The sequence below is a fragment of the Pseudomonas sp. Q11 genome (genome assembly GCF_024494355.1).
Lineage (GTDB): Bacteria > Pseudomonadota > Gammaproteobacteria > Pseudomonadales > Pseudomonadaceae > Aquipseudomonas > Aquipseudomonas hefeiensis.
The window spans coordinates 115343-200751 of the sequence record NZ_JAKNQY010000008.1 but is presented as its reverse complement, the minus strand read 5'-3'; the positions used below and the strand labels follow the sequence as shown (position 1 = coordinate 200751).

75 protein-coding genes, 1 other RNA gene and 1 pseudogene (1 of these 77 cut by a window edge) are annotated in these 85409 nt (G+C 60.7%); 41 read left to right on the top strand and 36 right to left on the bottom strand.

The window, feature by feature from the left end:
• Positions 1-187 precede the first annotated feature (187 nt).
• From MA884_RS11580 to MA884_RS11565, 4 genes are all read right to left on the bottom strand, one after another.
• Positions 188-766 carry a BON domain-containing protein gene (locus MA884_RS11580; RefSeq protein WP_047228807.1) on the bottom strand — a complete coding sequence of 193 codons (579 nt, stop codon included), beginning with the start codon at positions 764-766 and terminating at the stop codon, positions 188-190.
• The gene (locus MA884_RS11575) at positions 763-1356 is read right to left on the bottom strand and encodes a phosphoheptose isomerase (RefSeq protein ID WP_007928463.1); all 594 of its coding nucleotides are present in this window, start codon (positions 1354-1356) and stop codon (positions 763-765) included. Before MA884_RS11575 ends, MA884_RS11580 begins: the two co-directional genes overlap by 4 nt.
• 113 nt (positions 1357-1469) lie before the next feature.
• Positions 1470-1832 (bottom strand): YraN family protein, encoded by a 363-nt coding sequence (locus tag MA884_RS11570; RefSeq protein WP_256230646.1) that lies wholly within the window; start codon positions 1830-1832, stop codon positions 1470-1472.
• Positions 1832-3643, bottom strand: coding sequence for a penicillin-binding protein activator (locus MA884_RS11565; protein ID WP_256230645.1), 1812 nt, complete (start codon positions 3641-3643; stop codon positions 1832-1834). Before MA884_RS11565 ends, MA884_RS11570 begins: the two co-directional genes overlap by 1 nt.
• A gap of 361 nt (positions 3644-4004) precedes the next feature.
• Here MA884_RS11565 and rsmI point away from each other — a divergent pair, with 361 nt between their 5' ends.
• From rsmI to lpxC, 18 genes are all read left to right on the top strand, one after another.
• Positions 4005-4877 carry a 16S rRNA (cytidine(1402)-2'-O)-methyltransferase gene (gene rsmI / locus MA884_RS11560; RefSeq protein ID WP_256230644.1) on the top strand — a complete coding sequence of 291 codons (873 nt, stop codon included), beginning with the start codon at positions 4005-4007 and terminating at the stop codon, positions 4875-4877.
• An 89-nt stretch (positions 4878-4966) separates the two neighbouring features.
• An RNA gene (gene rnpB, locus MA884_RS11555) (RNase P RNA component class A) lies at positions 4967-5320 on the top strand.
• A 308-nt stretch (positions 5321-5628) separates the two neighbouring features.
• A complete protein-coding gene (gene mraZ, locus MA884_RS11550) occupies positions 5629-6084 on the top strand; it encodes a division/cell wall cluster transcriptional repressor MraZ (RefSeq protein ID WP_008147486.1) in 456 nt (151 codons plus the stop codon).
• Positions 6081-7028 (top strand): 16S rRNA (cytosine(1402)-N(4))-methyltransferase RsmH, encoded by a 948-nt coding sequence (gene rsmH, locus MA884_RS11545; protein ID WP_371134767.1) that lies wholly within the window; start codon positions 6081-6083, stop codon positions 7026-7028. Before mraZ ends, rsmH begins: the two co-directional genes overlap by 4 nt.
• Positions 7025-7318 carry a cell division protein FtsL gene (gene ftsL / locus MA884_RS11540; protein ID WP_256230642.1) on the top strand — a complete coding sequence of 98 codons (294 nt, stop codon included), beginning with the start codon at positions 7025-7027 and terminating at the stop codon, positions 7316-7318. Before rsmH ends, ftsL begins: the two co-directional genes overlap by 4 nt.
• Positions 7318-9057: a penicillin-binding protein 2 gene (locus tag MA884_RS11535; RefSeq protein WP_256230654.1), complete on the top strand. Its 1740-nt coding sequence runs from the start codon at positions 7318-7320 to the stop codon at positions 9055-9057. The genes ftsL and MA884_RS11535 overlap by 1 nt, the downstream gene beginning before the upstream one ends.
• Positions 9057-10520, top strand: a complete 1464-nt coding sequence (locus tag MA884_RS11530; RefSeq protein WP_256230641.1) for a UDP-N-acetylmuramoyl-L-alanyl-D-glutamate--2,6-diaminopimelate ligase — start codon at positions 9057-9059, stop codon at positions 10518-10520. Before MA884_RS11535 ends, MA884_RS11530 begins: the two co-directional genes overlap by 1 nt.
• Positions 10513-11880, top strand: a complete 1368-nt coding sequence (gene murF, locus MA884_RS11525) for a UDP-N-acetylmuramoyl-tripeptide--D-alanyl-D-alanine ligase (protein ID WP_256230640.1) — start codon at positions 10513-10515, stop codon at positions 11878-11880. The genes MA884_RS11530 and murF overlap by 8 nt, the downstream gene beginning before the upstream one ends.
• Complete coding sequence (mraY, locus tag MA884_RS11520) at positions 11880-12962, top strand: phospho-N-acetylmuramoyl-pentapeptide-transferase (protein ID WP_256230639.1); 1083 nt, start codon at positions 11880-11882, stop codon at positions 12960-12962. The genes murF and mraY overlap by 1 nt, the downstream gene beginning before the upstream one ends.
• A 5-nt stretch (positions 12963-12967) precedes the next feature.
• Complete coding sequence (gene murD, locus MA884_RS11515; protein WP_256230638.1) at positions 12968-14314, top strand: UDP-N-acetylmuramoyl-L-alanine--D-glutamate ligase; 1347 nt, start codon at positions 12968-12970, stop codon at positions 14312-14314.
• A complete protein-coding gene (ftsW, locus tag MA884_RS11510; protein ID WP_371134766.1) occupies positions 14311-15528 on the top strand; it encodes a putative lipid II flippase FtsW in 1218 nt (405 codons plus the stop codon). Before murD ends, ftsW begins: the two co-directional genes overlap by 4 nt.
• A complete protein-coding gene (gene murG, locus MA884_RS11505) occupies positions 15518-16588 on the top strand; it encodes an undecaprenyldiphospho-muramoylpentapeptide beta-N-acetylglucosaminyltransferase (RefSeq protein ID WP_092393787.1) in 1071 nt (356 codons plus the stop codon). The genes ftsW and murG overlap by 11 nt, the downstream gene beginning before the upstream one ends.
• Positions 16581-18041, top strand: a complete 1461-nt coding sequence (gene murC, locus MA884_RS11500) for a UDP-N-acetylmuramate--L-alanine ligase (protein ID WP_256230637.1) — start codon at positions 16581-16583, stop codon at positions 18039-18041. The genes murG and murC overlap by 8 nt, the downstream gene beginning before the upstream one ends.
• Complete coding sequence (locus MA884_RS11495) at positions 18038-19003, top strand: D-alanine--D-alanine ligase (RefSeq protein WP_256230636.1); 966 nt, start codon at positions 18038-18040, stop codon at positions 19001-19003. The genes murC and MA884_RS11495 overlap by 4 nt, the downstream gene beginning before the upstream one ends.
• Positions 19004-19005: 2 nt before the next feature.
• Positions 19006-19872, top strand: coding sequence for a cell division protein FtsQ/DivIB (locus tag MA884_RS11490; protein ID WP_256230635.1), 867 nt, complete (start codon positions 19006-19008; stop codon positions 19870-19872).
• Between the two features lie 15 nt (positions 19873-19887).
• Positions 19888-21147, top strand: coding sequence for a cell division protein FtsA (ftsA, locus tag MA884_RS11485; protein ID WP_076383614.1), 1260 nt, complete (start codon positions 19888-19890; stop codon positions 21145-21147).
• Positions 21148-21251: 104 nt separating this feature from the next.
• Positions 21252-22445 (top strand): cell division protein FtsZ, encoded by a 1194-nt coding sequence (gene ftsZ, locus MA884_RS11480; protein WP_256230634.1) that lies wholly within the window; start codon positions 21252-21254, stop codon positions 22443-22445.
• Positions 22446-22557: 112 nt separating this feature from the next.
• Positions 22558-23469 carry a UDP-3-O-acyl-N-acetylglucosamine deacetylase gene (lpxC, locus tag MA884_RS11475; RefSeq protein WP_003178240.1) on the top strand — a complete coding sequence of 304 codons (912 nt, stop codon included), beginning with the start codon at positions 22558-22560 and terminating at the stop codon, positions 23467-23469.
• A 624-nt stretch (positions 23470-24093) separates the two neighbouring features.
• Here lpxC and MA884_RS11470 read toward each other — a convergent pair.
• From MA884_RS11470 to MA884_RS11450, 5 genes are all read right to left on the bottom strand, one after another.
• Positions 24094-25590 carry a sensor domain-containing diguanylate cyclase gene (locus MA884_RS11470; protein ID WP_256230633.1) on the bottom strand — a complete coding sequence of 499 codons (1497 nt, stop codon included), beginning with the start codon at positions 25588-25590 and terminating at the stop codon, positions 24094-24096.
• Positions 25591-25741: 151 nt separating this feature from the next.
• On the bottom strand, positions 25742-27109 hold the full coding sequence (locus tag MA884_RS11465; protein WP_256230632.1) for a heavy metal sensor histidine kinase: 1368 nt from the start codon (positions 27107-27109) through the stop codon (positions 25742-25744).
• On the bottom strand, positions 27106-27777 hold the full coding sequence (locus tag MA884_RS11460) for a heavy metal response regulator transcription factor (protein ID WP_256230631.1): 672 nt from the start codon (positions 27775-27777) through the stop codon (positions 27106-27108). Before MA884_RS11460 ends, MA884_RS11465 begins: the two co-directional genes overlap by 4 nt.
• Before the next feature lie 9 nt (positions 27778-27786).
• Positions 27787-30900: a multidrug efflux RND transporter permease subunit gene (locus tag MA884_RS11455; RefSeq protein ID WP_256230629.1), complete on the bottom strand. Its 3114-nt coding sequence runs from the start codon at positions 30898-30900 to the stop codon at positions 27787-27789.
• A complete protein-coding gene (locus tag MA884_RS11450) occupies positions 30897-32054 on the bottom strand; it encodes an efflux RND transporter periplasmic adaptor subunit (protein WP_256230627.1) in 1158 nt (385 codons plus the stop codon). Before MA884_RS11450 ends, MA884_RS11455 begins: the two co-directional genes overlap by 4 nt.
• A 236-nt stretch (positions 32055-32290) precedes the next feature.
• Between MA884_RS11450 and MA884_RS11445 the strand changes: the two genes are divergently transcribed.
• Positions 32291-32545 (top strand): hypothetical protein, encoded by a 255-nt coding sequence (locus tag MA884_RS11445; RefSeq protein WP_047228828.1) that lies wholly within the window; start codon positions 32291-32293, stop codon positions 32543-32545.
• A 27-nt stretch (positions 32546-32572) separates the two neighbouring features.
• On the opposite strand, the gene MA884_RS11440 is transcribed toward MA884_RS11445, so the two are convergent.
• Positions 32573-33541 (bottom strand): LysR family transcriptional regulator, encoded by a 969-nt coding sequence (locus MA884_RS11440; protein WP_256230625.1) that lies wholly within the window; start codon positions 33539-33541, stop codon positions 32573-32575.
• Between the two features lie 317 nt (positions 33542-33858).
• Here MA884_RS11440 and MA884_RS11435 point away from each other — a divergent pair, with 317 nt between their 5' ends.
• The 4 genes from MA884_RS11435 to MA884_RS11420 are packed head-to-tail and all read left to right on the top strand — an operon-like array spanning position 33859 to position 38592.
• Positions 33859-35328, top strand: a complete 1470-nt coding sequence (locus MA884_RS11435) for an efflux transporter outer membrane subunit (RefSeq protein WP_256230624.1) — start codon at positions 33859-33861, stop codon at positions 35326-35328.
• Positions 35329-35335: 7 nt separating this feature from the next.
• Positions 35336-37528 (top strand): FUSC family protein, encoded by a 2193-nt coding sequence (locus MA884_RS11430; RefSeq protein ID WP_256230623.1) that lies wholly within the window; start codon positions 35336-35338, stop codon positions 37526-37528.
• Entirely contained in the window at positions 37518-37718 is a 201-nt protein-coding gene (locus tag MA884_RS11425) for a DUF1656 domain-containing protein (protein ID WP_024617598.1), read from the top strand. The genes MA884_RS11430 and MA884_RS11425 overlap by 11 nt, the downstream gene beginning before the upstream one ends.
• Before the next feature lie 10 nt (positions 37719-37728).
• Positions 37729-38592: an HlyD family secretion protein gene (locus MA884_RS11420; protein WP_256230622.1), complete on the top strand. Its 864-nt coding sequence runs from the start codon at positions 37729-37731 to the stop codon at positions 38590-38592.
• Positions 38593-38818: 226 nt separating this feature from the next.
• Here the strand turns inward: MA884_RS11420 and MA884_RS11415 are convergent, their stop codons facing one another.
• The gene (locus MA884_RS11415; RefSeq protein ID WP_256230621.1) at positions 38819-39643 is read right to left on the bottom strand and encodes an SDR family oxidoreductase; all 825 of its coding nucleotides are present in this window, start codon (positions 39641-39643) and stop codon (positions 38819-38821) included.
• 31 nt (positions 39644-39674) lie between these two features.
• Positions 39675-40139: a multidrug transporter gene (locus MA884_RS11410; RefSeq protein ID WP_256230620.1), complete on the bottom strand. Its 465-nt coding sequence runs from the start codon at positions 40137-40139 to the stop codon at positions 39675-39677.
• Between the two features lie 174 nt (positions 40140-40313).
• Here MA884_RS11410 and MA884_RS11405 point away from each other — a divergent pair, with 174 nt between their 5' ends.
• On the top strand, positions 40314-43034 hold the full coding sequence (locus tag MA884_RS11405) for an RHS repeat domain-containing protein (protein WP_256230619.1): 2721 nt from the start codon (positions 40314-40316) through the stop codon (positions 43032-43034).
• Between the two features lie 80 nt (positions 43035-43114).
• On the opposite strand, the gene MA884_RS11400 is transcribed toward MA884_RS11405, so the two are convergent.
• The 12 genes from MA884_RS11400 to MA884_RS11345 form a co-directional block, all read right to left on the bottom strand.
• Complete coding sequence (locus tag MA884_RS11400; RefSeq protein ID WP_095963112.1) at positions 43115-44566, bottom strand: mannose-1-phosphate guanylyltransferase/mannose-6-phosphate isomerase; 1452 nt, start codon at positions 44564-44566, stop codon at positions 43115-43117.
• Positions 44567-44718: 152 nt separating this feature from the next.
• Entirely contained in the window at positions 44719-45384 is a 666-nt protein-coding gene (locus tag MA884_RS11395) for an alginate O-acetyltransferase AlgF (RefSeq protein WP_256230618.1), read from the bottom strand.
• Between the two features lie 14 nt (positions 45385-45398).
• Positions 45399-46574 (bottom strand): alginate O-acetyltransferase, encoded by a 1176-nt coding sequence (locus tag MA884_RS11390; protein WP_256230617.1) that lies wholly within the window; start codon positions 46572-46574, stop codon positions 45399-45401.
• An 11-nt stretch (positions 46575-46585) separates the two neighbouring features.
• Positions 46586-48151 carry an MBOAT family protein gene (locus MA884_RS11385; protein ID WP_256230616.1) on the bottom strand — a complete coding sequence of 522 codons (1566 nt, stop codon included), beginning with the start codon at positions 48149-48151 and terminating at the stop codon, positions 46586-46588.
• 220 nt (positions 48152-48371) lie between these two features.
• Positions 48372-49496, bottom strand: coding sequence for a mannuronate-specific alginate lyase (locus MA884_RS11380; protein WP_256230652.1), 1125 nt, complete (start codon positions 49494-49496; stop codon positions 48372-48374).
• 23 nt (positions 49497-49519) lie between these two features.
• Positions 49520-50971, bottom strand: coding sequence for an alginate O-acetyltransferase (locus MA884_RS11375; RefSeq protein ID WP_256230615.1), 1452 nt, complete (start codon positions 50969-50971; stop codon positions 49520-49522).
• An 11-nt stretch (positions 50972-50982) separates the two neighbouring features.
• Positions 50983-52575 carry a mannuronan 5-epimerase AlgG gene (gene algG, locus MA884_RS11370; RefSeq protein ID WP_256230614.1) on the bottom strand — a complete coding sequence of 531 codons (1593 nt, stop codon included), beginning with the start codon at positions 52573-52575 and terminating at the stop codon, positions 50983-50985.
• A 26-nt stretch (positions 52576-52601) separates the two neighbouring features.
• Entirely contained in the window at positions 52602-54086 is a 1485-nt protein-coding gene (locus MA884_RS11365) for an alginate export family protein (protein ID WP_256230651.1), read from the bottom strand.
• A gap of 5 nt (positions 54087-54091) precedes the next feature.
• A complete protein-coding gene (algK, locus tag MA884_RS11360) occupies positions 54092-55597 on the bottom strand; it encodes an alginate biosynthesis TPR repeat lipoprotein AlgK (RefSeq protein ID WP_256230613.1) in 1506 nt (501 codons plus the stop codon).
• Between the two features lie 15 nt (positions 55598-55612).
• Positions 55613-56782, bottom strand: coding sequence for an alginate biosynthesis protein Alg44 (locus MA884_RS11355; RefSeq protein ID WP_256230611.1), 1170 nt, complete (start codon positions 56780-56782; stop codon positions 55613-55615).
• Positions 56783-56817: 35 nt separating this feature from the next.
• Positions 56818-58299 (bottom strand): mannuronan synthase, encoded by a 1482-nt coding sequence (gene alg8, locus MA884_RS11350; RefSeq protein ID WP_371134763.1) that lies wholly within the window; start codon positions 58297-58299, stop codon positions 56818-56820.
• Between the two features lie 101 nt (positions 58300-58400).
• Entirely contained in the window at positions 58401-59717 is a 1317-nt protein-coding gene (locus MA884_RS11345; RefSeq protein WP_256230610.1) for a nucleotide sugar dehydrogenase, read from the bottom strand.
• A gap of 471 nt (positions 59718-60188) precedes the next feature.
• Between MA884_RS11345 and MA884_RS11340 the strand changes: the two genes are divergently transcribed.
• A complete protein-coding gene (locus MA884_RS11340) occupies positions 60189-60449 on the top strand; it encodes a hypothetical protein (RefSeq protein ID WP_256230609.1) in 261 nt (86 codons plus the stop codon).
• A 78-nt stretch (positions 60450-60527) separates the two neighbouring features.
• On the opposite strand, the gene yaaA is transcribed toward MA884_RS11340, so the two are convergent.
• Positions 60528-61307: a peroxide stress protein YaaA gene (yaaA, locus tag MA884_RS11335; RefSeq protein ID WP_256230608.1), complete on the bottom strand. Its 780-nt coding sequence runs from the start codon at positions 61305-61307 to the stop codon at positions 60528-60530.
• 212 nt (positions 61308-61519) lie between these two features.
• On the opposite strand from yaaA, the gene MA884_RS11330 reads away from it, so the two are divergent.
• From MA884_RS11330 to MA884_RS11305, 6 genes are all read left to right on the top strand, one after another.
• Entirely contained in the window at positions 61520-62644 is a 1125-nt protein-coding gene (locus tag MA884_RS11330; protein WP_256230606.1) for a polysaccharide deacetylase family protein, read from the top strand.
• 336 nt (positions 62645-62980) lie between these two features.
• Positions 62981-64375, top strand: coding sequence for a PhoH family protein (locus MA884_RS11325; protein ID WP_256230605.1), 1395 nt, complete (start codon positions 62981-62983; stop codon positions 64373-64375).
• 246 nt (positions 64376-64621) lie between these two features.
• Complete coding sequence (gene moaC / locus MA884_RS11320; RefSeq protein ID WP_076383624.1) at positions 64622-65095, top strand: cyclic pyranopterin monophosphate synthase MoaC; 474 nt, start codon at positions 64622-64624, stop codon at positions 65093-65095.
• The gene (locus MA884_RS11315; protein WP_256230604.1) at positions 65092-65334 is read left to right on the top strand and encodes a MoaD/ThiS family protein; all 243 of its coding nucleotides are present in this window, start codon (positions 65092-65094) and stop codon (positions 65332-65334) included. The genes moaC and MA884_RS11315 overlap by 4 nt, the downstream gene beginning before the upstream one ends.
• Positions 65335-65337: 3 nt before the next feature.
• Positions 65338-65790: a molybdopterin synthase catalytic subunit MoaE gene (gene moaE / locus MA884_RS11310; protein WP_256230603.1), complete on the top strand. Its 453-nt coding sequence runs from the start codon at positions 65338-65340 to the stop codon at positions 65788-65790.
• A 271-nt stretch (positions 65791-66061) separates the two neighbouring features.
• Positions 66062-66838 carry an ABC transporter substrate-binding protein gene (locus tag MA884_RS11305; RefSeq protein WP_256230602.1) on the top strand — a complete coding sequence of 259 codons (777 nt, stop codon included), beginning with the start codon at positions 66062-66064 and terminating at the stop codon, positions 66836-66838.
• Between the two features lie 127 nt (positions 66839-66965).
• Here MA884_RS11305 and MA884_RS11300 read toward each other — a convergent pair whose 3' ends face one another.
• The 5 genes and pseudogenes from MA884_RS11300 to MA884_RS11280 all read right to left on the bottom strand — a co-directional run bounded on the left by MA884_RS11300 (position 66966) and on the right by MA884_RS11280 (position 72245).
• A complete protein-coding gene (locus MA884_RS11300; RefSeq protein WP_256230600.1) occupies positions 66966-67592 on the bottom strand; it encodes a transcriptional regulator in 627 nt (208 codons plus the stop codon).
• A gap of 88 nt (positions 67593-67680) precedes the next feature.
• The gene (locus MA884_RS11295) at positions 67681-68808 is read right to left on the bottom strand and encodes an FAD-binding oxidoreductase (protein WP_256230599.1); all 1128 of its coding nucleotides are present in this window, start codon (positions 68806-68808) and stop codon (positions 67681-67683) included.
• Between the two features lie 145 nt (positions 68809-68953).
• On the bottom strand, positions 68954-69901 hold the full coding sequence (locus MA884_RS11290) for an ornithine cyclodeaminase family protein (RefSeq protein ID WP_256230597.1): 948 nt from the start codon (positions 69899-69901) through the stop codon (positions 68954-68956).
• A gap of 125 nt (positions 69902-70026) precedes the next feature.
• Positions 70027-71334, bottom strand: a pseudogene (gene rhlB, locus MA884_RS11285) (ATP-dependent RNA helicase RhlB); the annotation flags it as partial.
• A gap of 254 nt (positions 71335-71588) precedes the next feature.
• The gene (locus MA884_RS11280) at positions 71589-72245 is read right to left on the bottom strand and encodes an alpha/beta hydrolase (RefSeq protein WP_256230595.1); all 657 of its coding nucleotides are present in this window, start codon (positions 72243-72245) and stop codon (positions 71589-71591) included.
• A 472-nt stretch (positions 72246-72717) separates the two neighbouring features.
• Here MA884_RS11280 and MA884_RS11275 point away from each other — a divergent pair, with 472 nt between their 5' ends.
• The 4 genes from MA884_RS11275 (at position 72718) to MA884_RS11260 (ending at position 76880) form a co-directional block, all read left to right on the top strand.
• The gene (locus tag MA884_RS11275; protein WP_256230594.1) at positions 72718-73749 is read left to right on the top strand and encodes an amino acid ABC transporter substrate-binding protein; all 1032 of its coding nucleotides are present in this window, start codon (positions 72718-72720) and stop codon (positions 73747-73749) included.
• A 65-nt stretch (positions 73750-73814) separates the two neighbouring features.
• On the top strand, positions 73815-74996 hold the full coding sequence (locus MA884_RS11270; RefSeq protein ID WP_256230593.1) for an amino acid ABC transporter permease: 1182 nt from the start codon (positions 73815-73817) through the stop codon (positions 74994-74996).
• Between the two features lie 10 nt (positions 74997-75006).
• Positions 75007-76104 carry an amino acid ABC transporter permease gene (locus tag MA884_RS11265; RefSeq protein WP_256230592.1) on the top strand — a complete coding sequence of 366 codons (1098 nt, stop codon included), beginning with the start codon at positions 75007-75009 and terminating at the stop codon, positions 76102-76104.
• 11 nt (positions 76105-76115) lie between these two features.
• Positions 76116-76880, top strand: coding sequence for an amino acid ABC transporter ATP-binding protein (locus MA884_RS11260; RefSeq protein ID WP_256230591.1), 765 nt, complete (start codon positions 76116-76118; stop codon positions 76878-76880).
• A 58-nt stretch (positions 76881-76938) separates the two neighbouring features.
• On the opposite strand, the gene MA884_RS11255 is transcribed toward MA884_RS11260, so the two are convergent.
• Together MA884_RS11255 and MA884_RS11250 are read right to left on the bottom strand one after the other, a co-directional pair.
• Entirely contained in the window at positions 76939-77427 is a 489-nt protein-coding gene (locus MA884_RS11255) for a type II toxin-antitoxin system MqsA family antitoxin (protein WP_256230590.1), read from the bottom strand.
• The gene (locus tag MA884_RS11250; RefSeq protein WP_256230589.1) at positions 77424-77735 is read right to left on the bottom strand and encodes a type II toxin-antitoxin system MqsR family toxin; all 312 of its coding nucleotides are present in this window, start codon (positions 77733-77735) and stop codon (positions 77424-77426) included. Before MA884_RS11250 ends, MA884_RS11255 begins: the two co-directional genes overlap by 4 nt.
• Before the next feature lie 93 nt (positions 77736-77828).
• Between MA884_RS11250 and MA884_RS11245 the strand changes: the two genes are divergently transcribed.
• The 5 genes from MA884_RS11245 to MA884_RS11225 all read left to right on the top strand — a co-directional run bounded on the left by MA884_RS11245 (position 77829) and on the right by MA884_RS11225 (position 81315).
• The gene (locus MA884_RS11245; RefSeq protein WP_256230588.1) at positions 77829-78059 is read left to right on the top strand and encodes a hypothetical protein; all 231 of its coding nucleotides are present in this window, start codon (positions 77829-77831) and stop codon (positions 78057-78059) included.
• Positions 78049-79377, top strand: a complete 1329-nt coding sequence (locus MA884_RS11240) for a CynX/NimT family MFS transporter (RefSeq protein WP_371134761.1) — start codon at positions 78049-78051, stop codon at positions 79375-79377. Before MA884_RS11245 ends, MA884_RS11240 begins: the two co-directional genes overlap by 11 nt.
• Before the next feature lie 87 nt (positions 79378-79464).
• Entirely contained in the window at positions 79465-79935 is a 471-nt protein-coding gene (locus tag MA884_RS11235; RefSeq protein ID WP_256230586.1) for a nuclear transport factor 2 family protein, read from the top strand.
• 41 nt (positions 79936-79976) lie between these two features.
• Positions 79977-80300 carry a GIY-YIG nuclease family protein gene (locus MA884_RS11230; RefSeq protein WP_256230585.1) on the top strand — a complete coding sequence of 108 codons (324 nt, stop codon included), beginning with the start codon at positions 79977-79979 and terminating at the stop codon, positions 80298-80300.
• 79 nt (positions 80301-80379) lie between these two features.
• Positions 80380-81315 (top strand): glutathione S-transferase family protein, encoded by a 936-nt coding sequence (locus tag MA884_RS11225; RefSeq protein ID WP_256230584.1) that lies wholly within the window; start codon positions 80380-80382, stop codon positions 81313-81315.
• Positions 81316-81476: 161 nt separating this feature from the next.
• Here MA884_RS11225 and MA884_RS11220 read toward each other — a convergent pair whose 3' ends face one another.
• Together MA884_RS11220 and yejK are read right to left on the bottom strand one after the other, a co-directional pair.
• Positions 81477-81833, bottom strand: coding sequence for a glutaredoxin family protein (locus MA884_RS11220; RefSeq protein ID WP_256230583.1), 357 nt, complete (start codon positions 81831-81833; stop codon positions 81477-81479).
• Positions 81833-82837, bottom strand: a complete 1005-nt coding sequence (gene yejK / locus MA884_RS11215) for a nucleoid-associated protein YejK (protein ID WP_173406591.1) — start codon at positions 82835-82837, stop codon at positions 81833-81835. The genes MA884_RS11220 and yejK overlap by 1 nt, the downstream gene beginning before the upstream one ends.
• A 394-nt stretch (positions 82838-83231) precedes the next feature.
• Between yejK and MA884_RS11210 the strand changes: the two genes are divergently transcribed.
• Positions 83232-83513, top strand: coding sequence for an HU family DNA-binding protein (locus tag MA884_RS11210; RefSeq protein WP_007905514.1), 282 nt, complete (start codon positions 83232-83234; stop codon positions 83511-83513).
• A gap of 188 nt (positions 83514-83701) precedes the next feature.
• Here the strand turns inward: MA884_RS11210 and rlmF are convergent, their stop codons facing one another.
• Together rlmF and MA884_RS11200 are read right to left on the bottom strand one after the other, a co-directional pair.
• Positions 83702-84721, bottom strand: coding sequence for a 23S rRNA (adenine(1618)-N(6))-methyltransferase RlmF (rlmF, locus tag MA884_RS11205; RefSeq protein ID WP_256230581.1), 1020 nt, complete (start codon positions 84719-84721; stop codon positions 83702-83704).
• A gap of 278 nt (positions 84722-84999) precedes the next feature.
• Positions 85000-85409 carry the 3' portion of a valine--tRNA ligase gene (locus MA884_RS11200; RefSeq protein WP_256230579.1) on the bottom strand. Its footprint extends 2437 nt past the window's final position, so the window shows 410 of its 2847 coding nt (coding positions 2438-2847); its start codon lies beyond the right edge, outside the window; its stop codon occupies positions 85000-85002.

Here is an 85409-nt window from a genome sequence, read left to right as displayed (position 1 = left end):
TTTTTGCTTACTTTTGGCGCTTTTCCAAAAGTGAGCCGCTGTAAGAGCGGAACCGTCAGCGGCCGTTACCGCAGCAACGGATATACACACCGATCACCCCCCCCCCCAAAAAAAAAATAAAGCCAAAAAAACGGCGCTTTCCGTCTCGGAAGAAGCGCCGTTTCTCTTGAGTGACAGGAGCTCAGTATCAGTCAATGTACTCAAACAACTTGACGATCTTCTGCACCCCGGAAACCCCTTGCACCAGGTTGGTCGCCTGCGCAGCCTCCTGCTTGGTCAACAAGCCCAGCAGATAGACAATGCCATTCTCGGTCACGACCTTGATGCGCGAGCCGGGAATGCTGGCGTCGGTGAGCATCTGCGTCTTGATCTTGGTGGTCAGCCAGGCATCGTTCTGGCGCGCCAGCAGCGAGGAGGGTGGCAGGACCTGCAGTTCGTTATGCACAGTCTTGACCCGCTGCACAGCGCTTGCAGCTTGCTCGGCCTTGGCCTTGAGGTCCGCGCGTGGGGTCTGGCCCGCCAGTAGGACGACACCGTTGAAGCTGGTGACGACGATGTGCGAGTTGTTGTCCAGGTCCGGGTCGGCCTTGGCGATGTTTACGCCCGCTTTGGTTTCGATCAACGAGTCGTCGATCTTGCTGCCGAAGGTGCGGGTGCCGCGGTCGTCTTCAATCGGCTTTTCCCGGCTGGCGTTAACCACCGATGTGCAGCCGCTGATGCCGAGGCACAGGGTCAGGGCCAGAAGGCCTAGGCGATTAGGGGTCATTCTTCACTCCCGAACAGTTGGCTGTCGATCAAGTCGCAAAGACAATGAATCGCCAGCAGATGGACTTCCTGAATGCGTGCAGTGACATTGGCCGGTACGCGAATCTCGACGTCTTCGGGCAACAGCAGTGACGCCATGCCGCCGCCATCGCGACCGGTCAATGCTACGACAATCATTTCGCGATCATGTGCGGCCTGGATCGCCTGAATAATATTGGCCGAGTTACCGCTGGTGGAAATAGCCAGCAACACATCGCCAGGCTGGCCCAGGGCGCGGATCTGTTTGGAAAACACTTCGTTGTAGCTGTAGTCGTTGGCGATCGAGGTGATCGTCGAGCTGTCGGTGGTCAGTGCGATCGCTGGAAGGCTGGGGCGCTCGCGCTCGAAGCGGTTGAGCAGCTCCGACGAGAAGTGCTGGGCGTCGCCGGCAGAACCGCCGTTGCCGCATGAGAGCATTTTGCCTTCATTGAGCAGGGCGTTGACCATCACTTGGCTGGCTTGCTCGATGTGCGGTGCAAGTACGTCCATCGCCTGTTGCTTGGTGTCGATACTGGCCTGAAAAAGCTGGCGAATTCGCGATTGCATGTCCATCAGTGTGACCTTAAGTAGCGCGGCTTATCGGCACAAACATGTGCGGCGCGCAAAGCAAAGAGCAAAAAAATTGGGTGAAGGTGTCCGGCTCGGCTCGCCATGGGTGTTGACGCTCAACTGTCGAAGGCGTTCTGCAGCCAGTTCAACTGATCAGCGTTGCTGTCGATGGCAACCACGTCGAAACGGCAAGGGTGATCGGCCCAGCGAGACTCGATTTGCAGGAAATACTGCGCGGCGAAAATCAGCTTCTGGCGCTTGCGTGCGTCGATGCTGTCGAGCGCGCCACCCCATTGAGTATTTTTTCTGTAGCGGACTTCGACGAATACTACTGTATCGCCGTCAAGCATGACCAGATCAAGCTCGCCACGTTTACACAGCCAGTTCTGCGCCAGTAGCCGCAAACCCTGCTGTCGAAGATGCGCGAGAGCCTGGCCCTCGGCATCCCGTCCGCTTTGCTGGCGTGATCGGTCAGGCATCAGCGCTGAGTGTCTGGCAGGCGCTGCACCTGACCGTTAACGAACTCGGCCCATGGCAGTTGACGTTGTACACGCTGGGATTGCGACACTGCCAGGCTGCCCGACAGGCCTTCGATACGACTGTCCGGCAATGCCTTGAGCTGGCCCAGGCGCGGAGCCAGGCGATAGGCATCTGCACCCATCGCGTACAACCGGCCCAGGCTACCGGCGGCCTGGGGCCATTGTGCGGTGACCTGCTTGCGCAGCGGATCGTTGGCATCGAGCAGCCACGGGGTTTCGCAGAAGCGCACGCCGCTCATGTCGTTGTACTGATTCTGGTCGCCACTGGCGCTGAATACGTGGGAGGTGGCGTACACAGGCACGTCGCCGGCGTACTGAAAGTTCAGGGTCGGCTTGATCTGCTGGGCCTGTTGCGGGGTCGAGGCCAGGAAAAGGAACTCGATGTCCTGGCGTCGGGATGGCTGGGCCGCCACCGTGGTATCGAGTGTGCTTTGCAGGCGCTTGGCGCGACCTTCGCTCTGGCGCAGATGGAACATGTCGGCGATCTGCTGGGCCAGTTGCACTGGCTGGTCGATGCGTTCGACAGCGATGATGGTGCCACCATTGGCCTGCCAGTCCTGGCTGAAGGCTTTGAGGACACGATCACCCCATTCACCTTTCGGCACCATGACTGCGGCACGATGCAGGCCGTCCGCACGGGCGCGACGCGACACTTCGCGGGCTTCGTCTTCAGCGGCCAGGCCAAACTGGAACAGCTGTGCCGGGCCTTGCTCGCCTTCGCTGTAGTTCAGCGCCAGGGTGGTGATCGGCAGTTGCGGGCGGGTGCTCAGTTGCTTGACCAGTGGTTTTTCCAGCGGGCCGACCACCAGTTGCACGCCATCGGCCTGGGCCTTGCGATAGAAGTCATCCAGGGACGTCAGGCGCGAGCTGTCATAAAACTGAATGCTCGGTGGGTTCTGCCCGGCCTGTTGGGCCTGATAGTGGGCAGCCATGAAACCTTCGCGCAGGGCTCTGGCGACTGAGGACAGTGGGCCGTCCTGAGGCAGCAACAGGGCGATCTTGCCCAGCGGCTGGCTGGCCAGTTCCTTGAGCTTGATCAATGGTGTCGGCAACTGAAGAGCGGCTGGGTGCTTCGGGTTCTGTTCACGCCAGCTATCGATAGCCGCCTGTTGTTGCTCCAGGGTGCCGGCGGTTTTCACGGTCTGGGCCAGACTCAGCCAGCCACCGAGATCGTCGGTGGTGGTCGGTTGCAGTTGGTCAGTGGGCAGCGAGGCGATCAGCGCCCAGATCGCCTCGTGGTTTTTTGCCGCCGCTTCGTTTTCGAGCAGGGGCGCAATGAAGATCCGTTCCTTGGCGGCTGCCAGGGTCTGGCCATCGGCCTCAAGGGCGCGGGCGTGGACGGTGCCGGTGCGGACCTGTTGTTCCACCGGCAGCTCGCTCAGGTGTTGCAGGCTCGGGTGACTCAGGGCGGTCAGCGCTGCTTTGGGTTGATTGCGCGTCATTGCCAGTTCGGCCGCCAGGGTGCTGGCGAAAATCTGCTGGCCGGGCTTGAGTTGCTCCATCGGCACCTGTTGCAGGATCTGCGCGGACTGGCCGGCATTGCCCTGGCGGTAGGCCAGGTCTGCTGCACTCAGGCGCAACAGGGCGGCTTCTTCCGGGGTTTTGCTTTGGGTGGCCTGTTCGAGCAGTTGCTCGATACTGGCATCCGGGGTCCGTGGAAGTTCGCCAAGACTGGAGGAGGGCGAGCTGGCGCAGGCTGCCAAAAGGGCAGCGAGGCAGAGGGCGGAGAGCAGCCGCAGGCAAGCGATCATGTAAATGTTCCTGATACGAGATCAAATTAGCGTCGAATTGTACCCAAGCACTGGCCGGGGCGCGATGTTAGTGGCGTGAATCGATCAATTTAGGTATTTCAAATGTTTCGGCGGGGCACAAAGGCGCTGTTCACTCAGGTGGTGGCACTAAACCTGTGGCGAGGGGATTTATCCCCGATGGGCTGCGCAGCAGCCCAAAAAAAGCTGGAAACCCTTCAGCCTGACACATCGAGGCGGCAGGTCTTGGGTCTGCTGGGCAGCCCAGCGGGGATAAATCCCCTCGCCACAATGGCTGATGTGAACCGCTAAGGCGGCCGGCACACGCTACAATGGCGGTTTTACCGATCATGAGGTGTGCGCTTTGACTGCTCCAGGTGCTTTGAATTCCGCTGCCGGCTCGCTTTATGTGGTGGCGACGCCCATCGGCAACCTGGACGATATCAGTGCCCGGGCACTGAAAATCCTGCAGGAGGTCGCCCTCATCGCGGCCGAAGACACGCGCCACTCTCAACGCCTGTTGCAACATTTCGGCATCTCGACGCCGTTGGCCGCCTGTCATGAGCACAACGAGAGGGACGAGGGCAGTCGTTTTATCACTCGCCTGTTGGCGGGCGATAACGTTGCGCTGATTTCCGACGCGGGTACGCCGCTGATTTCCGACCCAGGCTATCACCTGGTACGCCAGGCTCGGGCGGCCGGTATCAATGTAGTGCCAGTGCCGGGGGCCTGTGCCCTGATCGCCGCGCTTTCGGCGGCGGGTCTGCCGTCGGACCGTTTCATCTTCGAAGGTTTTCTGCCGGCCAAGGCGGTGGGGAGGCGAGCGCGCCTGGATTCCATAAAGGAAGAGCCGCGTACGTTGATCTTTTATGAGGCGCCGCACCGCATCCTTGAATGCCTGCAGGACATGGAGCTGGTGTTCGGTCCAGAGCGTCCGGCACTGCTTGCCAGGGAGCTGACCAAAACCTTCGAAACCCTCAAGGGCCTGCCCTTGGCGCAGTTGCGCGCCTTTGTCGAAAACGATAGCAACCAGCAGCGCGGTGAATGCGTCGTGCTGGTGGCGGGCTGGACGGCGCCGGAAAGTGAAGAGGCTGTCAGCGGTGAAGCGATGCGCATCCTCGACCTGCTGCTCGAGGAAATGCCTCTCAAACGCGCCGCTGCCCTGGCAGCGCAGATCACCGGCGAGCGCAAGAATGTGCTGTATCAGGTTGCGCTGGAAAAGCAGAAAGCTCAGTGAGGCAGGTTGGTTGTCGCGCAACGCACCATAATGGCCTGAGGCTTTTATCGCTTGTTCTTCGGCCGCTCTGCCGTTAACCTTCGCGGCGGAGAGTCGATCGGACAGTCGCTGCCCTCTATGAAAATTAGGGGGGGGAGGAAAGTCCGGGCTCCATAGGGCGAAGTGCCAGGTAATGCCTGGGAGGCGTGAGCCTACGGAAAGTGCCACAGAAAATAACCGCCTAAGCGTTTCGGCGCCGGTAAGGGTGAAAAGGTGCGGTAAGAGCGCACCGCACGACTGGCAACAGTTCGTGGCTAGGTAAACCCCACTTGGAGCAAGACCAAATAGGGTCCCAAGGCGTGGCCCGCGCTGGGACCGGGTAGGTTGCTAAAGATGTCCAGTGATGGCCATCGTAGACGAATGACTGTTCAAGACAGAACCCGGCTTACAGATCGACTCTCCACCTTTTCCCCTCCTGCCAGAATCGCTGGCAGACGCAATTGCTAAGACCAAAAAAATCTTACTCTTAACAAATCACTTTAACTTCTGAGTGCAGCTTCCTGTGTTCACTGAAGTTGTGGTGAAAATTCCTACGTCAGATTCCCATAGCCCCTCCATATTCGCTCCTAAATCTCCGATCTATAAGGCTTTTCCTTCAATCCGCGCCTTGACGGTGCGGTGGGCGCATTCCTATAGTGTGCGCAAGTGGCGGAAAGTGGCATGAAGTGGGTTTTTTGAGCGTAAAACGCAAAATTTTTGGAGAAACGCTGACGTGTTTCGCGGAGCTAACGCTATCAGTCTCGATGCAAAGGGCCGTCTCGCCATGCCGAGCCGGTACCGTGACGAGCTCGTTTCGCGGAGTTCCGGGCAATTAATCGTCACGATCGACGCCGTTGACCCATGTTTGTGTGTTTACCCTCTGGATGAGTGGGAAATCATCGAAACCAAACTGCGCGCACTGCCTTCGCTACGTGAAGAGAACCGCCGCTTGCAACGCTTGCTGATCGGTAACGCCGTCGATCTCGAACTCGACGGCAGCGGTCGTTTCCTGGTTCCGCCGCGTCTGCGCGAGTACGCGAAGCTGGACAAGCGCGCAATGCTGGTGGGCCAACTGAACAAGTTCCAACTGTGGGACGAAGATGCCTGGGATGCGGTCTCTGCCGCTGACCTCGCTGCTATTCAACAACCGGGCGCCATGCCTGATGAACTGCGTGATTTGATCCTGTGACTATTGATAGCGGCTTTAACCACATCACCGTACTGCTTGACGAAGCCGTCGAGGCTCTCGCCGTACGTCCTGATGGCTGCTATCTGGATGGCACGTTCGGGCGCGGCGGGCACAGCCGGCTGATCCTCAGCAAGCTCGGTCCGGACGGCCGGCTGCTGGGGTTCGACAAGGATCCTCAAGCGATTGCCACCGGGCAAGCGCTAGCGGCCGAAGACGGCCGCTTTGTCGTTGTGCAGCGCAGCTTTGCGGAGCTGGGCTCGGAAGTGGCCCAGCGTGGCCTGGCCGGCAAGGTCAATGGCGTCCTGCTCGACCTGGGGGTGTCTTCGCCGCAGTTGGACGACCCCGAGCGCGGCTTCAGTTTTCTCAATGATGGCCCGCTGGACATGCGCATGGATCCGTCTCGCGGCATCAGCGCCGCCGAATTCGTCAATACCGCCGCGGTGGAAGAAATCGCCCGTGTGTTCAAGGAATACGGCGAAGAGCGTTTTTCCGGCCGCATGGCCCGCGCCGTGGTCGAGCGTCGCGACATCAAACCGTTCGAGCGCACCGGTGATCTGGCCGAAGTGCTGAAGGTTGCCAACCCGGCATGGGAAAAGGGCAAGAACCCGGCTACCCGTGCTTTCCAGGGCTTGCGCATCCACGTCAATAACGAGTTGGGTGATCTCGAGGCCGGCCTTGAAGCGGCGCTTGAAGCACTTGAGATCGGTGGTCGGCTGGTGGTGATCAGCTTCCATTCCCTGGAAGACCGTATCGTCAAGCTGTTCATGCGCAAGCTCACCAAGGGCGAGGCCGATAACCTGCCACGCAACCTGCCGGTGCGTTTCGAAGCCTTCGTGCCGAAAATCAAGATCCATGGCAAGGCGCAGTTTGCCTCCGAGGCCGAACTCAAGGCCAACCCGCGTGCCCGTAGCGCTGTCATGCGTATCGCGGAGAAGTTGCGGTGAGCAGGCTCTTCGCCAAGCCCCTGCCTGGCGGCAGCTTTTTCATGCTGCTGCTGTTTATCGGCGTGCTCGTGTCGGCCATCGCCGTGTCCTACAGCGCGCACTGGAACCGGCAGTTGCTCAATAACCTGTACAGCGAACTGAGCGTGCGCGACAAGGCCCAGGCCGAGTGGGGCCGGTTGATTCTGGAGCAGAGCACCTGGACCGCCCATAGCCGCATCGAAGTCCTGGCCACCGAGCAACTGAAAATGCGCATTCCCGGTGCTGCCGAAGTGCAGATGGTGGCGCCATGATGAAGCTCGAAGGGGCACTCTTTCCGTGGCGCTTCCGCCTGGTCCTGGGGCTGCTCGGGATCATGGTGGGGGCTATCGTCTGGCGCATCATCGATTTGCAAGTGGTCGATCGTGATTTCCTTCAGGAGCAAGGCGATGCCCGCAGCTTGCGTCATATTCCGATTCCGGCTCACCGTGGCCTGATCACCGACCGCAACGGCGAGCCGTTAGCCGTGAGCACCCCGGTAACGACCTTGTGGGCAAACGCCAAGGAAATGCAGCAGGCCAAGGAAAAATGGCCGGCCCTGGCCGCCGCCCTTGGGCAGGACCCCAAGGCCCTGGCTGAGCGTCTTGAAGCCCAGGCCAATAAAGAATTCATCTATCTGGTGCGCGGGTTGACGCCCGAGCAAGGTCAGAGAGTGCTCGATCTGAAAGTGCCGGGCGTCTACGGCATCGAAGAATTCCGGCGTTTCTACCCGGCCGGTGAAGTGACCGCCCACATGGTCGGTTTTACGGACATTGACGACCGAGGGCGAGAAGGGGTCGAGTTGGCCTATGACGAATGGCTCGCCGGGGTGCCCGGCAAGCGTCAGGTCATCAAGGATCGGCGTGGCCGGCTGATCAAGGATGTCCAGGTCACCAAAAACGCCAAGGCCGGCAAGCCCTTGGCGTTGTCCATTGATCTGCGCCTGCAATATCTGGCCAACCGTGAGCTGCGTAATGCCATCGTCGAGAACGGCGCCAAGGCCGGTAGCCTGGTGATTCTCGACGTGAAGACCGGCGAGGTCCTGGCCATGGTCAACCAGCCGACCTACAACCCGAACAATCGCCGTAACCTGCAACCGGCGATGATGCGCAACCGCGCGATGATCGATGTGTTCGAACCGGGCTCGACCATGAAAGCCGTGTCCATGGCGGCGGCTCTGGAAACCGGGCGCTGGAAGCCGGGTGACACGGTCGAGGTGTATCCGGGCACCTTGCAGATCGGCAAGTACACCATTCGGGACGTTTCCAGGAGCGAAGGCCCGGTGCTCGACCTGACCGGCATCCTGATCAACTCCAGTAACGTGGGCATGAGCAAGATCGCCTTCGATATCGGCGGGGAAACGATTTACCGTCTCGCCCAGAAAATCGGTCTTGGTCAGGGCACTGGCCTGGGCTTTCCTGGCGAGCGTGTCGGCAATCTGCCGAACTACCGCGAGTGGCGCAAGGCTGAAACGGCCACGTTGTCATACGGCTACGGTGTTTCCGTGACCGCGATCCAGTTGGCCCACGCGTTTTCGGTGCTGGCCAACAACGGCCGCATGACGCCGCTGTCGCTGATCAAAACCGACAAGGCCCCGGAGTCTACTCAGGTCATTCCGGAGGATGTTGCCAAGACGATGCAAGGCATGCTGCAACAGGTGATCGAAGCGCCGCGTGGGGTGTATCGCGCCCAGGTGCCGGCCTATCACGTGGCAGGCAAGTCGGGTACGGCCCGCAAAACCTCCGCGGGCGTCAAGGGCTATGCCGAGAATTCCTACCGTTCGCTGTTTGCCGGTTTTGGCCCGATGAGCGACCCGCGCTACGCCGTCGTGGTGGTCATCGACGAACCGAGCAAGGCCGGCTACTTCGGGGGGCTGGTTTCGGCGCCGGTGTTCAGCAAAGTGATGTCCGGCACCCTGCGCTTGATGAACATCACCCCGGATAACCTGCCGCCGACCCAGCAGGCCAATACCGCACCGGTCGTACCCTTGAAAGCCGAAGGAGGGCGTGGCTGATGTCCCTGAGCCTGAACAAGATTTTTGCCCATGCCGGCCACGATCTGCTGATTCGCGAATTGGCCCTGGACAGTCGCCACGTGCGTGCCGGGGATCTGTTCCTGGCCGTGCCGGGCGCACGTTTTGACGGCCGCGCCCACATCGCCGACGCCTTGAAGCGCGGTGCGGCTGCGGTGGCTTATGAAGTCGACGGCGCAACCGTGCTACCGATCACTGATGTGCCGCTGATTCCGGTCAAGGGACTGGCGGCCCAATTGTCGGACATCGCCGGGCGTTTTTACGGCGACCCGAGTCGTCACCTGAACCTGATTGGCGTGACCGGCACCAACGGCAAGACCAGCGTTACCCAACTGGTGGCCCAGGCGCTGGACCTGTTGGGTCAGCACTGCGGCATCGTCGGGACCTTGGGTAACGGTTTTCATGGCGCACTGGAGAGTGGCCTGCACACCACGCCGAACCCGATCGCCGTGCAGGCAACCCTGGCCGACCTGAAAAAGGCCGGAGCCAAGGCCGTTGCGATGGAAGTTTCTTCCCATGGCCTGGATCAGGGGCGTGTGACGGCCCTGGCGTTCGACGTCGCGGTCTTGACCAACCTGTCGCGCGATCACCTGGATTACCACGGCACCATGCAGGCTTACGGCGAAGCCAAGGCCAGGTTGTTTGCCTGGAATGATCTGAAGTGCCGAGTCATCAACCTTGACGATGCGTTCGGCCGGCAATTGGCCGCCGATAAGCGCGAGTCCCGGTTGATCACCTACAGCCTGGAAGATGCCAGCGCCTACCTTTATGTACGCCAGGCGCAATTCGATGACGAAGGCGTGCGCGCCACGTTGGTCACTCCCCAGGGTGAGCACCACTTGCGCAGCACCTTGCTCGGTCGTTTCAACCTGAGCAATGTCTTGGCGGCCATTGGTGCCTTGCTCGGCCTGGACTACGCGCTGGATGAAATCCTCAAGGTCCTGCCCAAACTCGAAGGGCCTACCGGGCGCATGCAACGGTTGGGTGGTGGAACGCAACCTTTGGTGGTGGTCGATTACGCCCATACCCCGGATGCGCTGGAGAAAGTCCTGATGGCCCTGCGGCCACACGCCAAGGGCAAGCTGCTGTGCCTGTTCGGCTGCGGCGGCGATCGTGACCGCGGCAAACGTGCGCTGATGGCCGAAGTGGTCGAGCGCTTGGCCGACGGGGTAGTGGTCACCGACGACAATCCGCGTACCGAAGACCCCTCGCAGATTTTCGACGACATCCGCGCCGGCTTCTCGGCAGTGGATAACGTCACTTTCGTGGCCGGTCGCGGCCAGGCAATTGCCCAGTTGATTGGCGGTGCGTCGGCGGACGATGTCATCGTCCTGGCCGGGAAAGGCCATGAGGACTATCAGGAAATCAACGGCGAACGCCATGCCTTTTCCGATCTGGTGGAAGCCGATCACGCCCTGACCGCGTGGGAGGTGGCCCATGCTTAAGGCTTTGAAGCTCAGCGAACTGGCCAACGTCCTGCAGGCGCGTCTGATCGCGGCTGACGCCAGTTTCGATGGTGTGAGCATCGATAGCCGGGCGATTGCGCCGGGGCAATTGTTCGTTGCCTTGGCCGGGCCGCGTTTCGACGGCCACGATTACCTGAACGACGTGGCCGCCAAAGGTGCAGTTGCGGCACTGGTCGAGCGCGAAGTGACCAACAGCACGCTGGCGCAATTGCAGGTCAATGACACTCGCCAGGCCCTGGGTCAGCTCGGTGCATTGAACCGCGCCGCATACCGCAACCCGGTCGCGGCCATCACCGGCTCCAGCGGCAAGACCACGGTCAAGGAAATGCTCGCGAGCATCCTGCGCACCCGCGGTCCGGTGCTGGCGACTCGTGGCAACCTCAATAATGACCTGGGTGTACCCCTGACATTGCTGGAACTGGCACCGCAACACAGTGCCGCCGTCATTGAACTCGGCGCCTCGCGGCTCGGTGAGATTGCCTACACCGTGGGCCTGACCAAACCTCACGTGGCCGTGATCAACAACGCCGGGACCGCCCACGTCGGTGAGTTCGGTGGCCCGGACAAAATCGTTGAGGCCAAGGGTGAGATTCTCGAGGGGCTGGATGCCGATGGCGTCGCCGTGCTGAATCTCGACGACAAGGCCTTCGAAACCTGGAAGACCCGGGCGGGCCGGCGCAAAGTGCTGACCTTTGCCCTGAGCAATCTTGCCGCGAATTTCTACGCCAGCGATCTGGACCGCGATGCTCGCGGCTGCCCTGCCTTCAATCTGCACTGCCCCGACGGCGCAGAGCGGGTCCAGTTGAACCTGCTCGGTACTCATAACGTCGCCAACGCCTTGGCCGCTGCGGCGGCCGCTCATGCATTGGGCGTGTCGCTGCCGGGCATCGTTGCCGGCTTGAACGCGATGCAACCGGTCAAGGGGCGTTCCGTTGCGCAGTTGGCCAGCAACGGCATGCGCGTGATCGACGACACCTATAACGCCAACCCGACGTCCATGTGCGCCGCGGTGGATATCCTCGCCGGTTTCCCCGGCCGTACCGTGCTGGTGCTGGGGGATATCGGCGAGTTGGGCGGATGGGCGCAACAGGGGCATCACGACGTCGGCGCCTATGCGCGTGGCAAGGTCGATGCGCTGTATGCCGTCGGCCCGATGATGGCCCATGCGGTCGCCGCGTTTGGCGAACACGCACAGCATTTCAGCACTCAGGCCGAGTTGATCCAGGCCCTGAGCGCCGAGCAAGACCCGAACACCACCTTATTGATCAAGGGCTCACGCAGTGCCGCGATGGAAAACATCGTTGCAGCGCTGTGCGATTCCCGTATGGAGAAACATTAATGCTGCTGCTGCTAGCGGAGTACCTGCAACAGTTCCACAAAGGCTTCGCGGTCTTCCAGTACCTGACCCTGCGCGGGATCCTGGGTGTGCTGACCGCGTTGTCGTTGTCGCTGTTCCTGGGCCCGTGGATGATCCGCACCTTGCAGAGCCTGCAAATCGGCCAGTCGGTCCGTAACGACGGCCCGCAATCGCACCTGTCCAAATCCGGTACCCCGACCATGGGCGGCGCACTGATCCTTTCGTCCATCGGCATCAGTACCGTGCTCTGGGCCGATCTGGCGAACCGGTACGTGTGGGTGGTGTTGCTGGTGACCCTGTTGTTCGGCGCCATCGGCTGGGTCGACGACTACCGCAAGGTCATCGAGAAGAACTCCCGGGGGCTGCCGAGCCGCTGGAAATACTTCTGGCAATCGGTGTTCGGCCTCGGCGCGGCGATCTTCCTTTATATGACCGCCGCCTCGCCGGTGGAAACCACCCTGATCCTGCCGATGCTCAAGGATTACAGCATTCCGATGGGCGCTGGCTTCATCGTGCTGACCTACCTGGTGATCGTCGGTTCGAGCAACGCGGTCAACCTGACTGATGGCCTCGATGGCCTGGCGATCATGCCGACCGTGATGGTGGGCGGCGCGTTGGGGATCTTCTGCTACCTGTCGGGTAACGTGAAATTCGCCGAGTACCTGCTGATTCCTTATGTGCCAGGGGCCGGCGAGCTGATCGTGTTCTGCGGTGCGCTGATCGGTGCCGGGCTGGGGTTCCTGTGGTTCAACACCTATCCGGCACAAGTTTTCATGGGCGATGTCGGCGCGCTGGCGCTGGGCGCGGCGCTGGGCACCATCGCCGTCATCGTTCGCCAGGAAATCGTCCTGTTCATCATGGGCGGTGTGTTCGTGATGGAGACCCTGTCAGTCGTCATTCAGGTTGCTTCCTTTAAATTGACCGGCCGCCGGGTATTTCGCATGGCGCCGATCCACCACCACTTTGAACTCAAGGGCTGGCCCGAGCCGCGCGTGATTGTCCGTTTCTGGATCATCACCGTGATTCTGGTCCTGGTCGGCCTTGCCACCCTGAAGCTGAGGTAGAACGAGTGTCCCTGATCGCTTCTGACCACTTCCGCATCGTTGTCGGCCTCGGCAAGAGCGGCATGTCCCTGGTTCGCTTCCTGGCGAACCGGGGTGTGTCGTTTGCTGTGGCCGATACGCGGGAAAATCCACCTGAGCTGGCCACGCTGCGTCGTGACTACCCGCAGGTGGACGTGCGTTGTGGCGAGCTGGATGTCGAGTTCCTGTGCCGCGCCGACGAGCTCTACGTGAGCCCCGGCCTTGCGCTGGCGACCCCGGCCTTGCAGGCCGCCGCCGCCCGTGGCGTGAAGTTGTCCGGTGACATCGAGTTGTTCGCCCGTCACGCCAAGGCGCCGATCATCGCCATCAGCGGTTCCAACGCAAAAAGCACGGTCACCACCCTGGTGGGTGAAATGGCCGAGGCGGCCGGTAAGCGGGTTGCCGTGGGTGGCAACCTCGGCACTCCGGCGCTGGATCTGCTCAGTGATGACGTCGAGCTGTACGTGATGGAACTGTCGAGTTTCCAGCTCGAAACCACCGACCACCTGGGCGCCGAAGTGGCAACCGTGCTCAACATCAGCGAAGACCACATGGACCGCTACAGCGGCCTGCCGGCCTATCACCTGGCCAAGCACCGGATCTTTCGCGGGGCCCGGCAGTTTGTGGTCAACCGTCAGGACGCCTTGAGCCGTCCGCTGATGGGTGAGGGGCAACCGTGCTGGACCTTCGGCCTGGGCCAGCCGGATTTCAAAGGCTTCGGGCTGCGGGAAGAGAACGGCGAGAAATACCTGGCTTTCGAATTCCAGAACCTGATGCCGGTGCGCGAACTGAAGATTCGCGGTGCCCACAACCAGGCCAACGCCCTGGCGGCCCTGGCCCTGGGACATGCGGTCGGTCTGCCGTTCGACGCCATGTTGTCGGCCCTGCGCACCTTCGCCGGCCTCGAGCACCGCTGCCAATGGGTTCGCGATCTTGACGGCGTGGCCTGGTACAACGATTCCAAGGCCACCAACGTTGGCGCCGCTCTGGCTGCCATCGAGGGCCTGGGCGCAGACATCGACGGCAAGCTCGTGCTGATCGCCGGCGGTGACGGCAAGGGCGCCGACTTCAAGGACCTGCGCGATCCGGTGGCGGCCAACTGCCGTGCCGTGGTGCTGCTGGGCCGTGACCGCGAATTGATCGCCCAGGCCCTCGGCGACGGTGTACCGCAGGTTCGCGTTGCTTCGCTGGACGAAGCGGTGCAGCAATGCCGCGCCCTCGCACAACCGGGCGATGCCGTACTGTTGTCGCCAGCGTGCGCCAGTTTCGACATGTTCAAGAACTACGAAGAGCGCGGGCAACTGTTCGCCCGGGCCGTGGGGGACTTGGCATGAACCTGATGAACATCATCAAGCCATACCCGTCCCCGCTGATCACCGGGCGCGGTATCGACCTGGATTTCCCGATGCTCGTCGGTTGCCTGGCGCTGCTGGGCCTGGGCCTGGTGATGATCACTTCCGCGTCGTCGGAAGTGGCTGCCGTGCAATCGGGCAACACCCTTTATCACATGATTCGTCACCTGATTTACCTGGTGATCGGCCTGGTCGCGTGCATTGTCACCATGATGGTGCCGATCGCCACCTGGCAACGCCTTGGCTGGATGATGTTGCTCGGTGCCTTTGGCTTGTTGGTGATGGTGCTGTTGCCGGGCATCGGTCGCGAGGTCAACGGCTCGATGCGCTGGATCGGCTTCAGCTTCTTCAACGTACAGCCTTCGGAAATCGCCAAAGTCTTCGTGGTGATCTACCTCGCCGGGTATCTGGTGCGTCGCCAGAAAGAAGTGCGCGAGAGCTGGATGGGCTTTTTCAAGCCGTTCATTGTGTTGCTGCCAATGGCCGGCCTGCTGCTGATGGAACCGGACTTCGGCGCCACGGTGGTGATGATGGGCGCAGCGGCGGCGATGTTGTTCCTCGGCGGTGTCGGGTTGTTTCGCTTCACCCTGATGGTGGCGCTGGCGGTCGGCGCGGTGACGGTGCTGGTGCAGGCGCAACCGTACCGGATGGCGCGTCTGATCACCTTTACCGACCCGTGGGCCGACCAGTTCGGTTCCGGCTATCAATTGACCCAGGCCCTGATCGCCTTCGGTCGCGGCGAATGGCTGGGCGTAGGCCTGGGCAACAGCGTGCAAAAGCAGTTCTACCTGCCCGAAGCCCATACCGACTTCGTGTTCTCGGTATTGGCCGAGGAACTGGGCGTGGTCGGTTCGCTGCTCACCGTCGCGCTGTTCGTCTTCGTCTGTGTGCGCGGCATGTACATCGGTTTGTGGGCCGAGCGGGCCAAGCAGTATTTCGCCGCGTACGTGGCGTATGGCTTGTCGTTCCTGTGGATCGGTCAGTTCCTGATCAACATCGGCGTGAACGTCGGCCTGTTGCCAACCAAAGGCCTGACGCTGCCGTTCCTCAGTTACGGCGGCAGCTCCCTGGTGATTTGCTGTGCCTGTCTGGGCTTGTTGCTGCGCATCGAATGGGAGAGTCGAACCCACCTGGGCAGCGAAGAGATGGAATTCCAGGAGAGCGACTTCGCCGAGGAGCCGACTCATGGGCGCTAACGTGCTGATCATGGCGGGCGGAACCGGTGGACATGTGTTCCCGGCGTTGGCCTGTGCCCGGGAGTTCCAGGCGCGTGGTTACACCGTGCACTGGCTGGGCACCCCACGGGGCATCGAGAACGAGCTGGTGCCCGCCGCCGGCCTGGAGCTGCACCGGATCAACGCCAGCGGCTTGCGGGGCAAAGGCAAGTTGTCGCTGCTCAAGGCGCCGTTGATGCTGCTCAAGTCGATCTGGCAGGCCCGGGCGATCATCCGTCGGTTGCGGCCGGTATGCGTGGTGGGCTTTGGTGGTTATGTGACCGGTCCTGGCGGTGTTGCGGCGAAACTGGCCGGTGTACCGGTCATCGTTCACGAGCAGAACGCCGTGGCCGGTACCGCCAATCGGTTACTGGTGCCGTTGGCCGCTCGAGTCTGTGAAGCCTTTCCCGACACCTTTACCCTGTCGGGCAGTCGTCGCACCACCGGTAATCCGGTGCGGACCGAGCTGTTCCTCGATACACCGCGCCCGGCCCTGGCCGGACGCAAGGCGCGTTTGCTGATCCTGGGCGGAAGCCTGGGAGCGGAGCCGTTGAACAAATTGCTGCCCGAAGCCCTGTCGCAGGTCGCTCCCGAACTGCGGCCCGAGGTATTTCACCAGGCCGGCAAAAATCACGATGAAGTCACCGCCGAGCGCTATCGCGCCGCAGGCGTCGAGGCGCAAGTGCAGCCTTTCATCAAAGACATGGCCCAAGCCTATGGCTGGGCCGACCTGGTGGTCTGCCGCGCTGGCGCGTTGACCATCAGCGAACTGGCTGCCGCCGGTCTGCCCTCGATGCTGGTGCCTTTGCCCCACGCCATCGACGACCACCAGACCCGCAACGCCGATTATTTGGCCCGTGAAGGCGCTGCCTTCCTGATGCCGCAAAGAACGACTGGTGCCGCGGATCTTGCCGCGCGCCTGACAGAGGTTTTGATGCAGCCGCAAACAATCGAAGACATGGCCCGCGCCGCCCGTCGCCTGGCCAAACCCGACGCCACGGCCCAAGTGGTCGATACCTGCCTGGAGGTGGCCCATGGTTGAGAATCGCAAAGCCATGCCGCAACCGGAAATGCGCCGTATCCGCCGCATCCATTTCGTCGGTATCGGCGGCGTGGGCATGTGCGGGATCGCCGAAGTGTTGCTGAACCTGGGCTATGACGTTTCCGGTTCCGACCTGAAAGCCTCGCCAGTCACCGAGCGCCTGGAATCCTTTGGCGCGCAGATTTTCATCGGCCACCGTTCCGAGAACGCCGCCAACGCTGATGTGCTGGTGGTCTCCAGTGCCGTGAACACCTCCAACCCGGAAGTCGCGACCGCCCTGGAGCGGCGCATTCCCGTGGTGCCACGCGCCGAGATGCTGGCCGAGCTGATGCGTTACCGCCACGGCATCGCCGTTGCCGGTACCCACGGCAAAACCACTACCACCAGCCTGATCGCCTCGGTGTTCGCCGCTGGTGGTCTGGATCCGACCTTCGTGATCGGCGGTCGTCTGAATGCCGCGGGCACCAATGCCCAGCTGGGCACCAGTCGATACCTGATCGCCGAAGCCGACGAAAGCGATGCGAGCTTCTTGCACCTGCAGCCGTTGGTGGCCGTGGTCACCAACATCGACGCCGACCACATGGCGACCTACGACGGTGACTTCAACAAACTGAAGAAAACCTTCGTCGAGTTCCTGCACAACCTGCCGTTCTACGGTTTGGCGGTGGTGTGCCTGGACGATCCGGTGGTGCGCGAGATCCTGCCGCTGATCAAGCGTCCGACTGTGACCTACGGGTTTGGCGAAGAGGCCGACGTGCGCGCCATCAACGTGCGCCAGAAGGGCATGCAAACGTTCTTCACCGTGCTGCGCCCTGATCGCGAGCCGCTGGATGTGTCGGTGAACATGCCGGGCAACCACAACGTGCTCAATGCACTGGCCACCATTTGCATCGCCACCGACGAAGGCGTCAGCGACGAAGCCATTGTCCAGGGCCTGTCCGGGTTCCAGGGCGTGGGTCGACGCTTCCAGGTCTATGGCGAACTGCCAGTGGACGGCGGCAACGTGATGCTGGTGGACGACTACGGCCATCACCCGACCGAAGTCGCGGCGGTGATCAAGGCCGTGCGCGGTGGCTGGCCGGAGCGGCGCCTGGTGATGGTCTACCAGCCGCACCGCTACAGCCGTACCCGTGACCTGTACGACGATTTTGTCCAGGTATTGGCCGACGCCAACGTGCTGCTGCTGATGGAAGTCTATCCGGCCGGCGAAGAGCCGATCCCGGGTGCCGACAGCCGTCAGCTGTGCCACAGCATTCGCCAGCGCGGTCAGTTGGACCCGATCTACATCGAACGCGGCGTGGACCTCGCACCGCTGGTCAAGCCGCTGCTGCGCGCCGGCGACATCCTGCTGTGCCAAGGCGCCGGTGACATCGGTGGCCTGGCCCCGAAATTACTGAAAAGTCCGTTATTCGCCGGGGCAATCGTGGCATCCAGCGAGGGGAAACTGAAATGACTGCTGCCTACGCCACCCTGGTTTCGACCCTGGACCCGAAAGCCTTCGGCCGCGTCGCCGTGCTGTTCGGCGGCAAGAGCGCCGAGCGCGAAGTGTCTCTCAAGTCTGGCAACGCCGTGCTGCAAGCCCTGCAAAGCGCCGGTGTCGACGCGTTCGGCATCGACGTAGGCGACGACTTTTTGCAGCGCCTGCTGAACGAAAAAATCGACCGCGCGTTCATCATTCTGCATGGCCGCGGCGGCGAAGACGGCAGCATGCAGGGCCTGCTCGAATGCCTGGGTATCCCCTACACCGGTAGCGGCATCCTGGCGTCTGCCTTGGCGATGGACAAACTGCGCACCAAGCAGGTCTGGCACAGCCTCGGCATTCCTACGCCCCGTCACGCCGTGCTGGCCTGCGAGGCCGATTGTATTTCGGCGGCCACGGAACTGGGCTTCCCTTTGATCGTCAAACCGGCCCATGAAGGTTCAAGTATCGGCATGGCGAAAGTGACTTCGCTGCCTGAGTTGACCGCGGCATGGAAAGACGCCAGTTCCTACGATTCGCAAGTGTTGGTCGAGCAGTGGATCACCGGTCCCGAGTTCACCATCGCCACCCTGCGTGACCAGGTGTTGCCCCCGATTGCCCTGGGCACGCCGCACACGTTCTACGACTACGACGCCAAGTACGTGGCCAATGACACCCAGTACCGCATTCCATGCGGGCTGGACAGCGCCAAGGAAAAACAACTGATGGACCTCACGGCCAAGGCCTGTGAGGCGCTGGGTATTGCCGGTTGGGGCCGGGCGGACGTGATGCAGGACGCCGACGGGCAGTTCTGGTTCCTGGAAGTCAACACCGCCCCAGGCATGACCGATCACAGCCTGGTACCGATGGCGGCCCGTGCCGCCGGCCTGGATTTCCAGCAACTGGTGCTGTCGATCCTGGCCGCCAGTGTCGGCTCTCAAGAGCCAAGAGGTTAAGCATGCAAGGCGCATCGCTTCGTCATCAGCCATCCGCACCCGGTCGCAAGCCGGTGCAGCGGGGTGCCAGCCGAATGGTGGCCAAAGAGCCGATGTCGGCGCGCCTGCCGAAAGCCAACTTTGGTTTTCTCAAGAGTCTGTTCTGGCCGGTGTTGTTGGTGGTGCTGGGGTTCGGGACGTACGAAGGGGCCCAGCGTCTGCTGCCTTACGCGGACCGGCCGATCGCGCGGATCAATGTACAGGGCGACTTGAGTTACATCAGCCAGCAAGCGGTGCAGCAGCGGATCGCCCCATTTGTGGCGTCGAGCTTCTTCACCATCGACCTGGCAGGCATGCGCAAGGAACTGGAGCAGATGCCCTGGATCGCCCATGCCGAAGTACGGCGGGTATGGCCTGACCAGGTATCGATCCGCCTGGAAGAGCAACTGCCCGTGGCCCGCTGGGGAGACGAGTCGCTGTTGAACAACCAGGGCCAGGCGTTCACGCCTCGGGAGCTGGCCAACTACGAACATTTGCCACAACTGTTCGGTCCTCAGCGGGCCCAGCAGAAAGTAATGCAGCAGTACCAGGTGTTGAGTCAGATGTTGCGGCCGCTGGGCTTCTCCATTGCGCGCCTGGAGTTGCGTGAACGCGGCAGCTGGTTCCTGACCACTGGCGCGGGCAGCTCGGGGCCGGGCATCGAGCTGCTGCTCGGGCGCGGCAACCAGGTGGAAAAGATGCGCCGCTTCATTGCCATCTATGACAAGACGCTCAAAGACCAGATTACGAACATCGCGCGCATCGATCTGCGCTACGCCAACGGCCTGGCTGTTGGCTGGCGGGAACCTGTAGCGCCCACGACGGCTGAACCCGCCGTCGCGAAGAATTAAGAAGAGGCAGGACCCATGGCAAACGTGCAAAGCGGAAAAATGATCGTCGGTCTGGATATCGGCACTTCCAAGGTGGTTGCGCTGGTAGGCGAGGTCGCGGACGACGGCACGCTGGTCATCGTCGGGATCGGTACCCATCCGTCCCGTGGCTTGAAAAAAGGCGTGGTGGTGAACATCGAGTCCACCGTGCAATCGATCCAGCGCGCCATTGAAGAAGCGCAGCTGATGGCCGGTTGCCGGATCCACTCGGCGTTCGTCGGCGTGGCGGGCAATCACATTCGCAGCCTGAACTCCCACGGCATCGTGGCGATTCGTGACCGTGAAGTCAGCTCCGCCGACCTTGAGCGTGTGCTCGACGCGGCGCAGGCCGTGGCGATCCCGGCCGACCAGCGTGTGCTGCACACCCTGCCGCAGGACTACGTGATCGATAACCAGGAAGGCGTACGTGAGCCCCTGGGCATGTCCGGCGTGCGCCTGGAAGCCAAGGTCCACGTGGTGACCTGCGCCGTGAACGCTGCGCAGAACATCGAGAAATGCGTGCGCCGCTGCGGCCTGGAAATCGACGACATCATCCTTGAGCAACTGGCCTCGGCCTACTCGGTACTGACCGACGACGAGAAAGAACTGGGCGTGTGCCTGGTGGACATCGGCGGCGGCACCACCGACATCGCGATCTTCACCGAAGGCGCCATCCGCCACACGGCGGTGATCCCGATTGCCGGTGACCAGGTGACCAATGACATCGCCATGGCCTTGCGCACGCCGACCCAGTACGCCGAAGAAATCAAGATCCGCTACGCCTGCGCCCTGGCGAAACTGGCCGGTGCCGGTGAAACCATCAAAGTGCCAAGCGTTGGCGAGCGTCCTCCGCGCGAGTTGTCCCGCCAGGCTTTGGCCGAAGTGGTCGAACCGCGTTACGACGAGCTGTTCACGCTGATCCAGGCTGAGCTGCGTCGCAGTGGCTACGAAGACCTGATCCCGGCCGGCATCGTGCTGACCGGCGGTACGTCGAAGATGGAAGGCGCGGTCGAGCTGGCCGAAGAGATTTTCCACATGCCGGTGCGCCTGGGCGTGCCCCATGGCGTCAAGGGCCTGGATGACGTGGTCCGCAACCCGATTTACTCCACCGGCGTAGGCCTGTTGATGTACGGCCTGCAGAAGCAGTCCGACGGGGTTTCGTTCTCGGGCATCGGCAGCCGCGACAGCTACAACAGCGACGAGCCGAAGGCACCGCTGTTCGAGCGGCTCCAGGCTTGGGTCAAAGGTAATTTTTAGCGACAAGTTTCAAGCTTCAAGCGGCAAGCTTGCAGCTTAAGGCTTGCAACTTGCCACTGAAGACGCAGTAGGCGAAAAAACTAGAGAATGTAAGGAGAGGGAAAATGTTTGAACTCGTAGACAACATCCCCGCTAGCCCGGTTATCAAAGTAATCGGAGTCGGCGGTGGCGGCGGCAACGCTGTCAACCACATGGTCAAGAGCAACATTGAAGGCGTTGAATTCATCTGCGCCAACACTGATGCCCAGGCGCTGAAATCCATCGGCGCGCGGACCATCCTGCAACTGGGCACCGGCGTGACCAAAGGTCTGGGCGCTGGCGCCAACCCTGAAGTCGGTCGTCAGGCCGCTCTCGAAGACCGCGAACGCATTGCCGAAGTCCTGCAGGGCACCAACATGGTGTTCATCACCACGGGCATGGGCGGCGGTACCGGTACCGGTGCGGCGCCGATCATTGCCGAAGTGGCCAAGGAAATGGGGATCCTCACCGTTGCGGTGGTGACTCGTCCGTTCCCGTTCGAAGGCCGCAAGCGCATGCAGATCGCCGACGAAGGCATCCGTCTGTTGTCTGAAAGCGTCGACTCGTTGATCACCATTCCCAACGAGAAGCTGCTGACCATCCTCGGTAAAGACGCCAGCCTCTTGTCGGCTTTCGCCAAGGCTGACGATGTACTGGCCGGTGCCGTTCGCGGTATCTCCGACATCATCAAGCGTCCGGGCATGATCAACGTCGACTTCGCCGACGTACGGACTGTCATGAGCGAAATGGGCATGGCGATGATGGGCACTGGCTGCGCCAGCGGTCCGAACCGTGCACGCGAGGCCACCGAAGCGGCCATTCGCAACCCGTTGCTCGAAGACGTGAACCTGCAAGGTGCACGCGGCATCCTGGTGAACATCACCGCCGGCCCTGACCTGTCCCTGGGTGAGTACTCCGACGTGGGTAGCATCATCGAAGCCTTCGCTTCCGAGCACGCGATGGTCAAGGTCGGTACCGTTATCGATCCGGACATGCGCGACGAGTTGCACGTTACCGTGGTTGCCACCGGTCTGGGCGCGAAAATCGAGAAACCTGTGAAGGTCATCGACAATACCGTTCACACCTCCATGGCTTCGCAACCGCAACAACAAGTGTCTTCCCGTCAGGAAGCACCTGCGGTGAATTACCGTGACCTGGACCGTCCGACCGTCATGCGCAACCAGGCCCAGGCCGGTGCTGCGACTGCCGCGAAGATGAATCCGCAAGACGATCTGGATTACCTGGACATCCCGGCATTCCTGCGTCGTCAGGCCGATTGATGAAATGTATCAGGGGGATACGGGTGATTGGTGTTCAGCAAAGGTCTGGTCTGCTATTATCGCCAGCCTTTGTTGATACCAGTTCGCAATTTGCGCTGAAGCGGCCCATGCCATGATTAAACAACGCACCCTGAAGAATATTATCCGTGCCACAGGTGTCGGCTTGCACTCCGGTGAGAAGGTCTACCTGACCCTCAAGCCCGCGCCTATCGATACCGGCATCGTGTTTTGTCGTGCCGACCTCGACCCTGTGGTGCAGATTCCTGCTCGCGCGGAAAACGTTGGTGAAACCACTATGTCGACCACACTGGTCAACGGTGACACCAAAGTGGACACGGTGGAGCATTTGCTCTCGGCCATGGCTGGCCTGGGCATCGATAACGCCTACGTCGAGCTCTCCGCGTCCGAAGTCCCGATCATGGATGGCAGTGCCGGACCCTTCGTATTCCTGATTCAATCGGCTGGCCTGGAAGAGCAGGACGCAGCCAAGAAGTTCATCCGTATCCTGCGGGAAGTGACAGTGGAAGATGGCGACAAACGCGCCACTTTCGTCCCTTTCGAAGGTTTCAAGGTGAGCTTCGAGATCGATTTCGATCACCCGGTTTTCCGTGACCGCACCCAGAGTGCAAGCGTGGATTTTTCCAGCACTTCGTTCGTAAAAGAAGTCAGCCGCGCCCGTACCTTTGGTTTCATGAGTGACATCGAGTACCTGCGCAAGCACAACCTCGCACTCGGCGGCAGTGTTGAAAACGCGATCGTGGTCGATTCCGATGGCGTGTTGAACGAGGACGGCCTTCGTTATGAAGACGAATTCGTCAAGCACAAGATTCTCGATGCAATCGGCGACCTCTACCTGCTGGGCAATAGCCTGATTGGTGAGTTCAAAGGCTTCAAGTCTGGCCACGCACTGAACAACCAACTGCTGCGCAAGTTGATTGAGCAAAAAGATGCTTGGGAAGTCGTGACGTTCGAAGACGCCAGCACCGCACCAATCTCTTACATGCGCCCTGTAGCGGCCGTGTAAGCATAAAAACCTCTCTAGTTTTTAAAGGCTGCCTTCGGGTGGCCTTTTTTTATGGCTGTTTTCTGGGACGTCTGTGGCGACAGGGGGTAATGCTGTTTTTTGGGTTGGGTTGGTTGGGGGTACATATCCGTTGCAGTGGTAACGGCGGCTTAGGGTTCCGCCCTTACGGCGGCTCACTTTTGAGGGCCCGCGGCTAACCCGAGGCGGCCTTATAGCCGACCTGGTTCTCTCGGTCGTACACCCATCAGACCTGTGGGAGCAAAGCTTGCTCGCGATGGGGCCAGTCAGCTCAACTTCCATGTGACTGAACCATCGCCGTCGCGAGCAAGCCCGCTCCCACAGGGGAAACGCGGTGTCACCAGGAACCAGATCGGCTATCAGGCCGGGTTAGCCGCGGGCCCTTCGCGGCGGCCCGCGGAGCAATGCCTGCGTTCAGGCATGCCGAGCCTAGGCGAGGCACCAAGTGGTGGGACAGAAGCGCTTTGGTTACTTTCGCCTGGGCCGGCATTCCGGCTTTCGAAAGTGACCCGCCATCAGGGCGGAACCCTAAGCCGCCGTTACCACTGCAACGGATATACACACCAACCAAGCGCTATAAAAAAACAGCCACAGAGGCTGAGGGCATTACATCGCGCAAACCACACGATTGCGCCCACTGGCCTTGGCCTGGTACAGCGCCTTATCGGCGGCGAGCAAGAGTTGCTCGAGTTCGCCATACGGCCCTTGGGCCCAGGTGGCAATGCCAATGCTGACGGTCATGGGCGCTGCGCCGGGAATGATGGGGGGTATCTGCTCCACGGCCTCACGGATGTTCTGGGCCATGGTAAAAGCGCCGGCGGTGGTGGTTTCCGGCAGTACCACCGAGAACTCCTCACCGCCGTAGCGCGCTGCCAGATCGGCCGGTCGACGGACATGCGTGCCGATCAACTGCGCCAGGGTGCGCAAGGCCTCATCACCACTTGGGTGGCCATGGTGATCGTTGAATGCCTTGAAGTGATCGGCATCGATCATCATGACTGACAGCGGTTGGCCCGAGCGCTGGGCCCGCAGCCATTCCTGTTGCAGCGTTTCGTCCAGAGTCCGGCGGTTGGCCAGGCCCGTCAGCGAGTCGACGGACGCCAGTTGCGCCAGTTCCCGTTCAGCATTGTGGCGCCGCCTCAGTTCATGACACAGCAGCCAGGTGAGCCAGAGCAAGCCGATGCACAATGCCCCCGTAGCGCCGCTGACCAGCATCGCCGTACGTTTCCAAGAGGCGAAGACCTCATCGGAGGAGAGCGCCACCACAACGATCAACGGCAAGTCGCCCACTTGGGAAAACGTGTACAGGCGCTGCGCCTGATCAAGGCTGGAGACACTGGTGAAGCTGCCGTTGCCTTCGCGCAGGATGCGCATGAAGTTCGCGCGTTTGCTGAAATCCTTGCCGATCAGGTCTTCGGCCAAGGGCGGTTCTTGTGCCAATAGAAAACCGTCGCTGCTGACCAGGTTGACCGAGCCGCCATGACCGATGTTCAGGCTCTTGAACAGTTGGCTGAAGTAACTCAAGCGCATCGCCGCCTCGGCTACCCCCAAAAACTCGCCTCGTTCGTTACTCAGCCGATGGCTGAAACTGATACGCCAATCCTGCTCTGCATTTCTGGAGCGGAACGGACGGCTGATTTTCATGCCCAGGCTTGGGTCATGGACGTGGGGCTTGAAATACTCCCGATCGGCATAATTGCCTTTGCGCGGTTCGATCGAGGCGGAGTCGGCGATCACATTACCGTGTTTGTCCAATAACAAGATTTCGCCTTTATAGGGCGCGGCGGTGGAGCGGTCGAACAGGGCCAAGTGGCGAATTGTCGGAGAAACGTCTCCCATGTCGTCGCGTTTGATCGCGCTGATCAGGCCTTGCAGCGACAGTTCGTACAGCTCGACATTGCGCAGCACGTCGGCATCGATCAATTGCACGATATTGTTCGCCGCCCGTGTTGCCGCTTGGCGAGCACTGGCATGTTCGCGAATCAGCAGGAAGGTCACGATGCTCAGAATGGCAAATACAACCAGCGAGCTGGCAAGTACCAGTACCCGTTCCGAGCGTATCGAAAACGGGGTGATGCCGGGTGTCGCACTACTCACACTCATGGTTCCGATGTCTGCATTGTCATATGGCGATCCGCCCCAGGGCTGCTCATTGTGTAAATCCCGGGCAACTGACTGGTATCAGACAAATGCTGGCCTTTTGCAAGATTGTGCGTGGACCGCCTAAATAGGGCAATCCACCTAACGGCTTATTTCAAGCCGGCAAACGGATTCCGAAGGTATTGGCTCCGTGGTCACTGCGTACGAATACATCCCCGCCATGCATCAGCGCGATAGCCTTGACGATGGCCAGCCCCAGGCCGTGGTTGGCCCCACTGTTGCTGCGGGAGGCATCGACCCGGTAGAACCGTTCGAACAGGCGTGGCAGATGTTCGTCGGTAATCGGTTCTCCGGGGTTGGTGACGCCGAGGCTGACCTGGTCACCAAGGGCTTCAATGCACACCTCGATGACTTGCCCTGGCGCGGTGTGTTGCACAGCGTTGCTCAACAGGTTGATCAGTGCTCGGCGCAGGTGAGCGATCTCGATCTTGGCTTGGGCATCGCCGCTGACCCGGACCTGGACCTGAGCGTCTTCGAGGATGAAGTCCAGGTAGTCGAGGGTGGTCGCTACTTCGCCGGCCAGGGAGGTGCTGGTGAGTTCAGTGGCTTTGCTGCCCTGGTCGGCGCTGGCGAGGAACAGCATGTCGTTGATGATCGAGCGCAGTCGCTCCAGCTCTTCGAGATTCGATTGCAGCACCTCGAAGTAATGCTCGGCCGAGCGCCCACGGGTCAGCGCCACCTGGGTCTGGCCGATCAGGTTGGTCAGGGGCGAGCGCAGTTCATGGGCGACATCGGCGTTGAACGACTCCAACCGTGAATACGCCTGTTCGACCCGGTCGAGGGTGGCGTTGAAGGAACTGACGAATTGACTGAGCTCCGGCGGCAAAGGTGACATCTGCAAGCGCCCGGACAGGCGGGGCGGGGTCAGGCGTTGGGCTTCATCGGACAGCCTGATCAGCGGCTTGAGACCGATGCGCGCCACCCAGTAGCCCAGCAGGGAAGCCAGGATCACCCCGACAATCGCCAGGCTCACCAGCGCCACCAGCAAATGGTGCTGGGTCTGGTAGAACGTTTCGGTGTCGATGCCGATCATGAAGCGCAGCGGTGGACGCTGGTCCTTGGCCGGGAACTGGCTTACGAGCACTTTCATCGGGTATTGCTGCTCCGTCAGTTTCAGGTCGCGCTTGCCCAGCGGACCTTCGGCGAAGGCGCGGATCTGCGGGGCGGGGTTGCCATATTCAAAGCGCGGATCGCCGCTGACGATCCAGAAGCGGATGCGCTTGTCTTCCTGGCCCAGCAACCGCAGCTTGTTATTGATTTTTACCCAGTGTTCGGGCGTGCCGTAGCGGCCAACCGTGGACTCGAGCACGCTGTAGCGCGCATCGAGTTCGGCTTCCGGCAACAGGCCCAGGCCCTTTTCGACTTGCTGGTACAAGGCTCCGCCGATCAACAGGAACACCAGCGCCGCCACCAGCGTGAACATGCCGCTCAGGCGCAGGGCGATACTGTCAGGGACGGTCATTGTCTGTTCTCCAGCACATACCCCATCCCACGGATCGTGTGCAGCAATTTCTGTTCGAACGGCCCGTCGAGCTTGGCCCGCAGGCGTTTGATCGCCACTTCTACCACGTTGGCGTCGCTGTCGAAGTTGATGTCCCAGACCATTTCGGCAATGGCGGTTTTCGACAGTATTTCGCCCTGGCGGCGCGCCAGGACGCTGAGCAGCGAAAACTCCTTGGCGGTCAGGTCCAGGCGTTGGCCTGCGCGGGTGGCCTTGCGGCTGATCAGGTCGACCCACAGGTCGGCGATGCTGACCTGCACCGGTTCATGGCCGCCGCTGCGGCGGGTCAGGGCTTGCAGGCGGGCTACCAGTTCCAGAAAGGAGAAGGGTTTGCCCAGGTAGTCATCGGCGCCGTCGCGCAGCCCCCTGATGCGGTCTTCGACCCGTTCGCGGGCGGTGAGCATGATAACCGGTGTCTGCTTGCGGGCGCGCAGGGCACGCAGTACGCCGAAGCCGTCCAGGCCAGGCAGCATCACGTCAAGCACGATCACGGCGTAATCGCTTTCCAGCGCCAGGTGCAGCCCCTCGACGCCGTCCGGCGCCACGTCCACGTTGTAGCCCTGTTCGGTCAGGCCGCGATGCAGATAGTCCGCGGTTTTTTCTTCGTCTTCGATGATCAGAACGCGCATGGCCCCGCCTCAGTCTGTGGTTGCCAGCGCCGCCGTCGGCGCGGATCCGGGCTGCTGGACGGGCCGATGGAACAGTCGCTCCAGCCATAAGTATATGACCGGTGTGGTGAACAGCGTCAGCGCCTGGCTCACCAGCAGCCCACCGACCACCGCAATGCCCAGCGGCTGGCGCAGCTCCGCACCGGGGCCAGAGCCGAGCATCAGCGGCAGGGCGCCGAGCAGGGCGGCCAGGGTCGTCATGATGATCGGGCGAAACCGGGTCAGGCATGCCTGGAAAATCGCTTCCTGGGGTGTCAATCCACCCTTGCGCTGGGCATCGAGGGCGAAGTCGATCATCAGGATGCCGTTTTTCTTGACGATGCCGATCAGCAGCACCAACCCGATCAGCGCCATGATCGAAAAGTCCTGGCCCAACAACCACAGCATGACCAGTGCCCCGAGACCGGCCGAGGGCAGGGTGGAAATGATGGTTAGCGGGTGCACAAAACTCTCGTAGAGCACGCCAAGGATGATGTACACCGCCAACAGCGCGGCGAGGATCAGCCACGGCTGGCTGGCCAGGGAGCTTTGGAATGCCTGGGCCGCGCCCTGGAAGTTGCCGGTGATGGAGGCCGGCATGCCGATCTCGTTCTTGGCTTGATCGAGCATGCGCACCGCATCCCCCAGCGCCACGCCAGGCGCGAGGTTGAATGACAGGTTGGCGGCCGGGAACATGCCGTCGTGGGCGATGGACAGCGGGCCGTTGGTCGGCGCATCGAAGCGGGCCAGGGCTGAGAGCGGCACCATCTCACCGCTGAGCGGCGAGCGCAGGTAGAAATACGCCAGGCTCTCGGCCTTGCCGCGTTGCGCGGTGTCGAGCTCCAGGATCACGTTGTATTGATTGGTTTCAGTCTGGAATTCGTTGATCTGCCGCTGGCCGAAGGCGTCGTACAGGGCCTGGTCGACATCGCTGGCGGTTAGGCCAAAACGTGCCGCCGCGCTGCGGTCGATGTTGATGTGGGTGATGCTGCCGCCCAGTTGCAGATCGTTGGAGACGTCCCGGAACGCGGGGTTACCGCGCAGCCTGTCGGTGAGTTTTTGTGTCCAGGTGTTGAGCGTCGGGCCGTCGTTGCTCTTGAGCACGTATTGATACTGGGCGCGGCTCGGACCGGAACTGAGGTTGATATCCTGCCCGGCCCTCAGGTACAGCACCACGCCAGGGATACCCAGCAGTTTGGTGCGGATCCGGTCGATGAACCCGCTGGCCGACACGTCGCGCTCACCCCGGGGCTTGAGGGCGATCCAGAAGCGGCCGTTGGCGATGGTCTGGTTGGAACCCGAGACGCCGACAGCATGAGAAAAGGTCTGCACCGCCGGGTCGGCGGCGACGATCGCGGCCAGGGCCTTGTGTTTGGCGACCATGTCCGGGAATGACACATCGGCGGCGGCTTCACTGGTACCCAGCACCAGGCCGGTGTCTTGTACCGGGAAGAATCCCTTGGGAATGAACACGTAGCCCGCCACTGCCAGCGCCAGGGTCACGCCGAACACGCCGATCATCAGCCTCTGATGGGCCAGGGCCCGACGCAGTATCCGTTCATACCCGTCCAGCAGGCGTTCGCCGAAACTTCGCTTGCTGTGGGCATGATGCACCGGCGCGCGCATGAACAGGGCGGCCAGGGTCGGTGCCAGGGTCAGGGACACCACCACCGAAATCAGGATAGTCGACGTAGCAGTCAGGGCAAACTCCTTGAACAGACGCCCAACCACGCCGCCCATGAAGAGCAACGGAATGAACGCGGCTATCAGCGAGAAGCTGATGGAGATCACCGTGAAGCCGATTTCGCCGGCGCCCTTGATCGCCGCCTCGCGCATGCCCTCGCCGGCCTCCAGGTGCCGGTGGATGTTCTCCACCACGACGATCGCATCATCCACCACGAACCCCACCGAGATCACGATGGCCACCAGGGTCAGGTTGTTCAGGCTGAAACCCATCACATACATCAGGGCGAAACTGGCGATCAGTGACACGCCCAGTACCGCCGAGACAATCAGGGTCGCCGAGAGCTGGCGCAGGAACAGCGCCATCACTGCCACCACCAGCAGCACCGCGATCAGCAAGGTGATCTCCACCTCATGCAGCGAAGCGCGGATGGTCTGGGTCCGGTCGTTCAGCACGTTGACCTGCACAGCGGCGGGCAGCATGGCCTCCAGCGTGGGCAAGGCCGCCTGGATGCGGTCGACGGTGTCGACGATGTTCGCCCCCGGCTGACGGAAAATCACCAGGTTGAGCCCCGGTTGTTCGTCGGACCAGGCCTGAATGTAGGCGTCTTCCGAACCGTTGATGACTTTGGCGACGTCCTTGAGATGAACCGGCGCCCCATCCTTGTAGGACACGATCAACTCGCCATATTCCTCGGGCTGGAACAATTGATCGTTGGTGGACAGGGTGGAAACGCTCGACTCGCCGTAAAGCGCCCCCTTGGCCAGGTTGAGGCTGGCCTGCTGGAGTGCCACGCGAATGTCAGCCAGGGTCAGACCGATGGCGGCGAGTCGGTCCGCTGAGGCCTGGACCCGGATCGCCGGACGTTGCTGGCCGCTGATGTAGATTTGTCCTACGCCATCGATCTGGCTGATTTGTCGGGCGAGCAGGGTTTCGACGTAGTCGCTCAGTTCGGTACCGGGCATCAGGCTGGAGCTGACGCTGAGGATCAACACCGGGCTGTCGGCCGGGTTGACTTTGCGCCAGGTGGGCAGGTTCGGCATGTCCTGGGGCAGTTTGCCGGCGGCGGTATTGATGGCCGCCTGCACTTCCTGGGCGGCGGTGTCGATGCTTTTGTCGAGGCTGAATTGCAAGGTCAGGTTGGTCGAGCCCAGGGCGCTGCTGGAGGTCATCTGGGTGATGCCGGGAATGGCGCTGAATTGTACTTCCAGCGGGGTCGCCACCGACGAAGCCATGGTTTCGGGGCTGGCGCCGGGCAACAGAGCCCTGACCTGGATGGTCGGGAATTCCGCTTCAGGCAATGGCGCGACAGGCAGGCGAGGAAAGGCAATCAATCCCAGCAGTATCAGGGCGAACGTCAACAACACCGTGGCGATGGGGTGGTCGATGCACCACGCCGAAACCGAACCGCGGCCTTTCATGGTTGTGGCTCCGACACATTGGCCTGGGCCACTGGGTCACCGAGCACCTGGATGCGGGTGCCCGGCTTGAGCCGTGACTGACCGTCGCTCACCAACTGATCACCCGCGCTCACCCCTTTGATGATGTGCAGGTCGCTGTCCTGATACACCATCACCACCGGTACGTTCTCTACCTGGTCACCCTTGATCCGGTACACGAAAGGGTGCTCCAGGCCGCGCTGGACCACGGTCGGTGGCACCACCAGGGCGTTCTTGTCGAGGGCGGTCTGGATCTTCAACGTCACCAACTGCCCTGGCCACAGCCGTTGCGCGGCGTTACTGAATTCAGCCTTGGCCCGCAGGGTGCCGGTGTTGGCGTTGATCTGGTTGTCGATCAGGCTCAGGCGGCCCTCGCCGAGCATTTCGCCGGAGGTGCCATCGGCGCCGATGTAGGCCTGGACCAGCGCTTGCTCGGGTGCGGCCATCAACCGTTGCAAGGTCGGCAGCATTTGTTGGGGCAAGGCGAACTCCACCGCGATCGGGTCGATCTGGGTCACGGTGAACAGGCCGTCAGTGTCGCTGGTGCGCAGGAAGTTCCCTTCATCCACGTTGCGGATGCCGACGCGACCGGTTACCGGGGAGCGGATCTGGGTGTAGGACAGTTGCACCTGGGCGGCATCGATGGCCGCCTGATTACCTTGGGCGGTGGCCTTGAGCTGGTTGACCAGCGCCTGTTGCTGATCGTAGGTCTGCTTTGATACGCCGTCGTCGACACTGAGCAATTTGTAGCGCTTGAGATTGACCCGGGCCACCGCCAGTTGCGCCTGGCTCTCACCGAGCTGGGCCCTGGCCTGGTCGAGGCTGGCGCGGATGGAACGGTCGTCGATGGTGGCCAGCAGGTCACCCTGCTTGACCTGTTGCCCTTCCTTGACCAGCAGTCGGGTGAGGATGCCGTCGATCTGTGGGCGGATCACCACGCTGTGCAGTGACAACACCGTGCCGATGCCACTGGCAAAGCGCGGCACGTCCTTTTGCACCACGCTGACAACCCGAACGGGAACAGCGACCGGCGCACCGGGTTTGGCGGTGACGGGCTTCATGACATACCAGAAGGCCAGGGCCGCCAGGGCGATCAGGAGCACGACAAGCAGGACGGTTTTTTTCTGGATGTGCATGGATGTGGGAGGCCGGTTCAGGACGGAGGGATTCTTATCTTTCTTATATAGCGTTGCGAGGGGGTCAGGAAGGTGACGCCTAACTGACGGGCTTGTCAGTTTTGTCCCGATTTACTGTCAGACGAGTGCAGGGCTGATTGAATCCGCCCTGCGCGCGCCGGTATCGGGCAGGTATACTGCCGCCTTTCGCGGCTCGCTCTCCGGGCCCGACTTGTACGCATTACCCGGAGCTTCACATGACTTCCCCAACACCTTCGCCCGCGGACGAACGCCCGAACGGCGAACAGGCCGACCGGCCCGACAGCGATGTTTCCAGCGGCGAGAGCGTCAACGCGATCCCGACCTTCAAGTTTCCATTCAAGCCCGGTGAGCTGGCCGCGGCCAAAGGGGCCGGGCAGCAGCCTTGGTACAAGAACGGCGCGAAGAACGGTCATACCAAGACCCCTGGCGCCGCGCCTCCCGGCACGCGCCGCTCGATGGGCAAGCGCTGAGCATCGTCCCAGGGCACGGGAGCGGTATCAGTTCGCAACCCGTGCACCGGCCAGACTTCCACTCAACTCATAAGCCGTCAGTTCGGCCTGGTGCGCCGCGAGGATTTCCGGCAGCGAACCGCGCAGGTACTCCACCCAGGTCTTGATCTTCGCATCCAGATACTGGCGCGAAGGATAGATGGCGTAGAGGTTCAGTTCCTGGGAGCGATAGTTCGGCATGACCCGCACCAGCGTGCCGTTGCGCAGGCCTTCGATGGCGGCGTAGACCGGCAACACGCCCACGCCCATGCCACTGGTAATCGCGGTTTTCATGGCATCGGCGGAATTCACCAGGAACGGTGAGTTGTTGATGGTGACCATCTCTTGGCCTTCGGGGCCGTCAAATACCCATTTTTCCAGTGGAATGACCGGGCTGACCAGGCGCAGGCAGGCGTGGTTGAGCAGGTCGCCGGGTTTTTGCGGGCAGCCGCTGGCCTTCACGTAGGCAGGCGATGCGCAGACGATGCTGTAGGTGATTCCCAGGCGCTGGGAGACAAAGCCCGAGTCCGGCAATTCGCTGGCCAGCACGATGGAAACGTCGTAACCCTCGTCCAGGATGTCCGGCACGCGGTTGGCCAAGGTCAAGTCGAAGGTCACGTCCGGATGGGTTTTACGATAGCGGGCGATGGCGTCGATCACGAAATGTTGGCCAATGCCGGTCATGGTATGGACCTTCAACTGCCCGGCGGGACGTGCGTGAGCATCGCTGGCCTCGGCTTCAGCCTCCTCGACATACGCCAGGATCTGCTCGCAGCGCAGCAGATAGCGTTTGCCAGCTTCGGTCAGGGCGATGCGGCGGGTGGTGCGGTTGAGCAGGCGGGTTTGCAGATGGGCTTCCAGGTTGGAAACCGCACGCGAAACGTTGGCTGTGGTGGTATCGAGTTGCCCGGCGGCGGCGGTGAAACTGCCAGCTTCAGCAACACAGCTGAACGCACGCATGTTTTGCAAAGTGTCCATGGGAGGCTCTCTTGGGAGATGGCAAATTGTGACACGAAGTTACGGTGCGGCGGACCCCGATTAATGGATTATCGCAGTAACGGTAACAAAGATTCGCAGAAAGGTCGGCTTATCGCCGTTCGGTGGGGTGCCTAGAATTGCGGCCAATCCTGGAACGCTGATTACTGTGGGAGCGAGCCTGCTCGCGATAGTGGCATCACATTCCCCTCAATGTGTCTGCCTGGACGCTATCGCGAGCAGGCTCGCTCCCACAGGTGCGTCACCAGGCATGCATCCTCCCGACTCTTCACGCCCCCCATCTCAGGAATTTTGCGCAAGTGCCGCGTTGCATCAGCAGAGAGCTGAAGACTCTCAGTGTTTGGCTTTTAACGTTCACCATCAGCGGTTGCCTCGGCACGGGAGGGATTGCCCCGCAAGGCCAGGCATTGTCGGCCAATCAACTGGCCACCGATGAAGCGATCCGCGAGGCTGCCCGCGATGCCCACTGGCCCAGCCGCCAGTGGTGGAATGCCTATGGCGACCGGCAACTGGATCGCTGGATCGCCCTGGCCGTGCAAGACAGCCCGAGCCTGGCCTTGGCCGCCGCGCGCGTGCGGCAGGCCAAGGCCATGGCCGGTGTCGTCGAGGCTGCCGAGTCGCTACAGATCAATGGTCAGGCGACCCTCAAGCGCCACAATTGGCCCAGCGATCAGTTCTATGGCCCTGGCGAGTTGGCCGATACCACCACTTGGGACAATAACGCAGGCCTGGGCTTGAGTTATGCCCTGGACCTGTGGGGCCGCGAGCGCAACGCCAGTGAGCGGGCCGTCGACCTGGCTCATGTCAGCGTGGCCGAGGCGCGGCAGGCGCAGTTGGAGTTGCAGAACAACATCGTGCACGCCTACATCCAGTTCTCGTTGCACTACGCCCAGCGCGATATCGTCGTTGCGACCCTCCATCAACAGGAGCAGATTCTCGAACTGGCACAAAAGCGCCTCGACGGCGGCATCGGCACCCATTTCGAAGTCAGCCAAGCCCAGGCGCCGTTGCCCGAGACCCATCGGCAACTCGACGCCCTCGACGAAGCCATCGCCTTGAGCCGCAATCAATTGGCGGCGCTGGCGGGTAAAGGGCCAGGAGACGGGGCACGGCTGCAGCGCCCGACCCTGGCCCTCGGTGCGCCCTTGAAACTGCCGTCGGCATTGCCGGCCGAACTGCTCGGCCAGCGTCCGGACGTGGTGGCCGGACGTTGGCAAGTGGCCGCTCAGGCCCGGGGCATCGATGTCGCGCGTGCCGGGTTTTATCCCAATGTCGACCTGGTTGGCAGTATCGGCTACATGGCGACCGGTGGCGGGGCGCTGGAATTCTTGACCGGCAAGAAGCTCAACTACAGCGTCGGACCGGCCATCACACTGCCGATTTTCGACGGTGGGCGCCTGCGTTCACAGCTGGGGCAGGCGGCGGCCGGTTATGACATCGCCGTGGCCCGCTATAACCAGACGCTGGTCGATGCGCTCAAGAGCATTTCCGATCAGTTGATCCGCCGTGACTCCATGGACAAGCAACACGTCTTCGCTGCTGAGTCGGTGGCCGCCGCGCAACGCACCTACGACATCGCGATGGTTGCGTTCCAGCGCGGGCTCACCGACTACCTCAACGTGCTCAACGCCCAAAGCCTGTTGTTCAAGCAGCAACAGGTGCAGCAGCAAGTGGAGGCGATGCGCTTGAGTGCACATGCCGACCTGGTAACGGCGTTGGGCGGTGGCCTGGAAGCCGGTAACGACACCCCTCGCCACGATGCTGAATAGGCCCTTTGTGACGTCTTTACTTACCTGCGCACGCTGGCTGCACCGCCTCGAATGGCGCCGTGGCTTCTTCGACTGGGCCCGCAGCGACGGGGTGACCTGGGTCTACATCTTCAAAGTGCTGTTAGCCGCGTTCCTGACGTTGTGGCTGGCGATGCGCCTGGAGCTGCCGCAACCGCGCACGGCCATGATCACGGTGTTTATCGTCATGCAGCCCCAGAGCGGGCAGGTGTTCGCCAAGAGTTTCTATCGCTTGCTCGGCACCCTGGCCGGCTCGGCGGTGATGGTCGCGCTGATTGCCTTGTTTGCCCAGAGCACTGAGTTGTTCTTGGGCAGCCTGGCGATCTGGGTCGGTGTCTGTTCAGCCGGCGCGGCGCGTTATCGCAACTTCAGGGCCTATGGTTTTGTGCTGGCCGGCTACACCGCGGCCATGATTGGTCTGCCGGCCCTGGCCCATCCGGAGGGTGCCTTCATGGCGGCGGTCTGGCGTGTGCTGGAGATTTCCCTGGGGATTCTCTGCGCGACCCTGATCAGCGCCGCGATCCTGCCGCAAACCGCCAGCGCCGCCATGCGCAACGCCCTGTACCAACGCTTTGGAGTATTCGCCCGGTTTGTCACGGATGGCTTGCGTGGACGCAGCAAACGCGCGGCATTCGAGGCGCGTAACGTCGGCTTCATTGCCGAAGCCGTCGGCCTGGAAAGCCTGCGCAGCGTGACGGTGTTCGAAGACCCGCACATGCGCCGGCGCAACGGTCGGCTCAGTCGCTTGAACAGCGAATTCATGGGCATCACCACCCGATTCAACGCCTTGCACCAGTTGCTCGAGCGTTTGCGCAGCCGCCGGGCCGAACAGGTGGTGAATGCCATCAAACCGGGTTTGCAAACGTTGGCCGAGTTGCTGGACGGTTTTAGCGCCAGCGCGTTGACCGATAAAGATGCCGCGCGCCTGGCGGCGGAGCTGGCCATCTATAAAGCCGATTTGCCGGCACAGGTCCGCAGGTTGCGTGGGGTGTTCGAAGAAACAGACCCGAGCGAAGCGCAACGGCTGGACTTCCACACCGCCTACGAGCTGCTGTATCGCTTCGTCGATGACTTGCACGGCTACGCGCAGACCCATGCGTCGCTGGCGGATCATCGCCACGAACGCGAGCGATGGGACGAACCTTTCATGCCGCAGACCAACGGTCTGGCGGCTGCGGCGTCGGGGTTTCGGGCCGCGTTCATTCTGCTGGTACTGGGCAGCTATTGGGTCGCCACGGCCTGGCCGAGTGGTGCGACCATGACGATGATTGCCGCCGCCACGGTGGGCTTGTCGGCCGCCACGCCCAACCCTAAACGCATGGCGTTCCAGATGGCGTGTGGCACGTTGTTCGGGGCCTTGATCGGTTTCGTCGAGATGTTTTTCATCTTCCCGCTGATCGACGGCTTCCCGTTGCTCTGCGTGATGTTGGCGCCGGTGATCATGTTGGGCTCATTCCTCAGCTCGCGACCGCAATACGCCGGGGTTGGGCTGGGGCTGCTGATCTTTTTCTGCACCGGCTCGGTGCCCGACAACCTGACGGTCTACAACCCCTACACCTTCATCAACGATTACCTCGCGATGATCCTTGGCATGCTGGTATGCGCCGCTGCCGGGGCAATCATCCTGCCGCCCAACAGTCGCTGGTTGTGGCGCCGGCTCGAACAGGACCTGCGCGAGCAGGTGGTGTTTGCTATCAGCAGCCGCCTCAAGGGCCTGGCGTCGGGCTTTGAAAGTCGTACCCGGGACTTGCTGCATCAGGCTTATGGGCTGGCCGCGGGGCAGCCTCGGGTGCAGCGGGATCTGTTGCGCTGGATGTTTGTGGTACTGGAGGTCGGCCACGCGATTATCGAACTGCGCAAGGAACAGGCGATCTTGCCGGTGCATCCGGCCTATGCCCCAAGCCAGCCGTGGCGCCAGGCGATTCGTGTGATGGGGCGGGCGCTGGTGCGGCTGTTCCGCCAGCCCGGCCAGAGCAATCTGGAGCGCGCCCTGCTGGCGGTCGACCATGCCATCAGCCGCGTACAGGCCAGTGACGAACCCTTCGCCCCGCATTTCGACACATCGGCCCTGCGCCGGGTGAAAAGCTACCTGCATTTCATCCGTACTTCGCTTTTGGACCCGCAATCGCCATTAGCGGCCTACGCCAGACCGCTGCCCCAGGAACCTGAACATGCCTCGTGAAATCGCCTTCCATGGCGTGTACATGCCCACCATGACCCTGATGTTTTTCATCGCCGCCGCCCTGGCCTGGGCCCTGGACCGTTTTTTGTCCGGGCTGGATCTGTACCGCTTCTTCTGGCACCCGGCGCTGCTGCGCCTGAGTCTGTTTACCTGCCTGTTTGGCGCGCTGGCGCTGACGGTCTACCGTTGAGATCAATGCGATGAAAAAGTTTTTCAGCCTGCTTGCGACGCTGTTGGTGCTTGCCCTTGCCCTGTGGATCGGCCGGACGTTGTGGGTGCATTACATGAACACTCCGTGGACCCGTGATGGTCGGGTACGCGCCGATATCATCAACGTCGCCGCCGACGTCAGTGGCGAGGTGGTCGAGGTGCCGGTGCGTGATAACCAGTTGGTAAGAAAGGGCGAGCTGCTGATGCGCATCGATCCTGAGCATTACCGCATTGCGGTGAAACAGGCTCGCTCTTTGGTGGCCTCGCGCAAGGCGACCTGGGAAATGCGCAAGGTCAACGCTCATCGGCGCGCCGACCTGGACAGCCTGGTGATCTCCCGGGAAAACCGTGACGACGCCAGTAACATTGCCGACTCGGCCCTGGCCGATTACCAGCACGCCCAGGCGCAACTGGAGGCCGCCGAACTGAACCTCTCGCGTACCCAGGTCCGCGCGGCGGTGGACGGTTACGTCACCAACCTCAACGTGCATCGGGGCGACTATGCGCGCATCGGCGAGGCGAAAATGGCCGTGGTGGACATGAATTCGTTCTGGGTTTACGGCTTCTTCGAAGAAACCAAGTTGCCCAAGGTCCGGGTCGGTGATTCGGCGCAATTGCAGTTGATGAGTGGCGAGGTGCTCAAGGGGCATGTGGAAAGCATCTCGCGGGGCATCTACGACCGTGACAACCCCGAAAGCCGCGAGTTGATCGCCGATGTGAACCCGACCTTCAACTGGGTTCGCCTGGCGCAGCGGGTGCCGGTGCGGATCCATATCGACGAAGTGCCGGACGGCGTGCTGCTGGCGGCGGGGATGACCTGCACGGTGGTGGTCGAACCTCATGCCGTGCGCTGAGGCATCGCATCATGTGTGGGTTGATGGTGAGATTTGATACACACCACAGATCCCCTGTGGGAGCGGGCTTGCTCGCGAAAGCGGTGGTTCAGCTTGCACTGATATTGACTGTGCCGGCGTCTTCGCGAGCAAGCCCACTCCCACATTGGATCTTCGCCGGAGATGCGTTTTGTGTTCGCCCCCAATCCCCTCGCCACAGGAGTAATGCCTGTTACTCCTCCGGTATTTACAGCGACCCACCCAACCCGAATCGCTTCATCAAGCCTTTTTCCAGCAACCCCTTGGGCAGCAAACCGGCCATCAACGGCAACGCCCGGCTGCCATTGCCCAGGCGCAGCAGGCGCGGGGGGCTGGGTTGCTGCACGGCCTTGAGCAGTCCTGCGGCGAAGTCGCTGGCCGGGGTCGGGTTGTCCTGGGATGCCTTGGCGCGGCTGCGGATGCCGTCGCGCAGAGGCCACCAGGGTGACTGTTCGCTGATCAGTTGCTCGGCTTCATGGCCGGCATTTTTGGCGAAACTGGAGGCGATCGCACCGGGCTGGACTTCCATCACGCGGATGCCGAACGGCGCCAGTTCCATGCGAAGTGCATCGCTCAAGGCATGCACCGCCGCTTTCGAGGCGCAATAGGCGCCGGCAAATGGCGTCACCAGCACACCGGAAACGCTGCCGATGTTCACCACCAAGCCCTTGGCTCGACGCAGCACCGGGAACAGTGCGCGGGTCACTCCGACGATGGCGAACACGTTGGTTTCGAACTGGCGCTGCATCGCCGGCACGCCACCGTCCAATAACGGCCCCATGGCACCGTAACCGGCATTGTTGATCAGCACATCGAGACCGCCGTGTTGCTGGTTGATGCGTTCACTCAACTGTTCCAGGGCCTGGCCGTCGTTTACGTCCAGTTGTACGGCGGTGAAGCCGGCTGCGCTGAGCAGCGCCACGTCCTCATCCTTGCGTGCACTGGCCCAAACTTGATAGCCGGCGGCCTTGAAGGCATCGGCGAGGGCGCGGCCGATGCCGCTGGAACATCCGGTAATCAACGCTACGGGCATGGCCATTCCTTATGCAAACAGTGAGAGGGGATCAGTTGGAGAAACTGCCTTGCAATCGTTCGGCGCGAAACTCCAGGGTTTGTGGACGATAGCCGGGGCGCAGCGGTGGCAGCGACAGGCAGTCTTGCCAGTCCGCGCCGGGCTGCAACTCGCCTGGGCCGCGATAACGCGGTGCGGTGTACTGATTGTCGGCCAGATTGATGGTGTCGCCGGGTGCATAGGCCGCGATCCGCCAGCGCAGTTCGGTCAGCGGTACATCGTTGCCATTTGTCATGGTCAGCAACAACGGACGGTCGGCCGGGCAGCGTTCGGGGGCGTAAGTGACACGCAGATCCAGGCGCGCCAGTTGTCGGGTTTCGCGGCTGTCCTCCCAGAGTACCCACGCGGCCACCAGCCCCAGCCCGACGAACGCCGCCAGGGACACCGGCAGCGCCTTGGCCGGATAGCGCAGCAGCAGGATGAGCCAGGTGATGACCAGCAAGACGCCGATAAGCATGGTTGAAGCCTCCGTTACCGTCACCCCATCCTACCGGAGGGGAGGGACCGTGGATATTCATCCGTCTCGGGCCATCGGTCGCCACTGTCATATCTGACAGTAGGCAAGGGGTGCTTGTCCTTGTTAGATGCCGGGGTACGACGCAGCGATGCCACAACCAAGAGGCCTGATGAGATGGGCATGGATCAGCGAACCCCGAGGCTGATGGCCTTTGACCCAAGGAGTTTACCGGTTCGTTCGGTCGACTATTGGCGCAACACCGAAAACGGACCCACGCAACAGCGCATCACCCGCAATCTTTTCGATGCCACCGGCCGTTTGGCAAAACAATGGGATCCTCGATTGTGGTTCTTACAACAAGACGATCAGTCGGCACCGGCCAACCTTTCGACGGTTTATTCCCTGTCCGCTGCCGCGTTGCGTACCGATAGCGTCGATGCGGGCATGCAGATCGATCTGCCAGGGCTCGCCAGCGAGGGCTTGCAGGCGTGGGACGGCCGAGGGACGCATCGCGAGGTGGTCTACGACGACTTGCTCCGTCCCGTGGTGGTGCTCGAACAAAGCGCCGGGCAACCGCGCCGATGTGTCGAGCGTCTGAAGTATGGTTATCCGGGGCAGGGCGATCAGAACCACAACCAGTATGGCCAGCTGATCCGTCACGACGACACGGCGGGTACGTTGTTACTGGCGTCGTTTGCCTTGACCGGGCAAAACCTCATGCAGGACCGCCGTTACATCCTTGATGCGGCTTTGCCCGATTGGCCGGAGCCGGAATCCGATCGCGAACAACTCCTTGAACCTGGAAGCGGTGCCGTTTCGACGTGGCGTGTTGGGCCGCTGAGCGATGTGCTGGAGCGAGTCGACGCCCGGGGAAATCGACAACGCCAATGCCTTGCGCTCGATGGCCGGCTGTCCGGCAACCAACTGTTATTGGCGGGGCAGGGCGATTGGCAGACGCTGGTGAGTGATATTCGCTACGATGCCCTTGGACAGATCGAGGGGCAAACAGCCGGCAACGGCGTGCAAACCACCCTTGTCTACAGCCCTGAAGACGGGCGCCTGGCGGAGCGCCAAGCCCTGCGTGCCGGCCAGGTACTGCAACACTTGCGCTACGTTTATGACCCGATGGGCAACGTGTTGAGCATCGAGGACGCCGCCCTGGCGGTCCGCTACTTTGCCAACCAGCGCATCGACCCGATCAGCCGCTTTGTCTACGACAGTCTCTATCAACTGATCAAAGCCACCGGTTGGGAGGCGGGCTCGGCGAACCAAGGGCCCGACTCGCAGGGGCACAACGACCCGGCGGCGGTTAGCAATTACCAGCAGACCTACCGCTACGACGAAGGCGGCAATCTGTTGGCGCTGGTTCACGTCGGGGCACAAAGCCATGGTCGGGAAATCCTAGCGGCTCGCTATAGCAATCGCTGCCTGCCGTACCGCAACGGCGTGCCGCCCACGGAGGAGGAAATCGCCGCCGCGTTCGATGCGCGGGGCAATTGCCTGGAGCTGGACGCGGGACGGTCCCTGGTGTGGGATTTGCGCAACCAGTTGAGTTCGGTCACGCCGATCGAACGCGCCTCGGAACTCAACGACAGCGAGGCTTATGTCTACGATGGCGGCGGTCAACGTGTGCGCAAGCTGCGCACGCTGCAGACCGGCACCCGTACGCTGACCGCCGAGGTGCGTTATCTGCCGGGGCTGGAGTTGCATGCCGACAGCGGCACGGGTGAGGCGCTACAGGTGGTCATCGCCGAGGGCGGGCTCAGCGATGTCCGGGTGCTGCATTGGGAAAGCGCACCGCCGACCGGGGAAAACGATGGCTACCGATTCAGCCTGGTCGATCATCTGGGCTCGGTCTGCATGGAGCTTGCCCTGGACGGGCGGATCATCAGCCGTGAGCATTTTTATCCTTTTGGCGAAACGGCTTCTCTGGCAGGGGGCGACGCGATCGAGGTGGGTTACAAGACGGTGCGTTATTCGGGCAAAGAGAGGGATGCCACGGGGCTTTATTACTATGGCTTCAGGTATTACACGCCTTGGCTGCAACGATGGGTGAATCCTGATCCGGCAGGTCAAGTGGATGGATTGAATCTTTATCGGATGTTGCGTAACAACCCGATGACTTTTTTTGACGAGCAGGGCGCCGAACCGAGATCGAAAACTGCGTTGTCGACTGCAACCGGTATTTACGGGGAATACCAACAACGCTACAGCGATACGGATAGGCAATTGCCATTCGAGATGATGGCCGACATCACGGATAACCGACTTAACTTCAAAACAAAGAAAGCGCCGGAAACGATGCTTGCAAAGGTCAAGGACAGGCGCTTCACATTGAGGCACTACACCGTAGGCAGAAATGCAGGTGAAGAACCTTCTTTCAAGCAAATCGCTTCGAACTTTTCATTGGTCCATAAAGGCGTAAAGACGCTGGGTGGAAAGGGCGGCAATACCAATGAAAAAGACTGGACGAAAGCCGGGAACAGCGCTTTTACCTTCTTCCTTCTAGCGATAGACGGTGAGGCGAACGAGCGTAAGTTTCTGCAATCAATGACCCATTACGCGGAATACGATCTTGAGGATGACAATGCGCTGGAGGCTGCGTTGGGAAAGGACTTCGAAACAGTGGAGTTTTTTGCATCGCCTGACGTGCTGGAACCGAAGCACTCCTCGGACCTGGGAGCGGTTCCGATGGTGAGGGGCCGTTTAAAAGACCTTAAAGCCCTGTTGGTGGGCAACTCAGGCATATCCCCTGCGCAAGTGGGCAGATTGCAAGCGCCTGAATTGCTCAATACGATCGATCAGGCATTCGGCGGTACCTTGGAGATCAAGATTCCGGGCTCGATAAATGTCCGTGCCTGGCATAAGAAATCGCCCATCAGGCAGGCCGCCTGACCTGTGAAAAAGCCCCCACCCAACCCACTGCGGATAGGGGACGCAGTGGGCTGGACGGGGGCTTCTTGTACGGCTGATCGTTATTGGGCGATGGTTTTCACCGAGACGCCACGTTCGATCGGGGTGGAGCGACCGTAGATGTCTTCGAAACGCTCGATGTCATCTTCGCCCAGGTAGCTGCCGGACTGCACCTCGATGATTTCCAGTGGGATCTTGCCCGGGTTGCGCAGGCGGTGCACCGACGCGATCGGGATGTAGGTCGACTGGTTTTCGCAGAGCAGGAACACGTTCTCGTCGCAGGTCACTTCGGCGGTGCCGCTGACCACGATCCAGTGTTCGGCACGGTGGTGGTGCATCTGCAGCGACAGGCACGCGCCCGGCTTGACCGAGATGTGCTTGACCTGGAAACGACCGCCCATGTCCACCGAGTCATAGGAACCCCACGGGCGATAGACTTCGCAGTGGTTCTGGGTCTCGGTGCGGCCCTGTGCGTTGAGGGTGTTGACCATCTGCTTGACGCCTTGGACCTTGTCCTTGTGGGCGATCATCATGGCGTCCTTGGTTTCGACCACCACGATGTTGTCCAGGCCGATCACCGACACCAGCTTGCCGTTGCCATGGATCATGCAGTTGCGGCTGTCCTGGACGACCACGTCGCCCTTGGTGACGTTGCCGTTGGCATCCTTGGGGTTGACTTCCCACAGCGATGACCAGCAGCCGACATCGCTCCAGCCGGCCGACAGTGGCACCACACAGGCGCGCTGGGTCTTTTCCATCACCGCGTAGTCGATGGAGTTGTCCGGGCAGCAGGCGAAGGTGGCTTCGTCGAAGGTGATGGTGTCCGGGGTCTGTTCACTGCGCTCCAGGGTCAGCAGGCAGGTGTCGTAGATGTCCGGATCGTGCTTTTTCAGCTCTTCGAGGAAGCGGCTGGCACGGAACAGGAACATGCCGCTGTTCCAGAAGTAACCGCCGGCCTCGACGAACTCGGTGGCACGCTTGACGTCGGGTTTTTCGACGAAGTGCGAAACCCGGCTCACCCCTTCAGGCAGCAGCGCATCGTTGGTCGACTTGATGTAGCCATAACCGGTTTCCGGTTTGGTGGCCGGTACGCCGAACAGCACCATTTCGCCACGCTCGGCGGCCACGGTGGCCAGGGCCAACGCGCGTTGCAGGGCTTTCTGGTCTTCCAGCACGTGGTCGGCCGGCAGGACCAGCATCAGCTCGTCGCGGCCTTCATTGACCAGCATCATGGCGGTCAGCGCTACGGCGGGTGCAGTGTTGCGACCGAACGGCTCCATCAGGATGCGCTGGGCTTCCAGCTTGCGGTTGCTCAACTGCTCGTTGACGATGAACCGGTGGTCTTTGTTGCAGACCACGATCGGGGTGTCCATGCCTTCGAACACCAGGCGCTCGAGGGTCTGTTGGAACAGGGTGTGTTCGCCGGTCAGGGCCAGGAACTGTTTAGGGAATTGCTTGCGCGAAAGCGGCCAAAGACGTGAGCCGCTACCACCTGACAAGATCACCGGAATCATGTTTGTTACTCCTACAAATCGAAATGGTTTTTAGAGCTACTGCGTTCTGTCGTTTCACTCTCTTGTTGTTGTTCCAGGGGGCAGCTGCAAGCTTCTAGCTTCAAGCGGCAAGCTTTTACTTGCAGCTTGAAGCTTGAGACTTGCCGCTGCGCTTATCGTGTCGACACCGGGCGTTTCACCCACACTGGCGACAGGCTGCTGCCGGAGCCGGTGACGTACAGTACGGCCGCTTCGCCGCGTTCCAGGGCCACGGGCTTGAGGTCGCCGACTTTCTTGTCGCCGTCGAACAGCGCCAGGCTCACTTTCACCGGGTTGATTTCACGCTCGCCACGGCCCTTGGCCGCGACGGTCTTGACCACTTCGGTCTTGCCATCGGCGGTCTTGAGGGTCAGCGGCTTGTCGCTGAGGTTCTGCACGCGGATCAGGGACTTCTGCTTGTTCTTGAACGGCGGTTCTTCGATCAACTGAGGCTGGCCGCTGGCGTTGTTGACCAAGGTGTAGGAGTGATCGGAGGCCAGTTTCACCGGCAGGGTCTGGCTGCCGACCTTGGCGCTGTAGTCGCCACCGGGCATGAAGCTGAAGTCGCTACTGGCCAGCGGTGCCACGTCGTTGATATTGGTATTGCCGACGGTGGCGCTGACTTCGGCGTTGCTGGCGTTGTATACCCGCACGAAGCTCGAACCTTTTGGCGCGGTCGGAGCGTACAGGGCGCCGTCACCGGCAAAGGCAGGCAGTGAAAGGGCGCTCATGCTGGCAACCAGGGCAACGGCCTGGAGGGAGCGAGCGGCGAGACGGCGAGGAGTTGTAGTGAAAGTCATGGTGGACCTCTCTTTCAGTTTTGCGCCCGGTCGGGCGTCTCGGATGGGGTGTTGGCTGCTACGTTTTGTTGGCGTGCGCCGGCTTGTTTGAGTTCTGCGACCCACTGCGGGTCGGCGTCGCCGATTTCGTTGTTCACAGGCAGATAACGTTCAGGAAACTCCCAGATCAGCACCTGTGGCGGGCTGTCCTTGAAGGCGTCGCTCTTGAGGTAGCTGAGCATCGGCAGAATCGGGCCATGGCCGTCTTCGGCGTAGTTCACGACGTCGCTGTGCAGGGCCTGCTTGAGTGCACCGACGAAGTTCCAGTTGGGGTTGGCGCTGTAGCTGGTGCCGATCAGCGCCACGGGCACTTGGGCATCGGCAAACAGTGCGTCATCGCTGGCCGGCTGGTCGTCGGCTTCGCGGGTGGTGCGTTTGACCAGCGGCTCCTGGGCTGGCATCAGGTTTTCGAACAGCGGGTCCAGGGGCAGGAACTGACGCAGGTCGCCCTTGTGAATGACTTTTTCCGCTGGGGTTGTCACGAAACGTTGTGGCTCGCCGTTAAGTGGGGTGCGCTCGGCAATCGTCTTGGCCAGCTTCTCGGCGGCGACCTGCGCGCCTTCCGGGGTCCAGTGGGTGTCGGTGCGCAGGAACACTTGCTGGCCGCTTTGTTTGGCCTGTTGCATCGGGCCGAGCAGGTCAGGGGCCAGGATCCTGTCTGCCGCCACGCGGGCATGGAAGTCCTGGTAGAGGTTGGCGTGAATGCTGGATGGCTTCACTTCACCCAAGTGTTCCGGGTAGAGGCGCGCCTTGGCTGGCACGATCGCCATCACCAGGGTGATGCCCTGTTCCTTGAGCTTCTGGCGCACGCCTTCGACCAGCGCGTAGTTGCCTTGCAGGTTCTGCTCTTCGTTGACGATCGGGTTGAACTCTTCGTCGCTGTACAGCCACTGATCGCGACCCAGGACCACGCCTTTGCGGCCCTCGTTGAACAGCTTGTAGTCCAGTGCCGCCCAGATGTTGGTGCCCAGGCGCTTGATCGGGAACTCGTCGTCGTAGTGGGTCTCGACGGCTTTGGTCCAGCGACCGTTGAGCACGGTCGCATCGGGGTTGGTGCTGAAGCCGAAGAAGCTGCGCACCGACCACAGGCCCAGGACCGTCAAGGTCAGCAGGAACAGTGCGATGTAGAAGATGCGTAATGAGCGGGTCATGTTCAGATCCCTCAGAACTGGAAGTAAAGGAACGGCGAGAAGCTTTGCGCCGAGAGTTTGAGAATCGAGGCGATGAACAGCACCAGCACCAGGGTACGCATTACGTAGCGCGGCCAGTCAGCGACCCAGTACGCCGGTTGCACTTGGGCTTCGACGCCCACGGTGTAGCCCGGTTGATGAATGCTCGACGGGTTATCGCCCGGTACAGCCTTGATCAGTCCCGGTTGTGCGGTGGCCGGGCCATCGGCCTCGGTGTTCACTTCAGGCTTGGTCTTGACCGGTGGACGATTGGTGTAGAGATCGCGCAGGCCGAAGAAAGCGAGAGTGGCGTAGGCCACAACCAGCGTGGCGATTTGCAGGCCGGTGAGGTTGGCGCGGGTCAGTTCCGACAGCGACCAGTCGCCGAAGCTGAACATGGCGCCGTACATGCGGCCGGCCACGTGCAGGTTCTCGGCACGGAAGATTACCCAGCCCATCACCACCAGCAGGAACGTCAGTGCCCAGCGGATCGGATTGATGCTGCGTGGCATGGTGTTGATGCCCACCGCTTTTTCGATGGCCAGCCACATACCGTGCCAGGCACCCCAGATCACGTAGGTGATGTTCGCGCCGTGCCACAGACCACCGAGCAGCATGGTCAGGAACAGGTTGCGATAGGTCATCAGCGTGCCTTTGCGATTGCCGCCCAGGGTGATGTAGAGGTAATCGCGCAGCCAGGTCGACAGGCTGATGTGCCAGCGCCGCCAGAACTCGGTAATCGACTGGCTGATGTAGGGCTGCTTGAAGTTCTCCATGAAACGGAAACCCATCATCAAGCCCAGGCCGATGGCCATGTCGCTGTAGCCGGAGAAGTCGAAGTACAGTTGCGCGGTGTAGGCCAGGGCACCGAGCCAGGCATCGCCTGTGGTCGGGTTATCCAGGGCAAAACAATGATCGGCCACCACCGCCAGGGTGTCGGCGATGAACACTTTCTTGATGAAGCCCTGCATGAAGCGCGTGCAGCCTTCGGAGAATTTGTCCAGGGTGTGGGTGCGGTTGTTGAACTGATCGGCCAGGTCGCGGAAACGCAACACGGGGCCGGCGATCAGGTGCGGGAAGATCGCCACGAACGCTGCGAAGTCGATCAGGTTGTGGGTCGCCGGGGTATCACCGCGATAAACGTCGATGATGTAGCTGATGGACTCGAAAATGTAGAACGAGATCCCGATCGGCAACAGCACGTGGGTCAGGATGAACGGATTGAGACCGAAGCCGCTGATGATCGCGTTGAGGCTGTCCACACCGAAGTTGGCGTACTTGAAGTAGCCCAGGATGCACAGGTCCACGCCCACGCCGAGCAACAGCCAGCGCTGGGCCGGTTTGGTACGCACGCCGGCGGCGCCGACTTTCAGCCCGATCCAGTAGTTCCACAGGGTGACGCCGGCGAACAGCGCCAGGAAGTCCACGCGCCACCAGGCATAGAACACATAGCTGGCCAGCAATAACAGCAGGTTGCGATAGCGTTGCCCGCTCAAGTAGTACAAGCCGAGAAAGATCGGCAGGAACAGGAACAGGAACACATTGGATGAAAATACCATCCCGATCTCTCCATGTTGAATCAACAGTCAAGGGCCAGAGCCCCCCCAAACCCCCCCATGAAAACCGGGAGGTTTTATTACCTTTCAGACGCCGCGATTACTGTGGGAGCAAGGCTTGCCCGCGATGAACGATGACGCAGTTCATTCAGTGCCCCCGCGTCATGGCTATCGCGGGCAAGTCTTGTTCCCACAGGTCCCCTGCCAGGCAGGAGATAGGGCATCAGCTACCTTTTTCGCCTTTTTCCCATGAAGGGTCGTACACCTTGGTCAAGTCCCCGCCGAGGCGGAACGTCTTGAACGGCTGCATTTCATGCTTGCGCTCCAGTACATCCTCGGGGCAGGTGTAGAGGCTGCAGAACGGTTCGAGCCAGGCAAACTTGGAATCGACTTTCAGATCCTTCATGTCCTGTTCATCGCCGTTCTTGTCTTCGAAGATCTCCGGGTCTTGCACCCCGGCCAGCACCTGGTCAGCCAGGCGCTTGAGGGCGCCGTTGTTTTCCTGGCGCAGGTCCACGCCGTTGACCTGGGCGAAACTGGCGATCATCGCCAGGGGCGGCAGGGCATAGTTGTGGTAGGACAGGGCCCGTTGCTTGCGCTTGAGTTCGTTGGGCAAGAAGCCCTCGGCATCGACCTGGTTGACGCCGACCTTGTATTCCTTGACGGCCCAGTCGAACAGGTCGCGGCGGTTGGTCGCCACAGAGGTGGCCATCACCGACCAAGCGGCCCAGTAGGAGTGGTTGTTGATTTTCTTCAGCGGCAGGTTGTCCCAGTCGCTGACCACCTGATCGGCCATCTTGCTGAACCAGCCTTCGATCAGTTGTGCCTGTTCCTGATGATTGGCCAGTGGGCGAGACTCGGAGAACTTCAGGCGCACATAGGCCGAAGCCATGCTGCCCAGGGCCCATTTGCGCATGGACTTGCCGGTGTGGTTGAAGTCCTTGGACATCAGCGCATCGGCCTTGGCCCAGGCGGTCAGCCAGTTCAGGGTGCATTCCAGCTGCTCGGGGCGGCCGTCGCGCATGAATTGCATCACTTGTTTGCTGACGCCGCGCTCGATCCGGGTGATGTCGGAAGTGGCATCGCGGAAAGCCTTTTCCGATTTCACGTTCAGCGTTGCACGGGCTTTGTCGGAGCCCTCGTACTTGCTGCGAAATTGCAGGGCGCCCGTGTAGGGCGTCGGTACCGCCTCACAGCGGTCGTCAGAGCTGCCGGTCTTGAATTTTTCAATCGGTGCGAAGTAACCCTGGGGCGGGCGTAGCGGGGCCGCGGCCTGCGTCGCTCCGGCGAAGATCGCCAGGGTCAGCAGGGACGGCGCCAGCAGCGTTTTCAACGTTCGGGTGCGCATGGTTCTGGTCATGAGACGAGACCTCATTGTCCGATTTGAGCCGTTTGTTGCCCGGCTTGCGGAGATGCATTGCGTTTGCAGACTTTCGCTTCGATTTGCTGTGGCTCGGCACCGGCTTCAGGTCCCTGGACTTCGACAGCCAGCAGGTTCTGGGAAGCCCAGTCCTCGTCGGTGCGCAATTGGAAGGCGAAACGTCCGTCGGTTTCGGAAGTGTCCGGTTTTTCGATCTTGATATCCTCGTGGCGCCCATTCATGTACCAGAGGGTGGCTTGTAAGGTTTTCACCGACGTATCGGCGAAGCGGATATCGATCTGGTGGCTGCCGTTACGCAGGTCCATGTTCTTGCTGTTGACCATCAATTCGTTCTTGCCGGGCTTGAGGGCAGTCTTGCTGCTCATCATCGCGGGCTTGCCTTCGCAACCGTTGTTGTCCAGCAACGCCATCATCTGGCGGTAGATGGTTTCCTGGTCCAGGCGATACAGCGGCGAGAATTCCCAGATCAGGATTTTCGGCGGGCTCTTCTGGAACTCTTCGCTGCCCAGGTACTGGATCATCGCGCCTTCCAGACCGCCGCCGGGGAAGGCAACGTTGAGGATGTCGGCGCCGATGGCTTCTTGAAGGAAACCGGCGAAGTTGTAGTTCTTGCCGCTGTGACTGGTGCCCACGAGGGTGATCTGCGGATCACTGGAGTCGCCGAACAGGTCGCCGTCACCGGCTTCGCCTTTAGGCTCGGTGGTGAACTGGTCCATGTACTGGACCGCGTAGCTGGTGCCGCACAGCTGGCCGGCCATGTTGTGCAGGGTGCCGGTCTTGCCCATGCGGCCGGACTTCTTGGTCTCGAACTCCCGCTTGGGAATGTCGGCAAAGGCCGGGATCTGCTTGACCTTCTCGGCCACGATCTTCGCCGTGCGGTGGGCACCGTACGGGGTCCAGTGCTGGTCGCCACGGAAGTAGAAATCGTGGGCCGGCAGGGTGTCGGGCAGGCTTTCGTTGGTCAACGGCGACAGGTCCGGCACTACATAACCCATCTGCGCGAAACGCCCGAGCATGCTCTTGTAGTTGGTCAGGGCCTTGTCGAAGTCATAACTGGCCTTTTCCTGAGGGTTGAGTTTGTTGCGATTCACCAGGCCCCGGGTCGGTTGATAGACGAGCACCAGCTCGACGCCTTTTTTCTTGAACGCGTCGTGCAACTGCTGCATGCGCTTGTAGCCGGCCGGGGTGGTGTTGAATTCGGTACGCAGGTCTTCCTGGGTACGGAACAGCCAATCGCCCTGGGCCTGTACCAGTGTGGTGAAGTTCTGCTGATAGCGCGTGGTGTAGTTCTTCGCGTCATAAGCAGCCGGGCAGAGGTTGCAGCATGGTTCGGCAGTGAACACAGGCGCTGTGGTTTCAGCGGCGCGCGCGCCGCTTGTGGCGGCGAGAATGCCGGCAGTCAGGGCGGACAGGCCCAGAAGTTTGATCATCTGTGGGTTCATAAAGGTCATCCTCAGTCCCGCAATTCGGTCTGGCGTTCGACAGGGTCGATCAGCACGGCTTTCTGCTGGCGCACCAGCAGGTCGAGAATTTCATCCTGGCGCTCGCCCAGGATCCCCGAGAAGCTGATGCCGCTGGATTTGGTCGGCGCGAGCATAGACACGCGGTACAGCTCAACGCTCAACGGTGAGTCGATGGACAATGGGCCGCTGCCGTTGGCGGCCAGTTCGCCGCCGACCACGATCAGCGAGACCTGGGCGTCGAACGGGTCGAGCTTGATGTCCCGGTCGGTGTCGGACAGATCCTTGATGTGGCCGTAAAGACCGGTCAGGCCGTTGGCCATGGACACGTTTTCGTAAAGGCGGATGTTCACGCTGTTACGAATCCGGATGCCGTGGCGCCGGTTGCTGATCACTTTGTTGCCCCACAACAGGTTGTCACCACTCTCGTAAAGCGTGATGCCGTCGGTGTGGTTCTTGTAGATCTCGTTGTAGGCGATCAGGTTGTTCACGCTGTTACGGTCGATCACCAGGCCCGAGAGTTTGTTGTCGTAGCTGCGGTTGTTGAAAATGAAGCTGTCGTTGACCTCGCGGGAAATAATGATCCCGTGCTTTTTCTTGGTCCCGTAGACGGTGTTGTCGGCGATGATCAGTCGATGGGAACGGTCGTGGGGGTCAATGCCGTAGACGATGTTGTCCTTGTAGGTGTTGCCCTTGACCACAAAGTCGTTGGTTTCGTAGCAGTAGAAGCCGTACCACATGTCCGAGAACTCGGAGCCGATGATCCAGCCGGTCGGTTCCGGGCGCTTGAGGACCTTGGCCATGTTGGGCGTGTACTGGGAAATACTGACCCCGTACGACTTACTGTTGGCGTAGCCGAAGCTCGCCATCTTGGTGTTGACGATGTAGGTCTCGGTGCCGCCCCAGGACAGCAGGAACGGACGGAACTCGTTGGCCGAGCGGAACGTGGCGGGGCCATTGTCCTTTTCGCGCCAGCCGGTGACCTTGGTGTCGCGGATGAACATCTTTCCATCGTTGACCAGGAAGGAGCCGCCCTCTTGGGACAGGCGCAGCTCCTGGGTCTGCTTGTCGATTTCGAGGATGCCTTTTTCACCCACCACAATCGGAATCCTGGCCAGGAACACACCTGGCGAGGTTTCCTTGAGGTACTGCTTGGGCACTTTCTTGGCCAGGTCCTTGAGGTTCATGTAGCCATCGTCGATGAAGATGGCCTGTGGGATGCCACGTTGGCGCACCACCCACTCGGCCATCTTGTTGTCGCCGCCGATGAAGTCCTTCAAGGCGTTTTCCTGCATCATCCGGCGCACGCTGACCTTGCCGGGCTTGCTGCGCACGATCTTGGCCGCGACCGCTTCGGCGGTGAAGCCGGTGAGGTCGGGCAGGGTCGGCGCAGCCAGTTCCAGCGGAGCGGTCGGCGCGCTGCTGACGGTGTAGGTCTTGGCCTGCTGCAGTTCCTTGACCACGTTGCCCGGCTTGGCCACCGGTTCAACGTTGGCGAACGCCGACGAGCCGGCCAGCAGCATCGCTGCGGCCAACAGGCTGATCGAACCTTTCATCGCCTGGCTGTTCCTGAGGTAGCGGTTCATATCGGGCACTCCCATGGTCATTCGCATCAGAAGCGCCAGATCACGTCGACAAAGGCGCGATGCATGTATGAATCGACCTCTTTGCCGTAGGCGTCGCCTGGCTTGAACACGCCGCCACGAAAGCGCACCAGCGCTGACGGCTCGTCGATGGACTGGCTCAGCGCGGCCGGCAGCAGGCCTTGCTTGAAGTACTTGGTGAGCACAAGGTCGACTTCCTGGCCCAGGTCCTTGTTACCGTCGCGCAGTGGCAGGGACGAGGTGGACAGGATCGCGCCGGTCACATCGTCGGTGTTGTTTTCCACCGCGTTGATGCCGTTACTGCCCACAGGCTTGTTGCCGTCCACGCGCCAGAACTTGTGGTACACCAGGCTTGCGTCGTATTCGTCGCGCAACTGCCAGGAACCGAACAGGCTGGCGCTCTGGGTGTTGGCCATTTCGCCCCGGAAGGCTTCACCAAAACGGTGGACGCGCGAGCGGGTGCCGGTGTAGTTCGAGCGGTTGCTTTGCAGACCGTTCTGTTCGTAGTCCTCGCTGGCGCGGGCATAGGCCGCACCGACTTGCCACTGCGGATCCAGGCGCAGACGGATGCCCAGGTCGGTGGCCCAGCCATCGACGTCGTCACTGCGCTTGAGTTGCGTGGGGCGCGTGCCGTCGGCGTTGAGCGGGTTGACGGTGTCGCGATCGCCAGTCATGCCGGTCAGGCTGGCCCAGTAGTTGATGGTGTTGGTGTTCCGCCAGTTGTAGGCGTCACTGTTGGCTTCCAGGCCCAGCCAGGACAGGTCACCGTTCTGGGTCTTGTCCAGGGAGTCGGTGGCTTCGCCCGGGGTCGGGTAATCGAGGCTGCCATTGTCGTGGGTGTGGTGGGCACGGATCCCGGCCCACTGGCCTGGCATCCACTGGTAGCCCACGTCGCCGTAGACGTGCAGGCGATCCTTGTCGTCAGGCGCCAATTCCTTGAGATCGGTGCGGTATTCGCTGAAACGCTCGGCGACACCCAGGTTGGCCCGTAACAAGGTGGTGTCGAAGGTCCAGTTCAAGGCTTCGATATTGGTGTCGCGCCATTGGCCGTCTTCGTTGCGCAGGCGTTGGCGACCGAACTTCAACTGCTCGCCCGGGTAAGGGGTCAGGCCCCGATAGCCAATCCAGAATTCGCGCATGGCCAGGTAGTTCTTCTTGACTTCGCGATCACCGCTGTCGGTTCGCGCGGTCGTGTCATCGGACTGCTGCAGGGTGTCGGTCTCGATGGTGTCGGTAGACGTCACAGCCTGGGCCATGGCGTAGGCGCTCCAGGCACCGCGCTCACCGTAGATCCATGGACGCAGGTCCAGACCGACACCGTTGACGTCGCCCCCACGCTGGGTGCCCAGGTCTCGGTCGTCTTCGGACTGGCCGGTGATTTTCACGTCCAGGCCGAAGTTCTGGTCATCGGTCAGGGCCGCCAGGGTCGGACACGACCACAGCAGGGCGAACGTCAGGCCAATGCCGGCCTGCACAAAAGGATTGAGCTTCAAAGGCTTCATAGAGGTTCCTCGCCGTCATCTTCTTTTAGGGCTTGCAGTTCCAGCGTATCGGGGCTCATGGCGCCGCGAATGGCCTGCTCTTGTTGTAGCAGGCGCTGGGCTTGTGCAAGCTGGTTCGGCGGTAATTGGGTCTCGAGGGTCTGGGCAAGCTCGATGGCTTGCGGGGTGTTCTGGACCTTGGCCAATTGACTGAACACATAGGCATTGACCGGGTCGGGCTTGGTGCCCTTGCCTTGGGAGAACAACTGGGCAATGGCGAAGTCCGCGCTGTTCTGGCCGTTGCGGGCGGCCTTGAGCAGATGGTCCAGGGCTTTTTGCGAGTACACCTGGCCCAGGTAACCGCGGCGATAGATCTGGCCGAGGTAGTAATCGGCGGCCACTTCGCGGCCAACGGCTTTCTGGAAATGCGCTTCGGCGACCTTGGCGTCCGCCGGCACCCATTTGCCTTCGTAGTACAGCTTGCCCAGCAACAGATCGGCACGTGGCTGATCGGCGGCGCGGCCGTTTTCCAAGTACTGCATCATCTTGTCGACGTCACCCAACTCGGGGAAGTCGTAGAGAATCTGCGCCAGGCTGACCCAGGCAGCGGGATAGCCAGGGGCGATGTCTTCGAGCAACGACTGGGCGGTCTTTTCGTCGGTCTTGCCCAGGCTCGCATCGGCCAGGACGCGGGCGACGCTGTCCACGCGCTGGGCGGACACGACGCCACTCTGGTGACCGGCCTGCATGTGCTTGAGCAACTCGGCCTGCTGTTCAGGCTGGCCGCGTTTCTGATAGACCGTGGCCAGTTCGACGTAGCAGATGTCGGTGGTGGCCAACGCGGCCTTGCAGACTTTTTCCACTTCATCCAGATGCTGGTCGTAGGTGCCCTGGGTGCGATAGAGCAGAATCTGCGCCAGGCCCGCTTCCGGGTAACCGGCACTGCGCCATTGGTTGATCTGCTGCTGAGCGTTCACGTTTGGAAAACTTTGAGGGTATTGCAGGTACAGCATCGCCAGCGGGATCAAGGTGTTGCCTTGGCCGTTGGCAAAGGCTTTCTTCAGCAACCCTTCGGCTTCGTGTTTTTCAGCTTCGCTGGAGCCGGGTTTGGCCACCAGCAGGCGACCCAGGCGAGCCTGAGCGCGCGGCGAAATATCGGCCGCGGCGCGGTAAGTCGCCTCGGCTTTTTTCATCTGCTCGGGATCGCGGCTGTTGACCTGAATATCGGCCAGGCCGACCTGGGCTTCGCTGTAACCCAGGTTGGCCAGTTGCTGATAGTTCTGCTGCGCCAGCGTCGTGTCACCGCGCTTGAGGGCCTCGTTGGCCAAGCGCTGGTCGGGCAGGCCGGCACAGCCGCTGAGGCCGATTGCCAGCGCCAGTGCACAAAATGCAAACCCTCTGTGGGAGCGGGCTTGCTCGCGAAGCAGGCGCTGCGGTGCCACGGTAAGACCGCGTTGATCCTTTCGCGAGCAAGCCCGCTCCCACAGAAACTGCGGTGTGTTCAGGATTTTTGTAATGGTCACGGGCATATCCTCGACTTAAATACCGACAGCCATGGCTTTGTCGATCAGCCAGTTCAGGTTCGGGCCACGGTCGCTGGTGACTTCTACCGGCCGGCCAGCCAGCGAGCTGTCCAGAGGTTCGTCAGGCTGGATCAGTACACGGATATCGGAGGACAGGTCGGCACTTTTCAGGCTGGTGCTGCTGACGATCTTGCCGGTACGGACGGCATCTTCGCCGGCGACCTGGAAGCTGACCGGGGTGCCTGGGCGCACATCGCCGAACTGGCGATAGGAGAAGCGTGCTTCGACGTTGGCTTCGCTGTTACGCGGCACCAGTTGGAAGATCACGTCACCCTTGCTGGCGTACTGACCGTCGGACACCAGTTGCTGGGCCACGATGCAGTCGCACGGCGAGGTCAGGGTGCCGGTCATTTGCTTGCCAAACAGTTCCTCGACCTTGGCCGGTTGCAACTGGTTGTCGTCCAGATGGCCCTTGAGCACATCGAGCATGCTGGTGCTGAAGGTGGCCAGCGGGGCACCTTTGGCGGCTACGCCGTCGGCCTGGACCAGGCTCTGCACGGTGCCGTCGCGCGGCATGGTGATGGACATGCCGGTTACATTCACCAGGCCCGCCTGGGCGTGGCTGACGAAGTACATGCCGTACACCGACTTGAAGATGAAGCCGAACGCCGCCAGGCCGACGATAAAAATCGCCAGGCTGAAGGTCACGGCCCGCAGGCGACCCAGGGCGGTCATGCCACCGTTGTCATCCTTCTGCTTGCGCGCCTTGGTGAAGTTGTCGCGTTGCAAGGTCGCCAGCACATCGCCGACGCCGACGATGTCGCCGGCCAGGTGCGAGGTGATGATGTGACGCAGCGTCGAGATGTCCCGAGGCTCCAAATTCTGGAACTGGCAACCGGTACGACCGGTCTGGCGGTCGTAGGAGCGAACCTGCAGTTCAACGTCCATGGCCAGGCCAAGGTTGTCGATCACGAATTGCAGGCGACCCTTGTACGCTTCGCCGACCTTGAGCGGCATCTGGCCGGCGTTGAAGCACAGGCCTCCGGCGGACAGGTCCAGGACCTTGACTTCCATGGGGGTACGGTCGGGACCGAAGAAACGCAATTTGGCCGGGATTTTCACTCGGGCGTGTTGGCGCTGGGCTTCGGATTCATGCACTACGTTGACATTCACGGCGGTGTTCATAGGGGCGATTTCCTAGTTAATTCAGGCGAGTTCGGTCAGACCATCATCAGCAGCACGGCAACGAAAACGCTGCCGGCGGAGAAGGTCATGGTCCGAGACGACCAAGTGTTGAACCAACGTTGAAAGCTGGCGAGATCACGGGTCAGATGGGTGGGCTGGCGAGTCCAGGACTGTTGGTCGAGGCGGAAGAACACGTAGATCTTCACCAGCGCCCCAACGATCTGGTTGTAATAGAGAATCGCCGGGTAGGCCGGACCGATCCGGTGTCCGGAGCACGACAGCAACAGGGTCAAGAGCAACCGGGTGATGCCGATCCACAGCAGGTACACCAGGATGAACGCGGTGCCGTACTTGAAGCTGGCAATCAGTGCCACGGTCAGGCCCAGCAGCGAGGTCCACATCGACACTCGCTGGTCGAACAGCACCACCGAGGTGAACAGGCCCAGACGCTTCATGCCCAGGCCCAGTGCCCGGGAGTTCTGCCGCAGGTTGTTGCCATACCAGCGGAACATCAGCTTGCGACTGGCCTTGATGAAGCTTTTTTCCGGTGGGTGCTCGACGGTGTTGATCGCAGCATCAGGTACGTAGAACGTGTCGTAGCCCAGGCGCATCAGGCTGAACCAGCTCGATTTGTCGTCGCCGGTGAGAAACTTGAAGCGGCCAAGGCGCCAGTGTTGCAGCGAGTCGCTTTCCACGTCAGCGATGAAGTCCGGGTTGGTGACCACGGTGGCGCGGAACACCGACATGCGGCCGGTCATGGTCAGCACACGCTTGGACAGGGCCATGGAGCACATGTTGATGTGGCGCTGGGCGAAACGCAGTTTGTGCCATTCGCTCATGATGTAGCCGCCGCGCACTTCGCAGAACTCGTTGGTGGTCAGGCCGCCGACGTTACCGAACAGCTGGAACCACGGTACGGTCTTGCGCACCACGCCTTCGGCGAGCACGGTATCGCCATCGATCACGGCGACCACGGCACGGTCGTCCGGCAAGTGGCGGGAGATGGCGCGGAAACCGAAGGCCAGGCCGTCACGCTTGCCGGTGCCGGGAATGCGCACGAAGTCCAGCTTGACGTGCTCTGGCGGGTTCATGCGGGCCCAAAGGCTCTTGACCAGCAGTTCGTCGGACATTTCCACGATGGAGCAGACCACGGTGGTGGGCAGCCCACAGTCGATGGCCTCGCGAATCACCGAGCTGTAGACCTGGGCGGTGGTCAGTGCATCGATCCGGAAGCTGGTGACCATCAGGTACACGTGGGACGGATCCGCGGCCTTGCCCAGCTTGCGTACCTTGCGGCGCAGATGCGGGTAGACGATGTACAGAAAGATCATGCCGCGCACGAAATGCGTCGCTCCCATGGAGTAACGCCAGATGCCCACGGCGCCGATCAGGAAAATGAAATCCTTGGATTCGGCGTCGAACGTGGACGTGGGCAACGCCATGGCGATGCCCATCAATAAACTCAAGTAAAACAGCCAACCGGCGGCCTGAAGCAGGCCGTGCTTTAGCCTGTGCATAATCTGCATCCGTCTCTATCTCGGGCGGGCCTTGTGGGCGGCCCGATGGGTTAAGGCAGGCGAAAGGCCGGCCAGGGCCTTGCCCCGGCCGGCAAACAGACTTACCAGCAGATGCCTTCGGTCCGGCCACTCGGGTTGGTGGCCTTGGACATGAAGCCAACCAAGTCGATGACCTGCTTGCCTTCCGGTACGTTCTCGGTCAGCGCGCGGAACTTCTCGTCGCGGTTGCCCAGGATGATGATGTCGGAGCTATCGATCACCGAGTCGAAATCGGAGTTGAGCAAGGACGAGACGTGAGGGATCTTCGACTCGATGTAATCCTTGTTCGCACCGTGGACGCGGGCGTATTCGACATTGCTGTCGTAGATTTTCAGGTCGAAGCCCTTACCGATCAGCATTTCCGCCAGCTCAACCAACGGGCTTTCACGCAGGTCGTCGGTGCCGGCCTTGAAGCTCAGGCCCAACAGGGCGACTTTGCGCTTGTCGTGGCTGGAAACGATGTCGAAGGCGTTCTGCACCTGGGATTCGTTGCTGCGCATCAGCGAGTTGAGCAACGGCGCTTCCACGTCCAGCGAGCTTGCGCGGTAGGTCAGGGCGCGAACGTCCTTGGGCAGGCACGAGCCACCGAAAGCGAAGCCTGGGCGCATGTAGTACTGGGACAGGTTGAGGGTCTTGTCCTGGCAGACCACATCCATCACTTCACGGCCATCGACGCCGACAGCCTTGGCGATGTTGCCGATCTCGTTGGCGAAGGTCACCTTGGTGGCGTGCCAGACGTTGCAGGTGTACTTGATCATCTCGGCGACAGCGATGTCCTTGCGGATGATCGGCGCATCGAGCTCTTCGTACAGCGATTGCAGAACGTCACCCGAGGCTTTATCGAACTCGCCAATGACGGTCATCGGAGGCAGGTCGTAGTCCTTGATCGCGGTGCTTTCACGCAGGAACTCAGGGTTGACCGCGACGCCGAAATCGACACCGGCTTTCTTGCCGGAGCAGTCTTCCAGGATCGGGATGACCACGTTCGCCACGGTGCCCGGCAGTACGGTACTGCGAACCACGATGGTGTGGCGGGTGGTCTTGTCACGCAGGACAAAACCGATCTCGCGGCACACCGCTTCGATGTAGTTCAGTTCCAGATCGCCGTTCTTTTTACTCGGTGTACCGACGCAAATCATCGACAGGTCAGTGTCCCGAATCGCTTCGGCGAAGTTGGTGGTGCCGCGCAGGCGACCTGTTTCAATACCTTGCGCCAACAGCTCGCCAAGACCGGGTTCAACGATCGGCGATTTGCCGGAGTTGATCATGTCGATTTTGTCTTTGGCGACATCTACGCCAACGACATCATGGCCCCGTGCAGACAGGCAACCGGCACATACTGCACCGACGTAACCCAAACCAAATATGCTAATGCGCATCGCATTTCCCTCTGTTTTTCACGCCACTAAATGGCCGGAGTTAATAGTGTTCAGCGGTCATAGTGCACTCGGAAGTGTGGAATGCAGGCGCCACAATGCCGTGTGCAGGCATACTAAGTTCCGAGTGTCTAAATAAGTGCACTCAAGTTGTGCGCAATGTGGCCTAGTTGTTATGACCTGCCCTGTTATGCAGCCAGTCCTCGTTTTCGGGAACGCTCGTGCAAAGGTCTTTCACCTCTGATCCCTGGCAAAAAGCCCACAAAATCAGAAGCTTGTGTGCTCGGGTGAGCACGTTATAGGGGCGCAGCCTTGGCCTTGTAGGGGATACTAATGGTGCGTTATCTCCCGTCCTTATAGGGTGGATCCAATGAGACGACCGTTTCGCTAAGTTGTCGTGACAACTTGATTACTTCGATCGACGTCCCGCGTAAGTTATCTCGTACAACCACGGCGAGAATCGTTACGGGTGGTATGAGCCGTGCATTTGGACATAGTTCCGATCCGCTCATCGCCATTTTCGAAATTTTTCGAAATATTATGAAAGATGGCACTGACCTCATCATGATGGCACTTGCCCGATTGACCTTTATTAACGGGGAGTTAAGAGGGGTGGATGTTTTTGTGCCACTACCCAATAAAAAATTTGGTGCCACTACGCAAAAAACTGACGTGTGTCGAGTGAAACAAAAGTTAGCGCAGGGGAGGGTCGATTTATTGGCGTCATGGAACTGACGAAGTGGGTGGGGAAGTTAGATGATGCGCTCGGGTTTGATCAAAGCCCCCAATCAGGGGGCAAAAGAAAGTTGTGCTTTATTCGGAGGCATGGTCGCGCAGGAAAACCAGTTTGTCCGGGCTCGACTGTGGTGCATTGAAACGGTAGCCCTGGGCATCGAACTGTTTGAGCGCCGCCGGGTCGTTGATGCGTTCCTGAATCACAAAGCGACTCATCAGGCCGCGGGCTTTCTTGGCGTAGAAACTGATGATTTTGTACTGGCCGTTCTTCAGGTCCTTGAACTCGGTATCAATGACGCGCGCTTTGAGGGCGCTGCGTTTGACCGCCGAGAAGTATTCATTGGAGGCCAGGTTCAACAGTATGTCGTCGCCCTGGTCGGCCAGCGCTTCGTTCAGCCACTCACTGATCCGGCTGCCCCAGAAAGCATAGAGGTCCTTGCCCCGGGCATTGGCCAGCTTCGTGCCCATCTCCAGGCGATAGGGTTGCATCAGGTCCAATGGGCGCAGCAAGCCATAAAGCCCGGAGAGCATGCGCAGGTGCTGCTGGGCGTAATCGAAGTTGGCTTCGGTAAAGCTTTGCGCATCCAGACCGGTGTACACATCACCCTTGAAGGCCAGCAGTGCCTGCTTGGCATTGGCCGGGGTGAACGCCGGGGTCCAACTGCCGAACCGTGCGGCATTGAGGCCGCCGATCTTGTCGGAAACGTGCATCAGTTCGCTGATCTGTGCCGGGGAGAGTTCGCGTAATTGCTCGATCAATTCCTGGGAATGATCCAGGTATTGCGGCTGGGTAAAACGCTCAGTGGCCGGCGCAGTTTCGTAATCGAGGGTCTTGGCGGGGGAAATCACCATCAGCATGCAATCATCTCCTTCAAAGGTGCGGCGATTCTAGGGGGTTGTCCGGGTGGACTCCAGCTATTGGGGTGATAGGTGATGGATGGGCGAGTATTGACGGGCATTCGTGGCGAAGGAGGGGAGTAAGCCTTGCTCCACAGAGTCCTCTGATCACAAGGGTATTACGCCAGGATCGGCTATGATGCGGCGCGGGTTTCGTTATGGAGACATCCCTTTTGCATATCGTTCTTCTATTGTCGGCCTGGCTCCTGAGTTTCGCGGCCATTGCCGCGCCCAGCGACATCGCCACCCTGGACCGCAGCACCTGGCCGGAGCAGCTCACCAGCCCGACCTTGTTCGACGTGGCCTCGCGAGCCGAGATCCTGATGTTTGCCCGGGTCTTGCTGGACACCGATGCCATGGACGAAATCGCCCTCAAGCAGCACCTGGGGCTACGCACAATCAATATGGCGGCGATCAATACCCTTCGCGCGCGGTTGTGGCAGCGACTGCTGAGCAGCTACAACTTCGCCCAGCAAAGCTGCGACCAGGATGCTTCGTTCTGTTTTCTGGTGGAAGACCTGGCGACCCTGCGCGAAGAGGCGGGCAGGCTCTCGCTCGATGAAAACTCCTATTACATCAAGTGGGCCGAGCCGAGCCGGATCTTCCACACTCAATACCTGGACGAGTTGTTGCGCAAGGCCGCGCTGTTTCCGCAAACCAGCAGCGAAATCGCGCGTTTCGGTGATTACGAGCGCAACGGTGATGATCTGAACGACCGGCTGTTTCTGCTGACCTTCGACAGCGCTGCCAACATCACCCCGGACAACACCCCATGGCTGACTGAGTACCTGCGTAAGTCGAACATGAACGGCACCTTCTTCGTGCTGGGCAAGGACATCCAGGCGCGGCTCGCAGAGCGCTCGGTCAACAACCTCCAGGCCTTGTATTCGAGGCAATGCGTCGGTGTCCAGGGTTGGGAGTTCCGCTCCCACAGCCATTGGCAGGACTGGCAGGACTCGGTGCGGCGCAGTGTTGATCTGGTCAAGGGCAAGCTGCCGGAAAACTACGCGCCACTGTTCCGCCCGCCCCAGGGCCAGCGGCGTGGCGATGCCGGCGCATTTTTCCGCAACCAGGGGCTGCAAGTGGCGCTCTGGGATATCGATCCCCAGGACAGCGCCGGCCGGCTCAAACCCGAGCAAAGCGCCCAGCGCACACTGACCCTGATGCTGTTGTGGCGCCACGGCGTGATCAATTTCAACGTCAAGCAGGATGCAGTGAAAACGGCGCTACCGTGGCTCATTACGCAAACGGCGCAAAGCGGGATCGGCTGGGAAGATTGTCGGGCCGCGTTTCGCTGATTTGGCCAAAGGCCCGGAAACACGGGGGGAGGAGGAAAATTCGGCGCGCTTTCATGACGACCGGACTTCCGACTTTAACGGCGCGACGGCGCAACGCCAAGGGTTATTCGTCACTCTGAAAAATAAACTTCAAAAAAGCGTCAAAGTGCTTTTTCCTGTCATGTGTTTTGGAGTATCAAGAAGTCAGACCGCCGAAACCTGCAACACAGGTGGCGTCTTCCAAGACCCAGTTGTGTGCAGTTCACCTCAAGCCCTTGCGGGTGAGTTCGGTGGCTACCTCGAGGCGCAGCACTGTCACGGTATTGCGTCGAATGGCCCCCAAAAAGGTGACCGAGTATGGATGACCACGGACGTAGCCCTTTCTCCAACCAGCCAATCCTGTATGTACTCGATACCAACGTATTGATCCACGATCCAAACGCACTCCTGAACTTCGAAGAACACCATGTTGCCATCCCGATGACCGTGCTCGAGGAGCTGGACAAGCTCAAGAGCGGGCATCACAGCGTCGCCGCCGAGTGCCGGCAGGCGATCCGCCTGATCGACAAGACCCTGGGAGACGCGTCGCCTGAGGACGTTGAACTGGGCGTGCCGATCCAGCGTGGCAAAAGTGGTCCCAAAGGCCTGCTCTCGATCCTGATGAGCAAACGCACCGAACCCAACCTGGTGCTGCCCGAACACCTGAACGACAACATCATCATCAACCAGTTGATCGACCTGCACGCGCGCAATCAGGATCAGGCCGTAGTGCTGGTGACCAAAGACATCAACATGCGCCTCAAGGCCCGCGCCTGCGGGATCGCGGCGGAGGACTACAGCACCGACCAACTGGTCGACGACGTGTCGCTGCTGCCCAACGGCTATCACACCATGACCGGCTCCTTCTGGGACCGGGTGAGCAAGGTCGAGACCCGTCAGGACCATGGTCGCACCTGGCACCAGGTGCAGTTGATCGACAATCTGCCGGCGGTGCACATCAATGAGTTCATCATCGACGAACAGGGTTTCGTCGGCTGGATCAAGGAAATCCAGGTCGACAAGCTGCTGATTCTTGATTTGCACCAGGAACCCCTGCTGCATCAGGAAGCCTGGGGCCTCAAACCGCGGGACATCTACCAGAGCCTGGCCCTGTTCGCCTTGCTCGACCCGGATATCCATCTGGTCAACCTGTCTGGCGCCGCCGGTTCCGGCAAGACCATCCTCGCCCTGGCTGCCGCCATCGAACAGACCATGGTCAGCAAGCGCTACCGGCGCATCATCGCCACCCGTAGCGTGCAGGGCCTGGACCAGGAAATCGGCTTTTTGCCCGGCACCGAAGCGGAAAAAATGGAGCCTTGGCTGGGCGCCATTACCGACAACCTCGAAGCCTTGCACATGGATGACGAAAGCACCCATGGCAGCGTTGACTACATCCTCAGCAAAGTGCCGTTGCAGTTCAAATCCCTCAACTACATTCGCGGTCGCAGCTTCCAGCAGAGCCTGATCCTGATCGACGAGTGCCAGAACCTCACCCCGCACCAGATGAAAACCATCATCACCCGTGCCGGCGCCGGTTCCAAAGTGGTGTGCCTGGGCAACCTGGCACAGATCGACACCCCTTACCTGTCCGCGACCAGTTCCGGGCTGACCTACCTGACCGAACGCTTCAAAGACTTCCCCAATGGGGTCCACATCACCCTGCAGGGCGTGCCGCGCTCGATCCTGGCCGAATACGCCGAATCGCATCTGTAACCCCAGCCAAGCCGGGCGACCACCAGGTCGCCCGGTTCTTCTATGCACCACATAACCCTGTGGGAGCGAGCCTGCTCGCGAATGCGGTGTGTCAGCCAAATATTTTTATCTGAAACACCGCTTTCGCGAGCAGGCTCGCTCCCACAAAGGATCTGCAGTGTTTGCAAATTCTTAGGTGCGACAATCAACCCTGCCGGAATCTGACTCACAGGTTTACAATCGATGCTCCCGATCAGGAGTAACCCTGTGCTGACTCATCTCGATTCCCAAGGTCGCGCCAACATGGTCGACGTGACCGACAAGGCCGTGACGTTCCGTGAAGCCACAGCCGAAGCCTTTGTGCGCATGCTGCCCGAAACGCTGCAGATGATCGTCAGCGGCGGTCACCCCAAAGGCGATGTGTTCGCCGTTGCGCGGATTGCCGGTATTCAGGCGGCGAAAAAAACCAGTGATCTGATTCCGCTCTGCCATCCGTTGATGCTCACCAGCGTCAAGGTCGAGCTCAATGCCGAAGGCGAGGACCGGGTGCGCATCGTTGCCCGTTGCAAACTGTCGGGGCAGACCGGGGTGGAGATGGAAGCGCTCACCGCCGCCAGCGTCGCCGCGCTGACGATTTACGACATGTGCAAGGCGGTGGACCGGGGCATGACCATCGAAGGTGTGCGGGTGCTGGAGAAACTCGGCGGCAAGAGCGGCCACTTCCAGGCGGATGCGCCATGAATATCACCGTGAAGTTTTTTGCGCGTTACCGCGAAGCGTTGGGCGTTGACTCGCAGAAGGTCGAGGGCGATTTCTCCACGGTGGACGATGTGCGGATGTTGTTGGCCGCGCGTGAAGGTTTCGATGTATTGAAAGAACAAAACCTGATGTGCGCCCGCAACGAAGACCTGTGCCAGCTCGACGAGCCGCTGGCCGACGGCGACGAAGTCGCATTCTTTCCCACCGTGACCGGAGGCTGAGCCATGGCGATTCGTGTGCAGGCCGATCCGTTCGACGCAGGGGGCGAAGTCAACGCGATGCACGCGGCCAATGTCGGTGTGGGGGCGGTGGTGAGTTTTGTCGGCTACGTGCGTGACTTCAATGACGGCCTCGAGGTGTCCGGGATGTTTCTGGAGCACTACCCGGGCATGACTGAAAAAGCCTTGGGCAAGATCGCCGCCGAGGCCGAGCAGCGCTGGCCGTTGCTCAAGCTGGAAGTCCTGCACCGCATCGGTGCCCTGGAACCGGGCGAACCGATCGTCTTCGTGGCGGCCGCCAGCGCCCATCGCCAGGCAGCATTCGATGCCTGCGCCTTTGTCATGGACTACCTCAAGACCCGTGCGCCGTTCTGGAAAAAGGAAAACACCGTGGATGGCCCGCGGTGGGTGGAAGGGCGCGACAGCGATCATGCGGCGGCGGGGCGCTGGAAGCAGTAGATAACCTGCAGTTTTTCATGGGTCGTTAGGCCGCCATCGCGAGCAGGCTCGCTCCCACAGTGGTTCTTTGTTGTGCATAACATGTGTGTTCGACGCAGGCCCCCTGTGGGAGCGAGCCTGCTCGCGATGAGGCCATCAGCCTCCCATCAATTTCCCGGTTTCCCCAATTGACGATATGTACATTAAAGTCCAGTATGGATTTATAAGTACATAAAAGTCCGTCGTTTCACCTTTCTCTGCCAAACCAACAACAACCCGCGAGAGATTGATCATGAAAAAACTCCCCCTCATCACCGGCCTGGCCTTGAGCCTGCTGGCCTCCAGCAGCCTGTTCGCCGCCGAGAAAACCTTGCGCATCGGCATCGAAGCGGCCTATCCACCGTTTGCTTCCAAGACCTCCGAAGGGAAGATCGAGGGTTTCGACTACGACATCGGCAATGCGCTGTGCGCGCAGATGAAGGTCAAGTGCCAGTGGATCGAGAGTGAGTTTGACGGGCTGATTCCGTCGCTCAAGGTGAAGAAAATCGACATGGCGCTGTCGTCCATGACCATCACCGAAGAACGTAAGAAGTCGGTGGATTTTACTCACAAGTACTACTTCACCTCGTCGCGGCTGGTCATGAAGGAAGGCGCGGTGGTCGATGATCAATACGCCAGTCTCAAAGGCAAGACCGTGGGCGTGCAGCGGGCCACCACCACCGATCGTTTCGCCACGGAGGTGTTCGAACCCAAGGGCGTGACGGTCAAGCGCTACAGCAACAACGAAGAAATCTACATGGACCTGGCGTCCGGTCGCCTGGACGCGATATTCGCCGACACCATCCCACTAGACGATTTCCTGTCGATGCCGCGAGGCAAGGGCTACGCGTTCGTCGGACCGGAGCTCAAGGACCCGAAATACGTCGGTGAAGGCGCAGGTATCGCGGTGCGCAAGGGCAATACCGAACTTGTGGCGGACTTGAACAAGGCCATCGACGGGATTCGGGCCAATGGTGAGTACCAGAAGATTCAGGCCAAGTATTTCAAGTCGGATATCTATGGCGACTGATTGATCGTTATCGCGAGCAGGCTCGCTCCCACACGGGATTTGCGTCGTACACGATATCTGTGTGCAATGAGATCAAATGTGGGAGCGAGCCTGCTCGCGATGGCGTCAGCGAAGGCAACCCAAAACCTCAGCCCTTCAACTCCTTCAAATGCTTGTAAACCGTCGCCCGGCCCATGTTCAGCACATTGGCGACATAGTTGGAGGCGCTTTTGCCCTTGAAGGCGCCTTCGGCGTGCAGCGCCAGCACCAGTTCGCGTTTATGGTCGCGGGTCAGCAGGTTCAGGCTCAACTGGCGTTCGCGCATCCAGGCGTGGAGGAAGGTGTTGATCCGCTCCTGCCAGTCATCGCGAAACAGTGAGTCCGGCTGCGGGATCAACTTGCCCGGTGCAAGGAACAGGTCCAGCGCGGCCTTGGCGTTCTCGAATAGCGAAATATTCAGATTGATGCACAACACCGCCAGTGGGTGCCCCCCGGCATCACGCAGTACGCTGCTGAGGCTGCGGATCTTCTGCCCATCCCAATTCAGTTTCTCGTAGGGCCCGATGTTTCGTTCGCTGACGTCCTCGCTGAGCATGTCCTCCAGGGACGAGTCATCACCAATCACGCGCTTGGATAGATTATTGGCGATGTAATCGACTTTCTGCGTGCGCAGGTCGTGCAGCACCACCTCGGCGTGAGGGTAGAACAGCGTGGCGATGGCTTCGGCGATGGTGCGAAAATTATCCAGTGTCGGGTCGGGTTGCGGGGCGTTCATGACAGGGCTCCAGGCAGCGTCGGCGCCCCGTGAAGCAGGGGCGCGGGGGAGTGTGCCGCAATCGTGGCGATGCGTCACCTGAGTGGGGTCAACCCAAACGTGTCGGTGACAGCAGGGTGGTGTTCAGGCCGAAACGGGTCAAGGTCTCGGGCAATGGCTCGCCGCGTACCAGGGCCGCGCTGGCCTGACCCATGGCTGGAGAGGTCTGGATGCCGTAGCCGCCTTGAGCCGCGACCCAGAACAACCCCGGTATCTGAGGATCGAAGCCGGACAAGAGGTCGCCGTCGTGGACGAAACTGCGCAGCCCGGCCCAAGTGCGTGTCGGGCGGCGGATGGTCAGGGTGGTGGCTTCTTCGATCTGGTAGATGCCCATGGCAATGTCCAGTTCTTCAGGCTGTACATCGTGAGGTTCCACCGGATCGGCATTCGCCGGCGAGCCGAGGAACATGCCGGCGTCGGGCTTCATATAAAAGGATTCGTCGAGGCTCACCAGCATCGGCCAGTCATGAATGTCAACGTCCTCGGGGCCGGCGAAAATGAACGCCGCACGCCGCTTGGGTTGCAGGCCCAGCTTGCGCGCGCCTGCCATTTCGCCAATGTGATCGGCCCAGGCGCCGGCTGCGTTGATCAGCACCGGAGCGCTGAAGGTCTGGCTGGCGGTTTTCACCTGCCACATTCCCTGATCGTCGCGGCTCAGGCCCAGCACTTCACTGTCGGTATGCACCTGACCGCCGTTGCGCCGAATACCGCGCAGGTAGCCTTGGTGCAGCGCATCGGTGTCGATGTCACAGGCAGTGGGGTCGTAGATTGCACCGTGCACCTTGTCCCGCCGCAGGATAGGCAGGCGCACACAGGCCTCTTCGGCGCTGAGTAGTTGCATCTGCGGCACCGTGGCCTTGGCGCTGAGGTATTGATTGTTCAACTCGATCGGATCGCCGGTGAAATCCACGGTCATTTCGCCCCGAGGGGTGAGCAGCGGGTGTTCGCAGAAACCAACCGGCGGGGTGTCGAAAAACTCACGGCTGGCCTGGGTCAGCGCCCGCACCTGAGGCGTGCCATAGGCGGCGGTGTACAGCGCCGCCGAACGCCCTGTGGAGTGGTAGCCCGGATGGGATTCACGCTCGAGCACAATGACCCGACCGTGGGGCGCCAGCCAGTAACCGGTGGAAGCACCGGCGATGCCACCGCCGATGATGATGAAGTCTGCTGAGGTCATGAAGCTCTCCTATGGAGCGCGGTGCCGGGAGTTAGTACAACCCTGTGGGAGCGAGCCTGCTCGCGATGCGGTGTGTCAGCCACATATTCTTATCTGATAAACCGCATCGCGAGCAGGCTCGCTCCCACAAGGGAAATTGGCTGTGTCAGTTGTGAAGCTGGTAAAGCGCATTCGCCAGCGCAACGTCTTCCAGTCCCAGGCCGAGGGAGCGGAAGAACACATGGCGTTCATAGTTGGGGCGCGCCACGTGTTCGCTGAGCAATTCAGGCAAATCCCCAACAAGGCGTGACGCGTCCCAACCGTGCTGTTCAGAGGCAATCAGCATTTCACCGGCCGAACCGGGAGTGGTCTGACGATAGTCACAGAATACGTCCATATCGTTGAGGCTCTGGGGTGACACTTCATGGGCGCGCGGAGCATTGGTGCTGATGGAGGTAATCAGGGTCGGTTTGGTCAGCGTCTGCGGGTCAAGCACCGTCTCAGCGGACGAGGTGCAGAGCATCACGACATCGGCGTCGTGCAGCGCCGCTTCAAGGCTGGCAGCGATTTGCAGGCGCGGATCCAGATCGGTGAGCGAAGCAAGCTCTTGCGGCGATTTATTCTGCAGGCTGGGCGAGTAGAGGCTGATGCTTTGCCAGTCCCGCAAACCCTTGACGTACTGCACGTGGGCCCTTGCCACTGCGCCGCTGCCGATGACTGCCAAACGCTGGGCCTGGAACGGGGCGAGGGCATCCACGGCAACGGCGGTGGTGGCTGCGGTGCGGGCGGTCGTCAGTTCGGCGGCATCGCACAGCAGCAGTGGTTGGCCGGTCTGCATCGACATCAGCAAGGTCCAGGCGGTCACCAATGGACCTTGCTCGCGCACGATATACGGCGAAGTCTTGACCCCATAGACCTGATCTTCGACCAGCACGCCCAGGTAGTTGATGAAATCCCCGGCACCCTGGGGAAACGCCACAAGTTGCTGGGCCGGTTGGACGGCCTGTCCGGCGGCAAGGTCGTGGAATAGCTTGCGTAAAATCTGCGGTACGTCGACCTGCCCGAGCAGCTCTCGGGCCTGGGCTTGGTTCATTACATAAGGCGCGCTGGGCATCGGGACTCCGGAATGCTCGAATTAAACTATTTTGTCCATTATGGACTTTTAGTTCGATCGAGCAATATGCCGGACAAAAAAAAGCGCAGCCACTTGAGGCTGCGCTTTCTAGTTTGTAGCGTTGGTTAAGGGCGTTTGCGCTCAACCGGACGAAGCAGATGGGTCGGCGGGGTTTCGCAACTGATTTTTTTCCCCAGCAGCGCCTCGATGGACGGTAACTGATAGGAGTCGTCTTCCCCGGCAAAGCTGATGGACACGCCCTCGGCACCTGCGCGCCCAGTGCGTCCGATCCGGTGCACATAGTCGTCCGGCACTTCCGGCAGGGTGAAGTTGATCACGTGGCTGATCCCGTCGATATGAATCCCGCGCCCGGCCACATCGGTGGCCACCAGCACCCGGATCTTGCCTTCGCGAAAGCCTTCCAGCGTCTTGATGCGTTTGTGTTGCGGCACGTCGCCCGACAACTGGGCGGCGTTAACGCCATCGCGCACCAGGCGCTCCTCGATACGACGGACTTCGTCCTTGCGGTTGGCGAACACCATCACGCGCTCCCAACCGTTGTCGTTGACCAGGTTGTAGAGCAGCTTGTACTTGTCGGCACCGGCCACGGCGTAGATGTGCTGTTCGACATTTTCGCTGGCGACGTTCAGCGCCTCGATCTCGACGATGGACGGGTCAGTGGTCCATTGTTTGGCCAGGTTCATCACGTCTTCGGTGAAAGTGGCGGAAAACAGCAAGGTCTGGCGTTCGCTTTTCGGCGGAGTCTGGCGAATGATCTGGCGCACTTGCGGGATGAAGCCCATGTCGAGCATGCGGTCGGCTTCGTCCAGCACCATCACCTCGACCATGTCCAGGTGCACATCGCCGCGCTGGTTGAAGTCCAGCAGGCGTCCTGGCGTTGCCACCAGAATGTCGCAGTGACGGGCTTCGAGGTGCTTGAGTTGCTTGTCAAAGTCCATGCCGCCGACGAATGTCATGACGTTCAGCCCGGTGTACTTGGTCAGGTCAGCGGCGTCCTTGGCGATCTGCACCACCAGCTCGCGGGTCGGCGCGATGATCAGCGCTCGCGGTTCGCCCATGTAGCGTTCTTTGGGCGGCGGGGTCTGTAGCAACTGGGTGATGATGGAAATCAGGAACGCGGCGGTCTTGCCGGTGCCGGTCTGGGCGCGGCCGATGGCATCTTTACCGGCGAGGGTGAACCCCAGCACCTGCGCCTGGATCGGCGTGCAGTACGGGAAGCCCAGGTCCTGGATGGCATGCATCAGTTCCGGGGCGAGTTTGAAGTCATGGAAGCGGGTCTTGCCTTCCTGGGGTTCTACGACGAAATCCTCGAGCTTCCAGGCAACGACCGGCGGTTTTGGTGCGCGCTCGCGGCGTGGTTTGGGGGCTTCGTTGCGTAGCTGTTCCGGCGCGGGGGCGACAGGCGCAGTGCTCGCGTCTTTTTCTGTGTTAGCAACAGGCGTTGCCCGACGCGGTTTTTTTTGCACCTCGGCACGGCTCGGGCTGTGGGCAGGTGCGCTTGCGCCAGGCGCGAGCTGCTCGGCCTCGCTTTTACCGAACATCTTCTTGAGTGCTTTGAGCACGGTCATCTCATCGATTGGTTAAGGAATGTACGCCGGCCAGTGTAATGCAAGAAACGGACGCGGCGTAGTGTGATCGTCAAGGGGTTGACATGCCCCATGCCCACTTAGCGCAACCGCTCGCTCAGCCAGGTGCCGATGTCGCGAATCTCTTCAGGTAACACTTCATGCCCCATTGGGTATTCTTGCCATGTCACGGTGACACCATGCTGTTTTAAATACTCTTTCGCCGTCCGCCCCATAGGGTTGAGTACCACTTCGTCGTATTGACCGTGCAGGGCCAGTACCGGAATGCGTTGCTGGCTGGCCGATAATTGCAGTTCTTCGCTGAAAGTCGGTGCATAAGTGGACAGCGCGACCACGCCCCCCAAGGGGCCCTGCCATTTCACGAATGCGGTGTGATAGACCACCGCGCCGCCTTGGGAAAAACCCGCCAGGAAAATTCGCGAGGCGTCTATTCCGAGGGCTCGCTGCGCTTCGAGCAGATCGATGACCCGTTGCGCCGACACGTCGAGCTGCTGCTCGTCGATGGCTCGCGCGGGGCTCAGGGCGCGGATGTCGTACCAACTGGGCATGGCGTAGCCGCCGTTGATGGTCACCGGCTGGGTCGGCGCTTGAGGCAGAACGAAACGTGTCGTGAGCAAGCGTTGCTGCAGCATTTCGGCCACTGGCAGGAAGTCGTAGCGATCGGCGCCCAGGCCGTGGAGCCAGATGACGCACGCGTCGGCGGTGCCGCTGGGCTCGAGAATCAAGGGGTCGCTCATGGTGTGCTCCAAATATGTGCGGGCGCGCTCAATCAGTGCGTTATTACAGTGCGGGCCCGGTGCCTCAGTTAATTAGATGTCGCAATGTTAAAAGTTTTTGTCTTGACGTGTCGCATAAGAGGCAAGCGCAGCGGTGTGGTACGGCGTTTGCTTTGAGGTAGCTTGAGTGATGATTCTTACGCTGCGCGGTAACACTATCAGCTTGACGCGACGCATGGGATATCAGAAATCCGGTGATGGATGTTCGCCAATAGCCGCTACGGGCTTCGCGAACGTGAAGGGCTACAGCCCGTTCGGCCGATTGGTGAGAGATGAGTTGGCGCCCTGTTTAGGGGCATTCTCATTATTAGACTCATAGCGAAGGTCCAGACGTCGGTTGACCCTAAAAAAAGCCAACAAGGGTCGGCAATGCCCCATAAGGGTGCGACAGGGCTCGAGCTCCGACACAACAAGAGCAAAACTGGAGGTTTGAATGAAGTTACTGAAATCCACCCTGGCAGTCGTGACTGCAGCAGCAGTGCTCGGTGTCAGCGGGTTCGCTCAGGCGGGTGCAACCCTGGATGCCGTACAAAAGAAAGGCTTTGTGCAATGCGGTGTGAGCGATGGCCTGCCGGGTTTCTCGGTGCCTGATGCCTCCGGCAAGATCCTCGGTATCGACGCCGACTTCTGCCGCGCCGTGGCCGCTGCCATATTCGGCGATGCGACCAAAGTGAAATTCAGCCAGTTGAACGCCAAGGAGCGTTTCACCGCGCTGCAGTCTGGCGAAATTGACATCCTGTCGCGCAACACCACCATGACCAGCTCTCGTGACGCGGGCATGGGCCTGATTTTCCCAGGCTTCATTACCTACTACGACGGCATCGGCTTCCTGGTAAATAGCAAGCTGGGCGTCAAGAGCGCCAAGGAACTGGACGGTGCAACCATCTGCATCCAGGCCGGTACCACCACCGAGCTGAACGTTTCCGACTACTTCCGTGGCAACGGTCTGAAGTACACCCCGATCACCTTCGATACCTCCGATGAAAGCGCCAAGTCGCTGGAATCCGGTCGTTGCGACGTGCTGACCTCCGACAAGTCCCAGCTGTTCGCCCAGCGCAGCAAACTGGCCGCACCGAAGGACTACGTGGTTCTGCCGGAAACCATCTCCAAGGAGCCATTGGGTCCGGTCGTGCGTAATGGCGACGAAGAGTGGGCGAAAGTCGTGCGCTGGACTGGCTATGCCATGCTCAACGCTGAAGAAGCCGGCATCACTTCGAAGAACGTTGAAGCTGAAGCCAAATCCACCAAGAACCCGGACGTCGCCCGTATGCTCGGTGCTGACGGTGAATACGGTAAAGACCTGAAGCTGCCCAAAGACTGGGTTGTCCAGATCGTCAAACAAGTCGGTAACTACGGTGAAGTGTTCGAGCGCAACCTCGGCAAAGGCACCCCGCTGGACATCGATCGCGGCCTGAACGCGCTGTGGACCAACGGCGGCATTCAATACGCACCACCAGTGCGCTGATGGTTCTATCACCCGGTGGGCCAACCACCGGGTGATGTTCTGTTCCATTCTTTGCGGGGCACTTCATGCAAAATTCAATCGGCGCACCTAAGCAGAGGCTTAGCCTCAGCGATCCACGAGTGCGTGCCTGGGTATTTCAGATCGTCACCATTGTGGCGGTGGTTTCACTGGGCTGGTTTCTGTTCGATAACACGCAAACCAACCTTGAGCACCGGGGCATCACCTCCGGTTTCAGCTTTCTGGAGCGCAGTGCCGGGTTCGGCATCGCTCAAACCCTGATCGACTACACCGAAGCGGACAGCTACGCCCGTGTCTTTGTCATCGGGTTGCTCAACACTCTGCTGGTGACGTTCATCGGCGTGATTCTGGCGACGATTCTCGGTTTCATAGTCGGCGTGGCCCGGCTGTCGAAAAACTGGATCATCGCCAAAGTGGCAACGGTGTACGTGGAGGTTTTCCGTAACATCCCGCCATTGCTGCAAATCCTGTTCTGGTACTTCGCGGTGTTCCTGACCATGCCGGGACCGCGCGCCGCCCATAACTTCGGTGACACCTTCTTTGTCAGCAGCCGGGGCCTGAACATGCCGGCCGCACTGGTGGCGGACGGGTTCTGGCCATTTGTGATCAGCGTCGTGCTGGCGATCGTCGCCATCGTGCTGATGACCCGCTGGGCCAATAAGCGTTTCGAAGCCACGGGCGAGCCGTTCCACAAATTCTGGGTGGGCCTGGCGTTGTTCCTGGTGATCCCGGCGCTGTGCGCCCTGGTCTTCGGCGCCCCTGTGCACTGGGAAATGCCGGAACTCAGGGGCTTCAACTTCGTCGGTGGCTGGGTACTGATTCCCGAATTGCTGGCATTGACTTTGGCACTGACGGTGTACACCGCGGCGTTCATCGCCGAGATCGTGCGTTCGGGCATCAAGTCGGTTAGCCACGGCCAGTCCGAAGCGGCTCATTCCCTGGGCCTGCGCAACGGTCCGACCCTGCGCAAGGTGATTATCCCGCAAGCCCTGCGCGTGATCATCCCGCCGCTGACCAGCCAATACCTGAACCTGGCGAAGAACTCCTCGTTGGCGGCCGGTATCGGTTATCCGGAAATGGTTTCGCTGTTTGCCGGTACGGTGCTGAACCAGACCGGGCAGGCGATCGAAGTTATTGCCATCACCATGAGCGTGTACCTGGCGATCAGTATCAGCATTTCCCTGCTGATGAACTGGTACAACAAGCGCATTGCGCTGATCGAGCGGTGAGGAAAAGCGCATGACATCCCATACTTTCAAACCTGATATGCCGCCGCCGAGCAAAGTGTTCGGGCCGGTGGCATGGATGCGTGCGAACATGTTCTCCAGCTGGCTCAACACCTTGCTGACACTGTTCGCGTTCTACCTGATTTACCTCGTGGTTCCACCGATCATCAGTTGGGCGATCCTCGATGCCAACTGGGTCGGCACCACCCAGGCTGACTGCACCAAGGAGGGCGCCTGCTGGGTGTTCATCCAGCAGCGCTTCGGCCAGTTCATGTACGGTTACTACCCGGCGGACCTGCGCTGGCGCGTGGACCTGACCGTGTGGCTGGCGGTCATCGGTGTGGCACCGTTGTTCATCTCGCGCTTCCCGCGCAAGGCGGTCTACGGCCTGAGCTTCCTGGTGCTGTATCCGATCATCGCCTGGTGCCTGCTGCACGGTGGCGTGTTCGGTCTGGCCACCGTGTCGACCAGCCAATGGGGCGGCCTGATGCTGACCCTGGTCATCGCCACCGTCGGTATTGCCGGGGCTTTGCCGCTGGGCATCGTGCTGGCTTTGGGCCGACGCTCGAACATGCCGGCGATCCGCGTGGTCTGCGTGACCTTCATCGAGTTCTGGCGTGGCGTGCCGTTGATCACAGTGTTGTTCATGTCCTCGGTGATGTTGCCGCTGTTCCTGCCTGAAGGTATGAACTTCGACAAACTGCTGCGGGCACTGATTGGCGTGATCTTGTTCCAGTCGGCCTACGTGGCGGAAGTGGTGCGTGGCGGCCTGCAAGCGATCCCCAAAGGTCAGTACGAAGCGGCCGCGGCGATGGGCCTGGGCTACTGGCGCAGCATGGGCCTGGTGATTTTGCCGCAAGCCCTGAAGATGGTCATCCCGGGTATCGTCAACACCTTCATCGCGCTGTTCAAGGACACCAGCCTGGTGATCATCATCGGCCTGTTCGACCTGCTCAACAGCGTGAAACAAGCTGCCGCCGACCCGAAATGGCTGGGCATGGCCACCGAAGGCTATGTGTTCGCCGCCCTGGTGTTCTGGATTTTCTGTTTTGGTATGTCCCGCTATTCCATGCATTTGGAACGCAAGCTGGACACTGGCCACAAGCGTTAGGAGCGTAGTTTATGAGTGAAGCGATCAAACAGCCTGTGAGCCCTGAAGGCATTATTCAGATGCAGGGCGTGAACAAGTGGTACGGCCAGTTCCACGTGTTGAAAGACATCAACCTGAACGTCCAGCAGGGCGAGCGTATCGTGTTGTGCGGCCCGTCGGGTTCCGGCAAATCCACCACCATCCGCTGCCTCAACCGCCTGGAAGAGCACCAGCAGGGCCGCATCGTGGTCGATGGCGTGGAACTGACCAACGACCTCAAGCAGATCGAAGCGATCCGCCGTGAAGTCGGCATGGTGTTCCAGCACTTCAACCTGTTCCCGCACTTGACCATCCTGCAGAACTGCACCCTGGCGCCGATGTGGGTGCGCAAGATGCCCAAGCGCAAGGCCGAGGAAATCGCCATGCATTACCTGGAGCGCGTACGCATTCCAGAGCAGGCGCACAAATACCCGGGCCAGCTCTCCGGCGGCCAGCAGCAGCGTGTGGCCATCGCCCGTGCCCTGTGCATGAAACCGAAAATCATGCTGTTCGACGAACCGACTTCGGCACTCGACCCGGAAATGGTGAAAGAGGTTCTGGACACCATGATCGGCCTGGCCGAAGACGGCATGACCATGCTTTGCGTGACCCACGAAATGGGCTTTGCCCGCACCGTGGCCAACCGCGTGATCTTCATGGACAAGGGGGAAATCGTCGAACAGGCCGCGCCGAACGACTTCTTCGACAACCCGCAGAACGAGCGCACCAAGCTGTTCCTGAGCCAGATTCTGCATTGATCCGGCCTTAGGCATTGAAATAGACCCGGACTTGTCCGGGTTTATTTTTTCCTGGTATTCAGGGTGTCAGGACAGTTTTCTGTTCCGGATGGCGGGTCGCCAACAACTGCTTCAGATCGGTGCCCTCGCTCAGTGCGTGTACCTCAGCCATCAGATGGGGGTGACGATCAAGCAGACGCATCAACATGAACAATGGTTGCGGTGGGGCGATTTCGCCACGCTCGTAACGGGAAAAGGCGTTGTGTCCGCCGCCAGATAGCAGCTTCACCGCGTCCTTTTGCGTGAGGTGCAGTTTACGGCGGATGCGTTTCATCTCCGCCCCCATCGCCTGGGAGCAATCTTCGAGCAACTGATCGCTCACGCGGGAGTAACGTTGCGCGCTGTCGGTGTCGTGATCAAATTCGATTTCACCACAGACCCGGCACTCCCACCCGGCGATGTCGTGCACCTGCCGTGCTACCTGCTTGTAGTCGATGGTAAAGCTACGGCCCTCAAAGTGTTGCATTGCGTCTTGAGTACCGCAGTTGACACATTGCTGCGTTTTCATTGGTCTTTCTCCTTGAAGGAGACTGCCGGATGCCCACCGCCAGGGCGGTAGGTCACCTTGATGTAAATCTCCCGATCCTGAAATGTTGTGTGATAAACGTCCTGCCAGACTCGATGATCGGCATAGGTCGTCATCGATTTGTGCAGCATCCGGCACTCCAGCGAGGCAATGATTCGCAGCATCCGGGCAGTGCTTAACGACATTCTTCGACCGCCTTCCTGAGCGCTCATTGTGAATGCCTTGCTCCCCAGCCTGAGGACTTCTGCCTTGACCACTGCCAGGTCGTAGTGGGGTGTGCTCTTTTCCATAGAACTGTGTGCCTTGTCCTTAAAATTACCCTTAAAGGGTAATTTTGACCAATCGAAAATTTCACTCCTTTCCCTCGCCTTGACCTTAGGCGGTTGCCGTCCTACAAGAAGCTGACTAATCTGTCAGAAAATTCAACCCATGCACTCAGTGAGCGCTATCGCTACTTCCCCAGCGTAATCGGCGCGCAGTTGCACCGCAGCCTCAACCTCGTCCCTCGTCATCGACATGTGTACGACTTGCACATCGAAATCCTCGATGCCGTCGAACAACAGGCTCGTTCACGGGTTAAGACCTTTGGCCGACCGTTGATCAATGAACCCTGAACCAGAGCTTTCCATGTCCCGCGATACGCTTGACCGCACGACTCCGACAACGCCAAAACGCGCCGCAGAGCTTGAACATTTGCTGATCGACGCCGAAACCGATGATGAGCAGACCCAGCAGGCCCATCCATTGCTGCGCAAACCCTGGCTGTTACTGCTCGGGTTGATCCTGGTAGCGCTGAACCTGCGTCCGGCGCTGTCGAGCATGGCCCCGCTGCTCAGCGAAGTTTCAACAAGCCTTGGCTTGTCGGCTGCCCAGGCCGGTTTGCTGACCACCTTGCCAGTGCTTTGCCTGGGCCTGTTCGCACCGCTGGCGCCGGTGCTGGCGCGGCGCTTTGGAGCCGAACGCGTGGTGTTGGGGATCTTGCTGGCCCTGGCCGGCGGGATCATTTTGCGCAGTTCATTCGGCCAGGTCGGCCTGTTTGCTGGCAGCATCCTGGCCGGTGCGAGCATTGGCGTGATCGGTGTGCTGTTGCCGGGCATCGTCAAGCGTGATTTCGCCAAACACGCCGGCGCCATGACTGGCGTCTACACCATGGCGCTGTGCCTGGGGGCGGCAATGGCGGCCGGGGCCACTGTGCCGTTGAGCGAGCATCTGGGGCACAGTTGGGCGATGGGCCTGGGGTTCTGGGTAGTGCCGGCGCTGCTGGCCGCCGTGTTCTGGCTACCGCAAGTGGGCCAGAAACACGGTGCTCATCAGGTGGCGTATCGGGTTCGCGGTTTGCTGCGTGACCCGTTGGCCTGGCAGGTGACGTTGTACATGGGGTTGCAGTCGTCCCTGGCCTACATCGTGTTCGGGTGGCTGCCGTCGATCCTCATTGGCCGTGGCCTGACGCCAACCCAGGCGGGGCTGGTGTTGTCCGGCTCGGTCATCGTGCAACTGATCAGTTCCCTGGCGGCGCCCTGGCTGGCGACCCGGGGCAAGGATCAGCGCCTAGCCATTGTGATCGTCATGGTCATGACCCTTGGCGGGCTGTTCGGATGCCTCTATGCGCCTATTGAAGGCTTGTGGGGTTGGGCGATCCTGCTGGGGCTCGGCCAGGGAGCAACGTTCAGCCTGGCTCTGACGCTGATCGTGCTGCGCTCGCGGGACGCCCATGTGGCCGCGAACCTTTCCAGCATGGCCCAAGGTTTCGGCTATACATTGGCGTCCATGGGGCCGTTCGCGGTCGGGGTTGTCCACGACTTGACCGGCGGCTGGAATGCCCTCGGCTGGATCTTCGGCCTGGTTGGCCTGGGGGCGATCATCGCGGGTATCGGCGCAGGCCGGGCGTTGTACGTCGGGGTCGAGAGCGAAAGAGTCACTGACCTTCGTTGATATCATTTTCATGGCGAATGACGATGGTCTTCTCCGCGGCGGCCGATTATCGTGCAGGCTTACTGAAACGTTTTTCGGAGCCGGTCCATGAGTGATGCCCACAACGCCTTGATCACCCGTTTTTATCAGGCCTTCCAGCGCCTGGACGCCGACGCCATGAGCGCCTGCTACACCGACGACGTGGTGTTCAGCGACCCGGCGTTTGGCGAACTGCGCGGGCGCGATGCCGGCGACATGTGGCGTATGTTGACGACCCGGGCCAAGGATTTTTCCCTGACCTTCGATAACGTGCGCAGCGATGAGCGTACCGGCGGTGCGCACTGGGTGGCGACGTACCTGTTCAGCCAGACCGGCAACATCGTGGTCAATGACATCCAGGCACGCTTTGTCTTTCGCGATGGCAAGATCTGCGAACACCATGACAGCTTTGATCTGTGGCGCTGGTCCCGCCAGGCGTTGGGCACCAAGGGCCTGTTGCTGGGTTGGACGCCGCTGGTGCGCAACGCCGTCAGGGCCCAGGCGCTCAAGGGGCTACGGGCGTTCCAGGCCAGTCGCTGATAAGATCGCGGCTTGTTTCCTACACGCCTGTTGAACATCCTGTGACGACCGCCAACCCATCCTCCGAACTGTCCGGGCAAGTCGCAGCCGAACCGGGCAAACCTTGGTTCGTCTACCTGGTACGGGCCGCCAATGGCTCGCTGTACTGCGGCATCAGTGATGACCCGGTGCGGCGTTTCGCCAAGCATCAAAGCGGCAAGGGTGCGCGTTTTTTTCTCTCCAGCCCGGCAGTGGCGCTGGTGTATACCGAAGTCTGTCGTGACAAGGGTGAAGCGCTGCGCCAGGAGCGACTGATCAAGAAACTCAAGAAAAGCGCCAAGGAATGCCTGGTGGCCAGTGCGCTGTCGCTTCATCAGCCTGGCTGATAGGCCTTTATCAGGCCGGTAGGCTGGTCCGGCCAGGCGCGCTAAGCTGCAAGACTTCCTTCCTGCAGTGGCGAATCTCATGTCAGAGTTGATTCTTCATCATTACCCGGCGTCTCCCTTCGCGGAGAAAGTCCGTTTGCTGCTGGGTTTCAAGGGCCTGTCCTGGCGTTCGGTGCATATCCCACCGATGATGCCCAAACCCGATTTGACGGCTCTGACGGGTGGCTATCGCAAGACCCCGGTGCTGCAGATCGGCGCCGATGTTTATTGCGATACGGCGCTGATCGCCCGCCGGCTGGAGCAGGAAAAAACTTCGCCGGCGCTGTTTCCCGAAGGCCGGGAGATGATCGCAGCGTCTTTTGCCGCATGGGCTGATTCGGTGGTGTTTCAGCATGCGGTGAGCCTGGTGTTCCAGCCGGAGTCGGTGGCGGTGCGTTTCGCCAAGCTATCGCCTGAAGCCATCAAGACATTCATCAGCGACCGTGCCGGGCTGTTCAGTGGCGGCACGACCACGCGTCTGTCTGCCGAACAGGCCAAGCACCAATGGCCGACGATCATGGCGCGTCTTGAGCAACAGTTGCAGCGCGAGGAGGGTGATTTCCTGTTAGGTGAACCGTCGATTGCCGACTTCGCCATGGCCCATCCGCTGTGGTTTCTCAAGGGCACCCCGGTGACCTCGCCGCTGGTGGACGCCTACCCGGCGATTTCGGCATGGTTGGCGCGGGTGCTGGGTTTTGGCCATGGCGCGTCGAACGCAATGCGTTCCGAAGAGGCTTTGGAAGTGGCTCGCAACGCTACGCCGGCAGCGCTGCCGGATGAGTCATTCGAGGAGCCGAATGGGTTCACGAAAGGACAGCAGGTGGCGATCGCCGCCACTGATTATGGCGTCGACCCGGTGGTTGGAGAGTTGTTGTTTGCCGGTCGTGAAGAGCTGATCCTGCGTCGTGAAGACGCGCTTGGCGGGGTGGTGCATGTGCACTTTCCGCGGTTCGGGTTTCGGATTGAGGCGGTCTGATCTTCATTGAGGGGATGACCGGTGCGCCGCCATCGCGAGCAGGCTCGCTCCCACACTGGATTTGCAGTGGTAACAGGATTCGCGTCCGCCGCGAATCCCTGTGGGAGCGAGCCTGCTCGCGATGAGGCCATCAGACCCAGCACCATCGCTAGCGGACAAACCTATTTCGCGGACAGTGCCTTGAGAATGTTCTGCGGCTCAAACCCACGAATCAGCGTGCCATTCACATCCAGAATCGGGATCCCGCGCCCACCCAACGCCTCATAGGCCTTGCGCGCCTGGGCATCTTTCTCGATATCGAATTCGCGATAGGGCACGCCTTTTTCATCGAGGAATCGCCGGGTCGCCTTGCAGTAACCGCACCAGTCGGTGGCATACAGCACGACCCGGGCATTGGCCCTGATCTGTTCAGGCAGCATTTGCGAGGGGTTGAACACCCGCTCGATCTTGCCCCAGTTCTGGTACGCCACAACCACCAGCAGAATCAGTAGAAACTTCTTCAGTACCTTTGCGAGCATCAGTTACGGCGCTTGAGCTGGTCGGTCAGCGACGTGGGCAACCCCTTGATGATCAGCGTCCCGGCTTCCTCGTCATATTCGATCTTGGAGCCCAGCAGGTGGGCTTCGAAGCTGATGGACAAGCCTTCGGCGCGGCCGGTGAAGCGGCGGAACTGGTTGAGGGTGCGTTTATCCGCTGGGATTTCCGGCGACAACCCGTAGTCCTTGTTGCGGATGTGATCGTAGAAGGCTTTCGGGCGATCTTCGTCGATCAGCTCGGACAGTTCTTCCAGGCCCATCGGCTCGCCGAGCTTGGCCTGGCTGCTGGCGTAATCCACCAGGGTCTTGGTCTTTTCCCGGGCATCGTCTTCAGGCAGGTCTTCGCTTTCGACGAAGTCACTGAAGGCCTTGAGCAGGGTGCGGGTTTCGCCGGGACCGTCGACGCCTTCCTGGCAACCGATGAAGTCGCGGAAGTACTCCGAGACTTTCTTGCCGTTCTTGCCCTTGATGAACGAGATGTACTGCCTGGACTGCTTGTTGTTCTGCCATTCCGACACATTGATTCGCGCCGCCAGGTGCAACTGGCCCAGGTCAAGGTGACGGGACGGGGTCACGTCCAGTTCATCGGTGACCGCCACGCCTTCGCTGTGGTGCAGCAGGGCGATCGCCAGGTAATCGGTCATGCCCTGTTGATAATGCGCAAACAACACGTGGCCGCCCACCGACAGGTTGGACTCCTCCATCAGCTTTTGCAGGTGCTCCACCGCCACGCGACTGAACGCGGTGAAATCCTTGCCACCGTCAAGGTATTCCTTCAGCCAGCCACTGAACGGATGCGCCCCGGACTCGGCATGGAAGAAGCCCCAGGCCTTACCTTGCTTGGCGTTGTAGCTCTCGTTGAGGTCGGCGAGCATGTTCTCGATGGCCGTGGACTCGCTCAGCTCGGAGTCACGGGCATGGAGCACGGCAGGTGTGCCGTCGGGTTTTTTGTCGATCAGGTGGACGATGCAATGACGGATCGGCATGGATTTCTCGGCTGATGAAAGAGAGGAGGGCGCGCTCCCCAAAAAAGGCCCAGTGTACCGCAAACACTGGTTTTAGAACCCTTCAATGCCCCTTTCGGACCTGTCCGACACGCCATATGCATTTTTTTACCGTTTTAGCGCAAGAAAGCTGACCAAATGGGTAGCTAGAGGCGGATATTTCACAGGCGTTGTGCTAGTTTTGCCCGGTCTTACGCGAAGTCACTGCGTTAAGCGTGCATTCAGCATCTGTCAGGTCGAACCAAACCCGGTTTTCGGCATCTATTACCCCGATCCGTCGTGGTGATTGCCGAGGGTGCCTGATCAATGAGATCGGGCTCGATGGCTGACACTGCACTCTGCAATCCATATGAATTTGATAGGGAAGGAACACTACATGGCTCTTACTAAAGACCAACTGATCGCTGACATCGCTGAAGCTATCGACGCACCGAAAACCACCGCGCGTAATGCTTTGGACCAACTGGGTCAGATCGTTGCCGATCAGCTGGAAAATGGCGGCGAAATCACCTTGCCAGGTATCGGTAAGCTGAAAGTCACCGAGCGTCCTGCCCGTACCGGCCGCAACCCTTCGACTGGCGCCGCCATCGAAATCGCTGCCAAGAAAGTAATCAAGCTGGTTGTGGCCAAAGGCCTGACCGACGCGGTCAACAAGTAAGACTGCTGCAATAAAAAAACCGTGCTGCGGAGTGATCCGGGCACGGTTTTTTATTGCCTTGGAAACCGTAGGAGCTGCCGAGCGAAGCGAGGCTGCGATCTTTTCCCTGACAGTTGAATCTCAAGGGAAAGATCAAAAGATCGCAGCCTCGCTTCGCTCGGCAGCTCCTACAGTGCAGCAGTGCCTTTCTAGTCCTTGCGAACCCAACGCGCCTGGCGCCACGCCTGTTGCTGGGCCTCGGTCTGGAAGGTCCAGGCCACGAAGCGGCTCTGCTTCTGCCCTTGGGACATTTCTACGACCTGGCTGTGTAGCGCCCCGGCCTTTTTCAAGGCTGTTTGAATCGCCGGCAGGTTAGATGCCTTCGACACCAGCGTACTGAACCACAGCACCTGCTGGGCCAACTGCGCGCTTTCGCTGATCAACTGCGTCACGAACCGGACCTCCCCGCCCTCGCACCAGAGTTCTGCGGCCTGACCACCGAAGTTCAGCACCGGCAGTTTGCGTTTCGGATCGGCCTTGCCCAGGGCACGCCATTTGCGCTGGCTGCCCTTGGTGGCTTCCTCCAGGGAGGCGTGGAACGGCGGGTTACACATCGTCAGGTCGAACCGCTCGGCCTCTTCCAGCAAGCCCAAAAGAATGTGCTTGCGGTTGGCCTGCTGGCGCAACTGGATGGCTTTGTTCAGCCCGTTGGACTGGACAATGGCCTTGGCCGAAGCGATGGCTGTCGGGTCGATCTCCGAACCGAGGAAGTGCCAGCGGTAATCGCTGTAGCCGATCAGCGGATACACGCAGTTGGCGCCGGTGCCGATGTCCAGCACTTTCACCGCCGCCCCGCGGGGGATTTCACCTTCGTTGTGGCTGGCCAGCAAATCGGCGAGGCAGTGCACATAGTCCGCACGTCCGGGGACTGGGGGGCACAGGTAGTCCGCCGGAATGTCCCAATGGGCGATGCCGTAGAAGGACTTGAGCAGCGCCCGGTTGAACACTCGCACAGCGTCAGGGCTGGCGAAGTCGATGCTTTCCTTGCCGTATGGGTTGATGATCACGAACTTCGCCAACTCGGGCGTGGACTTGATCAATGCCGGGAAGTCGTAATGACCCTGGTGGCGATTGCGCGGGTGCAGGCTGGCCTTCTCCCGTGGCGCTTTGGCCTCGGTGGCGGGTTTGGGCTTCTGGCGTGCGGGTTTGGGCGTGCGGGGGGCGGTCATGGGCGGGTCGATTCGGGGCTGGCTCAAAAAGTGGCGGGCATTGTCCCACATCCGGCTCGGTCTTGATGACTGCGCGGTTTAAATGTGGGGCTGTGTGGGAGCAAGGCTTGCCCGCGATGAAACCGCCGCCGTCTCTTGAGGACCGCAGCGCCTGGATCGCGAGCAAGCTTTGCTCCCACACAGCCCGCTCCCCACAAGGGATCTTCATTGTTTGGAAAAAAGGGCCGGGCATAAAAAAGGAGGTCCATCAGGACCTCCTTTTTCAGTGCAAATTTCCGTTACAGGCTGGAAATCCGCGCATGTTGCTCGGCCAGTTTACCCAAGGCCTGTTCAGCCTCGGCCAATTTGGCCCGTTCCTTCTCGATGACTTCAGCCGGCGCCTTGTCAACGAAACCGGCGTTGGACAGCTTGCCGCCGACGCGCTGGACTTCGCCCTTCAAGCGCAGGATTTCCTTGTCCAGACGTGCCAGTTCGGCAGCCTTGTCGATCAGGCCGGCCATTGGCACCAGCACTTCCATCTCACCGACCAGGGCGGTGGCGGACAGCGGCGCTTCTTCGCCAGCGGCCAGGACGGTCACCGATTCGAGCTTCGCCAGTTTCTTGAGCAGCGCTTCGTTCTCGTTGAGGCGGCGCAGGTCTTCGGCGCTGGCGTTGTTCAGGAACAGCGTCAGCGGCTTGCCTGGGCCGA

Bases quoted from the DNA above. Each gene is read 5' to 3' on its own strand.
- MA884_RS11580 (WP_047228807.1), bottom strand. From the start codon at position 766: ATGACCCCTAATCGCCTAGGCCTTCTGGCCCTGACCCTGTGCCTCGGC.
- MA884_RS11575 (WP_007928463.1), bottom strand. From the start codon at position 1,356: ATGGACATGCAATCGCGAATTCGCCAGCTTTTTCAGGCCAGTATCGAC.
- MA884_RS11570 (WP_256230646.1), bottom strand. From the start codon at position 1,832: ATGCCTGACCGATCACGCCAGCAAAGCGGACGGGATGCCGAGGGCCAG.
- MA884_RS11565 (WP_256230645.1), bottom strand. From the start codon at position 3,643: ATGATCGCTTGCCTGCGGCTGCTCTCCGCCCTCTGCCTCGCTGCCCTT.
- MA884_RS11535 (WP_256230654.1), top strand. From the start codon at position 7,318: ATGAAGCTCGAAGGGGCACTCTTTCCGTGGCGCTTCCGCCTGGTCCTG.
- MA884_RS11530 (WP_256230641.1), top strand. From the start codon at position 9,057: ATGTCCCTGAGCCTGAACAAGATTTTTGCCCATGCCGGCCACGATCTG.
- murF (WP_256230640.1), top strand. From the start codon at position 10,513: ATGCTTAAGGCTTTGAAGCTCAGCGAACTGGCCAACGTCCTGCAGGCG.
- mraY (WP_256230639.1), top strand. From the start codon at position 11,880: ATGCTGCTGCTGCTAGCGGAGTACCTGCAACAGTTCCACAAAGGCTTC.
- ftsW (WP_371134766.1), top strand. From the start codon at position 14,311: ATGAACCTGATGAACATCATCAAGCCATACCCGTCCCCGCTGATCACC.
- murG (WP_092393787.1), top strand. From the start codon at position 15,518: ATGGGCGCTAACGTGCTGATCATGGCGGGCGGAACCGGTGGACATGTG.
- murC (WP_256230637.1), top strand. From the start codon at position 16,581: ATGGTTGAGAATCGCAAAGCCATGCCGCAACCGGAAATGCGCCGTATC.
- MA884_RS11495 (WP_256230636.1), top strand. From the start codon at position 18,038: ATGACTGCTGCCTACGCCACCCTGGTTTCGACCCTGGACCCGAAAGCC.
- MA884_RS11490 (WP_256230635.1), top strand. From the start codon at position 19,006: ATGCAAGGCGCATCGCTTCGTCATCAGCCATCCGCACCCGGTCGCAAG.
- ftsA (WP_076383614.1), top strand. From the start codon at position 19,888: ATGGCAAACGTGCAAAGCGGAAAAATGATCGTCGGTCTGGATATCGGC.
- ftsZ (WP_256230634.1), top strand. From the start codon at position 21,252: ATGTTTGAACTCGTAGACAACATCCCCGCTAGCCCGGTTATCAAAGTA.
- lpxC (WP_003178240.1), top strand. From the start codon at position 22,558: ATGATTAAACAACGCACCCTGAAGAATATTATCCGTGCCACAGGTGTC.
- MA884_RS11470 (WP_256230633.1), bottom strand. From the start codon at position 25,590: ATGAGTGTGAGTAGTGCGACACCCGGCATCACCCCGTTTTCGATACGC.
- MA884_RS11465 (WP_256230632.1), bottom strand. From the start codon at position 27,109: ATGACCGTCCCTGACAGTATCGCCCTGCGCCTGAGCGGCATGTTCACG.
- MA884_RS11460 (WP_256230631.1), bottom strand. From the start codon at position 27,777: ATGCGCGTTCTGATCATCGAAGACGAAGAAAAAACCGCGGACTATCTG.
- MA884_RS11455 (WP_256230629.1), bottom strand. From the start codon at position 30,900: ATGAAAGGCCGCGGTTCGGTTTCGGCGTGGTGCATCGACCACCCCATC.
- MA884_RS11450 (WP_256230627.1), bottom strand. From the start codon at position 32,054: ATGCACATCCAGAAAAAAACCGTCCTGCTTGTCGTGCTCCTGATCGCC.
- MA884_RS11445 (WP_047228828.1), top strand. From the start codon at position 32,291: ATGACTTCCCCAACACCTTCGCCCGCGGACGAACGCCCGAACGGCGAA.
- MA884_RS11440 (WP_256230625.1), bottom strand. From the start codon at position 33,541: ATGGACACTTTGCAAAACATGCGTGCGTTCAGCTGTGTTGCTGAAGCT.
- MA884_RS11425 (WP_024617598.1), top strand. From the start codon at position 37,518: ATGCCTCGTGAAATCGCCTTCCATGGCGTGTACATGCCCACCATGACC.
- MA884_RS11420 (WP_256230622.1), top strand. From the start codon at position 37,729: ATGAAAAAGTTTTTCAGCCTGCTTGCGACGCTGTTGGTGCTTGCCCTT.
- MA884_RS11415 (WP_256230621.1), bottom strand. From the start codon at position 39,643: ATGCCCGTAGCGTTGATTACCGGATGTTCCAGCGGCATCGGCCGCGCC.
- MA884_RS11410 (WP_256230620.1), bottom strand. From the start codon at position 40,139: ATGCTTATCGGCGTCTTGCTGGTCATCACCTGGCTCATCCTGCTGCTG.
- MA884_RS11405 (WP_256230619.1), top strand. From the start codon at position 40,314: ATGGGCATGGATCAGCGAACCCCGAGGCTGATGGCCTTTGACCCAAGG.
- MA884_RS11400 (WP_095963112.1), bottom strand. From the start codon at position 44,566: ATGATTCCGGTGATCTTGTCAGGTGGTAGCGGCTCACGTCTTTGGCCG.
- MA884_RS11395 (WP_256230618.1), bottom strand. From the start codon at position 45,384: ATGACTTTCACTACAACTCCTCGCCGTCTCGCCGCTCGCTCCCTCCAG.
- MA884_RS11390 (WP_256230617.1), bottom strand. From the start codon at position 46,574: ATGACCCGCTCATTACGCATCTTCTACATCGCACTGTTCCTGCTGACC.
- MA884_RS11385 (WP_256230616.1), bottom strand. From the start codon at position 48,151: ATGGTATTTTCATCCAATGTGTTCCTGTTCCTGTTCCTGCCGATCTTT.
- MA884_RS11380 (WP_256230652.1), bottom strand. From the start codon at position 49,496: ATGCGCACCCGAACGTTGAAAACGCTGCTGGCGCCGTCCCTGCTGACC.
- MA884_RS11375 (WP_256230615.1), bottom strand. From the start codon at position 50,971: ATGAACCCACAGATGATCAAACTTCTGGGCCTGTCCGCCCTGACTGCC.
- algG (WP_256230614.1), bottom strand. From the start codon at position 52,575: ATGAACCGCTACCTCAGGAACAGCCAGGCGATGAAAGGTTCGATCAGC.
- MA884_RS11355 (WP_256230611.1), bottom strand. From the start codon at position 56,782: ATGAACACCGCCGTGAATGTCAACGTAGTGCATGAATCCGAAGCCCAG.
- alg8 (WP_371134763.1), bottom strand. From the start codon at position 58,299: ATGCACAGGCTAAAGCACGGCCTGCTTCAGGCCGCCGGTTGGCTGTTT.
- MA884_RS11345 (WP_256230610.1), bottom strand. From the start codon at position 59,717: ATGCGCATTAGCATATTTGGTTTGGGTTACGTCGGTGCAGTATGTGCC.
- MA884_RS11340 (WP_256230609.1), top strand. From the start codon at position 60,189: ATGAGCCGTGCATTTGGACATAGTTCCGATCCGCTCATCGCCATTTTC.
- yaaA (WP_256230608.1), bottom strand. From the start codon at position 61,307: ATGCTGATGGTGATTTCCCCCGCCAAGACCCTCGATTACGAAACTGCG.
- MA884_RS11325 (WP_256230605.1), top strand. From the start codon at position 62,981: ATGGATGACCACGGACGTAGCCCTTTCTCCAACCAGCCAATCCTGTAT.
- MA884_RS11315 (WP_256230604.1), top strand. From the start codon at position 65,092: ATGAATATCACCGTGAAGTTTTTTGCGCGTTACCGCGAAGCGTTGGGC.
- moaE (WP_256230603.1), top strand. From the start codon at position 65,338: ATGGCGATTCGTGTGCAGGCCGATCCGTTCGACGCAGGGGGCGAAGTC.
- MA884_RS11305 (WP_256230602.1), top strand. From the start codon at position 66,062: ATGAAAAAACTCCCCCTCATCACCGGCCTGGCCTTGAGCCTGCTGGCC.
- MA884_RS11300 (WP_256230600.1), bottom strand. From the start codon at position 67,592: ATGAACGCCCCGCAACCCGACCCGACACTGGATAATTTTCGCACCATC.
- MA884_RS11295 (WP_256230599.1), bottom strand. From the start codon at position 68,808: ATGACCTCAGCAGACTTCATCATCATCGGCGGTGGCATCGCCGGTGCT.
- MA884_RS11290 (WP_256230597.1), bottom strand. From the start codon at position 69,901: ATGCCCAGCGCGCCTTATGTAATGAACCAAGCCCAGGCCCGAGAGCTG.
- MA884_RS11280 (WP_256230595.1), bottom strand. From the start codon at position 72,245: ATGAGCGACCCCTTGATTCTCGAGCCCAGCGGCACCGCCGACGCGTGC.
- MA884_RS11275 (WP_256230594.1), top strand. From the start codon at position 72,718: ATGAAGTTACTGAAATCCACCCTGGCAGTCGTGACTGCAGCAGCAGTG.
- MA884_RS11270 (WP_256230593.1), top strand. From the start codon at position 73,815: ATGCAAAATTCAATCGGCGCACCTAAGCAGAGGCTTAGCCTCAGCGAT.
- MA884_RS11265 (WP_256230592.1), top strand. From the start codon at position 75,007: ATGACATCCCATACTTTCAAACCTGATATGCCGCCGCCGAGCAAAGTG.
- MA884_RS11260 (WP_256230591.1), top strand. From the start codon at position 76,116: ATGAGTGAAGCGATCAAACAGCCTGTGAGCCCTGAAGGCATTATTCAG.
- MA884_RS11255 (WP_256230590.1), bottom strand. From the start codon at position 77,427: ATGAAAACGCAGCAATGTGTCAACTGCGGTACTCAAGACGCAATGCAA.
- MA884_RS11250 (WP_256230589.1), bottom strand. From the start codon at position 77,735: ATGGAAAAGAGCACACCCCACTACGACCTGGCAGTGGTCAAGGCAGAA.
- MA884_RS11240 (WP_371134761.1), top strand. From the start codon at position 78,049: ATGAACCCTGAACCAGAGCTTTCCATGTCCCGCGATACGCTTGACCGC.
- MA884_RS11235 (WP_256230586.1), top strand. From the start codon at position 79,465: ATGAGTGATGCCCACAACGCCTTGATCACCCGTTTTTATCAGGCCTTC.
- MA884_RS11225 (WP_256230584.1), top strand. From the start codon at position 80,380: ATGTCAGAGTTGATTCTTCATCATTACCCGGCGTCTCCCTTCGCGGAG.
- MA884_RS11220 (WP_256230583.1), bottom strand. From the start codon at position 81,833: ATGCTCGCAAAGGTACTGAAGAAGTTTCTACTGATTCTGCTGGTGGTT.
- yejK (WP_173406591.1), bottom strand. From the start codon at position 82,837: ATGCCGATCCGTCATTGCATCGTCCACCTGATCGACAAAAAACCCGAC.
- MA884_RS11210 (WP_007905514.1), top strand. From the start codon at position 83,232: ATGGCTCTTACTAAAGACCAACTGATCGCTGACATCGCTGAAGCTATC.
- rlmF (WP_256230581.1), bottom strand. From the start codon at position 84,721: ATGACCGCCCCCCGCACGCCCAAACCCGCACGCCAGAAGCCCAAACCC.